Raw genomic sequence first — 85,486 nt, forward strand, 5'->3', positions numbered from 1 at the left:
CGATGCGTCCGCCGTCGAGTACGGCGATCCGGTCGGCGAGTTGGTCGGCCTCCTCCAGGTACTGGGTGGTGAGGAAGACGGTCACGCTGTAGTCGTCGACGAGGGCCCTGATGATCTCCCACATCGATCGCCTGCTGCGCGGGTCGAGGCCGGTGGTCGGTTCGTCGAGGAAGATGACGCGCGGGTCGCCGACCAGGGTCATCGCCAGATCGAGACGCCGGGCCATGCCGCCGGAGTAGGTCGCCGCCGTCTTGTCGGCGGCTTCCACCAGGTCGAAGCGCGCGAGCAGATCCTCGGCGAGGCGTTTGCCGTCGCGCCGCGGCAGGTGGTGCAGGTCCGACATGAGCAGCAGGTTCTCCCGGCCGGTGAGCAGTTCGTCGACCGCGGAGAACTGGCCGGTCACCCCGATGGCCGATCGCACCGCGTTGGGTTCGGCGGCGAGATCGTGTCCGCCGATGCGGATTTCGCCCGCGTCCGCGCCGATCAGCGTGGTGAGGATCTGCACGGTGGTGGTCTTGCCTGCGCCGTTCGGCCCGAGCAGCGAGAAGATGGTTCCTTCCGGCACGGTGAGGTCGATGCCGTCGAGCACCACGTGCTCGCCGAACGCCTTGCGCAGGCCGAGCGCCGAGATCGCCGGTGCGCGATGCCCGTTGATCATGGTGGTCCTTTCCAAAATTCATTACTGAATGCGAATAAATGCATGTTTCACCCACACCGCCGCCCAATGGCGGTGCGGTGTTGCTTTTCGAACGTGCTGTTCGGTTGTTGCGGTGCGCTTTTCGCGCCGGCGACGCATACCTCCTGCCGCGTCGGCCCCGGCTGCCTCAGATGTCGAGGTCCTCGATCTGCGGATGGTCGGCGATATCCGAGACGCGCTCGTAGAGCTTGGCGGGCATCTTGTCCTTCAGTTCGGCGAGCGTGTCGGCGATCTCCAAGACGAAGTCGCCCCAGTCCTGATCACCTACACCGAGGAAGCGTCGCCACTGCCGCCAGTCCTTGAAAACGTTGGTATCGGTGGGGAACTCGGACCAGTTCGAATACTGCGCGTGCAGCGCGAACTTGCCTTTGCGGGTCCGATACACCCGCACGAGCTCCATACGCTTGTCGTTGACGTCGCGCCATTCGCCGAGCAGGCTCCCCGAGAACCGCACCTGCCGAGCTCCGTTGTGGCCGACCCGCAGGACCAGCTCCTCGTACCCTTCCTGGCGCCCCTCCTCCAGCTCGATGAAACGGCGCAGCGCCGTGGTCACCGCGCCGGAGAGATTGCCGCCGACCAGCTCTTGCGCACGCTGGAAGAGCGGCAGATCGTCGTCGGCTACGTAGATGGTCTTGTTGGGCATGAACCCACTATACGTAGATGTATACGTACACGCAAGCGTTCTCGTCGAACGGGTTTGTCGAGAACAGATCGTTCGACGCTGAACCGCCTGCCGGGCTGCGTCGTATTCCTCGTGAACGAGGTATGTGGTCGGCCGGTACGCACGCGATCGGCCGACCTCTGCGGAAGGGAGCGTCCATGCCGAGCAGGGTCGTGGATTATCTGGTTCGGGCGGTGTCGACCCTCGGTGTGCGGCAAATCTTCGGCGTCGACGGCGCGAATATCGAAGACCTCTACGACGCGCTGTTCGACTCCGAGGTCACCGGAGTGGTGGCCAAGCACGAATTCTCCGCGGCGACCATGGCCGACGGCTATGCGAGGGTCACCGGCGGACTCGGCGTCGTCGCGGCGACCTCCGGCGGCGGGGCGATGAATCTCGTTGCCGGACTTGCCGAATCGTATGCGTCCCGGGTGCCGGTGCTGGCGCTCGTCGGCCAGCCGCCGACGGCGCTGGAGGGCCGAGGGGCGTTCCAGGACTCCAGCGGGCGCGCGGGCGCGATCGATGCGGTCCGCCTGTTCGGCTCCATCAGCCGGTACTGCGCCCGTGTGGAGACGGCGGATCAACTGCCGGACAGCGTGGTCAGGGCAGTCGCCGCCGCCCGGAGCGGTGGGCCTGCGGTCCTGCTGCTACCCAAGGACGTGCAGCAGTCCGGACTCGACGCGGTCCCGCCGTTCCGGCTACCGCCGCGAGCGCACCGCCGCGACGTGAGTGGACTCGCCGCGGTGCGCGCCGCGCTGACCGAAGCGCGGAGCACAGGGAAGGTCGTGATCATCGCGGGCGATCAGGTCGCACGCGACGACGCACGGGACGAATTGGCCCGTCTCGCAACGGCTCTGGATGCCGCGGTGGGCGTGACCCCGGACGCCAAGGACACCTACGACAACTTCGACCCCGGATTCTGCGGCGTCGCGGGCAGTATGGGTCATCCGGAACTCACCGCCGACCTCCGATCCGCCGCGCTCTGCCTGTTGGTCGGCACCCAGCTGCCCGTCACCGCGCGCGCCGGGCTCGACGAGCTGCTCGCCGATCTCACGGTGGTCAGCATCGGCGTCGCACCGCCGTACCTGACCTCGATCCACACGACCAGCACCGATCTGTCGATCACACTCGGCGAACTCGCCGACGAATTCGCCTCCCCCGCAGGCACACCGCATGCCGAACCGAAGGCGGGCGCGCTGACGCCGCTCCAGGTGCCGCCGTCGAACGGGCCGGGGCTGCGGTATCGGGAACTCGTCGAGACCATCAGCGCGGCACTGCCCGACGGCACCGACGTTTTCGCCGACGCGGGCAATACCGGCGCCGCGGCGGTGCATCACCTGCGGGTGCCGCGCGGCGGGCGCTTCGTCGTCGCCCTCGGCATGGGCGGGATGGGCTACGCCTTCGGCGCGGCCATCGGCGCCGCGTTCGCCCGACGCAAGCCGGGGCGCACCGTAGTGATCGCGGGCGACGGCGCGTTCTACATGCACGGCATGGAGGTGCACACCGCCGTCGAACACCAGCTGCCGATCACCTTCATCGTGCTGAACAACAACGCGCACGCCATGTGCGTCACCCGTGAACAGCTCTATTACCGAGACCGCTACAGCTTCAACCGATTCCGACCAGCGCTCCTCGGCCATGGCATCGGCGCCATGTTCCCCGACCTGCCCGCCCACACCGTCCGTACCCCGGCCGAACTCGCCGAAGCGCTCGGCCCTTGCCTCGACACACCGGGCCCGTCGTTCCTCGCGATCGACTGCGACCCCGACGAGATCCCCCCGTTCACCCCGTTTCTCAACACACTCGAGACACTCGAGAACCCCAGGAGGACCCCGTGACGACCAGCGCCCTGCCCGCACTCAGCGACATCCCGGAAGACGTCGTACCCGGCGTACTGCGGATCGAGAACTCCGACAAGGACGCCACCACCCCGATCATCATGGACATGCTGCGGTCGGTGTACCCGCACGACCAGATCTTCGGTGACTTCTGCCCGGTCCAGGGCTACATCGACGCGCCGCCGCGCGAGGTGTACGACTACCTGGCCGACACCAGGTCGCTGGAGGAATGGACCTACAGCCTGCGCGGTTTCACCGAGACCGAGGAGCAGGGCCTGTGGCTCGCCTACGACCGGCTCGGCGACGCGACCCGGATATTCACCCGCACGGTGGCCAATCCGGACGCGATGACCGTCGACTATCACTGCGCGTGGGATCAGGGCGAACACCTGTGGATGGTCTACCTGATGCGGGTGGTCGACGCGCAGGTGGTGCTGCACAAGCCGGGTTCGGTTGTGCTGTGGACGAATTGCCGTCACCCGTTCTACGACGAAAACCCCTATCCCGAGTCCGCGCCCGCCGGGCGGCCGGTCTGGGTCGGCGACTTCTGGGAGATGTTCTCCGCCGGGCACCAGCTCGAGCTGGACAACCTCAAGGCGATCTGTGAATACCGGGCCTCGCACGGACTGCCGGTCAAGCCCGAGTGGATGAAGTGAGGACACCTGTGTACACCACCGATCCCACTACTTCGCCGCTGCCGACCGTCAGCCTGGCCGATGTGGCCTCCTACCTGCCCGGTGAGCCCGTCGACACCGAATACTTCACCCAGTTCGCCCGCTCGGACCGGATGGCCAAGAACGTGATGTTCCGCTCGCCGCGCGCTCGCCACCACGTGGGCAGGGACGAGACGGCGGTCGACATGATCGAACGCGCCGTCGAGCCGATGCGGCAACGCCATGGGACGCAACTGCTTTCGAGCGTCGATGTGCTGCTCACGCACACCCAGCTGCCGGACAATCCGGTGCTCGGCTGCGGCCCCGAGGTCGCGCGGCGACTGGGCATGCGGCCGCGCGTCGTCTACGACATCCACAACGGCGGCTGCGCGGCCTTCGTGAACATGATGGCGTTGGCTCGAATGATCTTGCAGACCACCGACGCTCGCACCGCGCTCATCGCGGTCGCGCAGAATTGCGCGGGCCCGGTGTTCACCCAGACCGAGATCCGCAAACTCGCGCAGGCGCCCGTGCCGGGTGACGGGTGCGGCGTCGGTCTGCTGGTCAAGGACGACAGCGCACCTGTCCTGGACGTCGAATGCCGCACCTACCCGGAATTCGCCGGGGACATGGAGTTCTCGACCAACGGTGAGCGCAAGTACTGGGAGCCCGGCACGGGCCAGGGCTGCGTCAGCTTCACCGAATCCAAGGTCACCAAGGTGTTCGCGCGGGGCAACCGGCTGGTGCCGGAGGTGGCGCTCGCGGTGTGCGACCGGATCGGTGTGAAGGGCCGCGACATCGACACTTTCGTCACCAACCAGCCGAACCGGCTGTTCCTGCGCAACTGGCACGATGCGCTCGAACTGCCCGCCGAGCGGCACCCGGACACCTTCGATCGGTGCGGAAACCTGTTCGCCGCCGGCATTCCCGTCACGCTGGATGTGGAGAACCGGGCCGGTCGGCTGCGCAACGGGTCGGTGGTGCTGCTGTCCGCGTTCGCGCACGCGGGTGATTTCGCCGCCGCCGCGGCGGTGCGCTGGGGTGCGGCGGCATGACCATCGGGTTCACCGAGGACACCCGCTCCTCGCGACACCACCGTCGGCGGACCCGGCCGCCGGCGCGGTTCGATCTCTCGTTGAGCGAGAATCCGTTCCCGCCTTTGCCTTCCGTGCTTCGCGCGGTGAATCAGGCACTGGCGCAGGCGAATCGGTATCCGGAGTTCCTGCCGCGGGAGCTGCCCGAGAACATCGCGCGGCACATCGGTGTGCGGGGCGACCAGGTGGTGGTCGGCTCCGGCGCGACCGGGGTGGCCATGCAGATCATGCAGTCCCTCACCTTCGACGGCGCGGAGATCGTCGCCGGGACGCCGACGTTCGACGGGTACCCGATCATGGCCGAGATGGTCGGGATGACTCTCGTGGCGGTGCCCTTGGACGCGGCGGGCAATCAGGATCTGTCCGCGACGAGGCGGGCCATCGACAAGCGGACGGCGATAGTCGTCGTGTGCCGTCCGCACAATCCGACCGGCACCGTCGTGTCCTCGGGCGAGCTGAAGTCGTTCTTGAGCGCCGTGCCGGACCGGGTGACGGTGATCCTCGACGAGGCGTACGCCGAATTCCTCGGCCCCGAGGACCGGGTGGACACGCTCGCGCTGCTGCGCAAGCACTCGAATCTTCTCGTGCTGCGCACCTTCTCGAAGGCGTATGGACTCGCGGGTCTGCGCATCGGGTACGCGTACGGGCGGCGCGAGCTCGTCGAGCGGGTCCGTCGGCTGCAACTTCCCTTCGGCGTCTCCGCCGGCGCCGTCGCCGCCGTGTCCGCGTCCTACGCGGCCCAGCCCGAACTCGCGGCCAGGATCCGGCACATCACGGAGGAACGCGAGGCGTTGCGCAACGCACTGCTCGCCTGCGGCCACCCCGTCCCGCGCAGCCACGCCAACTTCCTGTACCTCCCCGGGCCCGGGGTGGCGACGGTGTTGCGGCGGGCGCGGATCGCGGCGAAGGCGTATCCGGACGGCAGCGCTCGCATCGCCGTCGGTGATCGAGAGGCCGGGCGCGCGGTGCTGGAGGCGGTCGCGGGGTTGCGCTGAGCGGAGCTGCCGCGCGGGATCGGGGTGGTTCGATGGAGTGGTGAGGATCCCGCGTCTGCCCGGTCTGCGACCGAACGCCGCGCCCGCGTCCGGCACCGCGAGCCGGGTGCTGGCGCAATTCACCGCAGGCGGGCGTGACATCTTGCTGCGGCAGACGGTGATCGATCCCGGCGGCAGCAGCGGCTGGCACTACCACGACGGGACGCTCCTGGTACTGGTCGCTCGCGGCACCCTCGACCACCCCGGCGCCGACGGCGCGCCCGTCACCTACCGTCGCGGGCGCGTGTTCCGCGAGCCGAGCGGACCGGAGTATCCGCACGTCGCCCGCAACCTCGGCGCCACCGCGGTCACGCTGTTCGTTCTCTACCTCAACCCGAAGGGCAGCCCGCTCTCACGCCACATCACCCCACCCCCGGGCGTCGACTGACGCCGAATCGGCGGGAGAGAAATGGTGGTCGGCGGCTTTCGATGGTCAGCCGCCGCGTGCTCGAATGGTCCGGCAGGACCCCGCGCTGCCCGGGATCGAGGCCGCGCACGGCCCGGTGACCTGCTGGCCGAGGCGACCAGGTCAGCCGCCGCCGCAACCTCCGCCGCCACAGCCACCGCCGCCACCACAGCTGCTGCCGCCACCGCAGCCACCGCCATCACTGCCACCGTCGCCGCCGCCGAAGAACGCCACTCCACCGGCCCCGGCCGCACCCCAACCGGCCCCGCGCCCGCGATGCCGCGGCGAGGTGGGCAATGGCGCACGGCGCCGCAGCTTGACCACCCCCACGACAACGAAAATGGCGGCCACGACGAAGAACGCGACACCGGCGCCGAACCCGAACGGCCCGGCCACGGCCATCCCCGCGACAAAGATCACCAAAGCAAACCCGAAATACATCCGAACCTCCCCCGGACCGAGTCGCCGCGCGGCGAACTCCAATCCAGCCTACAGACGACCACCGACAGCAACCTGCGAATTTCGGGTGGTCGCACGGGGGGAGCAGAACGGCACCGAGCAACCCGAATCGACGGGAGAGAAATGGGTGGTTGGCGGGCTTGCGAGGGTCATCCCCGACAGCCCGCGTGCTCGAAGGTGACGAGGTCAGCCACCGCCACCTCCACCGCAGCCACCCCCACCGCCACCTCCTCCGCAGCCGCCGCCACCGCAGCCGCCGCCACTAGTGCAGCCGCTGCCGCTGTCACCGCCATTGTCTCCGCCGCCACTGCTACCGCTATTGCCACCACCACCGCCGGCCGCGCCCCAATCGCCACCACCGCTACCGCTACTGCCGCCACCACCGCCGTCGGCCGCACTCCAACCGGCATCCCTGCGCCCGCGATGCCGCCGCGAGATGGGCAACTGCGAATGGTGCACCAGCAATCGAACAGACCCAACGGCAACGAGAACTGCGGCCAAGGCGAAGAACGCAGCGCCCACGCCGAACCCGAACGCCTGCATCCAAGACAACCCGATCAGAACGGTCGCGAACGCGAACGCGAAATACATCCGAACCTCCCCCGGCCAGTCGCTGGTCGATCGCCTCTGCCGCGCACCACCACAGCAGCCGCTGCTGTCTGCACGGCCAATGCTGTAGTAGCCGCAGCGGCCGCACTCCGAAGCACTCCTCGGGCAGGCGGCGCGGTCAATCGCCTCCGCCGCCGCAGCCGGAACCGCCACCGCAGCTGCTGTCGGAACCGCCGCCGCAGCCGCCGCCGTCATAGGAGCCGCCGCCGTCGCCCGCCGCCCACCAGCGGGCCCTGGGGCGGGTGCGGTTGCGCTTGGTCCGGATGACGCCGATCGCGACGAAGCCCGCGGCGAGGGCGAAGAACACGGCGGCCGTGAGACCGGAGGAGTCGATGACGGCAGCGCCGAGGACGGCGACGATCGTCGCCAGGATGAAGTACACGATTCCCTCCCGAGGCGGGTAGCCCGCTGGTGAGGGTCAGGGTACGCCTCCGTGCGGCGTCGGGAGGGTCAGTTCGCGGGCTGGCAGGCGTCGCGCAGGGAGCACGCGCCGCAGGACTGGCCGCAGCCGCCCATGTCCTCGGCGGGCACCAAGCTCGCGATGGCCTCGCCTGCCGCGTTCGCGCCCGCACCCAGGGTGAACAGGGCGATGACGGCGGCGGCGCCCGCGACGATCAGGGCGACGACGCCACCCGCGGCGTAGGCGACCAGACCACCGGCGAAGAGCAGCGCGCCCGCCGCGACCGAGGTGGGGGCGGCGACGCGGTTCGCGATACGGAAGGTCTCTTCGGAGGTGAGAGCGGCTTCGGTGTGCACACCGACGAAGCGGTTGCGCGGGAGCCTGCCGGTCAGTCCGAGCAATCCGGTTGCGATGGCCACGGCGGCCAGCACGAACAGGACGAGGGCTACGACGAACACCTATGCAGGCTAGCGCATGGGCGCACGGCCCGATTTTCGGTCCCTCGGACCGCACGTTCTACCCTGTAATACGAAGTTTGTCCAGGATCGGCGAGAAACAAGAAGGCAGGACCGTGCAGGACAGTCGTGCAACCGAAAGCGATGTACCCCAGCACCGGTACAACGCTGACCTCGCGGGCCGCATCGAGCGCCGGTGGCAGCAGAACTGGGCGGAGCGTGGAACCTTCCACGCGCCGAACCCGACCGGCCCGCTCGCCGGGGACATCCCCGCGGACAAGCTGTTCGTCCAGGACATGTTCCCGTACCCGTCGGGCGCGGGCCTGCACGTAGGCCATCCGCTCGGCTACATCGCGACCGACGTGTTCGCGCGCTACCACCGCATGCACGGCCGCAACGTGCTGCACGCGCTCGGCTACGACGCCTTCGGCCTGCCCGCCGAGCAGTACGCGGTGCAGACCGGCGCGCACCCGCGCGACACCACCGAGTCGAACATCGCCACCATGCAGCGCCAGCTGGACCGGCTGGGCCTCGGCCACGACCGGCGCCGCTCGTTCGCGACCACCGACCCGGAGTACTACCGCTGGACGCAGTGGATCTTCCTGCGCATCTACAACGCCTGGTACGACCTGGAGACCGGTCGCGCCCGCCCCATCGCCGACCTGGAGGAGCAGTTCGCCTCCGGCGCGCGGCCGGCGCCCGAAGGCAAGAACTGGGCCACCATGTCCACCGCCGAGCGCGCCGCGGTGATCGACTCGTATCGCCTGGTCTACCAGACCGATTCGGTGGTCAACTGGTGCCCGGGACTCGGCACCGTGCTGTCCAACGAGGAGGTCACCGCCGAGGGCCGCAGCGAGCGCGGCAACTTCCCGGTGTTTCGCAAGCGCCTGTGGCAGTGGATGATGCGCATCACCGCCTACTCGGACCGGCTGGTCGACGACCTGGACACGCTGGACTGGCCGGAGAACGTGAAGGCCATGCAGCGCAACTGGATCGGCCGTTCGCGCGGCGCCCAGGTGAAGTTCGATTCCGACGCGGGCCGGATCGAGGTGTTCACCACCCGCCCCGACACCCTGTTCGGCGCGACGTACATGGTGCTGGCCCCCGAGCACGAACTGGTCGACCGCCTGGCCGCGGCGCAGTGGCCGGAGGGCACCGATGCGCGCTGGACCAACGAGGGCGCGGCCACACCCGCCGACGCCGTCGCCGCCTACCGCAAGACCATCGCGGCCAAGTCGGATCTGGAGCGCCAGGAGTACAAGGAGAAGACCGGCGTCTTCCTCGGCTCCTACGCCACCAATCCGGTGAACGGACAGCGGATTCCGATCTTCATCGCCGACTACGTGCTGATCGGCTACGGCACCGGCGCGATCATGGCGGTGCCCGGCCACGATCACCGCGACCACGAGTTCGCGACCGCTTTCGGCCTGCCGATCATCGAGGTCATCTCCGGCGGCGACGTCGCCAACGGCGCCCACGCCGGCGAGGGCGAGTTGGTGAATTCCGACTACCTGAACGGTCTTTCGGTCGAGGAGGCCAAGGCCACCGTCATCGGCAGGCTGGAGGCCGACGGGCACGGCACCGGCACCATCCAGTACAAGCTGCGCGACTGGCTGTTCGCCCGCCAGCGCTACTGGGGCGAGCCGTTCCCGATCGTCTACGACGAGCAGGGCGCACCGCACGCGCTGCCGGAATCCATGCTGCCCGTGCGGCTTCCCGAGCTGGACGACTTCGCCCCGGTGACCTTCGATCCGGACGACGCGAACTCCGAGCCGTCGCCGCCGCTGGCCAAGGCGACCGACTGGGTGCACGTCGAGCTGGACCTGGGCGACGGGCCGAAGAAGTACCGGCGCGATACCAACGTCATGCCGAACTGGGCGGGCAGCTCCTGGTACCAGCTGCGCTACGCCGATCCGACCAACACCGAGGCGTTCTGCGCCAAGGAGAACGAGCAGTACTGGCTCGGCCCGCGCACCGGGGAGCACGGTCCGAACGATCCGGGCGGCGTCGACCTGTACATCGGCGGCGTCGAGCACGCGGTGCTGCACCTGCTGTACGCGCGCTTCTGGCAGAAGGTGCTGTTCGACCTGGGTGATGTGAGCAGCAGCGAGCCGTACCGGCGACTGTTCAACCAGGGCTACATCCAGGCGCACGCCTACACCGACGAGCGCGGCGCGTACGTGCCGGCCGCCGAGATCGTCGAGCGGGACGGCAAGTTCTTCTGGACCACCGCGACCGGCGGCGAGATCGAGGTGTTCCAGGAGTACGGCAAGATCGGAAAGTCGTTGAAGAACGCCATCTCTCCGGACGAGATGTGCGATCTGTACGGCGCCGACACCTTCCGCTTCTACGAGATGTCGATGGGTCCGCTGGACACCTCGCGCCCGTGGGCGACCAAGGACGTCGTCGGCGCGCACCGGTTCCTGCAGCGGGTCTGGCGTCTGGTGATGGACGAGGAAACGGGCGCGCTGCGCGTCACCGACGCCGCGCCGTCGGATGAGACGCTGCGCCTGACGCACAAGACGATCGCGGGTGTGGACGAGGATCTCGCCGCGCTGCGCGACAACACGGCGGGCGCGAAGCTCATCGAGCTGACCAACCACCTGACCAAGAACTACCCCGACGGCGCCCCGCGCTCAGTGGTGGAGCCGCTGGTGCTGATGCTGGCCCCGCTCTCCCCGCACGTCGCCGAGGAGCTGTGGGAACGGCTCGGCCACAGCGTTTCCCTGGCACACGGCCCGTTCCCGGTCGCCGATCCCGCGCTGCTCGTCGAGGAGTCGGTGGAGTACCCGATCCAGGTGAACGGCAAGGTGCGCAGCCGGATTCAGGTCCCGGCCGACGCCGACAACGCGGCCATCGAGGCGGCCGCGCTCGCCGACGAGAAGATCGCGGCGCTGCTGAACGGCGCCGCGCCGCGCAAGCTGATCGTGGTGCCGGGCCGCTTGGTCAATATCGTCGCCTGACTCCCACGGGCGCGCCTCCGTTCGCGGGGGCGCGTCAGGCGGGCGGCGACAGCACGGGGTCCGGAGATCGCGGTGAGGTCGACCGAGGACCTCGGATCAGCGGGCGATAGGACGCAGCACGATCTCGGTCGGGTGCGCGTCGCGCGGGGTCTCCACGGCGTGCCGCACCGCGGTCGCGACCGTCTCGGCGGTGAGGAACTCCTCCGGCCGGTACTCGCGTCCCTCGCCCGCGGTGATCTCACGCTGCATGTCGGTATCGATCCGGCCGGGATGGATGGACGTCACCCGCAGCGCGGGCTCCTCGAGCCGCAGCACGTCGGCGAAGGCGCGCAACCCGAACTTGCTCGCCGCGTAGGAGGCCCAGCCCGCGTTGGCCCGCAGACCGGCGCCCGAATTGATCAGCACCACATGACCGTTCGCCGCGCGCAACGCGGGCAGCAGCAACCTGGTCAGCTCCGCGACGGCGATGAGGTTCGCCTCCAAGGTGTTTCGCCACTGCGCCACCGAGGATTCGGCGATGGTGCCGAGATCGGCCACGCCCGCGTTGTGCACGAGCACGTCCAGCCGCTCCACCTGCGAGACCGCCGCGGCGACCGCGTCGTAATCGGTGAGCTCCACCGGCCACGGCGTCGCCTCGGGCAGCTCGGTGAGGATGTCGCGCAGCGCGTCTCGCGAGCGCGCGCCGAGCAGCAGCTCGTGCCCCGGCGCGAGTTCGCGGGCGATGGCCGCGCCCAGCCCTCGGCTGGCTCCGGTGATCAACGCGGTCGGCTTCGGGGTGCTGGTGACGGCGGCGTTCATGCGCCTCACCGTAGTGGGTACCCGAAATCCGTAGCACTGCGCGGACTCGTAGCGATGCACGCGTACGTCGGTAACAATCTCCACGGACGGGGGCATGCGAGAGTGAGATCCGCCGAACACCTGAGGGGCGACCGGGAAGAACCCAGCGCTGCGACAGAACCCAGCGCCACCGTAGAACCCAGCGCCGCGGCAGAACACAGCGCCACGACAGAACCCAGCGCCACGACAGAACTCGACGCCGCTGAGCGGGCATATCTCCGCGTGGGATCGCAGAATAGGGGGATGGCACATCCGGGTTTCACCCCCACTCAGCTCGCGGCCCGCGCCGCCTACCTGCTGCGGGGCAACGACCTGGGCACGATGACCAGCGCGGCGCCGCGGCTGTACCCGCACATGTGGAGCTGGGACGCGGCCTTCGTCGCGGTCGGTCTGGCTCCGCTCAGCGTGGAACGCGCTGTCGTCGAGCTGGACACGTTGCTCTCGGCGCAGTGGAAGAACGGCATGATCCCGCACATCGTGTTCGCCAACGGCGTGGACGGTTACTTTCCCGGACCGGCCCGCTGGGAGTGCCGCAAGCTGGCCGCCAACGCGCCCGACGGACCGGACACCTCCGGCATCACCCAGCCGCCGGTGCACGCCATCGCCGTGCAGCGCATTCTCGATCACTCCCGCCGCCACGGCCGCAGCACCCGCGCGATCGCCGAGGAGTTCCTCAACCGCCGATGGCCGGACCTGGTGCGCTGGCATCGCTGGCTCGCGCACGCCCGAGACCCGAAGGAGAACGGGCGGATCACGCTCTACCACGGCTGGGAATCCGGCATGGACAACTCGCCGCGCTGGGACCGCGCCTACGAGAACGTGGTCCCCGGCGACCTGCCCGCGTATCGCCGCGAGGACGTGCTGGTCGTCGCCGATCCGTCACAGCGCCCCACCGACCGCGAGTACGACAGGTACCTGTGGCTGGTCGAGCAGATGCGCCGGGCGGGCTACGACGACTATGTGCTGGCCTCGACCATGAGCTTCGCCGTGCAGGACGTGTTCGTCACCGCGATCTTCGCGCTCGCCTGCGAGGTGCTCGCCAACATCGGCGAGGAGTACAAGCAGCCGAACGCCGACGTGCGCGAGCTGTACAGCTGGGCGGATCGGTTCCGCGCAGGCGTCGTCGCCACCGCGGACGCCCGCACCGGCGCGGCTCGCGACTTCGACGTGCGCGCGCAGCGCTGGATCAACACCGAGACTCTCTCGGTCTTCGCCCCGTTGCTGTGCGGCGGCTTGCCGCGCGACACCGAACGCAGCCTGCTTCGCCTGTTCGAGGGTCCGCGCTACTGCGGCCATCCGGACCTGCGCTACGCACTGCCGCCCTCGACCTCTCCCGTCGCCAGGGATTTCCGGCCGCGCGAATACTGGCGCGGCCCGGTGTGGCCGGTGATGAGCTGGCTTTTCTCCTGGGTCTTCGCCCGCCGCGGCTGGGCCGAGCGGGCGTTCATGCTCCGCGCCGAAGGGCTGCGGCAGGCCAGCGACGGCGCCTTCGCCGAGTACTACGAGCCGTTCACCGGCGAGCCGCTCGGCAGCATGCAGCAGTCGTGGACCGCCGCGTCCGTGCTGGACTGGCTCGGGTGATCGCCGCCGTGACAGTTTACTGGTAAATATTCAGCAAACGTCTCATCGGTAACGCCGGCCACGCTGAACACGGCCCCTAAGGTCGAAGGGCATGGATAGCACGCGCTGGAGAGCGACCCGCATTTTTGCGTTGTCCGCGATCACCGTGGGCAGCATCCTTTCGGCGAACGGCCAGGCCGCAGCCACACCGACCGAGCCCGACATCTCGGCGAACGGCCAGGCCGCAGCCACACCGACCGAGCCCGACATCTCGGCGAACGGCCAGGCCGCAGCCACACCGACCGGGCCGGACGTCTCGTCCTGGCAGCACATCGACGGACGGTTCATCGACTGGTTCGCGGTCAAACGAGCCGGACACGATTTCGCCATGGTGAAGGCCACCGAGGGCTTGAGCTACATCAATCCCTACTTCGTCGCGGACAGCGTGCTGATGCGGGCGGCGGGCATCGCCCGCGGCACGTACCACTACGCCAGGCCGCAGCTGCCGCCGGAACCACAAGCAGCGCTTTACGCCACGATCGTGCTGGGTCAGAACGGTCCGCTCGATCTGCCGCCGGTGCTGGATCTCGAGCATTCCGGCGGCCTGGCTCCCGGGGCGCTGATCAATTGGACGCACCGCTACCTGAACACGGTGCGGGCACTGACCGGCCGAGTGCCGATCATCTACACCTATCCGAACTTCTGGAAGACGGCGATGGCCGATACCAGCGAATTCACCCACTATCCGCTGTGGATCGCCGACTACCGCGACAACGAGCAACCCGAGGTGCCCGGCGGCTGGCCGGCCTGGACGTTCTGGCAGACCACCGACAGCGGCAGCATCCCCGGCATCGCGGGCCGCACCGATCTCAACGTGTACAGCGGCGCCCAAGGCGATTTCGCCCGCTTCGCCAACATGGGCTGACGCACCGGAAACCGGCGATCGTCCCCCGGGTGGCGAAACCACCCGGGGGACAACAGGTTACACGCCGATCCGGCCGCCGTCCTTCTTCCATACCACCGCCACCGAGGGCCGCGGCTGCGCGGAACCGCCGTCGGGCCAGTGCGACAGCGGGTTCTCCGGAGTGGCGTCGTCGGCCTCGCCCGGGTGCTGCACGCACACGATGACCCGCGATTCGGTGACGATCGGACCGCAGGTCTCCGCGCCGCGCGGCACCGTCAGGAACTGTTTGGTCTCACCGCGATTCGCGCCGTCGAGCACCACCGAGAAGAGGCCGTCGTTGGACTTCAGCGCGTTGCCGTCGGTGGAGATCCACAGGTTGCCGTACGGGTCGAAGGCCAGGTTGTCCGGGCAGGAGATCGGGCTCACCTTGGTCTTGTCGAACCCGGCGTAGTAGGTGTCCGCCGCGGCCGGATCGCCACAGACCAGCAGCAGCGACCAGGTGAACTGGGTGCCGGTGTGGTCGTCGTCGATCTCGAGGATCTGACCGTTCTTGTTGAGGTTGCGCGGGTTCGCCTCGTCCGGACCGGCCTTGCCCTCCTTGCCGCGGTTGTCGTTGTTGGTCAGCGCGACGTACACCTTGCCGGTGTAGGGGTTGGCCTCGAAGTCCTCCGGGCGGTCCATCTTCGTGGCGCCGACCTTGTCGGCCGCCAGCCGGGTGAACACCGCGACCTCTTCGGCGGTCATGCCGTCGACGAGCGATTTGCCCTTGCCCTGCGCGTCGGTCTCCAGCAGCGGAATCCACTGTCCCTTACCGGTGAAGCCCTGGTCCGACGGCTTGGCGCCGGTGCCGTCGATCTTGTCCGCGTGATCGCCGGTGAGCTTCGCGACGTACAGGGTGCCCGCGTCGAGGATGGTCATGTTGTTCCGCCTGCTCGCCGCGCCAGAGCCGGACTGCACCTTGCGGGACGACACGAATTTGTACATGTAGTCGAACTTTTCGTCGTCACCGGTGTAGGAGACGACGTCGCCGCCCTTGGTGACGTAGATGTTCGCGCCCTCGTGCTTGAGCCTGCCCATGGCCGAGTGCTTGACCGGCGTCGAGTTCGGATCCCACGGGTCGATCTCGACGACGTAGCCGAAACGGTTCGCCTCGTTGGGTTCCTGCGCCAGGTCGAAGCGCTTGTCGGCGCGCTCCCAGAGGTTGGCCGTCGCGCCGGCGGTGAAGCCGTAGCGCTTGGCGCGCGCCACCGCGGCGTCGCCGCCCGCGGGCTTGTCGCCGTTGGCGAAGTAACCGTGGAAGTTCTCCTCGCCGGAAAGTACTGTGCCCCAAGGGGTCACGCCGCCCGCGCAGTTGGCGAAGGTGCCGAGGACCTTGGCGCCGGTCGGGTCGGCGGAGGTCTTGGTGAATTCGCTGCCCGCGGCGGGTCCGGTCAGGGTGAATTCGGTGGTCGCGGTGATGCGGCGGTTGTACTTGCCGAAGACGGGAGTCAGCTTGCCGGTGCCGGATTCGCCCTTCACCTCGACGACGGTCAGGCCGTGCGCCGCCATGGTGACGGCGAGCTGCTCGGGCGTCGGGTTGGCCTTGTCGTAGCCGCGAAACATGTGCGGCGCGGTGGTGTACTCGTGGTTGACCACCAGCAGGTAGCTGTTGGCCTGGCCCTCGATGGGCAGCAGGGCCGCGAAGTCGTTGTTGTAGCCGAACTGCTTGGCCTGCGCCGCGGCGGTCTGCCGGTCGAAGTCGAACGCGGGGGCATCGGCGAAAAGCGGATCGCCCCAGCGGATCACGACCGACTGGTCGTAGCCCTGCGGGACGACGATCGCGTCTTCCTTGTTGGGGGCGACCACGACGAAGTTGGTTCCGGTGCCGGGCGGGCCCGCCGGGGTGGCGCCGGTGGAGCCGGCCTCGGCCGTGTCGTCACCGCAGGCCGCCAGCGCGGAGGCGGCGCCGACGGCGAGCACCGCCGCCGCGCCGCCCCTGATCAGACCGCGCCGGTTCAGTGAGCTGACAATGTCGCCGAAGTACTCGCCGCCCGAGGTGTTGGGCGTCTCGTGGAAGCACGCGTTGGCACATTTGTATTCGCAGGTCACGGCGGCGCGCGCGGAGCGGCCGTCGTGCTGCACGAAGAGGGCGAGTGGTTTCAAGGTCACGATCACTCCTGACTCGGGCTGTCGGCCGCACGCTAAACGCCCCAGGCTATTACCGGGAAACACTCAGGTGAACAGCCGACCAAGTCTCAGGCGTTCACCGGTACCGCGATGACGACCTCTTGCTCGTTCTCCGGCAAGTAGTGCACCTGCACGATCCTGCCCACCTGCACGTTGCCGACACTGGCCGGCGGCAGGAACTTCTCGGCGCGGGTGCGGAAGGTGCTGCCGTCGGGCCTGGTGACGGCGAGCCCGATCTCCACTTTGGAGTAGCCGTTGCGGATCTCGCCGGGCACCGACAGCGACTGCACCACCGCCTGCGCCGCGATGCCGCGCGCCGCGATGTCGAGCTTGGCCTTGGTGGTGAAGCCCTTGCGAATCATGGATTCGTTCATCACCCGCTGCGCCTCGACGCTGTCGCCGGTCAGATCGACCTCCACCTTCTCGGTGCGATCGGGCAGGTACCGCACCGGAAGCACCACTCCGGGACGCAGCAGCGCCAGCTCGGTGAGCGGCACGATCATCTTGGCCGCGGACTCGAAAACCTTGCCGTCCACGCCCTCGACGCTGAACTCGATGCGAATCTGCGGCTGGTCGTTGACCGTCAGCCCGGTCTGCCGGAACGACTTCACGGTGCCGATGCCGAGCAGGCCGCCGCGGAATTCCGTCGAGTTGAGCCCGGTGAACGCGGACATGATGCCCTCGCCGGTGAAGGCGAAGACCATCACCACCGCGGTGAACGCGATGATCGGCAGTGCCATGAAGCCGTTCACCCAGGCGAGGAAGTCGGGCTCGTAAGGGCTGCTCGGCTCGTAGGTGAGGCCGTGCACGAGGTAGAGGCCGATCGCGGCGATGCCGAAGACGATCGCGGCGACGCGCAGTTTGGTTGCCATGGTGTACTCCCTGAATTCTTGGTTGTCGGACGGACATTCCGTGTTCCGGGCCACCCCGTCGTCCCGTCCTGGCGCACCCCTCGGTGGCGCCGGGCTCGCGGGACGACGGGGAGCCGAGCACACGGACCGTCCGTCAGGCGCCGACGATGGTCGAGCAGGCGAAGGTGATGTCGAAGGTGGAGGTGGACGGCCCCGCAAGCGGGTTGGTCAGGTCCGGCGCGCCGACGCCCTCGCCGGTGACCTTGTAGGTGTTGCCGTCCTTCACGACCTTCGCCGAACCGCCCGGCTGGCCGTTGCCGTAGCCCACCGCGTAGGGCAGACCCGAGGAGCCGCCCTTGCTGCCCGCGATGCCGACGGCCTGCACGGTGTCGGAGTCGGTGACGGTGGCGCTGGCCGTCAGCTGGCCGTAGGTGGCGTTGTTGTTGTCGGTCAGGGCCAGGGCCAGCGTGTTGCCCTGCTTCACGCAGGTGGTCTCGAAGGTGCCTGCCAGCGCCTTGCCGTCGACCAGCGCCGCGGACTTGCCCGCCGCGGGACCGGCGGGCGCGGCGGCGGTGGTCTGCTTCGAGGTCGCGGGCGAGCTGCTCGCGGAGTCGTCACCGCAGGCGGTGAGGAAGCCGGTCAGCGCGAGGGCGGCGAGGGCGGCGGTGCCGGTGCGGAAGTACTTGGTGTTCATGGTGATCCGTTCCTGTCTCTCCGTTGGTCCGGCCCGGTGGTCGGGCCGTTGAGAGAAAGGTAGGAATCGCGTGCCGCCTACCGATCCCAGGTTTCGGCGGCCCGAACCGGCCACAGGTCCGTTAACCTGGTCGAATGCGACGACCGCGCGCCATGGTGCTCGACGAGGTGTGGCGCAGGCTCGACGGCGTCGAAGCACTCAGCGGCCCGCACGGCGGACCGCTGCGCCGGACCGTCAAACTCCTGCTCGACCCCTTGGTGATCCGTCCCGTGCAGCATCCGAGCTGTGCAGGGGCGATTCTCAGCGCGGACGGCGCGACGCTGCTCGCATCGCGCCTCTTCGCCGCCGCCGACGTGCTGCGGGCCACCGCGGCCTGGTTCACGCTGCTCAAACAGGTCCGCCGCGCGCTGCGTATCACCGAAGGCAATCCCCAGGATCTCTACTTCCAGCGCTGTTTCGAGCTCGCGACCACGGCGGGTCATCCGGATCCGGTGCGCGACAGGCAAACCGCGGAGGCCGCGCTGCGCGATATCCACGAGTTCGCCGCGGGCCGGACCACGCAGGCGCTCAAGCAGCACCTCACGGACGCCGAGGTGGCGCGGCAGCTTGGCGGGTTGATCGACATCGCCTGGCGGCGGCGACCGGCGACGGTGAGCGGCGATCACACCGCGGCGTTCGAGGAACTGCTCGACGCGTGCGCGAACAGCAGGGTGACCGGTGATGGACAGCCCGAACTGGACCGTCTCGTGGCGGCGCGCGCGGGCACCCACTCCGGAATCGACCTCTGGCACCGGGCATCCGGCAGCAGCGCGAACGAACTCGGGCTCACCGCGCATCCGCTGCCGCACTCGCCCGCGCTCGGCGCGTCGGCGTCCAAGGCGGACCTCGGGCTTCCGTTCGACCGCACGATCTACGAACGAGTCTTCACGGTGTTGCAGGCCTCGAGCGAACGCGCCGAACTGCCGCCGATCCCGGAACTCGTCACCGACGAAATCGCCCGCAGCTGTTCGCCGTGGGCACTGCTGGACGAGACGCTGCGGGTCGCGGCCGCTACCGGAGCCGCCCTGGCCGTTGGCCTTTCGCCGTTCGGAGCGACGTCGGGCGAGGGCGCCGGCGGGGCGGGAAGGGTGCGCCACTTGGCCGGTGCAGCGTCGTCGGGGCGCGGCGGGGCGGACGTCGCATGGACGACCGGGCGGGTTGCGGCGCCGGACGGCATGGCGCGCGGAACCGCGGCACACCAGGCGATCAACAATCGCTGGCGGCGCGAAGCCTATGTGCTGCAAGCACGGCGGCTCGCGGTGCACGACTCCGATCGTGCGAGCGGGCCGCTCACGCAGATCGCCGCGGAACTCCGCACGCCGTGGCGACCCTACCTACGACGGCTGTGGGTTCGGTTGCACGGTCGAGATGTTCGCGCAGCCGCGGTGGTCGAACCCGACGAGCTGTGGGACCTGCTGGACGGCGTGGCCCGCTCGGTCATCCTCGATCACCGCACCAAGGTGAAGAATGCGCTCAGCGCGAGTGCTGTGGCGAGCGAAGTCGATTCGACGGAATCGAGGGCGAGCTGATGAATGCGGTGCTCGTGCGCGAAGACGCCGAAGGATTCTGGACCATCGCACCCGCAGGCGCGCCGACGGTCTGGGCGGACGCTCCCCCACTGGACACCATGGTGCTGGAGGTCGTCGGCGGTCACCTCGCCTGGAGTCTGCTGGCCGGAGAACCGGTCCCGGCCGCCGTGCTGCACGACCTCGACGAAGCGCAGGAATGGTTGTGGGCCGTCTACGGCGAGCATGTCGCACTGGCTGTCGCCGACCGGCAGGCCGTCGAACTTCCGGCAGAACCCGCGCTGCCGACCCTGGTCGCTCAGGCCAGGAAGTTGGCTTACGCGCACTGGGCGGCACGCTGGTGGCCCGCCTCCACCATCGACGGCATCCCAGCGCTGGACCAGCAATTGCTCGACACCGAGATCGCCACGCTCACCGAGGCGTGCGAGTTGATCGTCGACGGTGCCGACGCGGACCTCGAGCCGCTGCCCGCCGCACCCGTCGCGCTCGGCCGCGCGGAGGACTACGCGCTGGCCGCCGGTTCCGGTGCGCGACAAGGTGAACTGGTCTTCGGGCGTGGCAGCGGCGGCTGGGACTGGCGGCGCTGCCCGCCCGGCCTGGTCGACGCGTCCGAACACGCCGTGTCCTGGGAGTTGACCAGGGCGGAGGGGGCGACGCTAGTACGGGTGAGGGCGGTGGCCGCACCGCAACTCGATGCCCCGCCCGCGCATCTGCACCCGCGCGCGCTGCTCGACACCAGCGTCGGCGCGATCGACACGGAACTCCATCTGGTCGGCGACACTTGGCAGGGCACGGCGTCCACTGCCGCGGAAGCCGTTGCGGGAGTGCATGTCTATGTGCCCGGCGTGGGTCCGGATGCGCTCCCCGCCGACCACGACGAGCGCGCGCGGATTCGGGATCTGGTCGCCGCCCGGCTGCGCGGCGCCACGGCGGACGACGACACCTTGCTCCTGGCCGAGATCGCGGCCGCCGCATCGGATTCGGACTTCTGATGACACAGGACGAAGCAGCGCCGCCCGGCCTGGAACTGCTCTACGAAGGCGCTGCGGCGTATCAGCGCGGCGAGGTCGCGGAGGCGCTGCGCATCTTCGAACACGCGGTCCTCACCACCTCCGGCGGTGTGCGGGTCAGCGCGCTGGTGAACGCCGCGAGCATGTGCGACGAACTCGGCGACCACGCGGGGGCGGCCGTCCGGTTCCGGTCGGCGCTGGCGGAGATCCCCGACGACGCCGTCGAGAAGCGCGCGTCCACGCTCGTCAACTACTCGCAAGCGCTCCAGCACCTCGGCGAACTCGACGCGGCGCAGGACGCGCTCGAGCAAGCCAGGACGCTGCTGACCGACCATCCCGAATTCGCCTCGCTGCGGGTGCCCTGCCTGCTCTCACTGACGGCGGTGGCGTTCCACCGCGCCCAGTGGGTGCGGGTGGTCGAACTGGCCACCGAAACCCTCGACGTCGCACAACGTTTCGCGCCGCACCTCACCGGCCATCCACTGATGAACCTGGCGGGCGCGTACTTCGAGACCGGGCGCAGGGAACTCGGCATCGACTTCGCCGAACAAGCGCTGGCCGCCTTCGAGGCGGCGGGCGACCGCAACGCGGTGGCGGAAACCCAGCAGAATCTGGCCACGCTGTACACGAGAGTGAACCGGTTCGACGACGCGGAAGAGCCGCTGCGAGCGAGCCAGCGGTATTTCGAACAGGCCGGACTCGAGTACCGCGCCGGAGTCGGGCTCAGGATCATGGGGTACGTCGCCGAACATCGCGACGACGACGAACAAGCCGAGGCGCTGTACCGGCGCTCCCTCGCCTGCTTCGAGGCGTCCGGCGCGATGCTGGACGTGGCCGCCGTCCAGACCCGTCTCGCGACGGTGGCGTTCAAAGGCTTTCGCGTCGACGAGGGACAGGAGTTGCTCGCCGCCGCGTTCGAGGCGTACGCGGCGCGCGGTCTCGGATTGCACTGCGCGCAGGTCGATTTCTGGCACGCCGTGCTGCTGGAGGCGGTGATCGACAGCATCGACGCGCCGACTCCCGAGCTGCTGGCGCTGGCTCGCGATGTAGCGGTGCCCGCGGCCATCGCCATCGATGCCGTGCGATACACGCTGCCGAACGGCAATCAACGGGCCCAGTGGAATCGCGAGATCGCCGACCCCGCGATGCGCTTGGCGTTCCGATTCGCCTACCTCTGCGGGGACGGTCCGCTCATCGCGGATCTGATCGAAACACAATGTGCGGGAACCACAGTGGATGTCGATGCGACCGACCACCAGCCCCGCCCGCAGCTGCCGCTGGAGCCGCTCTCACCGATCGAGGCGCCCGCGCAGGCCGAGGGCTCCGCGCTCCACCTCGGTTCGGCATTGGCCAAGGTCGCCGCGGCCGCCGGCCTGCGAGTCACCCCGCCGCCGCGGCTGGCGGTCGCGCCGGACGGGCACATCGCGCTGGCGGAGTACATCACTGCCGCCGAGCAGCGCTATGGGCGCGCGGTGCGGGAGGAACGGGTGCTGACGGTATGAGTGAACTTCGCGGCGATGTGAGATCGGCGGGGGCTGCATCCCGCGCTGCGACCGCGTGGCCCGGGTGGGCAACACCACGCGCAGCAAACACGCGGCCCGAGTCGACAACACCACGCGCAGCAAACACGCGGCCCGAGTCGACAACAGCATGCTCGGCAGGGCACAGTGCGCGCCTGGGCTTACCTAGGCGGCGAGCCCGCGGCGCTGCTGATCGGCGGTCCGCGTCAGCACGTCGCGCGAGCCCCAGGATTCGAGCATGACGACACCCGAGCAGCCGACGGTAGTCGTGCGGATGGCCGACGCCGGTGACCTCTACATGTCCTGGCGGTGGGACGACGATGCCGCGCCGCGCGGGGCCGCGATGCTGCCGGGTGATCCGATCGCGGAGGCGGTGTCGGCGCTTGCCGATGCGCTACCGAAGCCCGACGCTCCGGGCGGACTCGAGCGCGCGCTGACGACCGGCGCGTTCGCGTCCCCGGACGCGGAATACAGATTGGCACAGTCACTTTCCCGCGCGTTGTTGCCGTACGGGCTGGCTGTGCAATTGCACGAGCTGTACACGCGGGGAGTTCGGCCGCATATCCGCCTACAACCCTCGCCACGGGTGGCGCAGGTGCCGTGGGAGATCATCGCGCCCGACCCGGCTCTGCGGCTCATCGACATCGCCGACGTCAGCCTGCTCGCTCCAGCGGGCGTCGTGCACGCGCCGGGACGGCGCGCGCGCAGCTGGTCAGCCGATCGCGAGTTGCCGGTGGTCGCCGTGCTCGATCCGCGGGTGCCGGGATTTCGCGCCGACTCCGCACTGGGCTCGGTGCTGGGACGGATGAACGGTTCGGGCGCACTCTCCGAGCGGGTCGCCGAACATGTAGCACGCCAACGCCTCCGACCCAGCGTGACCGATACCGTCGAGGTCTTCCGCCGAACCGACCTGGATCGCGGGTGGCTCTCCGAGACGCTCCGTGCGGGGGCATCGCGACTGATCTACGTCGGACACGTCACGGCCGCCGCACCGGAGTCCGGTCAGAGCGAGAGCGCCGAACTCCACCTGGCGTGCACGGCCGAATCCACCGGTTTCGCCGAACCGCTGCGCACGCACCGCCCCCTGTCGGCCAAGGACCTCCTGCTCGGCACCCACACCCTTGATCCCGAACCCGTTGCGGGCCCCGACCTTTGGCCCATGCCGAGCCGTGTCGCCCTGATCGCCTGCGAGAGCGGCGGCGACCTCCGCTTCACCGAGGCGCTCGGCCTCGTCGCGGCCATGATCAACGGCGGCGCCGAACTCGTCACCGCCACCCGCTGGCCGCTCCCCACCGACCTAGCCTTCCAACGCCTCGCAGGCGCCACCGCAACCCCCTTGCAAGACCTCATCCGCGCCATCGACACCGCTCACGACCACCCCGACCCTCTCCACCCCCTCACCACCTGGCACCGCACCCGCCTCACCACCTGGCGCGAAACCGGCGCCATCGAACACTCCCCCCTCCTCTGGTCCGCCATCGCCACCTTCCACACCTGACCATCCGCGCGCGGCGGGAGGCGCTCGGGATGACGCAGGCAGAACTGGCCGAGCGGGCAGGGTTGAAGCAGCCTGCGGTGGCGCGGTTCGAGGCGGGCGGCACCATGCCGACCATCCCCATGCTCGAGCGGTACGCGGAGGCGTTGGGGTTGCGGCTGGAGGTGCGGTTGCGGGAGGCGGGGTGAGAATCAGGCGCGCGGCGAGACGAGCGGCGCGCGCCTGGGATCAGTGTTCGTCGTAGTGGCCGTCGTGGGGAGCGTGACGGTGGCCGTCGTGGATGTAGTCGACGTGGTCACCGTGCGGGACGGCGACGTGGCCGCAGCCTTCACCGTGTACGTGGTCGTGGACGACTTCGGTGTGACCGGAGGGCTCGCATTCGTCGAAGTGGCCGTCGTGGGCGCGGTGCAGGTGGCCGTCGTGGACATAGTCGACGTGGTCACCGTGCGGAACGGCGACATGGCCGCAGCCCTCGCAGTGGACGTGCGCGTGGCCGGTGTGCTCGGAGTGTGCTGCAGTCATCAGAAAGCCTTCTTCCATCGCGATGGACAGGTGCATCTGTGAACAACAACACATTAGCACGTGTGCATGGATGGAGATTGCCAGCTATGCGCTACCGAACCTCAGAGCACCTGCGAGAGGAACTTGCGCAACCGCGGCGTCTCGGCGGCGTCGAACAGCGTGTCCGGCGTCCCGGTCTCCACCACCTGCCCCTGATCCATGAACACCACATTGTCGGAGACGCTGCGCGCGAACCCCATCTCGTGCGTCACCACGATCATCGACATGCCACCGGACGCCAGATCGCTCATCAGCGCGAGCACGCCCTTCACGAGCTCGGGGTCGAGCGCCGAGGTGGCCTCGTCGAAGAACATGATCTCCGGCCGCATGGCCAGCGCCCGCGCGATCGCGACCCGCTGCTGCTGCCCGCCGGAGAGATTCGCGGGTCGCGCGTCGGCCTTGTTCACCAGCCCCACGATCTCCAGCTGCTCGATCGCGAGTGCTCGCGCCGTGTCCTTCGACAGACCGCGCAGCTTGCGCGGGCCGAGCGCGATGTTGTCCGCCACGGTCTTGTGCGGGAACAGGTTGAAATGCTGGAACACCATGCCGATGCGCTGACGCAGCCGGTCCGGGTCCTCGCGCAGCACCGACTCGCCGTCCAGCAGGACGTCGCCGCGATCCGGCTCGTGCAGCCGGTTGAGCACCCGAAGCAGGGTCGACTTGCCGGAGCCGGAGGGTCCGATGACGGTGGTGGTCGTGCCCGCGTCGACGTGGATGTCGATACCGCGCAGCACGTGGTTGCGGCCGAGGGTGAGGTGCAGGCCGGTTCCGGTGAGAGATGCACTCATGGTTCAGCGCCCTTCGGTGATGGTGGCCTGCTCGAGTTCGTCGATCGGCTGATCGGGCCGACCGGTGCGCATCCGGCGGTCGATGTAGTTGACCAGGTGGGTGAGCGGGATGGTCAGCACCAGGTACATCAGGCCCGCGGCGACCAGCGGCGAGAGATTTCCGGTCTGCGCGTTGAGATCTCGGCCCACCGCGAACAGTTCGCGCTGACTGGCGAGCAGACCGAGGAAGTAGATCAGCGAGGAATCCTTGATGAGCGCGATGAATTGGTTCATCAGCGCGGGGAGCACCCGGCGCACGCCCTGCGGGATCACCACCAGCGTCATGGCCCGCCGATAGCCGAAGCCGATGGCGCGCGCCGCCTCCAGCTGCCCGGCCTCCACGGATTGGATTCCGGAACGGAAGATTTCACCGATGTAGGCCGAGGCCAGCAGTGCCAGAGCGACCGCGCCGAGCCAGTACGGATTGTTGCCGGTGATGTTGCGCGCCACCGGCCCGACACCCAGACCGATGAGCAGGATGATCACGACGGCGGGCAGGCCGCGGAAGATATCGGTGTAAACCCGCGCGGGCCAGCGCAACCAGCGGGTGCGTGAGATTCCGGCGACCGCGAGCAGCATGCCGATCGCGGTGCCCAGCAGCCCCGAAACCAGCGCCAGGATCAGGGTGTTCGGCAGACCCGTCTTGATCAGATCGGGAAAAGCCTTGCGATACAGGGACCAATCGAAGAATGTGTCGCCCAGCTGTTGCAGGGTGGACTTCGGCGCGGTCTGCTCCTGGCCTTGGTCCGGTCCCTGTTCGGCGGCGATCGCGGCGAAATCGGGCAGCTGCGGAGTCGGTGCGGCCTTGGAACCCGGCTTCCAGCCCGGCGGCAACTGCCGCGGCACCCAGTCGCTGTAGAGGCGGGCGTAGGTGCCGTCCGCGATCACCGCGTCCAGGCCGCTGTTGAGCGCGTCGACGAGCGGCTTGTTGCTCTTGTTCACCGCCCACGCGGCGAAATTGTCCAGACTGAAAGCGTTCTGGACCACCGAGGTGCCGTCGCCCGGCTTGATCGCGCCCTCGGCCTGCGCCGAGGGGGCCACCCAGGCGTCGACCTGACCGGTCTTCAGATTGGCGTAGGCGGTGTTGTAGTCCGGGAACTTCACCGGGTCCAGGTGCAGGGTGTTCACCACGTAGTCGTCCTGCACCGTGCCCTGGACGACGGCGATCCGGGTACCTGGACCTAGATCGGCGAAGCTGCGGATCGGACTCCCGTTGGCCACCACGAGGGCGAAGTAGCCGAAGTCGTAGCCGTTGGTGAAGCCGACCAGTTCGCGGCGGGCGTCGGTGGTGGTGATGTTGGAGGAGCCGACATCGAAGCGCGCGCCCGCCACCTGCGCGAGCAGACCCGAGAACTCGGTGCCCGAGAACTGCACTCGCAGGCCGAGTTTCGCGGCCACCGCGCGCAGGAGCTCGTTGTCGAAGCCGGTGAAGGTCCCCGCGGAGTTCACGCAGATGCTCGGGGGCGCGTCGGAGAGGGTGCCGACGCTGAGCGTGCCGGGGGTGATCAGCCCGAGCCTGTTCGCGTCGATGGATTCCAGCGGGGCCGTGTTCGCGGTGGTGTAGCGGTCCGGTCCCGCGGTGGCGGAGGAGGCCAGATTCGTCGGCGCAGCGGACGCCGCGCTCAGCCCTGGGGGCGAGCAGAGGTCCCTGATATCGGAGGATTCGTCGCCGGAACCACAGCCTGCCGCCGTCAGACCGACGGCGATCAGTATCGAGGTGATCAGGGCACGACGCCACGCAGCGGGCAGACCAGCCATGGTCGAGAACCCTAGTGCGGACATACCGCAAATCCACAGTTACATGTGGCCGACGCGACGAGGGTCACTCGCCGCACAGCGGCGCGCCTGTGCGAGAATCGCTCGGAAATTTGCCCCGGGTACGCGGACATTCTGTCGCCGGCACGGCACGACCGGTCGGCGCGGCGTAGGTGATTACTCCCGCACGGGGCTTTTTCAAGGTTCACACCGATCGAAACTGCTCGACGTTCCACCGATGCAGCCGGCGGCCGACTTCGCCTCGGCACCACCACGATCGGACAGCGAGCGATCACCGCTGTTACCGCTTCTCGAGACTGCGTCGGGACTGAATCAGAACCGTTCGACCTCGAAAGGACACAGGGCTAGTGAACTACCTGGATTCATGTTCGGTTTCGGGCGGCTCCGCGTCGCGGACCGGGGGCGCCGCGTGACGACCGCCAACGAGATCATCGAGCTGACCGACGACGACTTCTACCGGGACCCGCACGCCGTCTACCGGAGTCTGCGCGAACGCGGACCGATCCACCGCGTCCGTCTGGACGGGGTGCTGAGCTGGCTGATCGTCGATCAGGACGTGGCCAAACAGGCCTTCATCGAGCCGAATATCAGCAAGCGCGTCACCTCGCCCGAGGGCCAGGCCGCCATGGCCAAGAACGGCGGAGCCGAGAAGTTCGCGGGCGCCGTCAACGACAACATGCTCTTCGCCGATCCGCCCCAGCACACCCGGCTACGCAGCCTGGTGGCCAAGGCGTTCGCCAGCCGCGCGGTTCGCGACCTCGGCCCCCGCATCACCGCGATTGCCGACTCGCTGCTCGACGAGTTGAGCGGCAAGGAATCCGCCGACCTGCTCGACGACTACGCGTTCCCGTTGCCGATCATGGTGATCTGCGAGCTGCTCGGCGTGGCCGACGACGACAAGGACGAGTTCCGCGCCTGGACCGAGGTCGTGGTCGACGAATCGGCCAGCGTCGAGGAACGGACCAGCGCCGGCATCAGCTTCTTCACCTACCTCACCGAACTGATCGCCGTACGCACCGACAATCCCCGCGAGGACCTGCTCTCGGCACTGATCGTCGCCAAGGACGACAACGACCGGCTCGACCAGCAGGAACTCATCTCGATGCTGTTCCTGCTGCTGGCCGCGGGGCACGAGACCACGGTCAACCTGATCGGCAACACGGTGCTCGAGCTGCTGCGCGATCCGGCCACGGCCGAGCGACTGCGCGCCGACCCGACCGGCGTCCCCGCCTACGTCGAGGAGATCCTGCGTTGCCAGGGTCCGGTGCATATGGCGACGGCCCGGTTCACCACCGCGCCGATCACGTTGGGCGGTCAGGAGATCGACGCGGGCGAGTTCGTCATGATCTCCCTGGCGGCGGCCAACCGCGATCCGCAGCGGTTCGCCGACCCGGACCGGGTCGACGCGATGCGCACCGACAACCGGCACATCGCCTTCGGCCACGGCATTCACTACTGTGTCGGCGCGGCCTTGGCCCGGATGGAGGCCACCATCGCGCTCACCCGGCTGCTCGATCGAATCCCGGCGATGTCGCTCGACGGCGACTTCGCCGAACTGAGCTGGCGCAGGAGCCTGCTCATTCGAGGTCTCGCCGAACTCCCGGTCCGCCTGTCGCTGCCCGTCGAGGGGGCAGCGGCCGTGGCCCGCGAGCGGCAGTATTCGACGGTCTGATCGCGGTAGAACCCGGAACCGGGCTCAGGCCAAGCCGGTGACCTGTTCCGGGTTCACCTCGTCGCGCCACCGGATGGCCTGCTCGAGCTGGCCGAAGTCGTAGTCGGGGCCGCTCACGCCGACGGTGAACAAGCCCACCCCTTGCTCGATGAACGCCGGCGCCTGCTCCGCTCCCGGCCACGGCACCGAGCGCTCGATACGGGACGGGTCGGAGCCGACGGCGGCGGCGTGCTCGGCGAGCACCTGGTTCTTGTGCCGCAGCGAGCCGAGGTCGGCGAAGCTGTGCCAGATGTCGGCGTATTCGGCGACCAGGCGCAGCGTCTTGCGCTCGCCACCGCCGCCGATCAGGATCGGGATGTCGCGGGTCGGCTGCGGATTCAGCTTCTTCAGCCGCGCGGTCAGCCTCGGCATGCTCTCCCCGAGCAGCTTCAATCGGCTTGCCGCCGTGCCGAATTCGTACCCGTACTCGTCGTAGTCGTGCTGGAACCAGCCCGCGCCGATGCCGAGGATCAACCTGCCGTCGCTGATGTGGTCGACGGTGCGCGCCATATCGGCGAGCAGTTCCGGGTTGCGGTACCCACCGCCGGTGACCAGCGCGCCGATCTCCACCCGCTCGGTCTGCTCGGCGAACGCGGCGAGCATGGTCCAGCACTCGAAGTGCGCGCCCACCGGATCGCCGCTGAGCGGATAGAAATGATCCCAGTTGAAGACGATGTCGACACCGGCGTCCTCGGCCCGCCGCACGGCATCGCGAATCAAGCCGTACTTGGGGGCGTGCTGCGGCTGCAGCTGGACTCCGATCCGAATCGGCCGACTCATCTCATGCCCTCCTCGTTCGCTCGCTGATCCCCGCGATCGAGGCTACCGGCGTCCGGCGGATCCGGCGTGGTGAAAACCGGCCCGCGCCTTCCTCGTGCTTTCGGCCGGCGCACGGACTCGGCTGCATGGGAATTTGTCGCCCGATACGATCGTCCGGACCGTCCGCGCGCCGCGTGCGACGGTGAGCCCTCTACTCGGATCGTCCGGCACGTTCCTGCCGGTGAAGGGATGTGATCTGCCGTGGCAACGGTGACCTTCGAGCGCGCCACCCGCCTGTATCCCGGCGCGACCAAACCCGCCGTCGACCAGCTGGATCTGGAGATCGCCGACGGCGAGTTCCTGGTTCTGGTCGGCCCGTCCGGTTGCGGGAAGTCCACCTCGCTGCGGATGCTGGCCGGGCTGGAGGAGGTGAACGGCGGGCGCATCCTGATCGGCGCGAACGACGTCACCCACGCGGAGCCGAAGGAACGCGACATCGCGATGGTGTTCCAGAACTACGCGCTCTACCCGCACATGACGGTGGCCGAGAACATGGGCTTCGCGCTCAAGCTGGCCAAGGTCGCCAAGGCGGAGAAGGACCAGCGCGTGCGGGAGGCCGCCAAGCTGCTCGACCTGGAGCCCTACCTGGACCGCAAGCCGAAGGCGCTGTCCGGCGGTCAGCGTCAGCGCGTGGCGATGGGCCGGGCGATCGTGCGTCAGCCGCAGGTGTTCCTGATGGACGAGCCGCTGTCGAACCTGGACGCCAAGCTGCGCGTGCAGACCCGCACCCAGATCGCCCAGCTACAGCGCAGGCTCGGCACCACGACGGTGTACGTCACCCACGATCAGGTCGAGGCCATGACCATGGGCGACCGCGTCGCCGTGCTCAAGGACGGCCTGCTCCAGCAGTGCGCGACCCCGCGCGACCTGTACCGCAACCCGGCCAACGCCTTCGTCGCCGGTTTCATGGGCTCGCCCGCCATGAACATGTTCACGCTGCCGGTGTCCGACGGCGCGGTGGCGCTCGGCGGGCACGCACTGCCGGTGCCGCGTTCGGTGTCCGACGCCGCCGAGGGCAAGGTCGTGGTCGGCATCCGCCCCGAACACTTCGAGCTCGGCGACGGACTGAGCAAGGACGGCATCGAGATGGAAGTGGACGTGGTGGAGGAACTCGGTTCCGACGCCTACATCTACGGCCGCACCGTCGCCGAGGGTCAGGTCGACGGTGCGGGGGAATCCATTGTGGCGCGGGCCGATTGGCGCAACCCGCCCGCGAAGGGCACCCGCCTGAAGCTGTCCACCACCCCTGAACACACGTACTTCTTCTCCGCCACGGACGGCCGTCGCCTCGACTGAGCCCCGGCGCGGGCCGCTAGCGATACCTCGCAAACTCTTCACACGCCTCGCAGCCAGTACAACTGCTGCGAGGCGTGTGGAAGCTCTGCGAGGTTCAATTCACGCACACGGCAGAGCGGTCGACCGGCCGCTACTCTGAGCGCTGCCGTCTTTGCTGCAGGTAGCTCTCGTTCACCCGAATCCCGAGTTCCTCCAACTCGATCTCCTTGCCCGTCGCGCTCCGCACCTCGACACGTACCGGAGCCCCCGTCGCCTCCTCGACCAGCAACAACGGGGCCGGGCCCGGCTGTAGGTACGCATCCCCCCACTGCATCAAGGCCAGCACGGCCGGGAGCAGGTCGCGGCCCATCCGGGTGAGGACGTATTCGTGCCGCGTGCGTTTGCCTTCTTCCTGATAAGGCTCTTTTGCCAGCAGGCCGGCCTCGGTCAACTTGCGGAGCTGGGCCGCCGCGGCCGCATCCGTGATACCGACCCGGCTGGCGAAACCGTCGAAGCGGCGGGTGCCGTAGTAGGCCTCGCGCAGGATCAGGACGGCCGAGCGCGTGCCGACGAGTTCCATCGCCTTGGCGATGGAACAGTCGACGGCCTGCCACGAACTGAGATCGGCCAAGGGTCCTTCCATCACGGCTGCCATGACGCACATCATATCCGCGACTGACTTGAGTCAGCTATACCCAGGCGTTAATCTGACTATAAGCCAATAGAGCCAGGGTGCAGAAGCCCCGGTCAGAGGAAGGATCCGCCATGAGAGACGCGGTGATCGTCGAAGCGGTGCGCACGCCGATCGGCAAGGGCAAGCCGAACGGAGCGCTGCACAACGTCCACGCGGTCGACCTGCTGGCACACAGCCTGCGCGAGGTAGTCGAGCGCAGCGGCATCGATCCGGCGCGGATCGACGATGTGATCGGCGGCGTGGTCACGCAGGTCGGCGAGCAGGGCGCCAATGTGACGCGGCGAGCGGCGCTGGCCGCGGGCTACCCCGAATCGGTGCCCGCGACGACGGTGGACCGGCAGTGCGGCAGCAGTCAGCAGGCCATCCACTTCGCCGCCCAGGGCGTGATCGCGGGCGCGTACGACATCGTGGTCGCCGCGGGCGTCGAGTCGATGGGCCGAATCCCGATGGGCGCCAACCTCGTCGGCTCCGAGGACCTCTCCGGTGTCGCGTTCGCCGAACGGTACCCGGAAGGTCTGGTACCGCAGGGCATCAGCGCCGAACTGATCGCAGCGAAGTGGGGCCTCACGCGCACCCAGCTCGACGAGTTCGCGTTGACCAGCCACGAAAAGGCAGCGCAGGCAACGAAGAACGGCCTCTTCGCCGCCGAGCTCGCCCCGATCAACGGGCTGATCAGCGACGAGGGCATCCGCGTCGGCAGCACCCTCGACACCCTCGCCGGACTGCGGCCCGCCTACTACGACCCGGCGATGGGCGAGCGCTTCCCGCAGATCGGCTGGCAGATCACCGCCGCCAGCGCGAGCCAGGTCAGCGACGGCAGCGCCGCGGTGCTGATCATGACCAGCGAACGCGCCGCACAGCTCGGCCTGCGCCCGCTCGCCCGGCTGCACAGCTTCGCCGTCGCGGGCGACGACCCGCTCATGATGCTCACCGCGGTGATTCCGGCGACCCGAAAGGTGTTGCAGCGAGCCGGTCTTCAACTCTCCGATATCGACCTCGTCGAGATCAACGAGGCGTTCTCGCCGGTGGTGCTTGCCTGGGCTCAGGACACCGGCGCCGATATGTCGAAGGTGAACGTCAACGGCGGGGCGATCGCGATCGGTCACCCGCTCGGCGCGTCCGGCGCCCGCCTGATGACCACACTGGTGCACGCCATGCGGGACCGCGGCGCCCGCTACGGACTGCAAACCATGTGCGAGGCAGGCGGACTCGCCAACGCAACCATCCTCGAGCGGTTGTGAATCACCGGGCGCCCGGTACCCGCCGGGCGCCCGTTTTCCTCTCGGATCGAGTAGATCCCGCACCAGCTCGAATCGAACTCGGCACCGGCTCAGATCGAATCCAGCACCAGCGCGAACGGAACCTAGCACCAGCTCAGATCCCCAGCACCAGCTCGAAACGAAACACAGCACCAGCTCAGAGCGAACCCAGCACCAGCGCGACGAGGCATCCCAGCAACCACGACTCGATGATCAACGGGACCGCCACCAGTGGCGTCCATCCAATTGCCCTGCGCATACGCAACTTCGACACCACCAGTACGGCTGCCACTACAACCGCCGCGGCGATTCCCGTCCATGCGAGGCCGTAGGCGACCGGCAGATACCTGCTGCCACGCTGTCCGTCGGCTACGAGGAACTCGTACAGGGGGACGAGAATCACTGCTGACCAACCGATCCCGAGGGCGACGAAGGTGGCGAGACCGGCCCGCGTCAAGTCTGCCAATCGCCTCGACAACGCCGACCCCATACGTCCAGGGTGCCCGTCTGTCGACCACGCGACCACATGCGGCCGATCGCCACACTCCGAACTCGGCCAGCACGTGCGCGTCGGCGGCGTCGCTTTTCGCTCTCGAAACGGTCGGGCAGCGCCCGTCATCGATGGCGATTCGAACCGCGTTCCGGTCCGGTTCCACTTCGGCCTCAACAGCCCCCGGGGACCCCCATCGCATACAACACACTCGGCGGCAGACAGCCCGGATCGCACCGCCAGCTGCGGCAGCCAACGCGCCAGCGCGGGCTGTGGCGGCAGCAACGCAGCGACTTCGTCTACGCCGAGCCAGCGCACCCGCATGCACGGATTTTCGCCACGATACGAACGGCGCGAACATCCGAAGCCCCATCGCCAACGCGATGGAACTCGTAGGCCGTCCTGATCCTTGCGCGAGGCCTGCTACGACACCCACCGCTTCGACGGTTTCGCAAGCCGGGCCGATATGCCGCTACTCGTATCGGCCTCGGCCCGTAGGCTGACCAACGATGACCGCCGATACGTTCCCCGAGCCCGTCGTCTACGCGATTCCGCTGCGCACGCGGTTTCGCGGGATCACCGTGCGGGAGGGGATGTTGATTCCGGGGCCGCTGGGGTGGGGTGAGTTCTGTCCGTTCCCCGAGTACGACGATCGGGAGGCGGCCGGATGGCTGGCGACGGCGGTCGAGCAGCTGACGACCGGGTGGCCGGAGCCGGTGCGGGAGCGTATTCCGATCAATTGCACGGTGCCCGCCGTCGATCCGGAGCGGGCGCACCGGATCGTCAGCGCGTCGGGCTGCCGCACGGCGAAGGTGAAGGTCGCCGACCATCCCGATTCCCTCGGCGAGGACCTGGCGCGGGTCGAGGCGGTCCGCGACGCGCTCGGGCCGGACGGCGGGATTCGGGTGGATGCCAATGCGGTGTGGGATGTGGACACCGCGGTCGCCCATATCATTCGGATCGACCGCGCCGCAGGTGGTTTGGAATACGTCGAGCAGCCGTGCCGGACCGTCGAGGAACTCGCCGAGGTGCGCAGGAAGGTCGACGTGCGCATCGCCGCCGACGAATCCATCCGGCGTGCGGAGGACCCGCTGCGGGTGGCCGTGGCAGGGGCGGCCGATGTCGCCGTGCTCAAATGCACTCCCCTGGGCGGAGTTCGACGCGCGCTGGAGGTTGCTGCGGCGGCCGGACTGCCCTGCGTGGTCTCCTCCGCACTGGAGACCAGCGTCGGCCTCGGCGCGCAGCTGGCGCTGGCCGGCGCGCTCCCGGAACTCGACTTCGCCTGCGGACTCGGCACGACCTCCCTGTTCGAGGGCGACGTGGTGGCCGAATCCCTGCGCCCGGTGGACGGTTTCCTCCCTGTGCCGCGCACACCCCTCACGCCGGACTCTGCACTCATCGACCGCTACCGCCACCCAGACCCCGACCGCGTCGCCTGGTGGCACGCCCGCTACCAGCGCGTACGCGCCCTGCTCGCCTAGAGGGAAACCCGGGCTATTTCCCGAAACCGGCTCCGCGCCAACCTCCGCCGCCATTTCTCTATCGACCGTAGTCAAATGGTTATGACGGGCGAGAAATGGCGGTTCCGGAGACCCGCAAAGCAACCATTTCTGTCCCGCCGATTGCCTACGCGCTTCGGCCTAGCCGAAACGGACGCCGCAGCTGAGCATTGTCGTTCGCAGCACTAGGGCGGCTTCGGGGCCGACGACTCCGTCCACCAATTCCAGGTAGCGGGTGCAGAATTCGGGTCCGTGGGGCGCGACTTCGCCGGGTGCGGGTTCCAAGTGGTGGGCCAGTTCGTGCAAGACGACCAGTTCGCGCAGAGCCCACGCGGTGCCGCCGGTGTGCAGCGGCACCGCGAGGACTGCGTCGGCCGCTTCGTAGTGGGCGGCGGTCGCTCCGGCACGCGACCGCACCCGAACCGGCACCTCGGCTCTATCCCATTGGGCCCGAACCCAATTGAGGGCGAGCACCTTCTCAGCATAGGTCTGGACGGACGCCACCGAGGCGAAACGGCGTTCGACGGGCAAGGTGATGTGCGAGCCGTACAGCTCGACGGTGCGATTGCCGTACTCGTCGGCGCGATCGAACATGCCACGGACCAGCTGTTCGGCGTCGTACACCTTGGCGCGCTGGGTATCTCGTTCACTCATCGCGGCACGCTCCCGGTCGCCCAGCCGTGAAGCGGCAATATCCGCAAACTCGAGATCGCCGACCGAGGGAAATGCTGCCATCCGACCGCGCCCGAGATCAGCCGCGGGCAGCCCCTCCGACATCGAGATCCCGAGCCTACCGAGTGCTGGAACAGCCACCGGCGCCGTCCATCCTCATTGCGCCGAAGCAGGCTCGAAACAAGCGCCCCGAGGCCCACCCCGCGCCACCGCGAGCCGAAATGCTCCCGGCACTGAGCACTCCGTCGGCGAGGCAGCCATACGAAAGCACTCACTCGCCCGCGCCGGAGGTCAGCTGCCCACGCGCCCCGCCCAGTTCGGGCGACGTGCCCAGCCGCGCCGCCTGACCCGCCCGATCACCCGCGCGACGGGCCCCGGCCGAGTGCCCGGCGGAGGCCTGCGGCCCGCGCCAAGTCCCGCGGGCCTCCGAGGTGCGGCTGTAGAAGTCGGTGAGTTCCAGTTCCTTGTCGCGCAGCGCGAGCGCCGTCCCGGCCGCCGCCGTCTCCGGCGCCACCGCCTCGGCCTCGACCTCCGACTTCACCTCGGCGAGCCGCCGCCCGATGCGTGCGGCGAAGGCCATCTGGAAGTTCAGCCGGGCCGTCACGGGGGCGGCGGGCGCCTGCACCCGGCGTCGCACGGTGCGTCCCCAGCGCTTCTCGCTGACGATCTTCTCGACGGTCGCCGTGCGGTACTGCCCCGATTTGATGTAGTGGTCGGACGCGCGCACCATCTGCACGAGCAGGCTGGCGTAGAGCGCCTCGCAGGTGTCGATGTCGGTGTCGAAGCCGTAGGCGTAGACCTGGGTGGAGGTGCGGGCAACATCGCAGCGCACATCATTGGCTTGCGCGATCGCGACGAACAGCTGCACGTAGGTGCGCAGTCCCTTCTTGCCCGGCTCGCCGATCGGAACGACCCGCTGCACCGGCGTCGGCCTGCGTTCCCGCCCCGCGACGTGCGCCCGCGCCACCGCGAGATCGATCGAGGATCGGGTCGCCAACCGCTGCGCCGCGGCGAGGAAGGCCTCCGCCTCGTGCTCGTTGTCGGTCGCTTCGGCCTTGCGCAGCAGACCGCCGATGCGTGTGAGCATCCGATCGGGAACCGCGTTGGGCGAAGTCATCGGCAGCCAGGGTAACGGGACGCCGCGTCACAGGTCGTCGTGCGCTCGGACGGGCGGCGGCGCATGCTCCGGTCGAGGCTCCCCGCGACCGGCGACATCCACCCGACCTGGCCTTCTGTACCGCTCTTCGGGCGTGGCGGATGAACACCATGTATCTTCCGTTGTGCAACCGGCAGGGTGTGCTGCTGCTCACGTCGTACCCATGGAGTGTTCGCAATGGCTTTGAAGAAGGTGTCGTCCCTACGTTCGTCGCTCGTATCGCGGGCCGCGCTGGCGGCTGCCTCGGTCGCGCTGTTGACGGCGACCTTCACCAGTGCGTGCTCCAGCGACAACGGCGGCAGCCCGACCGGCCAGAACCTGACCGGCCGCGGCCCGATCACCTACGTCGAGGGCAAGGACACCACCGAGACCGGTGTGGTCAAGCAGCTCATCGAGCGCTGGAACGCCTCGCACCCCGACGAGCAGGTGACGTTCAAGGAGCAGTCGAACGACGCCTCGCAGCAGTACGACGACCTCGTCGAGCACATGCGCTCCAAGCAGTCCACCTACGACGTGGTCGCGCTCGACGTGCCGTGGACCGCCGAGTTCGCCGCCAAGGGCTGGATCCAGCCGCTGAAGGACTCCTTCGCGATCGACACCTCGACGCTGCTCTCCCCGCCGGTCGCCAGCGCCACCTACAACAACACGCTCTACGCCGCGCCGCGCAACACCAACGGCGGGCTGCTGTTCTACCGCAAGGACCTGGTCTCGAACCCGCCGAAGACCTGGGGCGAGATGCTCGGCCAGTGCCAGGTCGCGCGTGACAACAACATCGGCTGCTACGCCGGGCAGTTCGCGCCCTACGAAGGTCTCACGGTGAACACTTCCGAGGTGATCAACGGCTTCGGCGGCACCTTCGTCGGCGCCGACGGCAAGACCCCGACCGTGGACAGCCCACAGGCCCGCGCCGGTCTCAACACCCTGGTCACCGCGTACAACAACGGCGACATCCCCAAAGAGGCCATCACCTTCAAGGAGCCGGAATCGGCGAACGCCTTCACCCAGGGCAAGCTGATGTTCCTGCGCGCCTGGCCCTCCACCTTCGGTGACGCGGGCGCCGAATCCTCGCAGGTGAAGGACAAGTTCGCGGTCGCGCCGCTGCCCGGCGAGAACGGCGTCGGCGCCTCGACCCTCGGCGGCTACAACGCGGCCATCAGCGCCTTCTCCAAGAACAAGGCCACCGCGCTCGACTTCCTGCGCTTCCTGATCAGCGAGGACGCCCAGCACATCATCGCCTCCGGCGCCCTGCCCTCGGTGCGCGCCTCGCTGTACGACGACCCGGCGCTGATCGCCAAGATGCCGTACCTGCCCGCCCTCAAGGAATCGATCGCCAGCGCGGTGCCGCGCCCGGTGACCCCCTTCTACCCGGCGGTGTCGAAGGCCATCCAGGACAACGCCTATGCTGCCCTGACCGGAAACAAGTCCGTCGACGACGCGATAGTCGGGATGCAGAAAGGCATCGAGACCGCGGGTTCGTGAACGAGCGTCAGCGAATGAGCCATGAACACAGCGCGCTACCGTGCACGACGAGCCGAGCGTCAGCGAGGCGGAGTCGCGCGCGGTCGCGTAGCGGACCCGACCAACCCGTAGGAGAGAGATAACGGTGTCGGATCCTTCGGGAGCGGCCACACGCCTGCCGAGCGACGAATTCCTTCCGCGCAAACGCGGTTTCGGCGCGAGCCTGGCCTTCGAGCTGCGCCGCTCCGGCAAGGCCTGGGTCTTCGTGGCGCCGGTGCTGATCGCGCTGGCGGTCGTCATCGGCTACCCGGTGGTCCGCGCGCTGTACATGTCCTTCCAGAAGGACCCCGGGCTCGACCCGAGCACGGGCATGTTCGTGGAGGGCGGCAGCGCCGGATTCTCGAACTACACGCACTGGCTGCTGCAACAGTGCAGCCTGCCGACCGGCGAGACCATCGCCTGCCCCACCGGCAATCTGGGCTCGCAGTTCTGGATGGCCGTCGGCGTCACGCTGTTCTTCACCGTGATCACGGTGGCGCTGGAGGCCACCATCGGCCTCGCCATGGCGATCGTCATGGGCAAGAGCTTCAAGGGCCGGGCGCTGCTGCGCGCGGCGGTGCTCATTCCGTGGGCCATCCCGACCGCCGTCACGGCGCGGTTGTGGGAGTTCATGTTCCAGTACGACGGCGTGGTGAACCGGGTGCTCGGCACGCACATTCTCTGGACCTCTGATCCGTGGGCCGCGCGGTTCGCGGTGATCGCCGCCGACGTGTGGAAGACGACGCCGTTCATGGCGCTGCTCCTGCTCGCCGGATTGCAGGTGATCCCCAACGACGTGTACGAGGCCGCCAAGGTGGACGGCGCCTCGGCCTGGCAGCGGTTCACCCAGATCACCCTGCCGCTGCTCAAGCCCGCGCTGCTGGTGGCGATCCTGTTCCGCACCATGGACGCACTGCGCATGTACGACCTGCCCGCCATCATGACGCTGAACAACCCGTCGACCCGCACGGTGTCGATCCTGGTGGTCGACCAGGTGCGCCAGGGACCGAACAGCGCCGCTGCCCTGTCGACCATCACCTTCCTGCTGATCTTCGCCGTGGCCTTCATCTTGGTGAAGATCCTCGGCGCCAACGCCGTCCGCACCCAGGAAGCGCAGCGCGAAGGGACGGTGCGAGCATGACCACGAGCAATCAGGTGCGCACCGAGCAAGACAGTGGAGGCGCACCGATGGTGACGAAGGAACCGGCCACCGATCGGGCGGTGCCGTGGACCAAGCGGTTCGGATCGGTGCGCATCTACCTCGGCGTGCTCATCGTGCTGGTCTGGGGCCTCGGCCCGTTCTACTGGATGGCCGTCACCGCGTTCCGCGATCCGGACTACACCTTCGACAACACGCCGTGGCCGACGCACGTCACGCTGGAGAACTTCCGCGACGCGTTCGACACCAGCCGCGGCAACGACTTCGGCAAGGCGCTGCTGAACAGCGTCGTCATCGGTGCGTGCACCACGGTGCTCGCGCTGGTCATCGGGATCTTCGCCGCGTACGCGCTGGCCAGGCTGACCTTCCGCGGCAAGTACGTGGTGGCCGGACTGATCCTGAGCGCGTCGATGTTCCCGGTGGTCGTGCTGGTGACGCCGCTGTTCCAGCTGTTCACCAACCTCGGCTGGATCGGCCAATACCAGGCGATGATCATCCCGAACATCTCGTTCGTGCTGCCGATGACCGTCTACATCCTCGCCTCGTTCTTCACCGAACTGCCGTGGGAGCTGGAAGAGGCGGCCCGCATCGACGGCGCGAGCAAGATGCAGGCGTTCCGGCTGGTGATGCTGCCGCTGGCCGCGCCCGCCGTCTTCACCACCGCGATCCTGGCCTTCATCGCCGCGGTGAACGAATACCTGCTGGCCCGCCTGCTCTCCAGCGACGCGACCGAGCCCGTGACCGTCGCGATCGCCCGGTTCTCCGGCAACAACCCGCTCGTCCAGCCGTACGCCGCGATCATGGCGGCGGGCACGATCGTCACGATCCCGCTGGTGATCATGGTGCTGCTGTTCCAGCGCCGCATCATCTCCGGTCTGACCGCGGGCGGCGTCAAGAGCTGAGTTGTCGGCGCGCTGGCGCGCGCGGGTTCGCGGCCCTTGTTGTCTCGCTTCCCAGCGATCGAGACTCGCGACTGCGTCGCATGCGCTTCGATCGCTGGGAAGCGAGACGGCCGCGAACGGTCGCTCGTCGGGCTCGCTCCGTGATGGGCGGGTGGGGCTGGGATGTTCCGTGGAATCACGGCCTTTGCGTCTGGTTTTCTGGCGGTCGGGACTCGCTTCAGCGGCGCATGCGCTGGGTATGGAGCGCTGGTGCGGAGGTTTCCGCACCGCGTCCAGCTTGCCCACCGACTGAGCTCGCGCCCGCGATTTACATGCTGAGATTTCGGCGTAATAGCGAAGACAGGTTCGCTTTGCCTCGCCGACGGTCGCGCCGGGCTCGCTCGGTGGGCGGGTGGGGTTGGGGTTGGGGACGTACTCGGGTTACTTTGCCTAAGAAGCGGGTTGGTGTGGACTGTGTGCCGCCTCGGCCGGGGTGGGCGGAGTAGAGTCCGGTCGTAGCTCGTTTCGGCGATCGTTGTCAGTGCAGGTGGGTTCGACCGACAACTCCGGGAGGAGATGATCGTGAGCTCGTTCGGCAAGCGAGGTGGGAAACGCGATGCCGGGGGCAAGCAATCGTCGCCGCAGCACGCCTCCATCGCGGGTTTCCGGGAGCGGGACACACCGCACAGCCGTGAACGGAAAGCGCAGGCGCTCAGGGGATCCCGGCCCGGCGGCACCGCGGAGGCGACGAAACCCGAGCGGCCGCAGCGCAGTCGCGCCGAACGGCTTCGTCGGCTCGTGCTCGCGCTGTTCATCCTGTTCGTCGCGGTGCCCTCGCTGCTGTTCGTGCTGGTCTACTGGAGCGCCGAGATCCCCGACCCGGCGGCGGTGCAGACCAATCAGATCGCCACCGTCCTCGCCGCGGACGGCAGCACGGTGATCGCGAAGGTGGTTCCGCCGGAAGGCAATCGGACTCCCGTGTCGCTCTCCGAGGTGCCCGAACCGGTGCGCAACGCGGTGCTCTCCGCCGAAGACCGCGATTTCTACACCAACCCCGGCTATTCCACATCCGGCTTCCTGCGCGCGGGCCGGGACAACCTGATGGGCAAGGACGACGCGGGCGGCGGCTCGACCATCACCCAGCAGTATGTGAAGAACGCCTTCCTCGGCTCGGAACGCACTCTGACCCGCAAGATGCGCGAGCTGATCATCGCGGCCAAGATGGCCAGGCAGTGGAGCAAGGACGACATCCTCGCCGCCTATCTCAACACCATCTACTACGGGCGCGGCTCCTACGGCATCGCCGCGGCGTCCAAGGCGTACTTCGACAAGCCGCCCGCGCAGCTGACGCTCGCCGAGGGCGCGGTGCTGGCGGCCGTCATCCGCACACCGTCGATCCTCGACCCCGAAACACACCTGCCGGAATTGAAGGCGCGCTGGCGGTATGTGCTCGACGGCATGGTCGAGATGGACGTGCTGGCGCCGGGCGACCGAGACGCCACCGTTTTCCCGCGGATCCTGCCGATCACCGACATTCCCGACCGCGACGCCTCCCGCGGTCCCGAGGGCCTGATCCGCACCCAGGTGCTGCGTGAGCTGCGCGCCTCCGGCATCAGCGAACGCGAAATCAACACCGGCGCACTGCAAATCACCACCACTATCGACGTCGGAGCCCAGCAGGCGGCGCTCACCGCGGTGCACGATCGGCTCGGGCCCCAGCCCGCGCACCTGCGCGCCGCGGTGGTGTCGATCGATCCGCGCTCCGGCGCGGTGCGCGCCTACTACGGCGGCGAGGACGGCATCGGCTACGACTTCGCGCAGGCGCCGTTGCAGACCGGGTCGGCGTTCAAGGTGTTCGCGGTGATCGCCGCACAGCAGCAGAGCATCCCGCTGACGCGCATGCTGGACAGTTCGCCGGTCACCGATCGCGGCACCAGGATCACCAACGTGGACGGCGAATCCTGCGGCAAATGCAGCATGGCCGAAGCGCTGAAGCGCTCGCTGAACACCAGCTTCTACCGGCTGACCATGTCGATGTTCGAAGGACCGCAGGCGATCGCGGATGCCGCGCACCAGGCGGGCATCCCGGAGGAGATCCCCGGCGTGGCGGGCAAGACGCTCGCCGAGGACGGCGGCCCGCCGCTCAACGGCATCGTGCTCGGCCAATATCTGGTGCGCCCGATCGACATGGCCTCGGCGTACGCCACCGTCGCGGCCTCCGGCATGTACCACCGGCCGCACTTCGTGCAGCGCGTGGTGACCGGCGACGGACGGGTGCTGCTCGATCGCGGCGCACCCGAACAGCAGGCCGGCGACCAGCTGCCGCCCGGCGAGCAGCGCATCAAGCCCGCTTTCGCGGAGAACACCGTCACCGCGATGATGCCGATCGCCGCCTACTCCAACGGGCACGCGCTGGCGGGCAACCGGCCGTCGGCCGCCAAGACCGGCACGACCCAATTGGGCCAGTCCGACCAGAACAAGGACGCCTGGATGATCGGCTTCACGCCGTCGCTGTCCACCGCGGTGTGGATCGGCAGCGAGCAGTCGCAGCCGATCCACACCGCGGCGGGCGCGGACATCTACGGTTCGGGCCTGCCCGCCGACATCTGGAAGCAGATGATGGACGACGCGCTGGCGGGCACGCCCATCGAGCAGTTCCCCACCGGACCCGTGGGCGGACCGGCGGTCGGCGGCCCCGCGGGCAGCACTCCGCCGAAGCCCCCGAACAATCCCTACGACATCTTGAATCCGAACCCGAATCCGTCGCGTGCGCCGCAGCAACAACCGGAGCCCTCGATCATCATTCCGCCTGCGCCGCCGCAGCCGACGCAGGTCGAGATCTTCCCCGGATTGAACGTTCCGGTGCCCGGCTGACGTGCGGGCGGTCAGATAACTGTGGCCCACACCATCTTGAATCGATCTTGTGACCTAGCGAGCCTCCGGGGAACGCATGACATGGCAGCATCGTTTTGCCAGAGTGAGAGCGCGGCCCAGCGGCGCCGAGGTGAACCAGGGGCGACGGCCGTCCCCCGGTGACGATGCGGAAGGATAAGCGCTCGAGCGACGACGGCAGCGGCGCGAGCGACCGGCCGACAGGCGGTAGCGTGCGGACCACAGAGGGGCCCGGAAGCGCCGCCAATTGAAAACAGACTAGACATAGGGGCTACGCCGGTGGATTTCAATGTCGTTGACCGTCCCGAGGTGCTGGTGGCGGGCACGGTGCTTCGCAGCCCAGCGCTAGCGGTCGAGGGGCCGCGCCGCGCGAAGGTGGAGGAAGCGTGGAAGCGCATCCTCTCGCGCCGTCTACCTGGCCCGCCGACCACCGCCTATGTCGATCATGCGCCGGAGATCAACTCCTATCTGACCCACATCGTCGGCTACCGCTGTAAGAGCATCGATGACTTGCTGCCCGGCGACGTGCTGGCCAGGGTGCCCGGTGGCCGGTTCGCCCGATTCATCGCCAGCGGCGACGATCTCGGCGATACGATCGTCAGCATTTGGCGGGCGGTGTGGGATGCCGAGGCGGCGGGCCGGTTCGTGCGTTCCTATACCGGCGACTGGGAGCACTATCCCGACGACCGCACCGCCGAGGTCTTCGTGGCGCTGGCCGACGAACCGAGCGACGGGTAGGACACAACAGTGGATTTCGAGATCGTCACCCTGGACGGCAGCCTGGTCGCCGGACTGACCATTCCGCTGGCCGGCCGCGAAGTGACCGCGCGCGACCTCGATCTGGTGAACTTCACCTGGGATCGCTACCTCGCCAGGGAAAAGAGCGTGCCGCGCGTCGCGGCGTACATCGGCCAGAACGACCATGCCGTCGCCGTCCTCGGCTACGAGGTGGGTTCGCTGGACGACCTGGACCAGGGCGACGTGGTGACCCGCATCCCGCAGGGCCGCTACGCGAAGTTCGTCGTCTCCGACAAGCCCTACGATCTGCTGCGCACGGCGTGGGCGCAGGTCGCCAAGGCCGAGAGCGCGGGCATCATCACCCGCTCGCACACCGCGGAGATCGAGCGCTACACCGGCCCGACCTCCGTCGAGGTCTACGTTTCACTGGACTGAACCGGCTCCGAGCCGACGCGGCGTGTCCGCGGCAAAAAACGCAAAGCCGGTCGGAGAGTGGCTCTCCGACCGGCTTCCCTCATCGAGTCGTCGGATCTACTCCGCGCCGATGATGAACGCTTCCAGCTGGGCGCGGGCGATGTCGTCCGCGAGCTGCTGCGGCGGGGACTTCATCAGGTAGGCCGAGGCCGGGATGACAGGTCCGCCGATGCCGCGGTCCTTGGCGATCTTGGCCGCGCGCACCGCGTCGATGATGATGCCCGCCGAGTTGGGCGAGTCCCACACTTCGAGCTTGTACTCCAGGTTCAGCGGCACGTCGCCGAAGGCGCGACCCTCGAGGCGCACGTAGGCCCACTTGCGGTCGTCGAGCCAGCCGACGTGGTCGGACGGGCCGATGTGCACGTCGTTGGCGCCCAGTTCCTTCTTCAGGTTGCTGGTGACGGCCTGGGTCTTGGAGATCTTCTTGGACTCCAGGCGCTCGCGCTCGAGCATGTTCTTGAAGTCCATGTTGCCGCCGACGTTGAGCTGCATGGTGCGGTCGAGCTGCACGCCGCGGTCCTCGAACAGCTTGGCCATCACGCGGTGGGTGATGGTCGCGCCGACCTGGCTCTTGATGTCGTCGCCGACGATCGGGACGCCCGCGTCCACGAACTTCTGCGCCCACACCGGGTCGGAGGCGATGAACACCGGCAGCGCGTTGACGAAGGCGACGCCCGCGTCGATGGCGCACTGGGCGTAGAACTTGTCCGCCTCTTCTGAACCCACCGGCAGGTAGGACACCAGGACGTCGACCTTCGCGTCCTTCAGGGCCTTCACCACGTCGACCGGCTCGGCCTCGGAGAGTTCGATGGTTTCCGCGTAGTACTTGCCGATGCCGTCGAGCGTCGGGCCGCGCTGCACGACCACGTCGGTCGGGGGCACGTCGGAGATCTTGATGGTGTTGTTCTCGCTGGCGAAGATCGCCTCGGCCAGGTCGAAGCCGACCTTCTTGGCATCCACGTCGAACGCGGCGACGAACTTGACGTCGCGTACGTGGTACCGGCCGAACTTGACGTGCATCAGACCGGGCACGGTCGAGGTCTCGTCCGCGTCCTTGTAGTACTGCACGCCCTGGACCAAGGAAGAGGCGCAGTTGCCCACGCCCACGATGGCCACGCGAACTTCGGTGGCGTTCTCAGCCGTATTGATGTCACTCATGGCCGATGGTTCCCTCTTTCTGTGGTGCCGCCTTCGTTGATTGCTCCGCCGCAATCAACTCGTTGAGCCAGCGCACTTCGCGCTCGCTTGATTCCAGACCGAGTTGGTGGAGCTGTCGGGTGTAGCGATCCAGCGACCCGCTGGCCCGTTTGATCGCTTCCCGCAATCCCTCTCGGCGCTCCTCGACCTGCCGGCGCCTGCCCTCCAGGATCCGCATCCGCGCCTCCGCGGGAGTGCGGCTGAAGAACGCCAGGTGGACGCCGAAGCCGTCGTCGGTGTAGTTCTGCGGGCCGGTGTCCGCGAGGAGCTCCGTGAAACGCTCCCGCCCCGCCGGTGTCAGTTGATAGACCCGCCGCGCGCGGCGCATGGTGACGCCCGCGACGTTCTCCTCCGCGATCAGTCCGTCCGCCTGCATGCGCCGCAGCGTCGGATAGAGCGAACCGTAGGAGAAGGCCCGAAACGGCCCGAGCAGGCCCGTCAGCCGCTTGCGCAGCTCGTAACCGTGCATCGGCGCTTCGAGGAGCAGCCCGAGGATTGCCAGCTCGAGCATCGGGCGTCACCCCCTGACTGTTGTGCAGACCTAACCGATGGATGCGACTTCCGAGTATATCGCGCCGATATAACCGGGCACAGCGATGGGCGATATATGGGGCGTTCACCCAGGTCGGATCAGCGGTTGGGCGGGCGGACGTTCAGCGGTTCGCCGTCGAAGAGGACGGTCATGAATCCGGTCTCGCTCATCTCGTTCTGCACGTAGATCTGCACGTAGGGCTGCGCGCCCTTCTTGTCCTCGCGCTCGATGCTCACGTGCGAGATCGGACTGCCCGGCAGCAGCACCGACTGCGAGGCTCCCGCGAGCAGGCGGGCGAGGATCGGCAGGTCGATGGCGCCCATGTCGACGGTCGGGGTGTCCGGCTTGCGCGAGGACGGGTTGCCGAACAGGGAGAAATCGCCGTCGAAGTGGTAGTAGACGGACTTGCCCTTCTCGTTGCGATAGAAGAGGGCGTAGCGCGGATAGACGGTGACGTCGTCGGCGACCGTGTCGCCGAACTCGGCGCGATACCTGTCGATGAAATAGGCCAGGCCCGCGCCAGTGGTCAGGTCGGGCAGGGGGTCGGCGACGGCCCGATCGACCGCGCTGTGCGCGACGCAGCCGACCAGCCCGCCCGCGATCAGGGCCGCGGCCAGGATCACCGCGGGAATCCAGCGCGTTCGTCCGCGTCCGCCGCGCACCACGGGAGCGTCGACCAACTCGCCGGGAATCTGCAGGTCGTCGATCAGCTTGTCGAGATCTCCGAACGACTTGGCGCGCATGGCGATACCGGTGCGGGCGGTGTGCTCGGACTCGGTGAGCTGACCGTCGGCGAGCGCGGCGTCCAGCAGTCCGCAGACATCGGCGCGATCGCTGTCACTGGCCCGCAGGCGGGCGGTTTTCGACGCCATCAGCGCTTCCCCTCGCCGGTCATCCGACCTCCCTGACCTTCAGCACCTCACCCGACGGCGAGATCACGACGCTGCCGTGCTGGCTGCGGTCGTTGCGCACGCGGATCTCTACGAGGGGCCTGGCGTTGCCCGCGCTGGAACCGTCGGCGGAGATCTCGATGGAGTCGACGACACCGCCGGGCACCTTGGTCATCGCCGGCGCCGTGGCGAGCACCGCGCCGATCGCCTCGACGTTCAGCGTGGCCAGGTCCACGCTGCGCGTGTCCGGCCTGCGCGTGGTGATGAGATTGTCGTGCTGGGTGAATCCGCCCCAGTAGTCCCAGTCGACCGACCACTGCGGCCCCTCCGGCGCGATGCGCTGCACCGATGCGAAATCCTTGTGCAGCCAGAGCTCGTCGACGAGGGTGTCGCCGAACTTCTCCCGGTACTTGTCGCGGTAGAGCGTCATCCCGGCGACGGTGTACAGCTCGGGCCTCGGCAGCACCAGCGGCTGCACCGTGCCCAGCTCGACGGGGACGGCCTGCGCCGGGACCTCGCTGTCGTCGCGTCCCGCGGCGAAATACCCGGCCCAGACTCCGAGCACGGCCACGACGCCCACCGCGGCACGGAACCGCAGATTCCGGCGCGAATGCGGAGGACTCGGCGGCGACGCCGCGGCGGCGCGTTGCACATCGGCCACCAATTCGCCGAGATCACCGAGGGTTTTCGCCTCGGAAGCCAGCTCGGTGAGCGCCTGGTGCTCGTCCGCGTCCAGCTGCCCTTCGCCGTGCGCGTCGTCGAGCACCCGAATCGTGTTGGCACGATCGGCATTCCGCGCCCTGGTGTGGTCCGGATAACTGGCGCGGGTTCGCGCCCGCCGCAAAGGTTTCCGCGTCTTCGCCGACCCGCCCGGCGCCAGATCACCGGCGGCAGCGGGAACTTGCAGGTCGCTCGTCAGGCGCGCCAGCTCACCGACGGTCTTGGCGCGCCCCGCTTTCGCCGTGCGGTCGTGATACTCGTCGGCCCCGAGCTGCCCCTCCGCGTAGGCCGCATCCAACAGACCGCATGCGTTCACGCGGTCCAGATCACGCGCTCGCATGCGCCCGTTGCTCCCGGTGGACACACACGAATCGTAAACAGAACATGCCCACCGGGAACGGTTCCCGCGAAACCGAAGGAGGCGAGCACCATGCACGGCATCGATTCGTGCACGTCGCCGAGGAAATGCGGCGCGCCCGAGTCACGAACCGAGTCCCGCGGCGGCCTCCGTAAGCCCCCTGTACAACACGGAACGGATCGCCTTGTCCTGAACCACCGTCCACCGCGGACGCCGGATGCCGAGCGAAGCGACGCGACATGTGCAATAAATGTCACGGATCTGCGCCTCGTGCGGACTGGACAAGCCGAGGGAAGCTAGGCGTCCTCGCCGAGCGACACAGTGATAGGTGCAGGTCGACCCGGAAAGCGAAGCGCTCCGGGTCGCGAATCGATGTCCGGTGTGGCCTACGTAAGGCGAGCGGAGCGAGGCGTCAGCGCCCGTACCCCGCTACTCTGGTTGGCGTGCGAATTCAGCGGCAGGTGGTCGACTACGCGCTCCGGCGCCGGTCGCTGCTGGCTGACGTCTATGCGGGCCGGGTCGATGTCGCCGAGGTATGTGATGCAAATCCCTATCTCCTGCGTGCGGCGAAGTTCCACGGCCGGGGGAGCGAGGTCACGTGCCCTATCTGCCGGAAAGAACAGCTCACCCTCGTATCCTGGGTCTACGGCGACGGCCTCGGACCGGTGGCTGGTTCGGCTCGCACACCGGAGGAGCTGACGCGCCTCGCCGAGACTCGCGAGGAGTTCTCGGTGCATGTCGTCGAGGTATGCCGGAGCTGCAGCTGGAATCATCTGGTGCAGTCCTATGTGCTCGGCAACGCCCCGGCGCCCACGCGTCGCCGTACGGGTACGCGAGCGAACCGACGTACCGCCGCCGAGTGATGTGCCTGGTCATCTGCCAGTCGGGTGACATGCGGAGCCTGCACGTGTCCGCCGCGGTGCCCGTGACCGCACCCAGCCAGCCTGACCGATACGAGTTATGGAGATCTTGTCAGTGAATTCGCCCTACGAGACTTCCCCCTACGGCGATGAACCGCACGGCGGCCGTACTCAGCGAAGTTCACAACCGGCTCCGAACCCGACTCCAGGCCAGCGCCAGGCGCCCCCTCCCGGTTTCCGCCCGCTACCGCCACCGGGCGGTCCGCGGCCGGGTGGCCCGCGTCCCGGCACACCTCAGGGTGGCCCCAACGGTGGCCCGCAGCCGCCGCATCGTCCCGGCCCGCCGCCGCAGGGTCGTCCCCCACAAGGTCGTCCCCCGCAGGGCCGTCCTCCACAAGGCCGCCCGCCCGAGGGTCGCCCGCCGGAGGGTCGTCCGCAGCCCAACGCCGCGCCCGGTGGCGCCGCCGGCGCGACCCAGCGCATTCAGCGGCCCGGTCAGAATCCGCAGGGCGCGCCCCGGCCCAGCTCGCTGAGCGAGGCGGTCGCCGAGCGCGATCGGCGATCCGGTCCGAGCGCCGCCGTCCGTCCCGCGGGCGGCGCGCGGCCGAACACCGGCCAGCGGCCCGCGATCGACCGCGACCGTCGTCCGAACGGTCCCGCCACCGGTGAGCGCCGCGCCCAGTCCGGCCAGCCCCCTTCGGGTCCGCCGCCGCGCCGCAACGGCGGCGGTGACGGTGGTTCCGGCGGAGCGGGTAAGCGGCCAGGCGCGAAGAGGATTCCTTGGAAGATGATCCGCCGGACGCTCTACGTACTCATCGCCCTCGCCATCGTGGTGCCGAGCGCCGTCTTCCTGGTCGCCTACTCCACGGTGTCGGTGCCGCAGCCCGGTGATCTGAAGACCAACCAGGTCGCGATGATCTACGCCGAGGACGGCAGCACGGTGCTGAGCAAGGTGGTCCCGCCACAGGGCAACCGCACCGACGTGACCATCGAGCAGATCCCGCCGCACGTGCGCAACGCCGTGATCGCGGCCGAGGACCGGGATTTCTACACCAACCCTGGCTTCTCCATCTCCGGCTTCGTGCGCGCGGCCCGCGACAACGTCCTCGGCAAGGAGAGCGCGGGCGGTGGCTCGACGATCACCCAGCAGTACGTGAAGAACGCGCTGGTCGGTGACGAGCGCTCGCTCACCCGAAAGATGCACGAGCTGGTGATCTCCGCGAAGATGGCGCGGCAGTGGAGCAAGGACGAGATCCTCGCCGCCTACCTGAACACCATCTACTTCGGTCGCGGCGCCTACGGCATCGACGCCGCATCCAAGGCCTACTTCAACAAGCCGGTGCAGGATCTGACCGTCGCCGAGGGCGCGGTGCTGGCCGCCACCATCCAGCTGCCCTCGCTGCTGGATCCGGAGAAGAACCCGGAGGGCGCCAAGACGCGCTGGGGCTACGTGCTCGACGGCATGGTCGACGGCGGCAACCTGAAGGCCACCGACCGGCAGGGCATGCAGTACCCGCAGGTGAGCCCCCTCGCGCAGACCCAGGACAAGACGCTGGATTCCGGACCCGAGGGCCTGATCAAGACCCAGGTGCTCGAGGAGCTCGCGTCCGCGGGCATCAGCGAACAGCAGCTCAACACCGCCGGTCTGCAGATCACCACGACCATCGATCCGAAGGCGCAGCAGGCCGCGGTCGACGCCGCGACGAGCAAGATGCAGGGCGAGCCCGAGCAGCTGCGGACCTCGGTGGTGTCGATCGACCCGCGCACCGGCGCGGTGCGCGCCTACTACGGCGGCAACGACGGCCAGGGCTACGACTTCGCCAACGCGCCGCTGCAGACCGGTTCCTCGTTCAAGGTGGTCGGCCTGGCCGCGAACCTCGAACAGGGCATTCCGCTGTCGCAGATGTACGACAGCTCGCCGCTGACGGTGAACGGCATCAAGATCACCAACGTGGAGGGCGAGTCCTGCGGCATGTGCACCATCGCCGAGTCGCTCAAGCGTTCGCTGAACACCAGCTTCTACCGCATGCAGCTGGACATGGGCAACGGTCCGCAGAAGATCGCGGACATGGGCCACAAGCTCGGCATTCCCGAGGAGCTGCCCGGCGTCGGCAAGACGCTGTCCGAGCCGGGCGGCGCGGGCCCGAACAACGGCATCGTGCTCGGCCAGTACCAGGCCCGCGCGCTCGATATGGCCTCCGCCTACGCCACGCTGGCGGCCTCCGGCATGTACCACGCGCCGCACTTCGTGCAGCGGGTGGTGACCGCCGACGGCCAGGTGCTGCTCGACCGCGGCGACGTTGCGGGCGAACAGCGCGTCTCGGCGGCCGTCGCCGACAACGTGACCGCGGCGATGAAGCCGATCGCGGGCTACTCGCGCAACCACGGCCTGGCAGGCGGTCGCGAATCGGCGGCCAAGACCGGCACCGCGCAGTTGCTCGACACCGGCGAGAACAAGGACACCTGGATGGTCGGTTACACGCCATCGCTGTCCACCGCCGTGTGGGTCGGCAGCGTGGACAACTCGCCGCTGCGCAACTACGCGGGCGGCATGATCTACGGTTCCGGCCTGGCGTCGGACATCTGGAAGTCCACCATGGACGGTGCGCTGCAGGGCACGCCGACCGAGACCTTCCCGAAGCCCGCGCCGATCAAGGGCCAGGCGGGCGTTCCCGAGTGGACCGCGCCCTACACCCCGCCGTCGACGGTCGACGCCCCGGCGCCGCCGGTCGTGATCGCGCCGACCCAGGTGGAGATCCTGCCCGGCATCACCATCCCGGTCCCCGGCGTGCAGCCCAACCCGCGTCCGCAGCAGCAGCAACAACGTGAGCAGGACCCGGGCCCGCTGCCCGGCCAGCCGGTCGCGCCGACCGATGGCAGCTCGCCGACCCAAACGGGCTCGCCGCGTCCGGGCGGAACCGGAAACGGCGGCGGAAACGGAAACAGCGGCCAGGAAGAGGGCTCCAGCCCTCAACCCACTCGCAGCCGTTAGGCAAGCAGCTGAGACCGGCGAGACCGCCCGGAGGAATCCTCCGGGCGGCCTCGCCGATTGTCCAGGTCAGCGACTGATGGAGCGGTCGTCTTCCACAACGACGCCACGCCGCAGGCCTGGCCGCTCCGAAATCAGACTCTGGTGATGTACCAGAACCCGTTCGGGTCCTGATAGCAGCGATCGTGCACACCAGCCCAGGTCAGGCACTCGGAGTAAGAGCCGTAGCCCTCGAGGACGACCCAGTTGCCCTCCCCGACCTTGACGCACCTGTCGCGGACGCCTGCCCAGGTCAGGCACTCCGCATACGACGGATACCCGGCCGATGCGTTCCCCGCGAGTCCGAAGACCGCAGCGCTCGCGATGGCGACGACCGTCAGCAATTTCTTGAGCATTCCCACCCCTCTTCTCGAAGATCGGCTTCCTCCCGTTGCACAGCCGATCACCGTAATTATAACAACGGCAACAACTCTGAATACGGTTACGAGGCAACACCGGCTCCCAGCGGCCGAGTGCCGCGGGGACACACGCACTCGCGCCGAGCAGGGGCGTAGGTCGGCTCGACCGCACCTATTAGGCTCGGGTTCCGTGACCGATCAGCAAGTGGTGGACGTGCGGACAGGCCAGGCCGCGCGCTCCGGCGGGGGCTCGGGCGGCGGGACACACTACGCGGCGCCCGCGCCGCTGGCGCCGGACCTGCGCTCGGCCGACGCGCGGGATCGCCCGAGCCGCAACGATTCCCTCGCCGCGCAGCTCAGCAGCGTCGTCGGCGGGCCGGTGGGCGATCACGCGCTGATCGGCCGGGTCCGGTTCTGGACGCCGCTGCGGGTGATCCTCGCCTTCACCGTGGTGTTCCTGGCGCTGGGCTGGGCCACCAAGGCGGGCTGCATCCAGCAGACCGAGGCGGGCGACGGCTCGCTGACGCTGGATTGGAACAACGGCCGCCAGTACATCGCGATGTGCTACTCGGACACGGTGCCGCTGTACGGCGCCGAACGCCTGGACGAAGGTGCGTTCCCGTACAAGAAGGCCTGGGTCGAGCAGACCCCGGACGGCGGTCGCGAGACCAGGTACATGGAATACCCGGTGCTTTCGGGCCTGTACCAGTACGTGTCCATGCAGCTCGCCAAGACATGGGACACGCTGCCGCTGCCCGGCGCGCTCCAGGTGGTCATCTACTTCAACGTCGTCGCGTTCGGCCTCGCCATGGCCTGGCTGGTGACCGTGTGGGCCTCCGCGCTGCTCGCCGGGCGCCGGATCTGGGACGCGGCGCTCGTCGCGTGCTCGCCGCTGGTGATCGTGCACGCGTTCACCAACTTCGACGCGCTGGCGACCGCCTTCGCCGCCACCGGCCTGCTCGCCTGGGCGCGGCGCAGGCCGGTGCTCGCCGGTGTGCTGCTCGGGCTCGGCGGCGCGGCGAAGCTCTATCCGCTGCTGTTGCTCGGCCCGATCGTGGTGCTGTGCCTGCGGGTCGATCCGATGCACCGGGTGCCGAGTACCCGGATCGGACTGCGCCTGCGCGATATCGACAGCGGGCGCGCGGCGCTGACCTGGCTGCGCGAAACGCCCTACCGTATCCAGTTCTTCGGCTTCCGTCCGCTGGGCGCGGCCATCGTCGCGGTGGTGGCCGCGGCGGGCACCTGGCTGGCGGTGAATCTGCCGATCGCGCTGCTGTATCCGAACGGCTGGCGGGAGTTCTTCCGGCTCAATACCACCAGGCACGCCGATCCGGACTCCATCTACAACGTGATCACCTCGTTCACCGGCTGGTCCGGTTTCGACGGCGAACTGAACCACGGCGAGCCGCCGTCCATTCTGAACGCGGTCTCGCTGCTCCTGTTCGTGGTCGCCTGCGCCGCTGTCGCCTACATCGCGCTGACCGCGCCGCGCCGCCCGCGCGTCGCCCCGCTGTGCTTCCTGGTGGTCGCCGCGTTCCTGCTCACGAACAAGGTGTGGAGCCCCCAGTATTCGCTGTGGCTGGTGCCGCTGGCCGTCCTCGCGCTGCCGCACCGCCGAATCCTGTTGGCCTGGATGACCATCGACGCGCTGGTCTGGGCGCCGCGCATGTTCTACTACCTCGGCCTCGACCGCAAAGGCCTGCCCGAGCAGTGGTTCACCGGCACCGTCGTCCTGCGCGACCTCGCCGTGATCGGACTGTGCGCGCTGATCGTGCGGCAGATCTATTGGCCGGGCGAGGACTTGGTGCGCCGCGATTTCGTGGACGACCCGGCGGGCGGCGTATTCGACCGCACCGCCGACCCCTTGCTGCCCTGGCTGCCGGAACCGTTGCGCCCCAAGGCGACTCTCGTCCGCACCGGTTGAGGCGCTGCCGCAACGGCCCGCCCGCACCGGCTGACGCACTACCGCAGCGGCTCCGGGCCCACCTCCTGACACACTGCCGCAGCGGCTCCGGACCAGATCGCTGATTCGCTATCGCAGCGGTCGGCCGCGTGCCGCTGCGAGCGCGCCTACGCCGCAAGTGGATTCGCCAGACGCGACCGGCGAACGCAACCGCGGCGCTACTCCGAACGCAACAGCTTCGCCGCCAGCTGCGGATCTCGCGGCAGCAGATCCAGTTCCAGTTGCCACGCGCTGCCGGTCCACGGATCGAACAGCGGCGTGTCCTCGACGGTCGGCAGATGGCGGCAGGCCTGCGAGAGCGCGGCCACGGTCCCGTCCGGCGATTCGGATTCGTCGCTGCCGACGATCACGATGGACAGTCCGATCAGGTCGCCGCGCAGGGTCAGCGCCGAAATGCGCTGGGCGTCGGAGGCCTGGTACCCGTGCGGGAAGTCGGCGGCCAGCAGCACCCGATGCTCGGCGGGTGGCGTGAAAGCGCCACTGGTGTAAGCCATCTCGGCGAGTTCCGCGGCGTCGACCAGGGCTTGCAGGCGCGGCGAGATATCGCCGTGCTCGGTGATCGGCGGACCGTTCAGCACCGGTCCTAGCGGTGCGAGCAGTCCGGTGAACGCGCCGGTCAGGTCGATGACATCGATGCGGGTGCGCCTGCCGGGATCGGACGCGAGCAGCCGCGCCAGCAGCGCGCCGACCACCGGAACCACCGCCGCCGACCGCTCGGTGTCGATCCACAGCGGCCGGGTCAGCGGCACCGGTACGCAGTACGGAATCCGCAGCGGGCCGCGTTCGATCGCGTACAGCTCGCCGAGGCGGATGCCATCGCTGATCTTGGCGTTGCCCTCCCATGCCGGTGACGACCAGGAGGCCAGCGCGGGCGGCAGCAACCGGTCGGCCTCGGCGAGCTCGCGCATCAACTGCTCGCTGTCGCGCCGGTGATTGCCCTCGGCGACGGCGACGAGTTCGTCGCTGCGCCGTTGCGCCTCCTTGCGTTTCGCCTCGGCGCCCGGCGTGTTCCTCGTCGCGGGATCGGAGACCGCGGCCGAGAGCTCCTCGTCCAGCCGTTTGGCGGCGTAGTCCCGTGCCGAGACGAGCGCGGCGGCCGAGCGCGCCGCGTCCTCGAAGATCATCCACAAACGTTCCAGCCCGTGCGAGACCTCCAGCACGGGAGCCTCGGCCGGATGCTGGGACTGCCGGGGACCGGCGATGGCGGCGCGGTCGCCCTCCGGATGCGGCGCGTGCGCGCTCGCGTCGGCGCCGCCGGAGACCTCGACGCCGTGCGCGGGCAACAACACCGGAAGCCCGCCGGCGTAGCCCTGACCGACGGCGCGGACCTTCCACGCGTCGCCGCGCCGATAGACCTCGAGGCAGATCAGCGCAGCCTCTCCCGCGGCGGGCGTGATCGCGAATTCGGCGGTGAGAGCGCCGTTCTCGGCAAGCGACGCGGTCACCGGACCGAGCTCGCCGCCGCCGGGCGCGGTGGGATCGGCGCTGACCACCAGCAGCACCGCCTTCGCGTCGGCGCGCACCTCGGCCAGGGTGATGGTCACCTCTTCGCCGGTCAGCGCGACGCCGCCGGTGCTCGGCTGGTTGTAGAAGACGAAGTCGGCCGCGTCGCGAACCCGCAGGTTCTCCGCCACCACCAGCGCGGAAACATCGAGCGCCGCACCGGCTTTCACGCCGAACCGGAGCACCTCGCCGGAGAGCGGGATGTTCTGGCCTGCCTTCAGTTGAATCACGTTGTCTGCCATGCTCTTCGCGCGTTCCCCCGACGAGCCTTCCTCAGAGGAAGCGGCCCAGCTGGGGGATCGCCTCGCCCGGATGCTTGGCCTGGAAGCCCTCGCCGAGCGCCTGCATCTTCCAGTCGCCGCCGACCCGGAACACCTTCGCCATCGCCATCGCGGTGAACGGCATGCCGCCCGCCATGGTGTACCTGGCGAGTTCGGCGTTGTTGGATCCGTCGACGAGCCGGCAGAACGCGTTGCGCACCTGCTCGAAGGTGTGGCCCTTGTAGGAGGTCACGATGAACACCAGAGAGGTGATGTGCGCCGGAATCCTGGTCAGGTCGACCAGGATGACCTCGTCGTCGCCCTCGCCCTCGCCGGTGAGGTTGTCGCCCTGGTGACGCACCGAGCCGTCCTTGGACGACAGCTGGCCGTAATAGGCGTAGTCGGCCGGGTTGGCGTCGGCGAACATGATCACCGAGGCATCGAGGTCGATATCGACCGTGCGGTTGCCGAACATCCCGCGGCTCTGTACCGGATCCCAGCCGAGACCCATCTTCACGAAGGTCAGCGCCTGGCCGCCCTCCTTGCGCAGCGTGACGCGCTGACCCTTCTGCAAGCTGACCGGGCGGTCCTTGCTCAGGCTCACCTCGCCGGTGGGCTGCGCGGCCTGCTGCGGCGCAGTGCCTTGCTGCTGCGCAGTGGCCGGTCCCGGCGGCGGCGGGTAGCCACCGCCGGGCGGCGGCGCGTACCCGGTGCTGGGCGGCGGGTAGGAGCCGGTGGACGCGTACTGGGGCGACTGCTGCGCCGGGGCCGTCGGCGGCGGGTAGTGCGCCGGCGGCGCGGCCTGGGTCGGCGGCGCGGCCTGGGTCGGCGGCGCAGCCTGGGTCGGCGGCGGCGGGGCCGCGGGCGCTTCGTCGACGGTGACGCCGTGGTCGGTGACGAGCGCGGCGAAACCGCCCGCGTAGCCCTGGCCGACGGCGCGCACCTTCCAGGAGCCCTGGCGGCGGTACAGCTCGAGTGCGATCACGATGGACTCGGAGTCGAGCCCTTCGATCCGGTACTCGTACAACCGATTACCGCTGGAGTCGGACACGACGGCGGTCGGCGGCGCTGACCTGCCGAAGTTGCTGGAGGCGTCGTCGAGCGTGATCACCGCGCGGATCTGGTCGATATCGGCGGGCACCGCGTTCAGCGACACGGCGAGCGAGGCGGGCTGACCCGCCGGTGCGGGCTGCAGGTTCACGCCGGGGCCGGACGGCTGGTTGAAGAAGACGAAGTCCGCGTCCGAGCGGACCTTGCCACGCTCGGTCACCAGGAGCGCGGACAGGTCCGCCGGTGCCGACAGCTGGACGGAGATCACCACGTCGTTGGTGGCCAGTGGACCGTTCTGGCCCTTGGCGAGAGTTGCGGACAAGGTCGACCCTTCGCTTGTCGGTGCGTACGGTTGCCACTCTACGAGAAACGGCCCTGCCACCGCCGGAGTAAACGTCGCGCACGGCGTTGCGAACCTCGTGTGTCCGTTACAGTGACCGCGAGCAGCGGAACGTGACAACGACCCATGTTCCCGAACGAGACAGCAGGGCAAACACCGGATGGCACAACTTTTCGAACAGTCGAAGAAGGTGGTCGAGGCTCATCTCGCCGGAACGAGTGTCCGCGCGATAGCCGGGTCGATGATCGCCTACGAGGGAAACGTGCAGTTCAAGTCCGCCGGGTTCGGCGGAGGCGACGGCGTGCTCGCCGGGCTCAAACGACGCGCCACCGGCGAGAAGCTGTCGCTGATGGAATGCGGCGGGCACGGCAGGGTCTTCTTCGCGGTGAACGGTCAGCACGTGTCGGTGGTGAACCTGAACGGCGAAACCCTGCAGGTGGAGTCGCAGCAGTTGCTCGCCTTCGCCGGGAATCTGCGCACCGACGTGCGTTTCGCGGGTTTGCGCGGCGCCTCCACCGGCGCCGGGTTGTTCACCACCACCGTCACCGGACAGGGACAGGTCGCGCTGCTCTCGGCGGGCGGGCCGCTGATCCATCTGGAGGTGTCGCCGCAATATCCGCTGGTGGTCGATCCGGACGCGTTCGTCGCCGCGCAGGGCAATCTGAACCAGTCCTTCGTCACCGATGTCTCCTGGCGGACCATGGTGGGTCAGGATGCGGGCGAGGCGTTCTCGCTGCGCTGGGAAGGCCAGGGCGTCGTGTTGATCCAGCCTGCGGAACGGTAAGGGGCCGGGGATGTTCGAGAAAGTCAACGGCAAGGTCGTCAAGGTCGACGTCGGCATGGCGGGCGGCGTGGTCGCCCGCAGCGGCGCGATGCTCTTCTACACCGGCGACATCTCCTTTGCGCCGCATCAGATTCCGGGTGCGCAGGGCATGGGCGGCGGCGGTCTGATGGGCATGGCGGGCCGCATGATGGCGGGCGAGCACGAGCGCACCATGCTCGCGCAGGGCAACGGCCAGGTGCACTACGGCTTCGCGGGGCTGGAGGTGCACGTCGTGCAGATGCAGCCTGGCGCGTCGCTGCGAGTGGAAGCCTCACGGCTGCTTGCCAATACCGCGGGGCTGCAGAGTTCGATCGTCTCGGTGGCGAGTTCCGGCGGCGGCGGTGGCGGCGGGCTGATGGGCGCGCTGCGCGGCGCGGCCTCCGGCGCGCTCACCGGCCAGGGCATGTTCACCACCCAGCTGTCCGGGCACGGCGCCGCGGTGCTGCTCGCGCACGGCGGGTTCCTGGAACTCCAAGTGGGCGGTCCGAATCCGATCGTGGTGGACCCGCAGGCTTTCGTCGCCGCGTACGGCAATGTGCAGACCGAGTTGAAGACCGCGCTGAGCTGGCGTGACGCGGTCGGGCGCGGCTCCGGCGAGGCGATGCAATTGCATTGCGTCGGACAGGGAGTCGTCTACGTGCAGGCCTCCGAAGAGAAGTTGTGACCATGGCCCAGATCCACAACCCGATGACGCTCGGCGAGAGCGACAACATCCCGGGGAACACCTACGCCTACTGCATCGACCTGAACAAGCCGTGGTTCATGCGCAAGGGCGCGATGATCGCCTACTACGGCCAGATGAACTTCCAGCTGCTCACCCACGGCCTGCACGGCGGGCTGATGCACATGGTGTCGCAGCAGTTCTCGGCGCCGCTGTTCACCAACGACTACGTGGTGGCCGAGGGCCACGGCAAGCTGATCATCGGCGACCGCGGCTACGACATCAATTCCTACGATCTCGACGACGGCAACCTCACCATCCGCGCGGCCAACCTGCTCGCCTTCGAGCCGGGTCTCGCGCTGAAGCAGTCGATCGTGCCCGGCTTCCTCACCCTGATCGGCACCGGCAAGTTCCTCGCCTCCTCCAACGGGCCGGTGATGTTCGCCGAACCGCCACTGCGGGTGGACCCGGAATCGCTGGTCGGCTGGGCCGATTGCCCCTCCCCCAGCCACCACTACGATCACCAGTGGGTGTCCAGCTTCCTGGCCGCGGGCGCGGCGCGCTTCGGCGTGAACTCCGGCGAGGAGCGGCAGTTCGACTTCACCGGCGCGGGAACGGTGCTCATCCAATCCAGCGAAAAGGTCATGAGCGATTCGGTGCTGGTGCGCACCATCGAGGGCCAGCTCCAGAGCGGCGTCACCGTCGGCGGCCTGCAACGCATCCAGGCCGTCGTCGCCCAGCAGCTCGCGGGTCAGCAGCAGCACTACTGAGACCGCTCGACCGGCGCGACGCCCACGCCGCGCCGGTCCCGTGCCGCAGCGGGCACGGTCGGTCGAAGTCCAGCCTCCGGCGCACTGCCAGAGCAGAGGCGGAGCTCCGCCTACTCGGCGGCGGGCGCCGCCTTGATGAACCAATTGATGATCTCCTCGCCCGCGAGGATGCCGGTGGCGCGGGTGATGGTGAGATTCGGGCTGGTCCAGTTGAGTTGTTCCAGTTCGCCGTGCCTCGGCCGGATGGCGGAGTCGGCGGCGCGCAGCATCTCGGCGTCCAGCGCGCCGTCACCCGCGGCGAAGGTCTTCGCCTCGTCGGTGAGCTCGCCGGATTCCCTCAGGCGGCGGCGCACCTCGGCCACCGCGATGCTCTTGCACACCGTCTGCGGCATCGTGTAGATCTTGCGGCCCTGCTGGGAGGCCGACCAGCCGCGCTCGCGGCACCAGTCGTCCCATTCGGCGAGGAATCCCTCGGGCACCGCCTTGGGTTTGACCACCAGATAGCAGAAGAGGTGGTCGGCGACGCGGAACTTGGAGACCCAGGACTCGTCGATCCTGGCGCGCAGTTCAGCGCTCACCTCCGAGAGGGTGGCGCCGCTCTGGCGGACCTTCACGTCGATGTCGATGCGCCACCGCATGTCGGGGACGCCGTCGACCAGGATGTTGCCACCGTTGCTGGTGATGGCGTAGCGCCACGGCGCACCCGGCAACTGAATCCGGTTGAACTGCTTGATGGTCCGCGTGGTCGTCGGGATGACGGCCGCAGGCTCGGTGAGCGTCTGCATGCGCAGCGCCGCCGCCGTCGTCATGAACGACAGCGGCGCGCCCTCCAGATGCTCGACGCACACCGTCGGCACCTCCGCGGCGGTGCTGAAGGCGTTGCGTGAGTAGATCATCGTGCGGTCGAGATCGGTGGCGACTAGCGCTTGTCTTCGCGGTCTTACCAGGAGCATCTACTTCGGTACTTCCTTGATCAATCCCATGCACGAATACGCCAGATCGGGGACGACCTCGACCGGCACACCGCGCGCGGTAGCGAGCATCCGGATGTGCGCGTGTTCTGGGGCGTCGGCCTCGCGGACCAGCACCCGCCACGGCACGCGCCGCAGCAGCACCCGGGTGGTCTCGCCGACCCCCGGCTTCACGAAATTCACACTGGTGATGCCGTATTCGGCACGCACCTGCTCCACCGAGGACCAGCCGGTCCAGGTGGGCGTCCGGTCGGAACCGAGCACCGCGGCCAGCTCGGTGGGCACCAAGGGGCGCACGGCATCGAAGGCACCGTCCACAGCGTCGAGCAGACGATTCGAGACGTCGTCGCCCGCGAGTTCGCGGTAGAACTTCGCGCCGTGGAAATCGCCGGGCCCGATGAGCGTGTCGTTCAGGACGGTCCGCGAAATGAGCCCTGACACTGTGGAATTCAGGCACGCGGAGGCGATCAGGAAATCGTCGCGGGTGCCGTAGGTTCGCACGCAGTGCCCGGGATCGGCGAGCACGGCCAACTGGTCGTCGAACCGCGCGCCACCCGCCGCGTGATAGGCGTCGAGCGCCTCGGTCAGCTCCTTGGCGATCGCGCCCTTGCCGGTCCAGCCGTCGACGAACACCACCGAGGCCGGATCGTGGTGCTCGGCAAGGTAATCCAGCGCGACCGCGTCGATGCCGCGGTCGCGCACGATGGACACCGCGTAGTGCGGCACGTCCAGGCTCGGCAAATCCGCGCCGCGACCCGAGCGCAACCAGCGCTTCATCAGGATCCCGACCGGCGTGCCCGCGCGCGCCAGCGACACGAGCACGATGTCCTCGCCGCGCTCGGCGACCACCAGTTCCGAGACCGTGGCCACGGCGAGCGCCAGCCGTTCGGCGCTCTCGGCGAGCACTTGGTCGAAGAGAGTGCGATAGGCGGCGTCCGGCTGGTACTCGATCGGCAGCGATTCCGCGTAGTGCGCGACGCCCGCTTGGATGCTACGCTCCCGCTCGGCCACGTCGGCCTCGAGGTCGGCGTCGGACAGATCCTTGAGCAGCCAGCGGACCTCGTCGGCCGCGTACGACCCGAACTCGGGACCGTACAGGGGCGCGGGAAAGGGCTCGAACGGTCGAGGCTCCCGTGTCGCTTCCGCCATCGTTTCCCATCCCACCGCTCGGTTCGTCTCTGCCTCCCTGTCGGCGTCGGCGACCTGCGCGTTCGCACGCCGCTCGACGTCCAACTTACGCGGATCGGCCCCGGGCACGAGCGCGACGAGCACATCCGCCCCCGACGCGGTGAGCACGTCGACCAGGCCGCCCTCGGCGACGAGCTCCGGAGTGTCGGCGGGTGGATCCAGCACCACGATCAGGATCGGCTCGGCGGAGCCACCGTCCGCGGCCCGCTCCCCCTCGCCGTCGGCCGTCTCGAACGAGCCGTCGGTGAGCTCGCGCAGTTCCGCGTCGAAATCCTCGGGCCAGCAGGCGTTGTAGAGGTAGCGCGGCGCTTCGGCATCGGGTTCCGGTGCGAGAAAACGGAATCCGCGCCGCAGCGGGTACCCCGGTTCGTCCAGCACGTAGGCGGGCGACCGGGTCGTGGTCTGGAACCGGGTCGGAATGCCCGACTCGGCCAGCGCCGCCGCCAACCGCAGCGGCAGATACATCAGCTCCTCGTGGCCGAGCACGATGACCGGTCGATCCGGCGCGTCGATCGCCAGACGCGCGTCCAGCACCGCGGCCGCCGCGGCGACGGCCGATTCGAAGGCCGCCGTCTCGTCGTGCAGGATGCCGTGCCGCCCGCCCTCCGGCACCGAATCGGGCCACGGCAATTCGATCCGCCCGAACGAACCACGTTGCGGCGCCACAGGATTCAGCGTCGGATCGGGCATCGAGGTGACCGCTTCGATCAGGCCGTCGGGTAGCTTGGTCAAACCCGAGGCCAGGCAGACGGTATCGATGCGGGCGCCGAGCTCGGCCGCCGCGCTCTCGAAAAGGGCCCGATCCTCGGCGGTGCGCATGTCCACCAGCGAGGCGAGCACGTAGTGCGAGCGTGGGGAGAACTCGTGCAGTGCGCGCACCGCGTCGATCGCCGTTGCCCCGGTGGAGATTTCGTCGTCCACCAGCACCAGCGGCAGGTCGTTGCGGAAGATCTCGGCGGGCGCGGGTTGCAGCAGGTGCGAGGTGGCGTGCGAGTGCCCCTCCTCGAAACCGGCCAGGGTGTCGGCCTCCGGCACGTCGCGCCGCGTCGAATGCAGATAGCATCGCGCCCCGATCCGCGCGGCCACCGTGTGACCGAGACCCGTTGCGGTCTCGGCGAATCCCAGCACGACGGCATCCGCCCCCGTAACGCCCGCGCGCTCGTCGAGTACGGCGCGTACCAGATCACCGAGTCGGTTGCCCGCGTCGAGCACCACCCCCGGGTCGGTGGGCAGGTGCTTGCCGAGCACCGTCGAGACCAGCAGGTGCGCCCGGCGCGGATTACGCCGCAGACCTGGCTCGATCAGCATCTCGATCGACAGCTCCGCGGGCAGCACGCCATCGGAGCTCGTGCCGTGACAGGACAGGTGATGCAGTTCGATGCCGAGTGTTCGGGTAGCCCAGGGTCCACTCATACCTTCACCAACGCCGTGAGCAGATCCACGAACGACACTCCCTTGTTCGCCACGCCGAACACCCTGGCCCGCAACAGCGTCTGGCGGGCCCAACTGCGGTGCGGGCGCATTTCGTTCATCTTGTTGCGGTAGCCCGAGGCCGCCACGCCGCCCACGTCGACCTGGAGGATGTCCAGCGCGTCGGAGTACTCCTCGTGCGTCACCACCGACAGCGCGTGCACCGCCGCGACGTGCGACGGGTGGATCACCGTCTTGCCCTGGATGCCGTTGGCGCGGTCCAGCGTGATCTCGCGCAGCAGGCCGTCCAGATCCCGGCTGACCAGGTACTGCCGGAAAGGCACCGCGTCGGACTCCTCGAACGGCGCGGTGCGCAGCAACGGACGGAACATCCGCTCGTGATCGGCGAAGTACTCCCACACCGGCCCGGTGATGACGAATCCGGTCCCGTCGGCGCGGCCCAGGTAGTTCACGATGTCGGCGATGACGTCGGCGACCACGCGCACGTCGTAGATGGTCAGGTCGCGGTCGCGGCGGATGCCGAAGGTCGAGCACATGTCGGTGGCGCCGACCCGCACCGCGAGCACCCGCTCCCGGTGTTCGGCCAGCATCGCCGCGATGTGCGTCAGCTCCTGATCGCGGGTCTGGCGGTGCACCAGCGCCGCCGATTCCAGCACCGGCATCCCGTAGAGCGGCCGCCGCAAACGCTCGACCGCGGACTCGAGCGCCTCCAGGTAGGCCAGGCCGGTGGAGCTGTCGAACTTCGGGAAGACGAATCCGGTGAGCGCGGGCGCACCCTCCCCGAGCCGGTCGACGATCTCGCCGATGGCGCCTGCCTCGCGCACGCGAATGAACAGCAGCGGGTTGGGATCCGGGCCGGCCGCCAATTCCGCCAGCGCGGCGACCGCCTGGCTCTTGGCGAGTTCGACCTCGTGATCGGCGACGGCGTCTTCCAGATCGATCACCATCGAGCAGACGCCGCGCTCGGCGCGCCGTCTGATCGTGTCGGCGAGGTCGGCTCTGGTAGCGGGCGCGTACAGCGTGGCGCCCAGCCCGTACGCGAGCAGATCCCGGTCGGCGTTGTCACCGAACGGCTCGGGCTGCCGGTGGAAGAGATGTCTGGCATCGGGGCCTTGCAGCTGCCGAAAGTGGCGCAGCGGCAGTCGCTTCCGCAGGGATACTTCCTGCTGGATGGCGACGGGAGCGGTCATCGGTGCTCCGTCCTCATTCTCGTCGTGGTCCTGCTTGCTTTCTCATTCGATCCACTACCCCGGCTATGAATTCGGTGACGGCATCGAGTTCCGCCACATAGGCCCAGTAATCGGGGTGTCGCCCCGACAGTGTTTCGGTGATTCTTTCGATTCGTTCGGCCTGCGCGTCCAGCACAGATCCCCATTCGCCCGCGAGCCCCCGGCTCACCGCGAGCATCTGTGCGTCTCGCAGTCTGAATCGTACGGCTTTGGCCTTGTCTTGCGGGTCCTCGCGAACCGAACGCAACAGCTCGAGCCGCTTGGTGACGGCGTCGATCAGCTGCTCGGCCCTGGTGAGGTCACCCCGCGCGGTAGAGGTCAATTCAAGGGCTGACTCCGGGTTCTTCGCGACCGATGCGGCGCGCGCCCTGGCGAGAGCGTCGGCGGCGGCATCGATGGCTTGCTGGCATCCCCGCCCATTGTTGGCCAGATCCGCCGAACTCGCAGCATTGAACTCGCGCAGCAGCGCCGAGTAGGCGGGCCCCACCCCCTCGGCCCGGTTGCGTACCGCGGACAACCTGGTATCCACCGAGGTGAGCGCCGTATTCGCGGCGCCGAGCCGAGATGGGGCCTGCGCCAACGCTTCTGCCAATTCCTTGGTCGCCGCCTCCAGGCGATTCGCCGCCGCGCGGACGGCGCCGACGCCGGATCCGGAGCCGCTGCCTGCGGATTCCAGTGTGACCAGTGCCTCATCCACGGCGACGGCACGCAGGCGCACCGAGGGGTATTCGGCGTACTCGGAGTCGGCGGCCTGGCCGCGCACCGCGGCGGCCGCGACCTTGACCTGCTGCGCCAGCTGTGGCACCGACCGCACGATCGCGACGGCGTGCTCGAGCCCCGCCTGATTGCCGCGATAGAACTCGTCCACCGCGCGGGCCGCGTCGACCAGCTGCCTGGTGACGGCATCGGCCCGCTGCCGACCTTCGGCGAGGTCGGTGTCGTCGCGCTGCGCCGCCTCGAGCTCCTCGGTGAGCGCCAGATACGCGCCCGCCGCGTCGTAGCAGCGCCCGCGCACCGGCTCCCAGGCCGCCGCCGACCCCCGCTCGGAGAAGACTTCCTCCGAGGCTTGCACTGCGGCCTCCGCCGCGCTCTGGCGCCGATCCATGTCGAGAAACGCGTCCGCGAGCCGGGTCCGCGCCTGCTCGATCCATTCGCTGTTCCCGGACGACCGGAACCAACTCCGCCTACGCCCTGCCACGCCCCGATGGTAGGAGATCTTCCTGTTCGCCGGGGGTTCCCCCAGTTCCTACGCAAGTTCGCCGAAACCTACTACTGTCGTAGGTCGTACCCGGCGATTCGGACATGCTGGGAACCACAGACGGACTAATGAAAGGGATCCCGCATGGGTGTCAGTTTGTCCAAGGGCGGCAACGTCTCGCTGACCAAGGAGGCGCCTAACCTGACTGCTGTTTCCGTCGGCCTGGGGTGGGATATTCGGACCACTACCGGTACCGACTTCGACTTGGACGCCAGCGCGATCGCGACCGGTGGCGACAAGAAGGTGCTGAGCGACCAGCACTTCGTGTTCTTCAACAACCTCCGCTCGCCCGAGGGTGCGATCGAGCACGCCGGCGACAACCGCACCGGTGAGGGCGAGGGCGACGACGAGGTCATCAACGTCGACCTGGCCAGCACCCCGCCGACCATCGAGAGCATCTTCTTCCCCGTCTCGATCTACGACGCCGACACCCGTCAGCAGTCGTTCGGTCAGGTGCGCAACGCCTACATCCGTGTCGTGGACCGCAGCAACGGCACCGAACTCGCCCGCTACGACCTGAGCGAGGACGCCTCGACCGAGACCGCCATGGTCTTCGGCGAGCTCTACCGCAACGGCGCCGAGTGGAAGTTCCGCGCCATCGGCCAGGGCTACGCCTCCGGCCTCGCCGGCATCGCCCGTGACTACGGCGTGAACGTCTAACGAAGACACGCGCAATACGAGGGGGCTCGGTCGACGAGCCCCCTCGTCGTGCGACCGGGCAGTTGTTGCGCCGGGCGCATTCGTTGGACATCCGGCGGTTCAACGGCCACGCTGGTATCAATCTCGCCGTTTCTGTTCCCCATCACGAAAGGTCCCCGCGTGGTCCTGCGCATTTTCGGCCTCTCCGGCATCGTCACGGTGGTGTCGCTCGCCGTGGCGCTGCTGTACGGCGGCCCTACCGCTCTGGCGCTGTGCGCCATCCTCGGCATTCTCGAAGTCTCGCTCTCCTTCGACAACGCTGTCATCAACGCCACCGTGCTGGAGCGAATGAGCGCGTTCTGGCAGCGCATCTTCCTCACCATCGGCGTCCTGATCGCCGTGTTCGGCATGCGCCTGGTGTTCCCGCTCGCCATCGTGTGGATCACCGCGGGCCTGAACCCGGTCGAAGCGTTCGACCTGGCGCTCAACCCGCCGCCGGACGACGCGCCGTACTTCGCCGACGGCAGCCCGAGCTACGAGACCCTGCTGACCGACGCGCACCCGCAGATCGCGGCGTTCGGCGGCATGTTCCTAGCGCTGCTGTTCCTGAACTTCATCTTCGAAGAGCGCGAGATCACCTGGCTCGGCTGGCTGGAGCGGCCGCTGGCCAAGGCGGGCAAGCTCGACATGCTCTCGGTCGTCGTCGCGGGCCTCGGCCTGATCTTGACCGCCGAGTTCGTCGCCGCGGACGACAAGCGCGCCACCGTGCTGGTCGCGGGTCTGCTCGGCATGATCACCTACATCGCGGTGGACGGGCTCGGCTCCATGTTCCACACCGAGGATCTGGAACACAGCGGCCCGTCCGAACTGGCCAAGGCCACCGGTAAAGCGGGCTTCTTCCTGTTCCTCTACCTCGAGGTGCTCGACGCCTCGTTCTCCTTCGACGGCGTGATCGGCGCGTTCGCCATCACCTCCGACCCGATCATCATCGCGCTCGGCCTCGGCTTGATCGGCGCCATGTTCGTCCGGTCCATCACGGTGTACCTGGTGCGCAAGGGCACGCTCTCGGAGTACGTGTACCTGGAGCACGGCGCGCACTGGGCGATCGGCGCGCTCGCGGCGATCCTGCTGGTCTCGATCGGCGTGCACATCAACGAGCTCATCACCGGTGGGATCGGTGTCGCGTTCATCGGCGCCGCGTTCGTCAGCAGCGTGATTCGCAACAAGCGCGAGGGTGGCGACGAGGAAGAACTCGAGAGCGAGCGAGCTGTCACCCCGGTAGGCTGATTTCCGGCAGGCAGCCGACGAACTCGAAGCGGCAGCGGCCCCTCCCCGCGGAGGAAAGCCGTTGCCGCTTCTCTTTTTCGAGGGGGATCGCGCATGGCGTCCGAGCAGCAGTCCGGCGGTGTGAGTCTGCCGAAGGTGACGTTGTCCAAGGCGACACCGAGCATCAACCTCACCAAACCCGGTGAGCAGCAAGGGGTGTTGCGGGTCAATCTGAACTGGTCGCGTGGCGGCAAGGGATTCCTCCGCAGATCCAAGCCGGTCGATCTCGATCTCGGCTGCCTCTACGAACTGGCCAACGGCGTCAAGGGCGTCGTACAAGCGGTGGGCGACAATTTCGGATCCCTGCGGGACGAGCCGTACATCCAGCTCGACGGCGACGATCGCAGCGGCGCCATCACGGCTGGCGAGAACATGCACATCGATCTCGCGCGGCCCGAATTGTTCAAGCGCATCCTGATTTTCGCCTTCATCTACGAAGGCGTGCCGAACTGGGCCGCCGCCGACGGAGTGGTCACCCTGTTCCCCAGCAACGGACCGCAGGTCGAGATGCGCCTCGATTCCCCGGTGAGCGGCGCCCGTTCGTGCGCCATCGCGCTGCTGCAGAACAACGGCCGCGGCATCACGGTGCACCGAGAGGTGCAGTACATCAACGGAACCCAGCGCAAAATCGACGAGGCGTACCGCTGGGGCATGCAATGGCACAGCGCGACAAAGTGATCCGGCGCGTGGTCATCGGACGGCCACGGGCCGAGGCCGCGTCGGCGCGGCGGCCGGCCCGCGGGAGGCGAACACCAGTCCGATGAGGCCGATCGCGAGACCGGCAAGTGTCAACGGGCGCAACGGTTCACCGATCAACACCCAGGCCAGCAATGCCGTCACCGCGGGAGTGGCGAAGAACAGCCTGCCGACCCTGGTGGCGTCCCAGCGCCGCAGCATCGCGTTCAACAGCAGGAACGCCGCCATCGAATTCACCAGAACCATCCAGGTGAGCGACCCGGCGAACCGAGCAGTGTCCGAGACCGACAGCTGACCGCCCGCCACCGCGAGCAGCCCGGCCACCGGCGCGCTGGCCACCACGTGCACCGCGGTCGCCGCGCGCGAATCCACCTGCGGCACGAAGCGTTTCTGGTAGATCGTGCCGATGCTGAGGCCGAGCAAGCCGACGACGCACAGGATCAGGCCGACGAGCGAGAAGTGCGACTGGTCGATCACCGCCATGGCCACGCCCATGCCGCCGATGCCGAAGCCGAACCACTGCCTGGCCGAGACCGTCTCGCCGATGAACCCTGAGCAGAGCGCGATCACCACCGGATTCAGTCCCTGGACCAGCGCGATCACCGCGGCCGAGACGTGTTCGCTCATCGCCGTATAGAACGCGCCGAACTGGACGATCTGCATCAACAGGCCCGCGATCACCACATGCCGCAACTGCGTGCCGCAGGGCCACACGGCGCCGACGACACGCGCGTACAGCGAAAGCAGCAGGCCCGCGACGACGAAGCGCACGAAGAGCACGAGCAGCGGCGGTGCGGCCCCCACGCCGACGATCCCGGCGATGAAGGCGCTGCTCCACATCAGCACGAACAGCGGCTGGGCGGCGGGCAGCATGCGGTCCGTCACGATCCCTCCCAAAGTAACCGTCCAAGGTGGTTACTACCGTGACATCCGACGGAGCAACCTGTCAAGGCGGTTACTATCGACGGCATGTTCGCCTTCGTGAGCGGGAACCTCGCACTGGACTTCGCGGGCACGGTCAAGGCGCGCACGACCGACCGCGAGGACCTGCTCGACTCCCCCGCCGACCTCGGGGCCTGGCTGGTCGCCGCCGACCTGCTCGACAACGCGCCCGACTGCGGCGCCGACGACCTCGACCGCGCGGTCCGGCTGCGCGAGGCCGTCTACCGGCTGGCGATCGCGGCTGTCAACGGCGAGCCGCCCGCCGACGCCGACCGCAGGCTCGTCAACGCGCGGGCGCGCGGTGAATTACCCCGCGTCGCACTGCGATCCGACGGGACCATCGCACGCGACGGCGGCACCGACACCGCGCTCACCGCCGTCGCGCGCTCGGCCGTCGAACTGCTCGGCGGGGCGGAACACGCGCTGGTCAAGGAATGCGGCCGAGCCGAGTGCACGCGGCTGTACGTCGACACCTCGCGCGGTGGGTCACGGCGCTGGTGCGATATGACGCGATGCGGAAATCGCGCGAAGAGCGCGGCATTTCGCGCGCGGCACGCATCGGACTGACCGGGACCTGCGACCCGGACGCGGACTCACAGCATCCGGTACGGCTTGCTCATCGCCTTGGCCCGGCGCACGGAGACGCGCGACCACACAGCCTGCTGCAACGCCAGGGTCGCCCACCCCGCGAGCGCCATGCCCGACAGATTCAGCGCGAGTTGCAAGGTGCTCCCCCCGATCGCGTCGGCGACACCGAAAGCCACACCGAGCGCGATGTTTCCGGCGGCGGGCACCGTGGTCACCGAGATGAAGACACCGGCGAGCCCGGCCGCCTTCGCCGAGGTCAGCGCGAGCACGCCCGCGGCGGCCGCGATCACCGCGACGATGAACGACCACTTGTCCGGCGTGTAGATGAACGCCGTGCCCGGCCGCGGTCCCGTCACGTCTTCGATGGTGATCCAGCCGAGCCCTCGACCGATCAGCACCAGCACGAACGTCACGACGATGGCCGCCGCGAAACCGAGCAGCAGAGTGCGCACCGCGTGGCCGAACAGTACAAAACGGCGGCGCACCAGCGCGACGCCGAGCGCGGCGATGGCGCCGAACTCCGGGCCGAGCACCATGGCGCCGATGACCAAGATCTGCGAATCGAGCACGATCGCGATGGCGGCGATCATCGTCGCCATCGTCATGAAACTCAGATAGGTCCAGTTCAGCTCGGTTTCCTCGTAGGAGCGCTGTGCGACCTCGGCCCACACCACCGCGTCCGCGCTGCTGCCCGGCGTGCGCAGCTCGGCGTCGAAACCGCTGCGCGACATCCAGGTTCGCACCTGATCGAGCTCGATGCTGCCTTCCCGGTGCACGCCGAGGGCGCGCAACTTGTCGATCACGTCGTTGCCCGCTTCTCGCGCGACGTCCGCCAGCACCAGGTCACCGGGCGGCTTCAGCGAAGACCCACGCACGACCGCGAGCCCGCTCACCGCGGTATCCCGGTCGAGGATGTGAATCACGTCGTCGGTCATCGCCGCCGGTGACAGGATCCGCATGTGCAGCATGGGCCAAGTGTGCCCTGCCCCAAGGCTTACAGCGCGGCAACCAGCCCGATCAGGCGGCCACCAGATCTCCTCGGTCGTCGGTCGCGCGCTCCGCCCGGACGCCGGACGCGCGCGGATCGGCCCGGAGGAACAGGAAGAACAACGCGACGAGCAGAACCGCGCGACCCCACACGCCGAACTGGACGATGGCCTCCTGCACCTCGAACGGCGCACCCGAACCCATGGCGTAGAAGTAGCGGAACACGCCGATCCCGATGGCCGCGTCGGCGAGCAGATATGCGCCGATCACCTGCCACGGCACCGCAAGCAGCACCAGGAACGGGAGCAGCCACAGCGTGTACTGCGGCGAATGCACCTTGTGGAAAACCAGGAATCCACACAGCATCGCGCCGCTCACGCCGATCCACGGGAAGACACCGGTCGCGCGATAGCGCTTCCACCCCAACCAGACCGCGAGCGCGAAGGCCAGCAGGATCAGGGTCGGCGAGGCGATGGCGACACCGTCGTGCCAGGCCGTACTGGTCTCGGTCGCCCGCCCGTACAGCACGTGGTGGCCCCAGTACCAGATGGAGTTGGTGGTGATGTCGGCTTGGCGCAGCTGCTGGAAGGTGATCGACGCACGCCAGCCCTCGTAGCCGGCGAGCGCGAACGGCAGATTCACCGCGACCACGGTGCCGACGGCCGCGCCCGCGGTCAGCAGCGCGCCGCGCACGTCGAGACCGCGCGCGTCGTCCGGATCGCGCTCGGCCCCGCCGGTGAGCACGTAGATCATCAGCGGCAGCACGAAGATCCCCGGATACAGCTTCAGACAGAAACCGAGCCCGAGCAGCACGGCGGCCAGCACGCCGCGGGTCCGCAACGAATATCGGGTCGGCACGGTCACCACGTAGACCGCGGCCACCGCCGTGCAGACCACCGGCAGCTCCCAGTTGTGGAAGGCGTAGAGCACCAGCGGCGGGCCGATCGCCCACAGCAGCGCAGCCCGTCCCGCGAGCCGGGCCAAGAACCACGCCGTGAGCAGCGCGAAGGGCGCGAGCAGCAGCGCCGAGAGGCGCAGGAAGTCGGCGTCGGTGTGCGCGCCGATCGCGCCGACCCAGATGAGGGTGCCGCTGAGCACCGGGTACTCCACCGCGCCGCCGGTGAGCATGCCGTCGTCGGTGATGCCGCCGTCCACGTAGGGGAAGACGTGCCGATCGATGTCGCGGCCGATCCAGAGGAACTGGATGTCGGAATAGCAGACGTCCGAATCCTTGATCACGTCGAAGACCACGCTGCGACCGTCGTCGTAGAACGGCGCGCCCGCGCATCGCGCCTTGTTCGCGTACGCGAGCGCCAACGTCAGCCCGCACAGCAGTAGCACCACCACGGCAACCGCTGTGTGGCGGGACTCGCGCCGCGCCGGCACCGCGCTGGCGGCGGGTACGGTCGACATGCAGACCACCTTATGTGCCGCAGCGGCACGGCGTCATGATGTGCGGCGACCGGACGGTGCGGGTGGCACGGGGCGCCGGGGGCGGATTTCGCTGGTCAGCAGGCGCTCATGTAGCCTTACCGGGTTGCTGACGCAACGAACCCTCCTGCCACGGACCGTCCGTGGCCGTTTCCTAGTCCACAGGAGGTGATTGGTCCGTGCGTCATTACGAAGTGATGGTCATCCTCGACCCGAGCCTGGACGAGCGCATTGTCGGTCCGTCGCTGGACACCATGCTCAGCGTCGTGAAGACCGAAGGCGGCAAGATCGACAAGGTCGACATCTGGGGCCGTCGTCGTCTCGCCTACGAGATCCGCAAGCAGGCCGAGGGCATCTACGCGGTCGTCGATCTGACCGCCACCCCCGCCACCGTGAGCGAGCTCGACCGCCAGCTGGGGCTCAACGAGTCGGTGCTGCGCACCAAGGTTCTGCGCCACGACAAGTAGTTCCACCGCACTCGTACGCGTCGGTGCTTGTCTCTAGGCTCTAGCGCAAAAGGCGAGTGCATTGTGGACTGCACACCGAGCAGGAGGAACCCATGGCAGCAGGCGACACGGTCATCACCGTCATCGGAAACTTGACGGCCGACCCCGAACTGCGATTCACGCCCGCGGGGCAGGCAGTAGCGAACTTCACCGTCGCGTCCACCCCCCGCGTGTTCGACCGTAATACCAATGAATGGAAAGACGGCGAAGCGCTTTTCTTGCGCTGCAACATCTGGCGCGAGGCCGCGGAAAATGTCGCCGAAAGCCTGACCCGAGGCGCTCGCGTCATCGTGAGCGGACGGCTCAAGCAGCGCTCCTACGAAACCCGCGAGGGTGAGAAGCGCACGGTCGTCGAGCTCGAGGTCGACGAGGTCGGCCCCTCACTCCGCTACGCGACGGCGAAGGTCAACAAGGCCAGCCGCGGCGGCGGTGGGGGCGGCGGCTTCGGTGGCGGTGGTGGCGGTAACTACGCCTCCTCCGGTGCAGCCAGTGGTGGTGGCGGCGGTCGTTCCGGCGGCGCCGAGGACGACCCCTGGGGCAGCGCGCCCGCGGCAGGTTCCTTCGGGGGCAGCCGCATGGATGACGAACCGCCGTTCTGATACGGCTTCATAGGCCCGGATCACTTGGGCCACAATAAATTTTGGAGTAAAAGACCATGCCTAAAGCGCCCGCGCGCGAAAAGGTGCTGAAGAAGAAGGCTTGCGCCTTCTGCAAGGAAGCCAAGACCGGCACCGTCTCGATCGACTACAAGGACACGACGCTGCTGCGCAAGTACGTCAGCGACCGCGGCAAGATCCGCGCCCGCCGGGTGACCGGCAACTGCGTGCAGCACCAGCGCGACATCGCCGTTGCCGTGAAGAACTCGCGTGAGGTGGCCCTGCTGCCCTACGTGTCGACGGCTCGCTGAGTAAGGGAGGCACGCAAATGAAGTTGATTCTGACCGCTGATGTGGACAACCTCGGTGCCCCTGGTGACACCGTCGAGGTCAAGGACGGCTACGGCCGCAACTACCTGCTGCCGCGCGGCCTGGCCATCGTCGCCAGCCGTGGCGCGGAGAAGCAGGTCGAGGGCATCCGCCGGGCGCAGGACGCTCGCCGCGTCCGCGACCTGGACCACGCCAACGAGCTGAAGCAGGCCATCGAGGGCCTGGAGTCGGTCTCGCTGAGCGTGAAGACCGCAGGCACCGGCAAGCTGTTCGGCTCGGTCACCCAGGCGGACGTCGCCGCGGCCGTCAAGACGGCCGGCGGCCCCGTGGTCGACAAGCGCAGCATCGAGCTGCCGAAGGCGCACATCAAGTCGACCGGCAAGCACGGCATCGTGGTGCACCTGCACCCGGACGTGGTCGCCAAGTTCGACCTGCAGGTCGTCGCCGCGAGCTGAGTTCGCGCCGCCCCCGAGGCGGTTCGGATCACGCGCACGTTCGAAGACCACCCCTGTGATCGCACGGGGGTGGTCTTCGTCCTGCCCTTTCGCACTTCGCCAGAGTATTAGCTAGATATTTGCCATAGCCGAGGTGCGGTGAGCTCGGACACGATGGTCCGCGTCGGCTATTGCGCTTCACCTCCGGTTATTCGACCTGTGGATTACTGGGCAAACCGACCGACCGCTATGTGACTCACCTCATAGCGGGTGCACGCACTGTTTACCCAACACGCCCGGCCGTTCATCTCGAGCGACACGCCGAGACTAGATCTATCCACACGTGCACAGATGCGGAAACGCGCATCCATCAGCGCATTTGGGCGGCGTGATCTGGGTTTTCCCCAAGTTGTACACAGGGGGTGCACACGGTTTGGTAAACAGTCCCCAACTTATCCACAGTTGTGTGCACAGCTCGGTTTGGCGACGCCCCATCTGGTCGCCTAGGTTCGTCGCATTGTCCGGAACGGGCCGCTCGGGAGGACGCGATCCAGCGCTGTCGCGATGGTTGCTGAAACCGGTCACAGCGGCTGCGGGGAACGTGTCCGTGGCTGTGTGTGTCACAGCCTCGGAGTAGAACGAGTCATCGATACGGTGTAAATCCGGTCGTGGGGTAGAGAGGACGGTCGAGTCTGGTGACAACCACCGATGACCGCGGGCACACGGACTTCCCGCCCGAACCTCCCGGCGAAGACTTCGGACGCCAACCGCCGCACGACATGGCGGCCGAGCAGTCCGTCCTCGGCGGCATGCTGCTGAGCAAGGACGCCATCGCCGACGTCGTCGAGGTCATCCGACCCGGCGACTTCTACCGTCCCGCGCACCAGGCGATCTACGACACCGTCCTCGACCTGTACGGCCGCGGCGAACCCGCCGACCCCGTCACCGTCGCCGCCGGCCTCGACCGCCGCGGTGAACTCAAGCGCATCGGCGGCGCCCCCTACCTGGTCACCCTCACCCAGACCGTCCCCACCGCGGCCAACGCGGGCTACTACGCCGAAATCGTCGCCGAGAAGGCCATTCTGCGCCGCCTGGTCGAGGCGGGCACCCGCATCGTCCAGTACGGCTACGCGGGCGCCGACGGCCAGGACATCGCCGAGGTCGTCGACCGCGCCCAAGCCGAGGTCTACGAGGTCACCGAACGCCGCACCACCGAAGACTTCCTCCCCCTCGAGGAACTCCTGCAGCCCACGATGGACGAAATCGACTCCATCGCCTCCCGCGGCGGCATCTCCCTCGGCGTCCCCACCGGCTTCACCGAACTCGACGAACTCACCAACGGCCTGCACCCGGGCCAGATGATCATCGTCGCGGCCAGGCCCGGCGTGGGCAAATCGACGCTGGGCATGGATTTCATGCGGAGTTGCTCGATCAAGCACGGGCTGGCCAGCGTCATCTTCTCGCTCGAGATGAGCCGGACCGAGATCGTCATGCGTCTGCTGTCCGCGGAGGCGAAGATCAAGCTCGGTGACATGCGGTCGGGGCGGATGAGCGACGACGACTGGACCAAGCTGGCTCGGCGCATGAGCGAGATCAGTGAGGCGCCGCTGTTCGTCGACGACTCGCCCAACCTGACCATGATGGAGATTCGCGCCAAGGCGCGTCGACTCAAGCAGCGCCACGACCTGAAACTCGTTGTGGTGGACTACCTTCAGCTGATGACCTCCGGCAAGAAGGTCGAATCCCGCCAGCAGGAAGTCTCGGACTTCTCGCGAAACCTGAAGCTGCTGGCCAAGGAACTCGAAGTCCCGGTTGTCGCGATCAGTCAGCTGAACCGCGGCCCGGAACAGCGAACCGACAAACGCCCCATGGTGTCCGATTTGCGTGAATCTGGCTCGCTCGAGCAGGACGCCGATATGGTTATCCTGCTGCACCGCCCCGACGCCTTCGAACGCGACGACCCCCGTGGCGGTGAGGCCGACCTGATCCTCGGCAAGCACCGAAACGGCCCCACCGCCACCATCACCGTCGCCCACCAGCTACACCTGAGCCGGTTCGTGGACATGGCCCGCGGCTGATCACAGTTGTTGTAGGGTCTCAGATTCAGCTGCACTTTCGCAGCTGGATCTGCACTTCGATTGCACTTGTGCAGTTCGACTGAGATCACCCGAACCGGCTCTGCGCCTGGCGCTACGGTGGTATGTCTGTGTCCATCAAATCGAGCGGATGCGGGAAGGCAACCGGCGTGGGCCAATCGGTGAAACCTGGAACTGCTTTCGCCGCAACACGTAGCTCACTCGACGGCTCGGTCAAGAGCACCCCGTGGGACCAGGTAGACAGTTGCATGCTCGCCTCCGTGTCACCATGGAGGAACTTCCGATGGCGCAACGGACAACGGCACTACCCCGGAACCTAATGGTCCTCAACTTGCTGCACGCACATCATTTACGAGTCCCGCTTGGAACTAGCTCGACTGCTCTTCGCGGACTTCGATTCGAATGTGAATCACATTGTTGCGCAACCATTTCTGCTCAGCGCCGAAGTCGACGATCTACCCCGAAAGCACATACCGGACTACATACTCTTCGGATCTGGGTCACCGACAGTGGTGGATGTGAAACCGCAGTGTCGATTGGCTAAGGCACAGTTCACATTCGGGTGGACTCGTGAGCTGGTAGAGCAGCGGGGTTGGCATTACCAAGTATGGACTGAGCCTACGGATACCGAGCTGGCCAGCGTCCGGTTCCTCGCTGGCTTTCGTCGCTACCAATTATTCGACCCTCAGTTGTTAGAGCAGGTGCGCGCAGCGGATCTTGACGGCGCACCCTTCGCCGAAGCGTGCCAATCGTTCCCTGAGTTTAGTGTGCCGCTTGTGCGTTCAGCCCTCCTCCACTTGCTCTGGACCCAATACTTCACCGTTGATCTGGCGCGGCCGCTGCAGTCGTCTACCGTTCTATGGAAGAGGAATTGCCCATGAACCAAGCACGGGTTCGAGTGGGTATCGGCACACGGGTGTCCTACGACGGTGAGATCGCCGAAATAGTCGAGGTGGCCGCGACCGAGGCAGGCATCAGCATTGTGCTGCGATTGGGCCCGCGCGGACAGCGGGTTATTAGGGTTGCGCTGAGAGAACTGCTGGGCACTGACCGTGCTCGCCTCATTCCGGATGGACTCGCTCCAGACGATCCACAAGAACCTGCCAGCGTGGTTCTCGCCGAACTCTCGGATCCGGCCCGAAAGAGCGTTGTTGAACGGGCAGGACACATCAGAGAGACACTGACCGGATATCAATCGGGCAGCGCTGAGCTCGCAGATCCCAGCGAACCCCGGCCAGCCTTCGATCCGAATCTGCCTTTGACCGCTAGATATGAGGCGAAAGCAGCCGAACTCGGTGTGTCAATACGCACCATCAAACAGTGGGTGTCAGACTTCCGGGCCAACGGCGAAGCAGGACTTGCGCGTGCGAAGGGACCCAAAGGTCGTGGCCCTCTGGGAAATACTGATCAACGATGGGTAGACACGGCTGTCGAAGTGATGGTCGAACATTCGGATCAGTCGCGACCTTCACGGACCATGGTTATCGACTGGACCAATGCGCGTGTGGTGGCCAGGTTCGGGCCAGATGTGGTGCAGGCACCATCGCGAGCAACGGCGTTTCGGGTGCTGGCGGAGCTTGAACGGCAGCACCCAACGTTTCGGTTGAGCACGAAACGTAACCGGGATATTGCAGGTCGCCCGACCGAAACCTACGGCAAGTTACGGCCGACACGCCCAGGTGAGTACCTGCTGATGGACACGAATCGGCTGGATGTGTTCGCGCTCGATCCAGTCACGTTGCGGTGGATGCAGGCTGAGTTGACTGTCGGAATGGACTGGTACACAAGATGTGTCACCGGAATCCGGGTGACGCCGGTATCAACGAAGTCGGTGGATGCCGCAGCGGTGTTGTATCAGGCGTATCGCCCACGCCCGCCCGGCCGAGACTGGCCCGCTCACGCGGTTTGGCCTGAACACGGGATCCCACGCGCAGTACTGATGGACGTTGACGCAGTGGACGGTCCTGTAGTCGGGGCTTCAGGGCCAGCGATCGTCCCGGAGACCATCGTGATCGATCACGGGAAGATCTTCGTTTCCGAGCATCTGACCAGCGTGTGCCAGCGAATGGGGATTTCGATCCAGCCTGCGCGGCTTCGGACCGGCCGCGATAAGGGCCCAGTGGAACGGTTCTTCCGCACCATCCGTGAGGACCTGCTGCAGGCGCTGCCCGGCTACAAAGGTCCGGATGTACATTCGCGCGGCCTGGATCCCGAATCGGAAGCGTTCTTCTATCTCGACGAGTTGGAGGCAATCATCCGGGAGTGGGTGGCCGTCGTTTACCACCATCGCCCACACGATGGATTGGTTGACCCTCAGGTACCCGGATTGCGGATGTCGCCAGCAATGATGTTCGAGCACGGTATGGCTCGCGCTGGCTACATCGAGGCGCCTCGGGATCCTGACTTGGCGTACGAGTTCCTCAAAATCGAGTGGCGCACAATCCAGCACTACGGCATCGAGCTTGGTGGCCGCCGCTACAACGGTCGCGGCCTGGACCCCTACCGCAACATGGTCAGCACCTACACAGGAAAGGCTAAGGGCCGCTGGCCCATCCACCATGATCCAGACGACATCGCCCGGGTCTACTTCCGTGATCCCGAAACTCACTTCTGGCACATATTGATGTGGGAGCACGCTCCATCGATGGACATGCCCCTGAGCGAGGATGCCCTACGATTCGCTCGGCAACTCGCCGCGTCGAGGTACACCTATCCAGATGACCGGATCGCGATTGCCGACCTGCTCGAACGTTGGGACCTCGGGCTCGGCGCATCAGTGGTCGAGCGGCGAATGGCGTTGCGGCTGTCTCGCGAATCAGCACTACTCGAAGACGTCCCGACCCACGATGTAGTGGCGACACTGCCATCGGTGGCGCGTGTCCTGGCCACGCCTACTGCCGCCGCTGACCATACGGAGGACGCCGTCCCTGAAATAGGTGACGATGACGACTTCGATGATGACGACTTCTACGCCGATGCTTTGGAGGATGTGTGAGCCGAACTGCGCCCGCGCCCACCGAAGACACCGCGCGGCTGGATAACCTGACCCTGTCGCGGAAAGAGGGCTGGCGCAGCTTCGTCGAATCCCCAGCCCGACCTCAGCCAGAAACATTGAGCCGCAAGAGGCTTAAGGCGTTAGCTGAAGACGACCTAATTGACTACAACAGACATCGCCGCGCGTGGCATGCCAATCTCGGCCCGCTGAAGACGCCACAACTGGCCGAGCTGCACGAAGATCTTTGGGACATCATCGATTCCAATGCCCAAGACGGTGACAAAGCCAAGGGGGCTGTGGGCATCGATGCCTTCCCGGGGTTAGGTAAAACGACGTCGGTGCTGGCGTTCGCCAAGGAGTTTCATCGCCGTGAGGCAGTCGAAGCAGGCCAGTTCACCAGCAGTGGTCACGAGCGTTGGCCCGTGTGCAGGGTTGGGCTGACCGGCAGCACGGGAATGAAGGATTTCAACCGAGCGATGCTGAAGTTCTACGCCCACCCCGGAACAGAGCGCGGTACCGCTGCCCAATTCGCCGACCGTGCGTTGGATTGGGTCCTCTCGTGTGAGACGAAGCTGCTAATCGTTGATGACCTGCACTTTCTGAAGATGCGGGAGAAATCCGGCGTGGAGATCAGCAACCACTTCAAATATATCGCCAACGAGTTCCCTGTAACGCTTCTATTCATCGGTGTTGGACTGGCCGCGCGTGGGCTGTTCTCCGAAGGCTCGTCCTATTCCGATTCAGTGCTCGGACAAAGCGGACGCCGCACCACACCGCTGGGTATGCGACCGTTCACCGTCGAGAACAACGCTGCCCGCCGCGAGTGGCGACAGATACTGTTGGCGATCGAACAACGGCTGGTCCTGGCTGACAAGTATCCCGGCATGCTCGCAGATGACTTGTCCGACTATCTGTTTGAGCGCAGCACCGGCCACATTGGATCTCTGATGACGGTCATCAACCGCGGCTGCCAACGCGCGATCCGCACCGGTACCGAAAAGCTCGACACCGGGCTGCTGGATGGGGTAAAGGGCGATGCGGCGGCTGAGCAAGGACGCCGCGAACTGCAAGCCGCGATCCAATCCCGGCGTATCACCACCACGACCAAGACCCGCGCCGGATGACGTCCGTGCGGACGCTGCCGATCCGGGTGGCCCCGATCGAGGGTGAGGCGTTGGATTCGTGGCTGTTCACGATCGCGCACCGCACAAAGACGACATGGGCGGACCTGCTGACGGCACTGGCCCCCGCGGGACCGCAGCCACCAGAGCAGATGCGCACCCGAGGTAACTGCATCGTCTATCTGTATCCGGCCGAAACCGAGGCGATTGCGGCAGCCACAGGGATCACCGATACGGCAGTAGTCGATGCAATGACGCTGGCTCAGTTCGACGGCACGGCGTTGTCTATCAACCGGGACCGCCGCATGGTAATCCACGGATTCCCGTGGGGACGCAGCCGCGGGTCGCGGTACTGCCCGCAATGTTTGATCGATTCTGGGGGTCGGTGGCAGCTGCAGTGGCGGCTTGGCTGGGTATTCGCCTGCCTGACACATCACTGTCTGCTTGTCGACGATTGTCCGCACTGCCTGCAGGTACAGCTGAAAACAGTGGGCGGGATGGCGATCCCGAGACCCGGTCATTGCACGCGCCCTGCCCCTGGTGCGACCGGCATTGCCGCACCTCGTTGCGACGGCGCGCTTGCCATCGCCCACACAGTGCATCTGCCAGCAAACCACCCCGCTCTACGCGCCCAGCAGGTCATACTCGATGTCATCACCAGCGGCACAGGATCATTCGGTGTGTATGCCGACCGGCCACTGCCTGCACGGACGATTTTGTCTGATGTGCGGGCCGTGGCCCGACGCGTCCTGGACTATGCCAGCGTCGAGCACCTTTCCGCTTGCCTACCTGCCGATCTCGTCGCCGTCTATGACTCCACCGGTGGCGAGCCTCGGCAGACCCGTATGACGGGACTGGCGTCTCCGGCGCGGGCGGTGACCACTGCGATCGGAGTGACCGCAGCATTGGATGCGCTGACCGCACCTGACATCCCGACCGCAGGTGCGCGACTGCGGTGGCTGATAAGCCTGAGCAGGATCAAACACCAAGCCATGAACGCCAGCAGCGCCACGGGATGGGGCAATGGCACCTCTGCCATGCTCGCCGCGGTGCAGTTGAGTGCGTTAGTGCCGTTCATGGCTGTCAGCGACGTACTGCGCTACCGCAGCCACACCGCCACGCCACGCTATCCCCAGCGTGAGGACACCAGTGCAATCCCGGATCACCGGGTGCCGACGCTGCTGTGGCCGCAATGGGCGCTGCGGTTCGCGGTACCGACTTGCGGATACTCGCAGATTCGGCGTGCACTTCCGGCAGCGATGCTGGTCGTCGGTTCGCGGCGCACATTGACCGCAGCAATCGCCCTGACCGAGGCGAGGATGCTGCCAGCTGGCGTGTCACGCTGCCTTCGGCTGCTACGCAACAGCCGACAGTGGAATGCTGTATTGACCGCGTTGACCCGGCTCTCAGACTACTTGAGTGCTCATGACATCCCTATCGACTACCGACGCCGCCGCAGCCTGGACTATCGGTGCTTGCTGTCCGAGGCTCGATGGCTGCAAATCTGCGGGCACACAGCCACAGCGCCAGGTACCGGCCACAGACTGGCTGTGATCCGGTCGTGGCTGTTCGAACGGATCAGTGGTCTGCCCGCCGAACGATCGCCCTTCGCCGAGAGGAAATCATGGTTCGCCGCCCAGCTGTCGCTGTTGCCGCGGCAGTTGACCCCGGAATTAGCAACACATCTCGACCTCGCTGCACGCGAGTTTCTTGATCGCCACGGTGCGATCGACGAACCTCTCACCTGGCATCCACCCCGGCAACTCCTCAACGGGCTCGCCCTGCCCGGCCCGGACCCGGACACGGTCGATGTCAACGAACTCCACCTGTTGATCCGAGTAGAGCAGTTGTCACTGACCGCTGCGGCCGAGCAGCTGGGGGGCCGCGTCGAGGCGGCACGGTTCGTGCTGGAAAATAATCCGGCCCCGGAAGCCTTGACTACCGCCCAGCGGCGGGCCCGGGGCGATATCTTTGGCGCCACCGCGGCGGCGCTGTCGCAGTCTGAATTGCTCAACTTGTACTACGACAGCCACATGAGCATCAAAAAGATCGCCGACGCGATGGGCGTCAGCAAGCAAACGATCACTCGGCTGGCTGCACACTACGAGGTAGTGCTCGACCCGGAGCTGCGACGCGATCAGCATGGCATCAACCGGGACTGGCTGTATGAGCAGTACGTCGCCCGTCGCCGAGCGCTGCCGGACATCGCCCGCGAATGTGGGATTAGTACAGCTAACCTCGCCCGATGGGCCAAAGTCCACGACATACCGATGCGGTCGCGCGGCGGCCCCAGCCAGACCGCAAATCTCAACGCGGCCATCGCTGCAGAATCGGCGGCAGACGTACTGCGACCGGCACTCGCCGGCGTAGGAGGATGGCAACGTCTTGAACGTTTCGCTGCCGCCAGCCGCTATCCCACCCTTACTCTGGCCGCAAAAGCCCTCGGCGCCAGCCAATCTGGTCTCGTCACCCAGATCACCCGCCTCGAACAAGAACTCGGCGGCAAACTGTTCGTACGTGCCGAACGGAATCGTCCGATGAAAATCACCCCGTTCGGGACGGAGGTCATCGCTGCCATAGAAGGCACGCGCGGCTCGGCCCGATAGCGAATGAGCTCAATCGCTGCGGTGCGGTGCGTCCACGCGGCACTACTGCGCCCTGTCCGCCGGTACGGGCAAGCCGTCCATTAGCTGGCCGGGAGTCGTCTTCAGCCCGGCCGCGAACCTCAGGATGTTCTCGACCCGCGGACTACGCCGACCACGCTCTACCTGTCCGAGATAGGTCCAGTGCACGCCACAGGCATGGGCCGCGACTTCTTGACTCCATCCGAGCTCGGTTCGCCGGGCACGCACCCGTGCTCCAAACGCCTTAGCGGTCGGATTGAGCGGAGGTTTGACGGGACTGGACATACACGGCCAACCCCATATGTCCAGCGCGTATTGATCCAGAGCGTAAACGTCCTATGCACTTCCATCCCATGCGCAAACGTCGTACTATGCTCAACTCGATCGCCACGTGCGGCCCTCTCGACCGGACTATCTGGTAGTCCGCGCATCGGACTCGGCGGGCGGCCACCTAAGACCGACTCGCTTCGAGTGAATCGCCACATCACACGACGAGATCGGAGCTTTAGCGTTGTCCACAGTGATTCTGAAAGGACGCGATGAGGGCGTCGACCACGCGGCGGAATCGTGGCTGGCTACAACAGAACTAGCCGGAAACGCCGACGCCGCACTGCGTTTGTCCCGAGCGATTGACCCGATTCGCTACGGCTTCATCAAACGTGAGCCGTTGAACCTGGCAGGCTGCATCGGGACCGCCGCCGACATCGTCATCGAGTTGCTCATCGCGGGGCAAGTACCCACTCCATGCGCGATACGGGCCGCTGTGACGAACCCGCCGAATATGAAGTCGGCTGAGGCACGGGAGGAAGAGCGAGCGGAGGCGAAGCTCCTCAAGGCGATGGTTCGCGCCGACTACGACTCGCTCGGTGAGAAGTTGTCCTCTGCTATCGCGCTCCATTGGGTCAACCATGGGATCGGCCCGACCTGGCAGGAGGCATGGCAATCCGATGCCGTCGTGAACTGGTGGATCTCCGGACTCGGCGAGGTGCCCGAGTACCGGCTGGCCCGCAATCCAATGTTTGCGATCCTCGATCGGGCTGGATGGCTCGCGTCGAATCGCAGTCCGCGCTCGCTGTGTGTCGGCCGACGGTTTCATGTTCGCTTCTATGGCGACCATGTCTCACTTGCCCCCGCGGCCACCGTTGGTTACCTGGTCGCCCGGCACATCGGGATCTATCGGCGGCTTCACGACGACCACAGCCCGACCTGGGGCGAGTTAGCAGCCGCCGCCACTGACGCGAAAGGAATTCCCTTGTTCTTCAACACCAATGACGCCCGAGCCCAGCAGCGGTGGCTAGTGACCCAAGGATGGGTACGCATCGAGAAGGACCAACTTCGGCGAGGCGACCGAGCGAAGGCTGAAACCCGACGCCGTACTGCTCTCCGAAAAGCTGCGGCGGCAGCGTTGCAAGCCGCCTGAATGCCGTGGTCATTGGCAGCAACGCATCTCAAGAGGAGACAACCGCCGAGATTGCAGGGCTCGAATCGCGGTGTGGTGCTGCCAATGCCGACCACGTTTCGTCGATTCCGCCTCGCCTGGCCTCATGTGGCCACGTGATCCACCCGCGTCGCTTTCTCGCTCGTTGGTGATGCGGTGGATCTGGTAGCGGATAAATGTGGTGCGATTCGGTGGGGTTCGCATTGTTGCTGCGCTTCTACGCCGAAGTCCACCTTTCCGCGTGGCCAACCCGAGATCCCGGACGCGACAATTGATTACATGGCTCGTCACATGCGTGGTGTCGAGCGGACCGAGATCGCGTTCTACGAGTGGACCGGGCGCACGATCGAGTATCACCGCACCCAGATCCGCAAGGCGCTGAGGTTTCGAGAGTGCGGTGTCGCCGACGGCGACGCGATCACGATTGGCTGGTCGAACAGGTGACGCATGTCGAACGCAGCGCCGATAGGGTGCCTGCTGTCGGAATGTCGGAGACGGCGGCTGGAATCGCCGACGGCTGGCCGGATCGTCCACTTGGCCTTGAGGCGCGGTGACGTGTGCCGTCCGATGAGGAGACCCTTGAGAGCCTCGCGCGTCGGGAGGAGGCCTAGCAGTTGGACTGGTCGGCGTATCTGGCGAAGATGATCCACCGGGACGATCTGCGTCAGCGCATCGCCGCGGACAGCGCGGCTTGAACGCGGCCGGGCACACCCCGGACCGCGCCACCGCGATCAAGGCGGGGCTCACCGCAGGTCGGCGTTCCGCTCACTTATGGGGCTGCCCCGCTTCAGTGAGAGGTCTGGCACGCCCCTGCGGTTCCGTGCTGCCCGGTGGGGTCTGTGCCTAATCGTGAGTTCCGATGACTACCACCGGATCCGACGCCAGTACATCATCGTCGAAGTCGTCACCGCCCGGCGCTTGAGCGGTGCGATCATCTGCCCACTCGGCTCCGCGATCGGGGTGGCGCTGACCGGTGCCCCGTTCAAGTCGGCTCGCTATGGTTCGCCGGGGTCGTGGAGCCGATCGCGGTAGTCGAGCCGGGCGTGGTCCGCCAGCATGTTTGTCGACCTCTATCAACACCAGCGAATCAGTTTGC

Annotated in this window: 76 protein-coding genes (1 of these 76 running past the window's edge); 44 read left to right on the plus strand and 32 right to left on the minus strand. The window is 67.7% G+C overall.

Annotated elements, in window-relative coordinates:
- A protein-coding gene (locus tag AC3ERS_RS16690) for an ATP-binding cassette domain-containing protein (protein ID WP_431968414.1) crosses the window boundary here: on the minus strand, positions 1-658 show its 5' portion. 320 nt of this gene lie to the left of the window's left edge; 658 of the gene's 978 nt are visible here — the first part of the coding sequence; its start codon is at positions 656-658; its stop codon lies beyond the left edge, outside the window.
- Between the two features lie 166 nt (positions 659-824).
- Positions 825-1,340 (minus strand): EXLDI protein, encoded by a 516-nt coding sequence (locus tag AC3ERS_RS16695; RefSeq protein ID WP_431968416.1) that lies wholly within the window; start codon positions 1,338-1,340, stop codon positions 825-827.
- 176 nt (positions 1,341-1,516) lie between these two features.
- Here AC3ERS_RS16695 and AC3ERS_RS16700 point away from each other — a divergent pair, with 176 nt between their 5' ends.
- The 5 genes from AC3ERS_RS16700 to AC3ERS_RS16720 are packed head-to-tail and all read left to right on the plus strand — an operon-like array spanning position 1,517 to position 6,365.
- Positions 1,517-3,196, plus strand: a complete 1,680-nt coding sequence (locus AC3ERS_RS16700; RefSeq protein WP_431968418.1) for a thiamine pyrophosphate-binding protein — start codon at positions 1,517-1,519, stop codon at positions 3,194-3,196.
- Positions 3,193-3,852, plus strand: coding sequence for an SRPBCC family protein (locus AC3ERS_RS16705; protein ID WP_431968420.1), 660 nt, complete (start codon positions 3,193-3,195; stop codon positions 3,850-3,852). Before AC3ERS_RS16700 ends, AC3ERS_RS16705 begins: the two co-directional genes overlap by 4 nt.
- 38 nt (positions 3,853-3,890) lie before the next feature.
- On the plus strand, positions 3,891-4,904 hold the full coding sequence (locus AC3ERS_RS16710) for a 3-oxoacyl-ACP synthase III family protein (protein WP_431968553.1): 1,014 nt from the start codon (positions 3,891-3,893) through the stop codon (positions 4,902-4,904).
- Complete coding sequence (locus AC3ERS_RS16715) at positions 4,901-5,938, plus strand: aminotransferase class I/II-fold pyridoxal phosphate-dependent enzyme (protein ID WP_431968422.1); 1,038 nt, start codon at positions 4,901-4,903, stop codon at positions 5,936-5,938. Before AC3ERS_RS16710 ends, AC3ERS_RS16715 begins: the two co-directional genes overlap by 4 nt.
- A gap of 40 nt (positions 5,939-5,978) precedes the next feature.
- The gene (locus AC3ERS_RS16720; RefSeq protein WP_431968424.1) at positions 5,979-6,365 is read left to right on the plus strand and encodes a cupin domain-containing protein; all 387 of its coding nucleotides are present in this window, start codon (positions 5,979-5,981) and stop codon (positions 6,363-6,365) included.
- Between the two features lie 141 nt (positions 6,366-6,506).
- On the opposite strand, the gene AC3ERS_RS16725 is transcribed toward AC3ERS_RS16720, so the two are convergent.
- From AC3ERS_RS16725 to AC3ERS_RS16735, 3 genes are all read right to left on the minus strand, one after another.
- Positions 6,507-6,824 (minus strand): hypothetical protein, encoded by a 318-nt coding sequence (locus AC3ERS_RS16725; RefSeq protein WP_431968426.1) that lies wholly within the window; start codon positions 6,822-6,824, stop codon positions 6,507-6,509.
- Between the two features lie 745 nt (positions 6,825-7,569).
- Positions 7,570-7,833 carry a hypothetical protein gene (locus AC3ERS_RS16730; RefSeq protein ID WP_431968428.1) on the minus strand — a complete coding sequence of 88 codons (264 nt, stop codon included), beginning with the start codon at positions 7,831-7,833 and terminating at the stop codon, positions 7,570-7,572.
- Between the two features lie 68 nt (positions 7,834-7,901).
- On the minus strand, positions 7,902-8,309 hold the full coding sequence (locus AC3ERS_RS16735) for an SdpI family protein (protein WP_431968430.1): 408 nt from the start codon (positions 8,307-8,309) through the stop codon (positions 7,902-7,904).
- A 113-nt stretch (positions 8,310-8,422) separates the two neighbouring features.
- On the opposite strand from AC3ERS_RS16735, the gene leuS reads away from it, so the two are divergent.
- On the plus strand, positions 8,423-11,269 hold the full coding sequence (leuS, locus tag AC3ERS_RS16740; RefSeq protein ID WP_431968432.1) for a leucine--tRNA ligase: 2,847 nt from the start codon (positions 8,423-8,425) through the stop codon (positions 11,267-11,269).
- Positions 11,270-11,365: 96 nt separating this feature from the next.
- On the opposite strand, the gene AC3ERS_RS16745 is transcribed toward leuS, so the two are convergent.
- A complete protein-coding gene (locus tag AC3ERS_RS16745) occupies positions 11,366-12,067 on the minus strand; it encodes an SDR family oxidoreductase (RefSeq protein ID WP_431968434.1) in 702 nt (233 codons plus the stop codon).
- Between the two features lie 282 nt (positions 12,068-12,349).
- On the opposite strand from AC3ERS_RS16745, the gene ggh reads away from it, so the two are divergent.
- Both ggh and AC3ERS_RS16755 read left to right on the plus strand, forming a co-directional pair.
- Positions 12,350-13,687, plus strand: coding sequence for a glucosylglycerate hydrolase (gene ggh / locus AC3ERS_RS16750; protein WP_431968436.1), 1,338 nt, complete (start codon positions 12,350-12,352; stop codon positions 13,685-13,687).
- A 247-nt stretch (positions 13,688-13,934) separates the two neighbouring features.
- Entirely contained in the window at positions 13,935-14,591 is a 657-nt protein-coding gene (locus tag AC3ERS_RS16755; protein WP_431968555.1) for a glycoside hydrolase family 25 protein, read from the plus strand.
- A gap of 57 nt (positions 14,592-14,648) precedes the next feature.
- Here AC3ERS_RS16755 and AC3ERS_RS16760 read toward each other — a convergent pair whose 3' ends face one another.
- The 3 genes from AC3ERS_RS16760 to AC3ERS_RS16770 all read right to left on the minus strand — a co-directional run bounded on the left by AC3ERS_RS16760 (position 14,649) and on the right by AC3ERS_RS16770 (position 18,281).
- Complete coding sequence (locus AC3ERS_RS16760) at positions 14,649-16,718, minus strand: PhoX family protein (RefSeq protein ID WP_431968438.1); 2,070 nt, start codon at positions 16,716-16,718, stop codon at positions 14,649-14,651.
- A gap of 86 nt (positions 16,719-16,804) precedes the next feature.
- Positions 16,805-17,608 (minus strand): hypothetical protein, encoded by an 804-nt coding sequence (locus AC3ERS_RS16765; protein ID WP_431968440.1) that lies wholly within the window; start codon positions 17,606-17,608, stop codon positions 16,805-16,807.
- A 133-nt stretch (positions 17,609-17,741) separates the two neighbouring features.
- Positions 17,742-18,281, minus strand: a complete 540-nt coding sequence (locus tag AC3ERS_RS16770) for a lipoprotein LpqH (RefSeq protein WP_431968442.1) — start codon at positions 18,279-18,281, stop codon at positions 17,742-17,744.
- Positions 18,282-18,433: 152 nt separating this feature from the next.
- On the opposite strand from AC3ERS_RS16770, the gene AC3ERS_RS16775 reads away from it, so the two are divergent.
- From AC3ERS_RS16775 to AC3ERS_RS16795, 5 genes are all read left to right on the plus strand, one after another.
- Positions 18,434-19,849 carry a hypothetical protein gene (locus AC3ERS_RS16775; RefSeq protein WP_431968557.1) on the plus strand — a complete coding sequence of 472 codons (1,416 nt, stop codon included), beginning with the start codon at positions 18,434-18,436 and terminating at the stop codon, positions 19,847-19,849.
- Positions 19,849-20,838 carry a hypothetical protein gene (locus AC3ERS_RS16780; protein WP_431968444.1) on the plus strand — a complete coding sequence of 330 codons (990 nt, stop codon included), beginning with the start codon at positions 19,849-19,851 and terminating at the stop codon, positions 20,836-20,838. Before AC3ERS_RS16775 ends, AC3ERS_RS16780 begins: the two co-directional genes overlap by 1 nt.
- A complete protein-coding gene (locus AC3ERS_RS16785) occupies positions 20,838-22,358 on the plus strand; it encodes a tetratricopeptide repeat protein (RefSeq protein ID WP_431968446.1) in 1,521 nt (506 codons plus the stop codon). The genes AC3ERS_RS16780 and AC3ERS_RS16785 overlap by 1 nt, the downstream gene beginning before the upstream one ends.
- 256 nt (positions 22,359-22,614) lie before the next feature.
- Positions 22,615-23,874, plus strand: a complete 1,260-nt coding sequence (locus AC3ERS_RS16790) for a CHAT domain-containing protein (RefSeq protein WP_431968448.1) — start codon at positions 22,615-22,617, stop codon at positions 23,872-23,874.
- A gap of 2 nt (positions 23,875-23,876) precedes the next feature.
- On the plus strand, positions 23,877-24,059 hold the full coding sequence (locus tag AC3ERS_RS16795; RefSeq protein ID WP_431968559.1) for a helix-turn-helix domain-containing protein: 183 nt from the start codon (positions 23,877-23,879) through the stop codon (positions 24,057-24,059).
- Between the two features lie 40 nt (positions 24,060-24,099).
- On the opposite strand, the gene AC3ERS_RS16800 is transcribed toward AC3ERS_RS16795, so the two are convergent.
- From AC3ERS_RS16800 to AC3ERS_RS16810, 3 genes are all read right to left on the minus strand, one after another.
- Positions 24,100-24,393 (minus strand): hypothetical protein, encoded by a 294-nt coding sequence (locus AC3ERS_RS16800; RefSeq protein ID WP_431968450.1) that lies wholly within the window; start codon positions 24,391-24,393, stop codon positions 24,100-24,102.
- Between the two features lie 101 nt (positions 24,394-24,494).
- Positions 24,495-25,220: an amino acid ABC transporter ATP-binding protein gene (locus tag AC3ERS_RS16805; protein ID WP_431968452.1), complete on the minus strand. Its 726-nt coding sequence runs from the start codon at positions 25,218-25,220 to the stop codon at positions 24,495-24,497.
- A 3-nt stretch (positions 25,221-25,223) separates the two neighbouring features.
- Positions 25,224-27,017 (minus strand): ABC transporter substrate-binding protein/permease, encoded by a 1,794-nt coding sequence (locus AC3ERS_RS16810; protein ID WP_431968561.1) that lies wholly within the window; start codon positions 27,015-27,017, stop codon positions 25,224-25,226.
- A gap of 427 nt (positions 27,018-27,444) precedes the next feature.
- Between AC3ERS_RS16810 and AC3ERS_RS16815 the strand changes: the two genes are divergently transcribed.
- On the plus strand, positions 27,445-28,707 hold the full coding sequence (locus AC3ERS_RS16815) for a cytochrome P450 family protein (RefSeq protein WP_431968454.1): 1,263 nt from the start codon (positions 27,445-27,447) through the stop codon (positions 28,705-28,707).
- Positions 28,708-28,731: 24 nt separating this feature from the next.
- Here AC3ERS_RS16815 and AC3ERS_RS16820 read toward each other — a convergent pair whose 3' ends face one another.
- Positions 28,732-29,526 carry an LLM class F420-dependent oxidoreductase gene (locus tag AC3ERS_RS16820; RefSeq protein ID WP_431968456.1) on the minus strand — a complete coding sequence of 265 codons (795 nt, stop codon included), beginning with the start codon at positions 29,524-29,526 and terminating at the stop codon, positions 28,732-28,734.
- A gap of 240 nt (positions 29,527-29,766) precedes the next feature.
- Between AC3ERS_RS16820 and AC3ERS_RS16825 the strand changes: the two genes are divergently transcribed.
- Positions 29,767-30,861, plus strand: a complete 1,095-nt coding sequence (locus AC3ERS_RS16825) for an ABC transporter ATP-binding protein (RefSeq protein WP_431968458.1) — start codon at positions 29,767-29,769, stop codon at positions 30,859-30,861.
- A 130-nt stretch (positions 30,862-30,991) separates the two neighbouring features.
- Here AC3ERS_RS16825 and AC3ERS_RS16830 read toward each other — a convergent pair whose 3' ends face one another.
- Complete coding sequence (locus AC3ERS_RS16830) at positions 30,992-31,507, minus strand: winged helix-turn-helix transcriptional regulator (RefSeq protein ID WP_431968460.1); 516 nt, start codon at positions 31,505-31,507, stop codon at positions 30,992-30,994.
- A 98-nt stretch (positions 31,508-31,605) separates the two neighbouring features.
- Between AC3ERS_RS16830 and AC3ERS_RS16835 the strand changes: the two genes are divergently transcribed.
- Positions 31,606-32,775 carry a thiolase family protein gene (locus tag AC3ERS_RS16835; RefSeq protein ID WP_431968462.1) on the plus strand — a complete coding sequence of 390 codons (1,170 nt, stop codon included), beginning with the start codon at positions 31,606-31,608 and terminating at the stop codon, positions 32,773-32,775.
- Between the two features lie 175 nt (positions 32,776-32,950).
- Here the strand turns inward: AC3ERS_RS16835 and AC3ERS_RS16840 are convergent, their stop codons facing one another.
- Positions 32,951-33,259 (minus strand): hypothetical protein, encoded by a 309-nt coding sequence (locus tag AC3ERS_RS16840; protein WP_431968464.1) that lies wholly within the window; start codon positions 33,257-33,259, stop codon positions 32,951-32,953.
- Between the two features lie 533 nt (positions 33,260-33,792).
- Between AC3ERS_RS16840 and AC3ERS_RS16845 the strand changes: the two genes are divergently transcribed.
- Positions 33,793-34,764: an o-succinylbenzoate synthase gene (locus AC3ERS_RS16845; RefSeq protein ID WP_431968466.1), complete on the plus strand. Its 972-nt coding sequence runs from the start codon at positions 33,793-33,795 to the stop codon at positions 34,762-34,764.
- Positions 34,765-34,923: 159 nt separating this feature from the next.
- On the opposite strand, the gene AC3ERS_RS16850 is transcribed toward AC3ERS_RS16845, so the two are convergent.
- Both AC3ERS_RS16850 and AC3ERS_RS16855 read right to left on the minus strand, forming a co-directional pair.
- Positions 34,924-35,436: a TIGR04338 family metallohydrolase gene (locus AC3ERS_RS16850; RefSeq protein WP_431968468.1), complete on the minus strand. Its 513-nt coding sequence runs from the start codon at positions 35,434-35,436 to the stop codon at positions 34,924-34,926.
- A gap of 289 nt (positions 35,437-35,725) precedes the next feature.
- A complete protein-coding gene (locus AC3ERS_RS16855) occupies positions 35,726-36,571 on the minus strand; it encodes a DUF2786 domain-containing protein (RefSeq protein ID WP_431968470.1) in 846 nt (281 codons plus the stop codon).
- 216 nt (positions 36,572-36,787) lie between these two features.
- Between AC3ERS_RS16855 and AC3ERS_RS16860 the strand changes: the two genes are divergently transcribed.
- The 6 genes from AC3ERS_RS16860 to AC3ERS_RS16885 all read left to right on the plus strand — a co-directional run bounded on the left by AC3ERS_RS16860 (position 36,788) and on the right by AC3ERS_RS16885 (position 44,212).
- Complete coding sequence (locus AC3ERS_RS16860; RefSeq protein WP_431968472.1) at positions 36,788-38,089, plus strand: ABC transporter substrate-binding protein; 1,302 nt, start codon at positions 36,788-36,790, stop codon at positions 38,087-38,089.
- 124 nt (positions 38,090-38,213) lie between these two features.
- Positions 38,214-39,248 (plus strand): carbohydrate ABC transporter permease, encoded by a 1,035-nt coding sequence (locus AC3ERS_RS16865; RefSeq protein ID WP_431968474.1) that lies wholly within the window; start codon positions 38,214-38,216, stop codon positions 39,246-39,248.
- Positions 39,249-39,295: 47 nt separating this feature from the next.
- Entirely contained in the window at positions 39,296-40,168 is an 873-nt protein-coding gene (locus AC3ERS_RS16870; RefSeq protein WP_431968563.1) for a carbohydrate ABC transporter permease, read from the plus strand.
- A gap of 555 nt (positions 40,169-40,723) precedes the next feature.
- Complete coding sequence (locus tag AC3ERS_RS16875) at positions 40,724-43,021, plus strand: transglycosylase domain-containing protein (protein ID WP_431968476.1); 2,298 nt, start codon at positions 40,724-40,726, stop codon at positions 43,019-43,021.
- Between the two features lie 297 nt (positions 43,022-43,318).
- Entirely contained in the window at positions 43,319-43,777 is a 459-nt protein-coding gene (locus AC3ERS_RS16880) for a GyrI-like domain-containing protein (protein WP_431968478.1), read from the plus strand.
- Between the two features lie 9 nt (positions 43,778-43,786).
- Positions 43,787-44,212 carry a GyrI-like domain-containing protein gene (locus AC3ERS_RS16885; protein WP_431968480.1) on the plus strand — a complete coding sequence of 142 codons (426 nt, stop codon included), beginning with the start codon at positions 43,787-43,789 and terminating at the stop codon, positions 44,210-44,212.
- 96 nt (positions 44,213-44,308) lie between these two features.
- Here the strand turns inward: AC3ERS_RS16885 and AC3ERS_RS16890 are convergent, their stop codons facing one another.
- The 4 genes from AC3ERS_RS16890 to AC3ERS_RS16905 form a co-directional block, all read right to left on the minus strand.
- On the minus strand, positions 44,309-45,409 hold the full coding sequence (locus AC3ERS_RS16890; protein WP_357448368.1) for an inositol-3-phosphate synthase: 1,101 nt from the start codon (positions 45,407-45,409) through the stop codon (positions 44,309-44,311).
- Positions 45,402-45,959: a PadR family transcriptional regulator gene (locus AC3ERS_RS16895; protein ID WP_067786837.1), complete on the minus strand. Its 558-nt coding sequence runs from the start codon at positions 45,957-45,959 to the stop codon at positions 45,402-45,404. Before AC3ERS_RS16895 ends, AC3ERS_RS16890 begins: the two co-directional genes overlap by 8 nt.
- A 119-nt stretch (positions 45,960-46,078) precedes the next feature.
- A complete protein-coding gene (locus tag AC3ERS_RS16900; protein ID WP_431968483.1) occupies positions 46,079-46,852 on the minus strand; it encodes a DUF1707 SHOCT-like domain-containing protein in 774 nt (257 codons plus the stop codon).
- A 19-nt stretch (positions 46,853-46,871) separates the two neighbouring features.
- Entirely contained in the window at positions 46,872-47,954 is a 1,083-nt protein-coding gene (locus AC3ERS_RS16905) for a DUF1707 SHOCT-like domain-containing protein (RefSeq protein ID WP_431968485.1), read from the minus strand.
- A gap of 437 nt (positions 47,955-48,391) precedes the next feature.
- On the opposite strand from AC3ERS_RS16905, the gene AC3ERS_RS16910 reads away from it, so the two are divergent.
- Together AC3ERS_RS16910 and AC3ERS_RS16915 are read left to right on the plus strand one after the other, a co-directional pair.
- The gene (locus AC3ERS_RS16910; RefSeq protein ID WP_162272772.1) at positions 48,392-48,811 is read left to right on the plus strand and encodes a DUF5318 domain-containing protein; all 420 of its coding nucleotides are present in this window, start codon (positions 48,392-48,394) and stop codon (positions 48,809-48,811) included.
- Positions 48,812-49,595: 784 nt separating this feature from the next.
- Complete coding sequence (locus tag AC3ERS_RS16915; protein ID WP_431968487.1) at positions 49,596-51,800, plus strand: transglycosylase domain-containing protein; 2,205 nt, start codon at positions 49,596-49,598, stop codon at positions 51,798-51,800.
- A gap of 131 nt (positions 51,801-51,931) precedes the next feature.
- Here the strand turns inward: AC3ERS_RS16915 and AC3ERS_RS16920 are convergent, their stop codons facing one another.
- Positions 51,932-52,192 (minus strand): hypothetical protein, encoded by a 261-nt coding sequence (locus AC3ERS_RS16920; protein ID WP_431968489.1) that lies wholly within the window; start codon positions 52,190-52,192, stop codon positions 51,932-51,934.
- 193 nt (positions 52,193-52,385) lie between these two features.
- On the opposite strand from AC3ERS_RS16920, the gene AC3ERS_RS16925 reads away from it, so the two are divergent.
- Positions 52,386-54,119: a glycosyltransferase family 87 protein gene (locus tag AC3ERS_RS16925; RefSeq protein WP_431968491.1), complete on the plus strand. Its 1,734-nt coding sequence runs from the start codon at positions 52,386-52,388 to the stop codon at positions 54,117-54,119.
- 197 nt (positions 54,120-54,316) lie between these two features.
- Here AC3ERS_RS16925 and AC3ERS_RS16930 read toward each other — a convergent pair whose 3' ends face one another.
- Both AC3ERS_RS16930 and AC3ERS_RS16935 read right to left on the minus strand, forming a co-directional pair.
- Positions 54,317-55,903: a TerD family protein gene (locus tag AC3ERS_RS16930; RefSeq protein WP_431968493.1), complete on the minus strand. Its 1,587-nt coding sequence runs from the start codon at positions 55,901-55,903 to the stop codon at positions 54,317-54,319.
- Between the two features lie 31 nt (positions 55,904-55,934).
- Positions 55,935-57,293, minus strand: a complete 1,359-nt coding sequence (locus AC3ERS_RS16935) for a TerD family protein (protein WP_431968495.1) — start codon at positions 57,291-57,293, stop codon at positions 55,935-55,937.
- A 178-nt stretch (positions 57,294-57,471) separates the two neighbouring features.
- On the opposite strand from AC3ERS_RS16935, the gene AC3ERS_RS16940 reads away from it, so the two are divergent.
- From AC3ERS_RS16940 to AC3ERS_RS16950, 3 genes are read left to right on the plus strand one after another with little or no spacing between them, the layout of a single operon-like run.
- Entirely contained in the window at positions 57,472-58,095 is a 624-nt protein-coding gene (locus AC3ERS_RS16940) for an AIM24 family protein (RefSeq protein ID WP_431968497.1), read from the plus strand.
- Between the two features lie 10 nt (positions 58,096-58,105).
- Positions 58,106-58,798, plus strand: coding sequence for an AIM24 family protein (locus AC3ERS_RS16945; protein WP_431968499.1), 693 nt, complete (start codon positions 58,106-58,108; stop codon positions 58,796-58,798).
- 2 nt (positions 58,799-58,800) lie between these two features.
- Positions 58,801-59,565 carry an AIM24 family protein gene (locus tag AC3ERS_RS16950; RefSeq protein ID WP_431968565.1) on the plus strand — a complete coding sequence of 255 codons (765 nt, stop codon included), beginning with the start codon at positions 58,801-58,803 and terminating at the stop codon, positions 59,563-59,565.
- 110 nt (positions 59,566-59,675) lie between these two features.
- Here the strand turns inward: AC3ERS_RS16950 and AC3ERS_RS16955 are convergent, their stop codons facing one another.
- The 4 genes from AC3ERS_RS16955 to AC3ERS_RS16970 are packed head-to-tail and all read right to left on the minus strand — an operon-like array spanning position 59,676 to position 65,582.
- Positions 59,676-60,461, minus strand: a complete 786-nt coding sequence (locus tag AC3ERS_RS16955) for an HAD family hydrolase (RefSeq protein ID WP_431968501.1) — start codon at positions 60,459-60,461, stop codon at positions 59,676-59,678.
- A gap of 57 nt (positions 60,462-60,518) precedes the next feature.
- Complete coding sequence (locus tag AC3ERS_RS16960) at positions 60,519-63,137, minus strand: phosphoribosyltransferase domain-containing protein (RefSeq protein WP_431968503.1); 2,619 nt, start codon at positions 63,135-63,137, stop codon at positions 60,519-60,521.
- Entirely contained in the window at positions 63,134-64,345 is a 1,212-nt protein-coding gene (locus tag AC3ERS_RS16965; RefSeq protein ID WP_431968505.1) for an HpcH/HpaI aldolase/citrate lyase family protein, read from the minus strand. Before AC3ERS_RS16965 ends, AC3ERS_RS16960 begins: the two co-directional genes overlap by 4 nt.
- Positions 64,346-64,358: 13 nt before the next feature.
- A complete protein-coding gene (locus AC3ERS_RS16970; protein WP_431968507.1) occupies positions 64,359-65,582 on the minus strand; it encodes a hypothetical protein in 1,224 nt (407 codons plus the stop codon).
- A gap of 144 nt (positions 65,583-65,726) precedes the next feature.
- Here AC3ERS_RS16970 and AC3ERS_RS16975 point away from each other — a divergent pair, with 144 nt between their 5' ends.
- The 3 genes from AC3ERS_RS16975 (at position 65,727) to AC3ERS_RS16985 (ending at position 68,285) form a co-directional block, all read left to right on the plus strand.
- Positions 65,727-66,302: a TerD family protein gene (locus AC3ERS_RS16975; RefSeq protein WP_431968509.1), complete on the plus strand. Its 576-nt coding sequence runs from the start codon at positions 65,727-65,729 to the stop codon at positions 66,300-66,302.
- Positions 66,303-66,461: 159 nt separating this feature from the next.
- Positions 66,462-67,568, plus strand: a complete 1,107-nt coding sequence (locus AC3ERS_RS16980) for a DUF475 domain-containing protein (RefSeq protein ID WP_431968511.1) — start codon at positions 66,462-66,464, stop codon at positions 67,566-67,568.
- A gap of 93 nt (positions 67,569-67,661) precedes the next feature.
- Positions 67,662-68,285 (plus strand): TerD family protein, encoded by a 624-nt coding sequence (locus AC3ERS_RS16985; RefSeq protein WP_431968513.1) that lies wholly within the window; start codon positions 67,662-67,664, stop codon positions 68,283-68,285.
- Between the two features lie 12 nt (positions 68,286-68,297).
- Here AC3ERS_RS16985 and AC3ERS_RS16990 read toward each other — a convergent pair whose 3' ends face one another.
- Positions 68,298-69,188: a DMT family transporter gene (locus tag AC3ERS_RS16990; protein WP_431968515.1), complete on the minus strand. Its 891-nt coding sequence runs from the start codon at positions 69,186-69,188 to the stop codon at positions 68,298-68,300.
- A gap of 84 nt (positions 69,189-69,272) precedes the next feature.
- On the opposite strand from AC3ERS_RS16990, the gene AC3ERS_RS16995 reads away from it, so the two are divergent.
- Positions 69,273-69,812, plus strand: coding sequence for a CGNR zinc finger domain-containing protein (locus AC3ERS_RS16995; RefSeq protein ID WP_431968517.1), 540 nt, complete (start codon positions 69,273-69,275; stop codon positions 69,810-69,812).
- Between the two features lie 26 nt (positions 69,813-69,838).
- Here the strand turns inward: AC3ERS_RS16995 and AC3ERS_RS17000 are convergent, their stop codons facing one another.
- Complete coding sequence (locus AC3ERS_RS17000) at positions 69,839-70,801, minus strand: DUF389 domain-containing protein (RefSeq protein ID WP_431968519.1); 963 nt, start codon at positions 70,799-70,801, stop codon at positions 69,839-69,841.
- Positions 70,802-70,850: 49 nt separating this feature from the next.
- The gene (locus AC3ERS_RS17005; RefSeq protein ID WP_431968521.1) at positions 70,851-72,233 is read right to left on the minus strand and encodes a hypothetical protein; all 1,383 of its coding nucleotides are present in this window, start codon (positions 72,231-72,233) and stop codon (positions 70,851-70,853) included.
- A gap of 197 nt (positions 72,234-72,430) precedes the next feature.
- Between AC3ERS_RS17005 and rpsF the strand changes: the two genes are divergently transcribed.
- From rpsF to AC3ERS_RS17050, 9 genes are all read left to right on the plus strand, one after another.
- A complete protein-coding gene (gene rpsF, locus AC3ERS_RS17010) occupies positions 72,431-72,718 on the plus strand; it encodes a 30S ribosomal protein S6 (protein WP_357448399.1) in 288 nt (95 codons plus the stop codon).
- A gap of 92 nt (positions 72,719-72,810) precedes the next feature.
- Positions 72,811-73,356 (plus strand): single-stranded DNA-binding protein, encoded by a 546-nt coding sequence (locus tag AC3ERS_RS17015; RefSeq protein WP_431968523.1) that lies wholly within the window; start codon positions 72,811-72,813, stop codon positions 73,354-73,356.
- Positions 73,357-73,412: 56 nt separating this feature from the next.
- Positions 73,413-73,664 (plus strand): 30S ribosomal protein S18, encoded by a 252-nt coding sequence (gene rpsR / locus AC3ERS_RS17020; RefSeq protein ID WP_067834974.1) that lies wholly within the window; start codon positions 73,413-73,415, stop codon positions 73,662-73,664.
- A 17-nt stretch (positions 73,665-73,681) separates the two neighbouring features.
- A complete protein-coding gene (gene rplI, locus AC3ERS_RS17025; RefSeq protein ID WP_431968525.1) occupies positions 73,682-74,137 on the plus strand; it encodes a 50S ribosomal protein L9 in 456 nt (151 codons plus the stop codon).
- A 674-nt stretch (positions 74,138-74,811) separates the two neighbouring features.
- Complete coding sequence (dnaB, locus tag AC3ERS_RS17030) at positions 74,812-76,194, plus strand: replicative DNA helicase (RefSeq protein ID WP_431968527.1); 1,383 nt, start codon at positions 74,812-74,814, stop codon at positions 76,192-76,194.
- Positions 76,195-76,574: 380 nt separating this feature from the next.
- On the plus strand, positions 76,575-77,093 hold the full coding sequence (locus tag AC3ERS_RS17035; RefSeq protein WP_431968529.1) for a TnsA-like heteromeric transposase endonuclease subunit: 519 nt from the start codon (positions 76,575-76,577) through the stop codon (positions 77,091-77,093).
- Positions 77,090-79,207, plus strand: a complete 2,118-nt coding sequence (locus AC3ERS_RS17040) for a helix-turn-helix domain-containing protein (RefSeq protein WP_431968531.1) — start codon at positions 77,090-77,092, stop codon at positions 79,205-79,207. Before AC3ERS_RS17035 ends, AC3ERS_RS17040 begins: the two co-directional genes overlap by 4 nt.
- Positions 79,204-80,331 (plus strand): ATP-binding protein, encoded by a 1,128-nt coding sequence (locus tag AC3ERS_RS17045; protein WP_431968533.1) that lies wholly within the window; start codon positions 79,204-79,206, stop codon positions 80,329-80,331. The genes AC3ERS_RS17040 and AC3ERS_RS17045 overlap by 4 nt, the downstream gene beginning before the upstream one ends.
- A 5-nt stretch (positions 80,332-80,336) precedes the next feature.
- Positions 80,337-82,934 carry a TniQ family protein gene (locus AC3ERS_RS17050; RefSeq protein ID WP_431968535.1) on the plus strand — a complete coding sequence of 866 codons (2,598 nt, stop codon included), beginning with the start codon at positions 80,337-80,339 and terminating at the stop codon, positions 82,932-82,934.
- Positions 82,935-82,976: 42 nt separating this feature from the next.
- Here AC3ERS_RS17050 and AC3ERS_RS17055 read toward each other — a convergent pair whose 3' ends face one another.
- On the minus strand, positions 82,977-83,237 hold the full coding sequence (locus AC3ERS_RS17055; RefSeq protein WP_431968537.1) for a helix-turn-helix domain-containing protein: 261 nt from the start codon (positions 83,235-83,237) through the stop codon (positions 82,977-82,979).
- Positions 83,238-83,472: 235 nt separating this feature from the next.
- Here AC3ERS_RS17055 and AC3ERS_RS17060 point away from each other — a divergent pair, with 235 nt between their 5' ends.
- Both AC3ERS_RS17060 and AC3ERS_RS17065 read left to right on the plus strand, forming a co-directional pair.
- Positions 83,473-84,372, plus strand: coding sequence for a hypothetical protein (locus AC3ERS_RS17060; protein ID WP_431968539.1), 900 nt, complete (start codon positions 83,473-83,475; stop codon positions 84,370-84,372).
- Positions 84,373-84,669: 297 nt separating this feature from the next.
- Complete coding sequence (locus AC3ERS_RS17065; RefSeq protein WP_431968541.1) at positions 84,670-84,834, plus strand: hypothetical protein; 165 nt, start codon at positions 84,670-84,672, stop codon at positions 84,832-84,834.
- Positions 84,835-85,486: the final 652 nt, after the last annotated feature.

Source organism: Nocardia sp. bgisy134, assembly GCF_057708325.1.

Excerpts from the sequence above, each read along its gene's own strand:
- AC3ERS_RS16890 (WP_357448368.1), bottom strand. The coding sequence starts at position 45,409 with ATGAGTGACATCAATACGGCTGAGAACGCCACCGAAGTTCGCGTGGCC.
- AC3ERS_RS17015 (WP_431968523.1), top strand. The coding sequence starts at position 72,811 with ATGGCAGCAGGCGACACGGTCATCACCGTCATCGGAAACTTGACGGCC.
- AC3ERS_RS16985 (WP_431968513.1), top strand. The coding sequence starts at position 67,662 with ATGGCGTCCGAGCAGCAGTCCGGCGGTGTGAGTCTGCCGAAGGTGACG.
- AC3ERS_RS17040 (WP_431968531.1), top strand. The coding sequence starts at position 77,090 with ATGAACCAAGCACGGGTTCGAGTGGGTATCGGCACACGGGTGTCCTAC.
- rpsR (WP_067834974.1), top strand. The coding sequence starts at position 73,413 with ATGCCTAAAGCGCCCGCGCGCGAAAAGGTGCTGAAGAAGAAGGCTTGC.
- AC3ERS_RS16820 (WP_431968456.1), bottom strand. The coding sequence starts at position 29,526 with ATGAGTCGGCCGATTCGGATCGGAGTCCAGCTGCAGCCGCAGCACGCC.
- AC3ERS_RS16855 (WP_431968470.1), bottom strand. The coding sequence starts at position 36,571 with ATGACTTCGCCCAACGCGGTTCCCGATCGGATGCTCACACGCATCGGC.
- AC3ERS_RS16700 (WP_431968418.1), top strand. The coding sequence starts at position 1,517 with ATGCCGAGCAGGGTCGTGGATTATCTGGTTCGGGCGGTGTCGACCCTC.
- AC3ERS_RS16830 (WP_431968460.1), bottom strand. The coding sequence starts at position 31,507 with ATGATGTGCGTCATGGCAGCCGTGATGGAAGGACCCTTGGCCGATCTC.
- AC3ERS_RS16915 (WP_431968487.1), top strand. The coding sequence starts at position 49,596 with ATGATCCGCCGGACGCTCTACGTACTCATCGCCCTCGCCATCGTGGTG.
- AC3ERS_RS16955 (WP_431968501.1), bottom strand. The coding sequence starts at position 60,461 with ATGATCTACTCACGCAACGCCTTCAGCACCGCCGCGGAGGTGCCGACG.
- AC3ERS_RS16810 (WP_431968561.1), bottom strand. The coding sequence starts at position 27,017 with ATGGCTGGTCTGCCCGCTGCGTGGCGTCGTGCCCTGATCACCTCGATA.
- AC3ERS_RS16950 (WP_431968565.1), top strand. The coding sequence starts at position 58,801 with ATGGCCCAGATCCACAACCCGATGACGCTCGGCGAGAGCGACAACATC.
- AC3ERS_RS16835 (WP_431968462.1), top strand. The coding sequence starts at position 31,606 with ATGAGAGACGCGGTGATCGTCGAAGCGGTGCGCACGCCGATCGGCAAG.
- AC3ERS_RS16945 (WP_431968499.1), top strand. The coding sequence starts at position 58,106 with ATGTTCGAGAAAGTCAACGGCAAGGTCGTCAAGGTCGACGTCGGCATG.
- AC3ERS_RS16850 (WP_431968468.1), bottom strand. The coding sequence starts at position 35,436 with ATGAGTGAACGAGATACCCAGCGCGCCAAGGTGTACGACGCCGAACAG.
- AC3ERS_RS16780 (WP_431968444.1), top strand. The coding sequence starts at position 19,849 with ATGAATGCGGTGCTCGTGCGCGAAGACGCCGAAGGATTCTGGACCATC.
- AC3ERS_RS16875 (WP_431968476.1), top strand. The coding sequence starts at position 40,724 with ATGATCGTGAGCTCGTTCGGCAAGCGAGGTGGGAAACGCGATGCCGGG.
- AC3ERS_RS16800 (WP_431968450.1), bottom strand. The coding sequence starts at position 24,393 with ATGACTGCAGCACACTCCGAGCACACCGGCCACGCGCACGTCCACTGC.
- AC3ERS_RS16975 (WP_431968509.1), top strand. The coding sequence starts at position 65,727 with ATGGGTGTCAGTTTGTCCAAGGGCGGCAACGTCTCGCTGACCAAGGAG.
- AC3ERS_RS16845 (WP_431968466.1), top strand. The coding sequence starts at position 33,793 with ATGACCGCCGATACGTTCCCCGAGCCCGTCGTCTACGCGATTCCGCTG.
- AC3ERS_RS17065 (WP_431968541.1), top strand. The coding sequence starts at position 84,670 with ATGGCTCGTCACATGCGTGGTGTCGAGCGGACCGAGATCGCGTTCTAC.
- AC3ERS_RS16805 (WP_431968452.1), bottom strand. The coding sequence starts at position 25,220 with ATGAGTGCATCTCTCACCGGAACCGGCCTGCACCTCACCCTCGGCCGC.
- AC3ERS_RS16870 (WP_431968563.1), top strand. The coding sequence starts at position 39,296 with ATGGTGACGAAGGAACCGGCCACCGATCGGGCGGTGCCGTGGACCAAG.
- AC3ERS_RS16900 (WP_431968483.1), bottom strand. The coding sequence starts at position 46,852 with ATGGCGTCGAAAACCGCCCGCCTGCGGGCCAGTGACAGCGATCGCGCC.
- rplI (WP_431968525.1), top strand. The coding sequence starts at position 73,682 with ATGAAGTTGATTCTGACCGCTGATGTGGACAACCTCGGTGCCCCTGGT.
- AC3ERS_RS17005 (WP_431968521.1), bottom strand. The coding sequence starts at position 72,233 with ATGTCGACCGTACCCGCCGCCAGCGCGGTGCCGGCGCGGCGCGAGTCC.
- AC3ERS_RS16695 (WP_431968416.1), bottom strand. The coding sequence starts at position 1,340 with ATGCCCAACAAGACCATCTACGTAGCCGACGACGATCTGCCGCTCTTC.
- AC3ERS_RS16765 (WP_431968440.1), bottom strand. The coding sequence starts at position 17,608 with ATGGCAACCAAACTGCGCGTCGCCGCGATCGTCTTCGGCATCGCCGCG.
- AC3ERS_RS16775 (WP_431968557.1), top strand. The coding sequence starts at position 18,434 with ATGGTGCTCGACGAGGTGTGGCGCAGGCTCGACGGCGTCGAAGCACTC.
- ggh (WP_431968436.1), top strand. The coding sequence starts at position 12,350 with ATGGCACATCCGGGTTTCACCCCCACTCAGCTCGCGGCCCGCGCCGCC.
- AC3ERS_RS16965 (WP_431968505.1), bottom strand. The coding sequence starts at position 64,345 with ATGACCGCTCCCGTCGCCATCCAGCAGGAAGTATCCCTGCGGAAGCGA.
- AC3ERS_RS17000 (WP_431968519.1), bottom strand. The coding sequence starts at position 70,801 with ATGCTGCACATGCGGATCCTGTCACCGGCGGCGATGACCGACGACGTG.
- AC3ERS_RS16785 (WP_431968446.1), top strand. The coding sequence starts at position 20,838 with ATGACACAGGACGAAGCAGCGCCGCCCGGCCTGGAACTGCTCTACGAA.
- AC3ERS_RS16930 (WP_431968493.1), bottom strand. The coding sequence starts at position 55,903 with ATGGCAGACAACGTGATTCAACTGAAGGCAGGCCAGAACATCCCGCTC.
- AC3ERS_RS16895 (WP_067786837.1), bottom strand. The coding sequence starts at position 45,959 with ATGCTCGAGCTGGCAATCCTCGGGCTGCTCCTCGAAGCGCCGATGCAC.
- AC3ERS_RS16725 (WP_431968426.1), bottom strand. The coding sequence starts at position 6,824 with ATGTATTTCGGGTTTGCTTTGGTGATCTTTGTCGCGGGGATGGCCGTG.
- AC3ERS_RS16995 (WP_431968517.1), top strand. The coding sequence starts at position 69,273 with ATGTTCGCCTTCGTGAGCGGGAACCTCGCACTGGACTTCGCGGGCACG.
- AC3ERS_RS16745 (WP_431968434.1), bottom strand. The coding sequence starts at position 12,067 with ATGAACGCCGCCGTCACCAGCACCCCGAAGCCGACCGCGTTGATCACC.
- AC3ERS_RS16715 (WP_431968422.1), top strand. The coding sequence starts at position 4,901 with ATGACCATCGGGTTCACCGAGGACACCCGCTCCTCGCGACACCACCGT.
- AC3ERS_RS16790 (WP_431968448.1), top strand. The coding sequence starts at position 22,615 with ATGACGACACCCGAGCAGCCGACGGTAGTCGTGCGGATGGCCGACGCC.
- AC3ERS_RS16920 (WP_431968489.1), bottom strand. The coding sequence starts at position 52,192 with ATGCTCAAGAAATTGCTGACGGTCGTCGCCATCGCGAGCGCTGCGGTC.
- AC3ERS_RS17055 (WP_431968537.1), bottom strand. The coding sequence starts at position 83,237 with ATGTCCAGTCCCGTCAAACCTCCGCTCAATCCGACCGCTAAGGCGTTT.
- AC3ERS_RS16860 (WP_431968472.1), top strand. The coding sequence starts at position 36,788 with ATGGCTTTGAAGAAGGTGTCGTCCCTACGTTCGTCGCTCGTATCGCGG.
- AC3ERS_RS16940 (WP_431968497.1), top strand. The coding sequence starts at position 57,472 with ATGGCACAACTTTTCGAACAGTCGAAGAAGGTGGTCGAGGCTCATCTC.
- AC3ERS_RS16770 (WP_431968442.1), bottom strand. The coding sequence starts at position 18,281 with ATGAACACCAAGTACTTCCGCACCGGCACCGCCGCCCTCGCCGCCCTC.
- AC3ERS_RS16960 (WP_431968503.1), bottom strand. The coding sequence starts at position 63,137 with ATGAGTGGACCCTGGGCTACCCGAACACTCGGCATCGAACTGCATCAC.